Source organism: Enterobacter cloacae complex sp. IR5458, assembly GCF_049238025.1.
Classification (GTDB): Bacteria; Pseudomonadota; Gammaproteobacteria; order Enterobacterales; family Enterobacteriaceae; genus Enterobacter; species Enterobacter kobei.
This window is the reverse complement of the sequence record NZ_JBMKIF010000010.1, coordinates 57672-141188: the sequence shown is the minus strand read 5'-3', so window position 1 is coordinate 141188 and position 83517 is coordinate 57672. Positions and strand designations below refer to the sequence as shown.

The following is an 83517-nucleotide window of genomic DNA, read 5'->3' as shown; positions in this document are numbered from 1 at the left end:
TGCCAGGCATCAATCAAGAAGAACCCCGTACCGTAAGGTGCGGGGTTTTTTGCTTTGGGCGTTATTCCTCTCCTTGAAACTTTCCCGTAGGCCGATAAGGCAAAGCCGCCATCCGGCAAAGCAGATTGCGCGATCTCACCGGAAAGAGAAGCAAGAATATAAAAGAAGGGATTTATAAACGCAGAAAAGCAAAAACCCAGCCATAGGCTGGGTTCTTTAAATAGTGGTGCCCGGACTCGGAATCGAACCAAGGACACGGGGATTTTCAATCCCCTGCTCTACCGACTGAGCTATCCGGGCAACGGAGCGCATTAAACCGCAATCGCGCCTTATCGTCAACATTATTTCGGGGAAAGCTGTTCAATTGCTTAACTTTGCGGCAATCTGGCGGTTTACGCGCCGAAAAGACCAAATTTCGCTGATTCGCTTACGTCAACGCCCCGCCCATACGACACTGAGCAAAGCGAAGAATATCTTCCGCCAGGCGGTGCGCCGTATCCACATCGGCTTGGCTACGATTCACCAGCATGCGGCTCAGACAACCCTCCAGTATCAGCTCCATCTGCTTAGCGACCATTGCCGGGTCATCCACTTCAAGCGTTGTCAGTAGCTCGTGAGTGAAGTCATGCGCCGCACGCTTTTGCTGATCCGCCAGCTGATGTATTGGATGCCCGGGATCGGGATAAAATGTACAGGCGGCAATAAACAGGCAGCCCGGATAACGATTGTTACTGACACATTCAGTCAGGGCGGTGTAGCGAGCCAACAGCTTTTGCTCAGCCGTCAGTTCTTCATTAAGCATCAACTGTCTGCGCCAGATATCCACCTGCTGGCTAAGGTAGCGCAGCGCATCATAAAGCAGGGCCTCTTTATCCGGCCAGAAACGCGTTAACTCATCCAGAGGGTAATCGATACGGTCGGCTACCATCTCAAGCGTGGTGCTGGCGATCCCTTGAATCTCAAGTAATTGCAGGGCTTGTCCCAGTACGTCTTCACGTTGCACGGTTATCTCCTCCGCTATTCCCAACGGTATGTCCCGTCTAAAGTGTTGTTTACGGTTGGCGATTGCGCAAATGCGCGCTGAATGCCGTTGAATCCATAAACCCGGTTACACGCTGTTCTGGCTGCTCTTCTCCTTGTTCATTGAAGAATAAAATGGTTGGCAGCCCGAGTACGTTAAGGTGCTTAAGCAGAGTCTTATCCTGCTCATTGTTGGCCGTGACGTTTGCCTGGAGCAATACCGTCTCTTTCAGGGCGCTTTGTACCTGACGATCGCTAAAGGTGTATTTTTCAAACTCTTTGCAGGCAACACACCAGTCAGCATAGAGATCGAGCATCACCGGTTTACCTTTTGCCTGAGCCAGGGCGCTATTGAGCTCATCGACATTGTTAATGCGGGTGAAGTCCAGATGCGCCTGCGTCTGACCCACCGGCGTGCCAAATGCCCAGTCCTGCAGCGGACGCACGCTGACCAGTGCAGCCGCCAGCAGCAGGATTTGCACAAGGCGCATCCATGGCTTTTTCGCCCCCAGGCTGACGATAAATGCCCAGGAGAAGAATGCGACGCCAAGCATCGCCCACAGACGCCTTCCCCACTCGTCTCCGATGATGCGCTCCAGCAGGAACACCGGTAGCGCCAGAATGACAAAACCAAACGCGGTTTTCACCGTCTCCATCCACGGTCCGCTTTTCGGCAGCAGACGATTACCAAAGACCGTCACAAGAATGAGCGGCAGACCCATCCCCAGCGCATAAAGATACAGCGTTCCGCCACCGAGCCACATATTGCCGCTCTGGGCGATGTACAGCAGGATGGCGCTGAGCGGCGCAGTGGTGCAGGGTGAACAGATTAGCCCGGCAATTGCACCCATTGCGAACACGCCGCCTGCAGATCCTCCCTGCTGACGATTACTCATCAGCGTTAAGCGGGTTTGCAGCGAAGAGGGCAGTTGCAGAGTGAACAGGCCAAACATCGACAGCGCCAAAAGAATAAAGACAACTGACAGACCAATAAGCACGTAAGGATGCTGAAGCGCTGCCTGGAATTGCAATCCAGCGGCGGCGACCACGAGGCCGAGCGCCGTGTAGGTTAATGCCATGCCCTGGACATAAATAAAAGCCAGCAGCAGCGCCCGGGCGGTGGAAAGCCGTTGCTTACCGCCTAGCACAATCCCGGAGATCAGCGGGTACATGGGCAGTACACACGGCGTAAAGGCAATGCCAATACCAATCAGTAGCGCCCAAAACGCTGAGAAGGGAAGATCTGAAGTGGCTTCGCCTTCTCCCTTCACCCTGGCCCTCTCCCCTGAGGGGAGAGGGGAGGCAGCCGCTTTAACTTCAGTAAGCGGAACGACCTTCGTTTCAGGAGGATAGCAGAAGCCCGCGTCGGCACAGCCCTGATACGTCACGGTCAGCGTGGCGCCTTTATCCGCCTGATTCACCGTGACGGGGACGTTTAAGCGCTGACGATAGATTTCACTCTTACCGTAGAACTCGTCCTCGTGCCACTCGCCCGCGGGCATCTGCAATGCGCCGACGTTAGCCTTTGCGGACGTGATGCTGACCTGTTTGCGGTAAAGGTAGTAACCCTCTTTCACCTGCCAGGTCAGATTGAGATCGTGCTGGTTCTGCTGAAAATCGAAAACAAACGCCTGGTCGGCAGGAATAAAGTTTGAACGGCCGGGTGCGTCAAACAACCCGGCAAATACTGATGTGCTGCACAGCAGCAGGATCAGCGTAAGGAAGCGTTGAGCCATGTGAGATAGTCGTTATCGCCATGGAGCACTGGCAGCACCAGCAGCTCTGGAGTTTGGTAAGGATGATGAGACTTGAGGCAGTCGAGGAGCGCCTGCTGGTTCGCCCGGTTGGTTTTAAGCAACATCTGGACTTCGTACTCCTGCTCCAGTTTGCCTTCCCAGTAATAAAGGGAGGTTGCGCCGGGGAGGAGCGTTACGCAGGCTGCCCATTTTTCGGCCAGCACTTTGGCGGCGAGATCCTGGGCAGAGGCTTCATCAGGGGCGGTACACAGTACGACAACGGCATCAGGCGTGTTCACAAGTCGACCTCCTCATCACGAAAGTCTTCACTATATCACGCAAGACGATTGGTCATTAATGAATCGGGCCGCAGTGCGGCCCGATTTTAACTATTTTTACAACGGCTGAAGGTTTACAGCACAATGCCACCGATGATAAAGCCGAGGATGACGCAAAGCGTAATTGCCACCACGCCCGGGATCAGAAACGCGTGGTTAAACACGTATTTACCGATACGGGTAGAGCCAGTGTCATCCATTTCAACCGCTGCCAGCAGGGTTGGGTAGGTTGGCAGAACGAACAGTGCGGAAACGGCTGCGAAAGAGGCAATCGCCGTCAGCGGCGTTACGCCTAACATGAGTGCCGCAGGCATCAGCGCTTTGGTGGTTGCTGCCTGGGAGTAAAGCAGGGTCGCAGCAAAGAACAGCACGACCGCCAGCAGCCACGGGTAGTTGTGCAGCAGGTCGCCGGCTACGGTCTGGATATCGCTTATATGCGCCTTCACGAAAGTATCGCCGAGCCATGCCACACCCAGTACACACACGCAGGCGCTCATACCGGATTTAAAGGTACTGGCGTTCAGCACTTCGCTGGTGTCGATTTTACAGGTGATACTAATCAGCGTCGCGATAGTCAGCATGAACACCACAATCGCTTCGTTACGCGGCAGAACCGGGTTCTGAATCAGCCCCACGGTGTCACTGATGGCGGTTGCGTAGAACATCACTGCGACGATACCAATCAGGAACAGCAGTACGGAGCGCTTTGCGTGCGGCTTCAGTTCGAAGACCTGGCTACCGCGCAGTCTCACTTCACCTTTTGCCAGACGCTCCTGGTAAACCGGATCGTCTTTCAGTTCGGCACCGAGGAAGTTACACAACACGGCAGTAATCATGACCGCAATCAGCGTCACCGGAATACAGATCGCCAGCAGCGTCAGGTAGCTCACGCCCATCGGCTCCAGGATACCGGCGAAGAAGACCACGGCGGCAGAGATCGGCGACGCGGTGATGGCAATCTGAGACGCAACGACGGCAATAGAGAGGGGACGAGACGGGCGAATCCCCTGTTCTTTTGCCACTTCGGTAATCACCGGCAGCGTGGAGAACGCCGTGTGGCCAGTTCCCGCGAGAATGGTCATAAACCAGGTGACCAGCGGGGCAAGGAAGGTAATGTATTTAGGATGGCGGCGCAGCATACGCTCCGCCAGACTCACCAGGTAGTCCATACCGCCTGCCACCTGCATAGCGGCGATAGCGGCAATAACTGCCATGATGATTTCGATAACGTCAAAGGGGATTGCGCCGGGTTTAATCTGAAAGATAAGGGTAAGAACGAGCACCCCGAGACCGCCGGCAAAACCGATGCCGATACCCCCGAGTCTTGCTCCCAAATAAATCGCCAACAAGACGATGACGAGTTCTGCTCCAAACATAAGGACCTGCCTTGCTTATTAACAAGTTGATATTGAATTGTTGTATTTTGGTAACACCTAAAAAGAAAAAAGGCACGTCACAAGTGACGTGCCTTTAAAAGCCTAGCCTGAACGGTTACTGTTCGCTTTCATCGGTATATCGTTTCGCTTTATATGCCGGGTGCATCAGGTTCTGGGCGGAGAAGATATCGTCCAGCTCAGCCTCGGTCAACAGTCCGCGCTCCAGCACCACTTCACGCACGCTCTTACCGGTTTCGGCACAAATCTTACCGACGATGTCACCGTTATGGTGACCGATGAACGGGTTGAGGTAGGTGACGATCCCGATAGAGTTGTAAACGTAGCCTTCACACACTTCTTTATTTGCGGTAATGCCGTTAATGCATTTTTCCAGCAGGTTGTAGCAGGCGTTAGTCAGGATGTGGATAGATTCGAACATCGCCTGGCCAATCACGGGCTCCATTACGTTCAGCTGCAGCTGACCGGCCTCGGAGGCCATCGTCACGGTAGTGTCGTTACCGATGACTTTGAAGCAAACCTGGTTCACCACTTCTGGCACGACCGGGTTCACCTTAGCTGGCATGATGGACGAACCCGCCTGCAGTTCTGGCAGGTTGATTTCGTTCAGGCCAGCGCGCGGGCCGGAAGAGAGCAGGCGCAGGTCATTACAGATTTTGGACAGTTTCACCGCCAGACGTTTCAGTGCGCTGTGTACCATCACGTACGCGCCGCAGTCGGAGGTGGCTTCAATCAGGTCTTCCGCAGGCACGACCGGCAGGTTGGACACTTCAGCCAGCTTCTGAACCGCCAGCTGCTGATAGCCATCCGGGGTGTTCAGACGCGTACCGATGGCGGTTGCGCCCAGGTTCACTTCCAGCAGCAGCTCAGAGGTGCGCAGCAGGTTTTTGGTCTCTTCATTCAGCAGCACGTTAAATGCGTGGAATTCCTGGCCCAGCGTCATTGGCACTGCGTCCTGTAACTGGGTACGACCCATTTTCAGGATATCCTGGAACTCAACCGCTTTACGCTGGAAGCCATCGCCCAGTTGGTTGATGGCGTCCACCAGTTTCACCACGGAGGCATACACCGCGATACGGAAGCCGGTTGGGTAGGCGTCGTTGGTGGACTGGCATTTGTTAACGTGGTCGTTCGGGTTCAGGTACTGGTATTCACCTTTCTGATGACCCATCAGCTCCAGGCCGATGTTTGCCAGTACTTCGTTGGTATTCATGTTGACGGAGGTACCCGCGCCGCCCTGATAGACGTCAACCGGGAACTGGTCCATGCATTTGCCGTTGTTCAGCACTTCATCGCAGGCAGCGATAATCGCATTTGCCGCGCTTTTAGGAATGGTTTGCAGCTCTTTGTTGGCCAGCGCTGCGGCTTTCTTCACCATCACCATGCCACGGACAAACTCAGGGATGTCGCTGATTTTGCTGTTGCTGATGTAGAAGTTTTCAATCGCTCTCAGAGTGTGAACACCATAGTAGGCATCCGCTGGAACTTCCCTGGTACCCAACAAGTCTTCTTCGATACGAATGTTGTTTAACATGTGAACCTTCTTTTCAAGCTGCCGATGGATTGTACTAAACACACAGTATATATGTGGTTTTGAATATTTTCTGACCGACGATTATTCCCTCAATCAGCCAGATGCTCGAGATCATATGCTGATGATAGCGAATTGCCGTAAGCTGGATCACTTATTATCGAGCCGATTCCATGATAATTATTAATCTGTGAAATGTGTCACCGCTTTAATATTTCCAGAAAAAATATCCGTGCAAACCGATTGAATTTTCGCTAACTGCCACCATTTCATACAAACGCGCGTCGCGAACACATTCAGACAGGGGCCTGACGGCACCTGCCCTACAGGAGATGCCAGTGCGCTGGATACCATTTATTGCTTTCTTTCTCTATGTTTACATTGAGATTTCCATTTTTATCCAGGTTGCCCATGTACTGGGCGTCCTGCTGACGCTGGTTCTGGTGATTTTCACCTCCGTCATCGGCATGTCGCTGGTGCGTAACCAGGGTTTCAAAAATTTCCTGATAATGCAGCAGAAGATGGCTGCAGGCGAAAGCCCGGCAGAAGAGATGATCAAAAGCGTGTCGCTGATTATCGCGGGTCTGCTGCTTATTCTGCCTGGCTTCTTTACCGACTTCCTCGGCCTTTTGCTGCTTCTGCCGCCAGTGCAAAAACACCTGACCATGAAGCTGCTGCCGCATCTGCGTTTTAGCCGTATGCCGGGTGGTGGCTTCAGTACGGGCCCGGGCGATACGTTTGAAGGGGAGTATCAGCGTAAGGATGAACAGCACGACCGTTTAGACCACAAAGACGATCGGTGATTTTTATGCCCGGTGGCGCATCGCTCACCGGGCCTGCGGATTTTGCCGCTTCGGTAAAAACAGCCACAGCCCTGCCAGCATGACGATGGCATACACACTCTTCCATCCCACCATTGCCAGCAACAGCAGGCAAAGCACACCCCCGACGACCGCCAGTGCTTTATAACGGCCTTCCAGCAGACGACAGCCCGCCAGCATGCACAGCAGATAGATCATAATGAAAATGCCGTTGGCGTAGACGATCAGGGCATCCAGATTGATTTTCAGTACGTAAATACCCAGCGTACTCAACACGCAGCAGCCCAGCACGGTATTCAGTGCATTCACCGGAAGTTGACGTTTGGACAACTGCGCAAGACGGCTTTCAGGCTTATAAAGCGCCTGCGACCACACCAGACGGGCAAAGCTCTGGATATAAATATTCAGGCTGGCAAAACAGGCGAGATAGCCAATCATACATGCGACCCACAGCGCTTTTACGCCAAAAAGGTGTACCACTATGCCCGGCAGTGACGCGGCAGCCGCTTTATCCGCACCGAATGCGTTGAAGTGCAATACCAGCACGGTGCAGGCCCAGTAAACTGTTCCTGCCAGCAGCAGGCCAATCATTAGCGCGCGCGGAAAATCGCGCTCAGGCTGCTTAAATTCAGAGGCCAGATGGGCGAACGCTTCGAGACCCACAAAACACCAGAACATAACGGCAAGGGCGGCGAAAAGCTGTGAATGGTCAATGTTTGTCGCTGCCGGGAAGGGAATGTCCTTAATTGTGATATCGCCCGCCCACCAGACAGCCGCGACGAGCGCAACAATCAGTACCGCAACCAGCGTCTGCAGGTTTGCACTTGAGCTGGCGCCGCGTGAGCCCACCCACCAGACGATGGCCAGCGTACCTAGTTCAGCCAGCAGGAGCTGCTCGTTATGCCAGCCAAACAGCGCCTGTCCAAAGCCGGTTGCAATATGCAATGCCGCAGGAAGACCCACCGGGATCACCGAGAGAAACAGCCAGCCGGTAACACGCTTCAGTCGCGGGCCAAAAGCCAGCCCGACAAAGTGCGCCACACCGCCTGCGTCAGGGAAGTGCCGCCCGAGGATGGCAAACACAATGGCTATCGGAAACACCAGCACAATCAGCACCGGCCACGCCCACAGGCTGTTATTGCCTGCTACCAGCGCCGCCAGTGCGGGTACGGCAAATACGCCCGTACCTAACAAGGAGGTTGAGAGCAGGCCAACGCCCTGCGCCAGTCCCAACTCCTGTTTAAGTCCACTCATTGACATCGTCCTGCCAATACCAAAAGAGAGGGGATGGTAACACTTTCGCAAAATTTTTTTTCAACTCCCCCTTGAAGGGGGAAAAAGCTATCCCCATCTCTCAGGGCACTAGTCGGAAAACCGCATGCGGGCCGGCGTCATCCATAACTGATAATGACTTTCTCAAAGGAGAGCTATCAATGAGTATTCGTCCGTTACATGATCGTGTGATCGTCAAACGTAAAGAAGTTGAAACCAAGTCTGCTGGCGGCATCGTTCTGACCGGTTCTGCTGCAGCCAAATCAACGCGTGGCGAAATCATCGCTGTCGGTAAGGGCCGCATCCTGGAAAACGGAACTGTGCAGCCGCTGGACGTTAAAGTTGGTGACATCGTAATTTTCAACGATGGCTACGGCGTGAAATCCGAGAAGATCGACAATGAAGAAGTGTTGATCATGTCCGAGAGCGACATTCTGGCAATTGTTGAAGCGTAATTTACGCACGAGAATTTGAGGAAATAAGAACATGGCAGCTAAAGACGTAAAATTCGGTAACGACGCTCGTGTAAAAATGCTCCGCGGCGTAAACGTACTGGCCGATGCAGTTAAAGTGACCCTGGGCCCGAAAGGCCGTAACGTAGTGCTGGATAAATCCTTCGGCGCGCCAACCATCACCAAAGATGGTGTTTCTGTAGCACGTGAAATCGAACTGGAAGACAAGTTCGAAAACATGGGTGCGCAGATGGTGAAAGAAGTTGCCTCTAAAGCGAACGATGCTGCAGGTGACGGTACCACCACCGCGACCGTACTGGCGCAGGCTATCATCACTGAAGGTCTGAAAGCCGTTGCTGCGGGCATGAACCCAATGGATCTGAAACGTGGTATCGACAAAGCTGTCGCTTCCGCTGTTGAAGAGCTGAAAGCGCTGTCCGTACCGTGCTCTGACTCCAAAGCCATTGCTCAGGTAGGTACCATCTCCGCTAACTCCGACGAAACCGTAGGTAAACTGATCGCTGAAGCGATGGACAAAGTCGGTAAAGAAGGCGTTATCACCGTTGAAGACGGTACCGGTCTGGAAGACGAACTGGACGTGGTTGAAGGTATGCAGTTCGACCGCGGCTACCTGTCCCCATACTTCATCAACAAGCCAGAGACTGGCGCTGTTGAGCTGGAAAGCCCGTTCATCCTGCTGGCTGACAAGAAAATCTCCAACATCCGCGAAATGCTGCCAGTGCTGGAAGCCGTTGCGAAAGCAGGCAAACCGCTGGTTATCATCGCTGAAGACGTTGAAGGCGAAGCGCTGGCGACCCTGGTGGTTAACACCATGCGTGGCATCGTGAAAGTGGCTGCGGTTAAAGCACCTGGCTTCGGCGATCGTCGTAAAGCGATGCTGCAGGATATCGCTACCCTGACTGGCGGTACCGTTATCTCTGAAGAGATCGGTATGGAGCTGGAAAAAGCGACCCTGGAAGACCTGGGCCAGGCAAAACGCGTTGTGATCAACAAAGACACCACCACCATCATCGACGGTGTGGGTGAAGAAGCCGCTATTCAGGGCCGTGTTGGTCAGATCCGTAAGCAGATCGAAGAAGCAACCTCTGATTACGACCGTGAAAAACTGCAGGAGCGCGTAGCGAAACTGGCAGGTGGTGTCGCTGTTATCAAAGTCGGTGCTGCGACCGAAGTTGAAATGAAAGAGAAAAAAGCGCGCGTTGACGATGCCCTGCACGCGACCCGTGCTGCGGTAGAAGAAGGCGTGGTTGCTGGTGGTGGCGTTGCGCTGGTGCGTGTTGCCGCTAAACTGGCTGGCCTGACTGCACAGAACGAAGACCAGAACGTGGGTATCAAAGTTGCGCTGCGCGCAATGGAAGCGCCTCTGCGTCAGATCGTTTCTAACGCCGGTGAAGAGCCATCTGTGGTTGCGAACAACGTGAAAGCGGGCGAAGGTAACTACGGTTACAACGCGGCAACTGAAGAATACGGCAACATGATCGACTTCGGTATTCTGGACCCAACTAAAGTTACCCGTTCTGCTCTGCAGTATGCGGCATCTGTAGCTGGCCTGATGATCACTACCGAGTGCATGGTTACTGATATGCCTAAAGGCGACGCGCCTGACTTAGGTGCTGCTGGTATGGGCGGCATGGGTGGTATGGGCGGCATGATGTAATCATGTTGTTCTGAACCTCTCAGAACGAACCCCGGGCAGCGATGCCCGGGGTTTTTTATTGCCTGTCCAGCTGCTACTCAAAGGTGCCTTTCACGCACACAACACCTTCGCGCACCATCTGGCGGCCTTTCGCCCAGACCTCATGGATTTTTAGATCGTCCGTCAACACCAGGAAATCGGCATCGCATCCGGGCGCGATCCGTCCTTTATGCTCCAGCCCGAGAAACTCCGCCACATTACGCGTAAATGGCAGAAGCGCCTCCTCCAGCGGCAGGTGATAGCGGCTGACCAACTGCTGTAGGGTTTCCGGAAGGGATTCGAATCCTGCCACGCCAATACCTACCAGATTGCCATTTGCGTCAAAATTCGGTTGGCTACCGTTACCGTCCGAGCTGAGCGTGAGACGGTTAAACGGCACCTGCGCTTCGCGGGCTGTCGCAATGGCGGTGGCGGCATCAATGGGTTCGCTGATGCTGGTGGTGATATCGATATAACCCCCTTCGCGAGCATAGTTTAGCGCGGCGAGGAAAAGCGCCTCGCCGCGGTTAACGTGGGTGGGCAGCAGCTTCGTGCGGGGAACGTCGGCGCTATTCAGAATGTTAAGGAGCGGCTCCAGCAGCTTCGGGCTGTTGCCGAGGTGAAAAACGGAGATACCCGCTTTGGCACCCAATAGCCCGCCGACGCGTGACTGGGCGGCCATACTGGCGAGCCGATCGTCCGCTGGCGCGGAAGAGCGATGATCGGAAATCGCGCATTTTACACCAATGATTTTGTCGATCAGCGCCACATCTTTTTCAATACTGCCGGTAATCGTCGGAGAAGGCAGTCCGTACGCGCCCGTCAGCATCCACGCGCTGATCCCTTCATGCTCAAGCGCTCGTGTTTTTGCCAGCAGTGATTCAGGGTGTCGGGTGACGCCGTCGGTGCCCAGCAGGCCAACCACGGAGGTGATACCTGCTGCTACCAGCGCAGACAGCCGCACCTCCGGCGTGCGGGTGTGGGGCCCCGCTTCACCGCCGCCACCGATGAGATGCACGTGCTGATCGATAAATCCCGGGCAAATCACCGCTCCAGCGAGATCGGTTTCAGGACACGCCATCCGCGTTGTTGCATGCCCCACTTTTTCGATCGCAACAATTTTTCCCCCAGCGATCAGCAGATCGCAATGTCCCCGATCCTCCGGGGCGTAGAGATGTGCGTTGCGGAAAAGATGGGGTTCCAGCACTGAAAAATCCATTTTTATCTCCTCAGAAGAGTAGCTGCATCAGCCACATTGAGAGCAGGGCGTTAATGACGCAAACCGTAATAATGTGCGGGTAATATTTCGGATTCACGCCTGCGGTACCCAGGCAGCGGCCGGTATTTTGCACCGGATTGCCCATCAAATAGATGGCGGGCAGCAGGATGGTGGCATCGTGACCGTTGAGTGAGCCGGCGGCGACCAGACTGGCGCAGACCCCCACGCCGCCGCCCATACTCATCACCGAGGCCAGAAGGACCGTTGCCGCCGCGCCCGGAAGCCCCCAGAGCGCCATGACGGGCTCGCAAACATTGCCCACGATATCCAGCAGGCCCGTCACCTTCAGCGCCTGAATAATGACAAATGCCATGACCACGTTTGGCAGCAGGCTGGTGGTCGCGATGGTAAAGCCGCGACGGGCACCATCAATAAACATGTCCATGATATTTTTACGCGGCTGGGCGATCATTTTTTTCCTCCTGAATACGATGATCTTCCATACGGGCGATCCACAGTCGCAGGAAGTTAGCGCCAACAAATTTGAATACCAGAATGACGGCCAGCGGCGCGATCACCGGGACGGTAATAAACGTGAAAAGCGCGGCGCCGGAAGAAAAATAGTTGGTAATAATGGCGCTTCCGCTGGTCTGGAAGGTAGCGAAAATGGCGCGTTCATGGTCGGTAATTGCTCCGTCGTCGGTCAGCTCTTTGGTCATACCTGCCGCCGCATCGGTGTTTTGCAGGTTGGCGATAAGGGCCAGAGAGCAGATCCCCGGCACGCCAAGCAGCGGACGCAAAATAGGCGTCATCAGCTGTTGTGCGGCACGCAGTCCGCCCAGGCCTTCGGTGACGGCAATGATCCCGAGCGATAAAATGACCGAGGGCGCCAGTTCAAGGGCAAATAAAAAACCGTCTTTCGCCCCCGTTCCGCCCGTGCCGCGAAACGTCAGGGCGCCGTTGACCGGTCCAAAGCTACCGTTTAAGACGGTAAAGTCCAGCACGCGCCACCATTCAGTACTTTTGGCGAAAAAACCGGAGAAAAATACGATGGTGAGTACAAACGCCAGATAGCCTACCCATGTCACTTTTTCCTCTCCTGAGGATGATGCACTCATGAAACCCCCTTTTTCATTGCGTACAAAAGTTGTACGTCGCACCACTACATACGATCGAGGGCTAAAACACGATATCCCAAAGGCTATTATCAGAATTCATTTAAGATGTCGGAGGAGTGCCTGGCGGAATCTGGCTCGCAGAAATGCTCGGCAATTTTCTTTTGGTCATCTTTTAGGTATAAGATTTAGACACGGACAACAACTGTCCAGCTTATTGAAAACGAGGAATAACATGCGCGTAAAAGTCTGTGCAGGGATTGTAGGGGCAGCATTGCTGCTGGCGGGTTGTAGCTCCAGCAATGAGCTGTCGGCGGCGGGCCAGGGTGTTCGCTTTGTGGAAGATAAGCCGGGTAGCGAATGCCAGCTGTTAGGCACGGCCACGGGCGAGCAAAGCAACTGGATGTCGGGACAGCATGGTGAAGAGGGCGGCTCTATGCGCGGTGCGGCGAATGCCCTGCGTAACCAGGCCGCGGCGATGGGCGGCAATGTGATTTACGGCGTGAGTAGCCCAACGCAGGGAATGCTCTCCAGCTTCGTGCCAACCGCCAGCCAGATGAGCGGCCAGGTCTACAAGTGCCCGAACTGAGTTAACGCGGTGATGGCGCTGCGCCCGGACCCTGTAGGGCAGGTAAGCGTAGCGCCACCTGCCTTTTAGTGCTGCCGCAGCTGCAAATCCAGCGGCGTCTTACTTGGCTCTCCGCCAATTTCGCGCGCCAGCTTGGGTACCATATAACCTGAAACCAGCGTTAACAGCTCGCGCATAATCTGTCGGGCTTCTTCATCGGTCACCATGAAGTGCGCCGCACCCTGCACGCGGTCCAGCACATGCAGGTAATAGGGCAAGACACCCGCATCAAACAGGGCGTTGCTGAGGTCGGCCAGCACGCGGGCGCTATCATTTACCCCACGCAGCAGCACGCTCTGGTTTAGTAGCGTGACCCCCACTTTACGCAGGCGCGCCATCGCCGCGCGAAATGCATCGTCAATTTCATTCGCGTGGTTAATATGGTTCACCAGCAGCACCTGCAAGCGGGATTGCGCCAGGCGCGACACCAGCCCGTCAGTAATGCGTGCCGGAATGACAATCGGTAAACGGCTGTGAATACGCAGACGTTTGATGTGCGGGATGGCCTCAAGCTGGGTTAATAGCCAGTCCAGCTCATGATCTTTTGCCATCAGCGGGTCACCGCCGGAAAAAATAATCTCATCCAGCTCTGAATGGGCGGCGATATAGTCCAGCGCGACCTGCCAGTTGCGCTTATTTCCCTGGTTTTCGGCGTAAGGGAAGTGCCGACGGAAGCAATAACGGCAATTTACCGCGCAGCCGCCTTTGACCAGCAGCAGGGCGCGGTTGAGATACTTATGCAGTAAACCCGGTACCACACTGTTCTGCTCTTCCAGGGGATCGGTGCTGTACCCTGGTGCAGTAATGAACTCATCCTGCAAGGTAATGATTTGTTTTAAAAGCGGATCGTCAGGATTGCCTTTCTCCATGCGCGCAACAAACGCGCGTGGAACGCGCAGGGCGAAAAGGCGCTTTGCCTCGCGGCCCGCAAGCAACTCTGGATGCTGATCGAGGTCTAAAAGACGCAGCAATTCATCAGGACTGGTGATTACATCGGCAAGTTGCGATAACCAATCTTCTCTGGACGGGGTGTTTAGGGTTACAATATGCGCCATTTTGTGGCTTAGCTACCAGTTAACAAATTTAGAGGGCCTTATGGCAACGTACTATAGCAACGATTTTCGTGCTGGTCTTAAAATCATGATGGACGGCGAACCGTACGCGGTTGAAGCCAGCGAATTCGTTAAACCAGGTAAAGGCCAGGCATTCGCACGCGTTAAGCTGCGCCGCCTGCTGACCGGTACCCGTGTTGAGAAAACTTTCAAGTCTACCGACTCCGCTGAAGGCGCAGATGTTGTGGATATGAACCTGACTTACCTGTACAACGACGGTGAGTTCTGGCACTTCATGAACAACGAAACCTTCGAGCAGCTGTCTGCTGACGCGAAAGCGATTGGCGATAGCGAAAAATGGCTGCTGGATCAGGCTGAGTGCATCGTGACCCTGTGGAACGGTCAGCCTATCGCTGTTACCCCGCCAAACTTTGTTGAGCTGGAAATCGTTGAAACCGATCCAGGTCTGAAAGGTGACACTGCCGGTACTGGCGGTAAACCAGCGACGCTGTCTACCGGTGCTGTGGTTAAAGTGCCACTGTTCGTACAGACTGGCGAAGTGATCAAAGTGGATACCCGCTCCGGCGAATACGTATCACGCGTGAAGTAATAGTCAGGGCGCAGCGCCCGCTGCGCCTGATTTTTGCAGGCAGGGATGATGAAACGTACCGTTAAAATTCTGCTTCTGTTAGCGCTCTCCAGTGCATTGCTTTCCGGCTGTAACACCACGCGCGGCATGGGGGAAGATATCCAGGATCTTGGGCATATCATTTCTCACGCGGCCAGCTAAGCTCGTCTAATTTTCCGAAAAATGCTTCCTTGTCCGTCAATCGGCGGGATCTTGTCTATTCTTAAGTTGCTATACACAAAACAACTTTGGCTATAAAAGGAAGATATTATGGTTAAGAAGACAATTGCAGCGATCTTTTCAGTCCTGGTACTTTCTTCAGTATTAACTGCCTGTAATACCACGCGTGGCGTTGGTCAGGATATTTCTGAAGGTGGTAGTGCAATCTCTGGTGCGGCAACAAAAGCACAGCAGTAATTAATTAACGGTACGGAACCAGAAGGGTTTCGTACCGTCAGTTTTCTGTACCCTGCGGAGATAAAAACGGGGAAAAGCGAGTGTCCATATGCAGCTTCATGCGGATATTTCGCTTGTAGGTATATACCGTTTTCCCATTGATACTCAGGTGAGCGGCAATTTTTTGATTGCTTGCGCCGTCCATCCACATTGTCAGCACTTTCTCCTCCTGGCGGGTCAGCAACGGCGTGGCCACTGTTGGTCTGTGCGTGTCTGAGCCCGAAATTAACGCGTCATTAATAACCGTGGCGAGTTCCTCAAGACGGGCATTTTTCATGAGTGAAGACCAGACCGGGAAGTTCTCCAGCCAGGCCGTCATGTCTCTGTCCTCTCCCGATTGCAACATAATAAAGGGGAGTTTTTCGCTGGCATTCAGTAAGGAAGAGAATTGCTGGAAATGGGGAGTATCCTGCCTGAAACCATGCAGGTCAGCGATAACCAGTGAGGGTTTCCATTGCAGAATGTGCTCTCTGGCGAGGAAAAGATTGTTCAGCCCGGTCACAACGTAATGTCCCGGGAATAAACCGGAATGATTGAGCCATGCTTCAAACCCCGCGCGGGTAAAGTGACAACGGTCAATCAAAAGTATTTTGAACATATTTTATTCGCAGTCGGCTAGTGGTTTGGCTTCCTGCCATCAGAAAGCACATCATCATAGAGAAGTCCGATGAGTAATAAATGCCTGAACTGCGCGCCTTACTGCGGCTATTTCTGGCCTTAAGGGGGTCAGCAGAAAATGATTGAAAAAAAATCGCACGTTAACCAAAATATGAGGCGTTATCTGCCTTGCGGGACGACCCGTAAGCGCTTTCTTCATCGGGGACGGCCCCAACTTATTTAAGTTAAGGAGCCTGAGATGTCCTGGATTATTCTTTTTATTGCCGGCCTGCTCGAAGTGGTATGGGCGATTGGTCTTAAGTACACCCACGGTTTTACCCGCCTGACGCCCAGCGTCATTACCGTTTCTGCGATGATTGTGAGTATTGTTCTGCTCTCATGGGCGATGCGTTCCCTGCCCGTGGGAACAGCCTATGCTGTCTGGACGGGGATTGGTGCCGTGGGGGCTGCAATTACCGGCATTCTGTTGCTGGGTGAGTCAGCGAGCCTGGCGCGTATCGCCAGCCTCGCCCTGATTGTGGCCGGTATCATTGGACTGAAGCTCAGCACCCATTAGTGGGGCTGTTTAACCCAGATGAGTTTCGACACATCAAACCCTTGCCGGGTCGCGACATCCAGCATCTGCTGTTTCATCTCCGACGAAATGGTTGGCGTGCGGGAAAGTATCCACAGATAGTTGCGATCCGGCCCGCAGACCAGTGCGTGACGGTACTCTCTGTCGAGCGCTATCACGTTATAGCCGCCATAGAAGGGGCCAATGAAAGAGACTTTGAGCGCGGCCCGTTGCGGGTCGCCGGTGAAGTATGCTTTCCCGACAGACTGCTGCCACATCTGCCGATCGGGGTTATAGCCCCGGTTGATAACCTGAATACCCCCATCCTCCATCGTGCTGTAATGTGCAGTCACCTTCTCTAAACCCTGTTCGAACCGATGGTCGAGGCGGGCGATTTCATACCATGTTCCGAGAAAGCGTTGGGCGTCAAAAGGCGTGACGACAGTGACACCAGGAGGTGGGGTAGGGGAACTGCAGGCAACCACTAAAAACGCGGCTGTCACCGCGGCGATAACAGGCAGAATGCGCATAGGAGTTTCCTTACTGTTTTTTGTTAAGTGTAGATGACAGCAGGGAAAATGCGGGAATTTTGCAGGCCGGGTGGGCATTAGCACCTCCCGGCAAGGTTTTACTGCAGAGCGCTCAGAATACGGTATGCCGCTTCCACGCGCGCCGGGTTCGGGTAGCTCTTGTTCGCCAGCATAACAATGCCGAGTTCCTTCTCAGGAATAAATGCGACATAGCTGCCGAATCCACCCGTCGAGCCTGTTTTATGTACCCATGATGCTTTTACTGGCGGAGCTGGAGGGTTCACTTCTGCCACCGGTAACGGTGCAAGAGCCACCTTGTTATCGCTGCCCTCCACGACGGTTTTGGCTTCTACCGGCCAGTTGAGCATCTCCCAGCCCAGACCCTGATACATGGCACCCACGCGCCAGTAGCGAGACTGTGCCAGGGCAATACCCTGTTTCAGCGTTGAATCCGGAAGAGCGGCAGGGTTCATGTTGGCCTTCACCCAGCTCGCCATATCCTGGACGTTGGTTTTGACACCATACGCTTCGGCATCCAACATTCCCGGTGAAACGTGGACCGCTTTACCATCACGGTATCCCCAGGCGTAATACGCCTCTTCTTCTTTCGGAACGTTAATCCATGTATGGTCCAGTTTGAGTGGCTTGAAGACCCGCTTCGTCATGGCCTGTTCAAAGCTCATACCGGAGGGTTTAACCGCGAGGGCGCCAAAAAGCCCGATGCTGGCGTTCGCATAAAGACGCGTTGTGCCTGGTTTCCACTGCGGTTGCCAGTGTTGATAGAAGCGCAGCAGGGAGGCGTTATCCGTGACCTCATCCGGCACCTGTAGCGGCAGGCCACCCGCGGTGTAGGTCGCCAGATCCAACATGCGAATACCCTGCCACTGCTTGCCTGTTAGCTCGGGCCAGTACTTTGCCACGGGGTCGCCCAGCGATATTTCTCCGCGCGCAATCGCATCGCCACCTAATACGCCAGTGAAGGTTTTACTTATAGAGCCCAGCTCAAACAGGGTTTGCGGGGTGACAGGTTTGTTCGCCGCAACATCGGCCTTTCCGAAGGTAAAGTAGTGCGGCTGACCCTGATAAATCACCGCTACCGCCATGCCCGGAATGGCTTGCGCTTTCATCAGGGGGGTAACGGTACGTTCCACCACGTCAGACAGCTGTTTCTCTGACATCGGCGCGGCGAGAACAGAGCAGGAGGTGCTGAGCAGCAGGGCACAGCAAAGGGATTTTGTCTTCATCAGTTATCTTCCGTAATAGCGGTTCAAGGGAGTGTCCGGGCCCGTCAGACCTCAGTAGTCTGTTGGATTTGACTGTGGCTGACAAACGGTTAAATTTAGCATTAGCTGTTAATTTTTCTAACGGAAGTAATGATGACCCGCAGCTATCTCCCGCTTAATTCGCTTCGCGCTTTCGAAGCTGCCGCCAGACACCTCAGTTTTACGCATGCCGCGATAGAGCTGAACGTGACTCACTCTGCCATCAGCCAGCACGTTAAAGCGCTGGAGCAGCATCTGAATTGTCAGCTGTTTGTCCGCGTTTCGCGCGGGCTGATGCTGACCACGGAAGGTGAAAACTTGCTGCCGGTGTTGAATGATTCATTCGATCGGATCGCCGGAATGCTGGATCGCTTTGCCAGTCATCGCGCCCAGGAGAAGCTAAAAGTGGGTGTGGTCGGCACCTTTGCTACCGGTGTTTTATTCTCGCAGCTCGCGGACTTTCGTCGCTGCTATCCGCATATCGATCTTCATCTTTCGACCCATAACAACCGCGTCGATCCCGCGGCGGAAGGGCTGGATTATACGATTCGATACGGTGGCGGGGCGTGGCACGGCACTGAAGCACAGTTCCTGTGTTCTGCACCGCTGTCTCCGCTTTGCTCACCCGATATTGCTCTCGGGCTCCAGTCTCCGGCCGACATTCTGAAGTTTACCCTGCTGCGCTCCTACCGACGCGACGAATGGTCGGCGTGGATGCAGGCGGCAGGTGAACATCCCCCGTCACCCACGCATCGGGTGATGGTCTTTGATTCGTCCGTGACCATGCTGGAAGCCGCGCAGGCAGGTGTGGGCATCGCCATAGCACCTGTGGATATGTTTACCCATCTGCTCAATAGCGAGCGTATCGTGCAGCCGTTTGCCACCCGGATAGACCTGGGGAGTTACTGGCTCACGCGATTACAGTCGAGGGCTGAAACCCCCGCAATGCATGAGTTTGCTCAATGGCTGGTGGGAAAAATGCAGAAATAAAAGGCCCGCCGGAGGGCGGGCCAAATGTATCAGATAGTGACCACGGCAATCAGCGTCACCACGGTCAGGATGGTCGCCAGACCGTAGAATACCCATTTACCGCTCGGTACATGGATTTTCAGGTCATGCATCGCATGATGAATACGGTGCAGGCCACACCACAGCGGCAGGACGATCATCAGGAAGATGAATACCCGACCAATAAAGCTGCTCGCAAACGCCAGCACGCGTTCGTAGCTCAGCGCATCGCCCGGGAATAACCCCAGCGGCAGCATAATCCCGACCAGCAGAATGATCACCGGCGCGATGATGGCGCTCCACATGCCGCCTGCGCCAAACAGGCCCCAGAAGACCGGCTCGTCTGAACGTTTTGGATTTGGATTAATCACAGTCGTCTCCTTACCAGAACAGTGCGACAAACAGAATGACCACAGTGACCAGGATCGTCACTCCCCATAGCCCTTTAATCACCGGCTCTGGCCCCATTTTCTCGCCTTTTACGATGATGTTTGCCGCTTTTGGCGCCAGTTCAAACCAGGTTTTGGTATGAAGCAGCGCTGCCGCGAGCACGATCAGGTTCAGAATTACAATGATGGGGTTTTGCAGGAAACCGACAAAGTTCGCCCAGGTTTCCGGCCCGTGCTTGAGGGCAAAAACGCCATACATCAGCTCAAGGCTGAACCAGACCGCCGGTACCGCCGTGCCTTCACGCAGCATGTAGAAGCGATAAAACGGCAGGTTTTTCCACCAGGTGGACGGCACTGGCCGCACATAGGCTTTGCGTTTAGTCGTCATCATGCACTCCTTAGCGTGGTTTCAGGGTAGCGATAAGAAAGTCTTTCGAGCTTTCCACTTTACCCTGCTGAATTGCGGCGGCCGGGTCGACATGCTTCGGACAGACTTCGGAGCAATAACCCACAAAGGTACAGGTCCAGACGCCGTTCTGGCTGTTAAGCTGCGCCATGCGTTCTTTTTTACCGTGGTCGCGGCTGTCTTCGTTATAGCGGTGCGCCAGGGTAATAGCGGCCGGGCCGATGAACTCAGGGTTCAGGCCAAACTGGGGACAAGCGGCGTAGCACAGGCCGCAGTTGATGCAGCCGGAGAACTGATGGTATTTCGCCATCTGCGCTGGCGTCTGGGTATTGGGTCCCTGATCAGGAGTACGCGGGTTGCCAATGATGTACGGCTTAATCGCTTCCAGACTTTCGATAAAGTGCGTCATATCGACCACCAGATCGCGCTCGATTGGGAAATTACCCAATGCTTCAACCTTGATGCCTTTGGTGTAATCGCGCAGGAAGGTTTTGCATGCCAGCTTCGGCACTTTGTTGACCATCATGCCGCAGGAGCCGCAGATTGCCATGCGGCAGGACCAGCGGTAGCTCAGGTCCGGTGCCAGGTTATCTTTGATATAGCCGAGCGCATCCAGCAGGGAGGTTTGCTCGTCATAAGGCACTTCATAGAAAGCGCTGTGGGGGGCGGTATCCACTTCCGGATTGTAGCGCACCACTTCAACTTTCAGTTTTTGCATCTCAGCCATTCGCCTTCTCCTTCTTCTCGGCGGCTTCTGCTTCTGCGCCGTACACGCGTTTAGCCGGCGGCAGCGTGGTGATTTTCACGTCGCTGTAGTCCAGGCGCGTTGTGCCATCCGCATCGCGCCAGGCGAGAGTGTGTTTAAGGAAATTGACGTCGTCACGTTCGGTGCAGCCTTCGTCCAGACGCTGGTGCGCCCCACGCGACTCTTTACGCGCCAGCGCAGAGTGCGCCATACATTCCGCGACGTTCAGGCCGTGGCCCAGCTCAATGGTATAGAGCAGGTCGGTATTGAAGACGCTGGAGGTGTCGGTGATGTGCACGCGCTTGAAGCGCTCCTGCAGCTCCGCCAGCTTGTCGACGGTTTTCTGCATCAGCACAGGGGTACGGTAGATACCGCAGCCTTCTTCCATCGACAGACCCATTTCATCGCGGATCTTCGACCAGTTCTCGTTACCTTCCTGGTTCACCAGGTCTTTCAGGCGTTTTTCAACGTCTGCGACCTGCGCATCCAGCGCGGCACCGTTAGCTTCGCCTGCGGTTGCGGCACGCTCCATTGCGCGTTCGCCCGCCATGCGGCCAAAGACCACCAGCTCTGCCAGCGAGTTAGATCCCAGACGGTTGGCGCCGTGCAGACCCACAGAGGAACATTCGCCCACCGCAAACAGGCCCTGAATACGGGTTTCGCACTGCTGATCGGTTTCGATACCGCCCATGGTGTAGTGTGCAGTTGGGCGAACCGGAATCGGCTCTTTCACCGGGTCGACGCCCACATAGGCTTTCGCCAGCTCACAGATAAACGGCAGACGTTCCAGCAGTTTCTTCTCGCCCAGGTGACGCAGGTCAAGGTAAACCACGTCGCCGCGCGGCGTTGAGATGGTGTTGCCTTTGCGCCACTCGTGCCAGAAGGCCTGAGAAACTTTGTCGCGCGGGCCGAGTTCCATGTATTTGTTCTTCGGCTCGCCAAGCGGCGTTTCCGGACCCATACCGTAATCCTGCAGATAGCGGTAGCCGTTTTTGTTGACCAGAATACCGCCTTCACCGCGGCAGCCTTCCGTCATCAAAATGCCGGACCCTGGCAGACCGGTTGGGTGATACTGCACAAACTCCATATCACGCAGCGGCACGCCGTGGCTGAGCGCCATGCCCATGCCGTCACCGGTAACGATGCCGCCGTTGGTGTTATAGCGGTACACGCGTCCCGCGCCGCCCGTTGCCATCACCACCGCGTTAGCGCGGATCTGAACGAGCGTGCCTTCCATCATGTTCATTGCCACCAGGCCGCGCGCATGCCCGTCATCAACCAGGATATCGAGGACGAAATGTTCATCAAAGCGCTGAATTTGTGGGAACTGAAGGGAGGTCTGGAACAGGGTATGCAACATGTGGAAGCCGGTCTTATCGGCGGCGAACCAGGTGCGTTCAATCTTCATTCCGCCGAAGCGGCGGACGTTGACGCTGCCGTCCGGACGGCGGCTCCACGGACATCCCCACTGCTCAAGCTGGGTCATCTCCGTTGGACAATGGTGGACAAAGTAGTCAACGACATCCTGTTCGCAAAGCCAGTCGCCCCCTGCAACCGTGTCGTGGAAATGGTATTCAAAGCTGTCATGATCCTGCGCAACGGCGGCGGATCCTCCTTCTGCGGCAACCGTGTGGCTGCGCATCGGATAGACTTTTGAAATCAGTGCGATTTTAGCGTTTGGATTAGCCTGCGCTGCAGCAATCGCAGCACGTAATCCAGCCCCGCCAGCGCCAATTACGGCAAGATCGGCTTGAAAAGTTTGCACGACATTCCTCCAGATTTTTGTTATTTCGCAACGCGACAAACTAAAGGTAGTTCACCCGTCCAAAGGGACGATTGCGAAAGCGTTTCCACTGCTCCTTTATGGGTAAAAGAGTATAACCGTGTAGATGCCAGGGAAATTTGACGTGTTCGATTTTTTTGCTGTTCTGTGCGGTGATTTATCATCGTGATTGATGAATTACGTCACGAAATAATCAACCTAAATGAAATGCGCTTTTTTACTGCGCAAAATTTGTCTCTGTCCCTGCTAACGAGTAGACTTCGTGCCCTTGTCTGAAATCGGAGAAAAACTCATGAGCGAAACGGCCACCTGGCAGCCGAGCGCATCCATCCCAAATCTGTTAAAACGCGCTGCAATTATGACGGAGATCCGCCGTTTCTTTGCCGACCGCGGTGTCCTGGAGGTGGAAACCCCGTGCATGAGTCAGGCAACGGTGACGGATATTCATCTGGTCCCGTTTGAAACCCGTTTTGTTGGTCCTGGCCACTCTCAGGGCATGAATCTGTATCTGATGACCAGCCCGGAATACCACATGAAACGCCTGCTGGCGGCGGGGTGTGGTCCGGTGTATCAGCTGTGCCGCAGTTTCCGAAATGAAGAGATGGGTCGTCACCATAACCCGGAATTCACCATGCTGGAGTGGTACCGCCCGCATTATGATATGTACCGCCTGATGAATGAGGTGGACGATCTGTTGCAGCAGGTACTGGAGTGTTCAGAAGCAGAAACGCTCTCTTATCAGCAGGCTTTCCAGCGCCATCTGGAAATCGATCCGCTGTCGGCGGACAAGGCCCAGCTGCGCGAAGTGGCGGCAAAACTGGATCTGAGCAACGTGGCGGATACCGAAGAGGATCGCGACACGCTGCTGCAACTGCTGTTCACTTTTGGCGTTGAACCGCTGATTGGCAAAGATCGCCCGACCTTTGTTTACCATTTCCCGGCAAGCCAGGCGTCACTGGCGCAGATCAGCACCGAAGATCACCGCGTGGCGGAGCGTTTTGAGGTCTATTACAAAGGCATTGAGCTGGCGAACGGTTTCCACGAACTGACCGACGCGCGTGAACAGCAGCAGCGTTTTGAGCAGGATAACCGCAAGCGCGGCGCGCGTGGTCTGCCGCAGCAGCCAATTGATAACAACCTGCTGGAAGCGTTAAAAGCCGGTCTGCCGGACTGCTCAGGCGTAGCGCTGGGTGTTGACCGTCTGGTAATGCTGGCTCTTGGCGCAGAGCAACTGGGCGATGTGATTGCCTTTACGGTCGATCGCGCGTAAAGAATTGCCGGGTGGCGCTATCGCTTACCCGGCCTACGCTTCTGGTGGCAATTATCCTTTCCATTTCGTCATGGCAACATTAAAAACTGCCATTTTCTGTGTACACGGGTCTTTTTCTTAAATTGCCTCGTATAGCCACAATATTTGTCTGGTCATCTGCTACCATCCGCGCAGTTTAATTCCTCTTCGGATGGTTATATGTCCCACTCACTCAAAAAAATGACCCTTACCGGGCTCATACTGATGATTTTTACGTCAGTTTTTGGCTTTGCTAACAGCCCGTCGGCTTTCTATCTGATGGGCTATAGCGCGACGCCGTTTTATATCGTTTCTGCTCTGTTCTTCTTTATCCCGTTTGCGCTAATGATGGCGGAGATGGGCTCGGCTTACCGAAAAGAAGAGGGCGGTATCTATTCGTGGATGAACAACAGTATCGGCCCGCGTTACGCGTTTATCGGGACGTTTATGTGGTTTTCATCCTACGTCGTGTGGATGGTCAGCACGGCGGCCAAAGTCTGGGTGCCATTCTCCACGTTTCTTTTTGGTACGGATAAAACGCAGGTCTGGTCGCTGGCGGGGCTGAGCTCCACGCAGGTCGTCGGTATTCTGGCGGTCTTCTGGATGGTGATGGTCACGCTGGTGGCGTCGAAAGGCATCAACAAAATTGCCCGTATCACCGCGGTTGGTGGTATTTCAGTGATGTGTCTGAACCTGGTGCTGCTGCTGGTGAGTATCGCTATTCTGTGCCTGAACGGCGGGCATTTTGCGCAGGAGGTCAATTTTGTTTCATCCCCTAATCCGGGTTATCAGTCCGGGCTGGCTATGCTCTCCTTTGTGGTGTTTGCCATCTTCGCTTACGGTGGTATTGAAGCGGTAGGCGGGCTGGTCGACAAGACCGAGAACCCGGAAAAGAACTTCGCCAAAGGGATTATTTTTGCCGCTATCGTGATTTCCATCGGCTATTCACTGGCCATTTTCCTCTGGGGCGTCAGCACTAACTGGCAACAGGTGTTGAGCAATAACACCACTAACCTCGGTAACATTACCTATGTGCTAATGAAAAGCCTGGGGATGACCCTGGGGCAGGCGATGAACCTGAGCCCCGAGGCGGCATCGGTAATGGGAGTCTGGTTTGCGCGTATCACCGGCCTGTCGATGTTCCTCGCCTATACTGGCGCATTCTTCACGCTGATCTACTCGCCGCTGAAAGCGATCATTCAGGGTACGCCTAAAGCGCTGTGGCCAGCACGCATGACGCAGTTGAACACCGCAGGAATGCCAGCTAACGCTATGTGGATGCAGTGTCTGCTGGTCTGCATGTTCATCCTGCTGGTGTCTTTTGGTGGCGATACGGCGTCTGCGTTTTACAACAAGCTGACCCTGATGGCGAACGTGTCGATGACGCTGCCCTACCTGTTCCTGACCCTGGCGTTCCCGTTCTTCAAAGCGAAGCAGGATCTTGAGCGTCCGTTTGTGATCTTCAAAACCCGCGCGGCAACGCTGCTGGCGACCACGGTAGTGGTGCTGGTCGTGGCGTTTGCCAACATCTTTACCGTTATACAGCCCGTGGTTGAGGCGAATGACTGGAACAGCGCGTTGTGGATGGTTGGTGGACCGATCTTCTTCTCGCTGCTGGCGATGGGGATTTACGAGAATTACCGTCGACGCTCGCAGGCGTTCATCACGGAAGTGGCGTAGCGCTAAAATACCCCTCCCGAAAGGGAGGGGAGACAGTTACAAACTTCCTGCCGGGCGGGTTCTTGCCGCCGAGGTTAGGGTTTTACCCATCTTTCGTCCGTCCATACTTTCCAGACGCATCTGGAACGGTGGGAACGGCATATCAATACCGTGCTCGCGGAAGCCCGCCAGAATCAGTTGGTGGATCTCGTGGCGAAGCGGCATTCGGTGCCCCATTTCGGCGGCGTAGATACGCAGCTCGAAAATCTGGATCCCCTGTTGTAAATCGACCAGGAACACTTCCGGTGCAGGGTTATCGAGCACCAGCGTGCAGCGTTCGGCAGCGGTATAGAGGATCTGCGTGACTTCTTCACTGTTAGCATCCGACGGTGCCGGCACTGTCAGCACCACACGCGTGACGGAGTCTGACAACGACCAGTTGATAAACTGCTCGGTGATAAACGCCTTGTTAGGCACGATGATCTCTTTACGGTCCCAGTCACTGATTGTGGTGGCGCGAGTGTTGATCTTCGTTACGCTACCGGTCAGATCGCGAATCGTCACCGTATCGCCTATACGAATCGGTTTTTCAAACAGGATGATCAGGCCGGACACAAAGTTGGCGAAAATCTCCTGCATGCCAAAACCCAGGCCAAACGTCAGCGCGGCGACCAGCCACTGCAGTTTAGACCACTCGATACCAATCATTGAGAAACCGACCATCCCACCAAAAAGCAATATCAGGTATTTGGTGATGGTGGTAATCGCATATCCCGTGCCGGGGGTTAAATCCAGATGCTGCAATAGCGCCAGCTCGAGCAGTGCCGGGAAGTTACGCACCAGTTGGGTGGTGATGATCAGCACCAGAATGGCAATCAGCACCGCGCCCAGGGTAATCGGCTCCAGGCTTTCCACGCCCTGCACCGTGGACGTCACATCCCACAGAGAGATGTTCTCCAGGAAGCCAAACGCGGAATGAATTTCCGACCACAGGAAGATTACCGACAGGAGGGCTACCAGCATCAGGATGGAACGCACCAGCCGCAGGGACTGGGTACTGATGGCATCCAGATCCAGTTCGACCTCGTCCGCGTCTATCGTGCCTTCCGTGCTGTTAACATGGTTTGACTCTTCCTCACCTCGCGCACGTTGAGCGAGGATCTCCGCCCGGCGGTGCTTGGCGCGGTCGAAGGCCAGACGACGGCGCTGGATCAGCATTCCGCGGCGGATAACGTGATACACCACCAGAAGCAGGAACCAGATCGCCACAGAGGTTTCCAGCCGCGCCAGTAGCGCCTTCGAGGTAGCCAGATATCCCACTGCTGCGGCCAGCATTGCAATCAGAGGGGCACTGAGCAGCAGGTTCCAGAGCAGTCGGTTAAACATGTTGTCGCCGCTACCGGATTTATCCAGATAGAGCGGTATCCCTGCACGTTTCAGACTGAGCGTGACAATGGCCAGCGCACCGCATATCAGCATAAAGCAGAGGCGGCCCAGCGAGCCTGAGAACTCGCGGTCATCGAGATTATCAAACATGATCAGCGCCATAATCAGCGGCACAATCAGCCCGATGCTCATCAGGTAGTAGCGCATGGCGCGCGCAACGCGGTTACGTGGCCAGCCAAAGTGGGCAATGAAAAGGCCATTTGGCCGCGCGAGGGTGGCGCAGATCATCACGACCCACAGCAGCGGTACCGTGGCGGTCACGCCATCGCCAATGGCAACGGCGAGTGGATAGGGCCAGGCTTCCCGTAGCCCGTACCCGAGCGTCATCCACAGCACCGGCAGCGGAGAGGCGACAAGTATCGACCAAAACACGGTGCGCAGCGTCAGCCAGAAATGGTCCCGAGTGACTTTCCCCACCCGTGCGCTGGAACGCTCCAGGAAACGGGTAAAATGCCTGCGTGAGTAAATGCTGAATCCCACCAGAATCAACGCGCCCAGCAGCGGGAAGATGGTCTCTTTGCTGGTCAGCATCATCACGCTGGCCTGTCCCAGTTGGCTGACGGTGTCCAGCGAAATCAGACGGCGCAAATCCTGCACGATCTCGATCGGCCACGAGAAGGTCATTGGACGCACGTCGGATGTCCAGAAAAGATAACGGTGCGTTGCCTCGTTGACCTCTTTCAGCGCATCTTCCAGCTGGCTGTTGGAAACCTTGAGCTTAGTCAGCTCCAGAATCAGCGTATCGCCGCCCTGCAGCAGGGAGTTCAACAGTTCACGCTGGGTACGCAGCTGAGCTTCCAGAATCCGGTTTTGCTCGCTGGTCAGGGGCTGGCCATCCGCCTGTCGGATTTGGCGAATTTGCGGCTGCTTATTGAGGAGATCCTCAAAATGTAACCGCTGAACGCGTAGCTGGGCCATCTCGGTATCCAGCTGCTGCGGCTTCGGCATTTCCGGCAGACGCGCAACCTGGGCACGCAGCGCCTCGCCCAGCAGGTTTGATGACCCAAGCCACTGGGACTGTTCGCGCAGGGTGTTGAGCGCCTGACGCACCTGCAGGGTTTGATTGGTCGCCTGACGTTGCTGTGAGGCAACCAGATCCATACGCTGCGCCTGCTGATTCAGTGCGGCAGAAAGCTCACGGTTGACCTTAAACTGATCGACGATGTCCGCTGGCAGGTTGGCACTGTTTTCCGCCAGCAGTTCGGTGCTTTCGAGAGCACGTTCGGCCTCGCGCTGGCGCTGGCTATTAAGCTGATTACGCAGGGCCTGAAGATACGCATCCAACTGCTCGCTCTGCTTTTGTGCGAGTTCCGAGCGCATCCGCGACAGCTCCTGGCGGTTATTGGCGGACAGCTGCGCCAGTTCCAGTTCATCTACCAGGGCTTTCAGACGCGCCGATTCCGCCTGCAGGCCAAGATTTTGTGCCTGCGCCTGCGGCGTGTTGCCAGCTTGCGTACCCACGCGGCGCTCAACTTCATTAAGCTGGCGACGGGCGTCGGTTTGCTGCTGCGGGAGCTGGCTGAGGGAGTCGGCAATTTCACGTGCACGCTCTTGCTCCTGCTGAGCCAGACGGCTCTTCTCCAGAAGCTGGCTGCTGACCTGCAGGATTTCCTGATTCAGGGCGTCCGTGGTCATGTTGGCTGGCACATCGCGCGGCTCATCACGCAGATTCGCCAGCTGCGCGCGCAATGTTTGCGAGAGTTTGGGGAAGTTGTCGATAACTTGCTGATATTGCTGGGCGCGCTCAAGAGAGCCTTTCCGCTCTTCAAGCGCGTTCAGTGCGGACTGAAGCGACTCGACGGTCTCTGGCTGAGCGGGTTTGGCCGCTTTTGCCTGCTCCAGTTCCTGAGTTATCTGTTTGGCGTCGGGGGCTGTCGCTGCGTACGCCCCCATGCTGAGGCACCAGGCCATCAGTAGAACGATAATCGGGCGCACGTCAGCGATCCTTCTGTTGTTAGCCTTCGTCTTTTTTGTCGTCAACCAGCGGGCTGGCGTCATGCTCGGCGTTGATCTCTTCTTGTGACAGCGGAGCAGGTTCTGCATCGGGTGTCACAAAAGTTTCGGTGGAGACTGCCAGCGGCTGGCCAAGTTTGGTCACCGACAGGCTTTCAAGCTGTTCAGCTAGCTTCACTTTGCCCGGCGCAAACAGGTTGATAACGGTAGAGCCCAGCTTGAAGCGCCCCATCTCCTGACCTTTCAGCAGGGCGACAGAGCCTTCCGCTTCACCAGCAGGCCACGTCCAGCGTTTGATGATACCTTCACGCGGAGGCGTGATGGTGCCAGCCCAGACGGTTTCAATACTGCCGACAATGGTCGCGCCCACCAGAATTTGCGCCATCGGGCCAAATTCAGTATCGAACAGGCAGATGACGCGTTCGTTACGGGCAAACAGGTTCGGTACGTTCTGCGCGGTCAGGTGGTTCACGGAGAAGAGATCGCCCGGAACGTAGATCATCTCACGCAGGATACCGTTACACGGCATGTGTACGCGGTGATAGTCGCGCGGCGACAGGTAGGTGGTCGCAAACGTACCGTTACGGAACAGGTCCGCCATCAGGTAGTTACCCGCCAGCAGCGCTTCCAGGCTGTAGTTATGGCCTTTCGCCTGCAGGATTTTGTCGTCTTCGATATTACCCAGCTGGCTGATCACGCCGTCAGCGGGCATCACCAGTACGTTAGGGTCGGTGTTCAGCGGACGCACTTCATCGCGCAGCGGGCGTACAAAAAACTCGTTGAAGGTACGGTAGCTGGCGGTGTCTGGCTTCTGTGCCTCTTTCATGTCGACCTTGTAATACTTCACAAAAAGGTCGATGACCAGTTTGGTCAGCCAGCCCGCGCGTTTGCTTGCGCCCCAGCCCGCCAGGCGAGTGAGCCACAGTTTTGGCAGAATGTATTGAAGCGAAAGTTTAAATGCGTTTAACAAGGTAGCCTCCAGGCCATTGTTTTGTCGTTCCTGATCCGGCGGTAAGCCGCCGGAACCTGAAAAAAGGGGACGATTTTAGCGATGCTTAGCTTAGTTGTCAGTTGTCAGAATCAGAAAAGTTTTTACGCGTTTTTACCTGATCCATGCTCTCAAGAATGCGGTGGTAATTCTCGAAGCGGGTCTCCGCAATCTCACCTTTTTCGACCGCTTCACGGATAGCGCAACCTGGGTCGTTATCGTGTTTACAGTCGCGGTACTTGCAAGCGCCTAAATAATCATGGAATTCGACAAATCCGTTGAAGATTTGTTCCGGTTCAAGATGCCACAAACCGAACTCGCGCACGCCCGGGGAGTCGATGACATCGCCCCCGTGCGGGAAGTGATACAGGCGTGATGCGGTGGTGGTGTGCTGGCCAAGACCCGAGACATCAGACACATCATTGGTAAGGATCGCCTGCTGGAGGCCAAGCAAATTGTTCAGCAGACTCGATTTGCCCACGCCGGACTGGCCCGCAAAGATGCTGATGCGATCGGTGAGCGCCTCTTCCAGCGGTTTCAGACCATCTTTGGTATGGCTTGAGACCATCAGGACGCGATAGCCAATATTGCGATAGATATCCATCTGCTCATTGACGAAGGCCATCCCGTCGTCGTCCAGCAGATCGATTTTGTTTAATACAATGATCGGCTCAACCTGCAGCGTTTCGCAGGCGACAAGGTAACGGTCGATAATATTGAGCGAAAGCTCAGGTAAAATCGCCGAAACAATCACGATCTGGTTAATGTTGGCGGCAATCGGCTTCACGCCATCGTAGAAATCCGGGCGGGTGAGCACCGACGTGCGTTCATGCACGGCTTCAACGATACCTTTAACCGTGACCCCTTCAGCCGCCTCTTTACCCGGACGCCAGACCACGCGATCGCCGGTAACCAGTGAACGGATGGTGCGACGGATATTGCAGCGGTGAATATCCCCGTCGGCGGATTCCACATCGGCATGCATACCGAAACGGCTGATGACGACGCCTTCTGTCGCTTCACCAAACAGGTTATCGTCATAATCCGGCTTCTCCGAAGTGGTTTTAAGACGGCGCTGGTGGTTGGCGTTTACGCGGCGCTGCTGCCCTTTGGAGAGTTTATTTTTACTCAATCGCGCTGGCTCCTGGTCGCCCGTAAGGGGCAAAACCTCTATGATACACTCTAATTAATACTAGTTAACCTGCTACTGCCGGTTATGCGAGAAGGGTGGAAAATAACATGAGCGCGGATGAAAACAACCTGATTTGGATCGATCTCGAAATGACCGGGCTGGATCCCGAGCGCGATCGCATTATTGAGATTGCAACTCTGGTGACGGACGCCAACCTGAATATTCTGGCCGAAGGGCCGACGATTGCCGTGCATCAGTCCGACGATCAGCTGGCTTTGATGGATGAATGGAACGTGCGCACCCACACCGGCAGCGGCCTGGTGGATCGCGTGAAGGCCAGCACGTTGGGCGATCGCGAGGCAGAACTGGCGACGCTTGAGTTCCTGAAACAATGGGTTCCGGCAGGTAAATCGCCTATCTGTGGGAATAGCATTGGCCAGGATCGCCGCTTCCTGTTTAAGTACATGCCGGAGCTGGAGTCTTACTTCCACTACCGCTATCTGGATGTCAGTACCCTGAAAGAGCTGGCGCGCCGCTGGAAACCTGAAATCCTTGATGGCTTTAAAAAGCAGGGGACGCACCAGGCGATGGACGATATCCGTGAGTCTGTGGCAGAGCTTGCGTACTACCGCGAAAACTTTATTAACCTGTGATTTTGAGATCCGGCGCCTTGCGTGGCCGGGTTTTTGTCGTTAAATTGTTCAGCTTGCCGATTTAATAAGCATTTGAACTGAATTTCGAAAAAATCGCTTTAAGGGGGGTTGCAGCTAAAAGGATTTCTCGTATAATGCGCCTCCCGTAACGACAGAGAATTACACGTTACGACAGCAACAAAAGCAGTACAGATTTGCGGGAATAGCTCAGTTGGTAGAGCACGACCTTGCCAAGGTCGGGGTCGCGAGTTCGAGTCTCGTTTCCCGCTCCAAAATTTGAAAAGTGCTTTCACAGCACAGACTGCCCAAGCGGGAATAGCTCAGTTGGTAGAGCACGACCTTGCCAAGGTCGGGGTCGCGAGTTCGAGTCTCGTTTCCCGCTCCAAAATTTGAAAGTGCTCTCAGAGCACGGACCACCCAAGCGGGAATAGCTCAGTTGGTAGAGCACGACCTTGCCAAGGTCGGGGTCGCGAGTTCGAGTCTCGTTTCCCGCTCCAAAATTTGAAAGTGCTCTCAGAGCACGGACCACCCAAGCGGGAATAGCTCAGTTGGTAGAGCACGACCTTGCCAAGGTCGGGGTCGCGAGTTCGAGTCTCGTTTCCCGCTCCAAATTCTTCTTCATATCTAAATTATCCACAGCGAAAAGATTCGTTGGGGACGTTTTCTATTTCTTCTGAAATACTCTTGTGAACAGAGTTATCCACAGATTTCGTCTTTAATCCTGACTGTGCAGAAAGTTAGCAGGGTGAATAATATCCTTTCAAGTGATTGTATAAATTGAAGAAAATTTGATTTCAAAATGTTATTGAGATCACTTGACCTCTTCTCAAGCCCAGATGGCGCTTGAGTTTTTATTTTTATACACAGGCTGTGAATAGTTCACGCATCCCGCGTAAGTCCTTTTTCGATGACCCTGACCAGCCGCTGTTTTTTCGGAAGCTGCACCTCAACCACACAGGTATTACGCTTCTCAATCTGCTGCGCAATCGCCCATTCTATGTGTTCATCAAGAAGTGGGTGCTCACCTCTACGGCTTTCAAGAGCCTGAATGTTCGCTTCATCCCACGGGGCATTACCCAGCGCGACGGCGACATTACGCAGCCAGCGCAGATGACCGATACGACGAATGGCCGAGCCTTCCGTCACTTTCAGGAACCAGGGTTCGCTCCAGGCGAAAAGTTCGATGAGTTGTGGCGCATGCAGCGCCTTACGCGGGCTGAAATCCTCTTCATCCGTAAGCTGCGAATAACGGTTCCACGGGCAGATCAGCTGGCAGTCATCGCAGCCGTAGATGCGGTTGCCGATAAGTGGTCGAAACTCCTCCGGAATGGCCCCTTCCAGTTCGATAGTGAGATAGGAGATGCAGCGACGGGCATCAACGGTATAAGGCTCAACGATAGCCCCCGTCGGGCAGATGGTCATGCAGGCCACGCAGCGGCCACAGCCTTCCTCCACCGGGCCGTCTATCGGTAACGGTAAATCAATCAGCAATTCGCCAAGGAAGAAGAACGATCCGGCGTCACGGCTAAGGATAAGTGAGTGCTTACCTGTCCAGCCAAGCCCGGCTTTTTCAGCGATCGGGCGCTCAAGAATAGGCGCGGAATCAACAAAGGGTCTAAAATTCAGCGAAACACAGTGCTGCTGAATAGTTTCCCCGAGTTTTTTTAAACGGTTACGCAGAAGCTTATGGTAATCACGCCCCAGGGCGTACCGGCTAACGTAACCCAGAGAGGGATTTTTTAGCGTGCGCGCAAAAGCCGCGTTGGCAGGCAGATAGTTCATGCGCACGCTGATGACGCGCAAGGTACCCGGTAAAAGCTCGTGTGGGCGGGCACGCATCATGCCGTGACGCGCCATCCACTCCATTTCGCCGTGGTATTGTTTGTCCAGCCAGGCCTGCAGTTTTGGCTCGCTGGCGGAGAGGTCGGTGTCGGTAATACCCACCTTCTGGAAGCCAAGTTCAGCACCCCACTGTTTTATTTTTTGCGCTAACTCATTGAGATCGAGGGGCTGTGACATGACGGACCATACAGTGAAGAAAAACCCCGCAAGTATACCACATTCCATCTGGCATGCGGATGACCTCCGGCGCGCCGAAAAAGAGGCTGCAGACAGCCTCGGGATCACCCTTTATGAACTGATGCAGCGTGCGGGAGAGGCAGCATTTACCGTTGCCCGCAGCGCCTGGCCGCAATCCAGCCACTGGCTGATTTTGTGCGGACACGGCAATAACGGCGGGGACGGCTACGTCGTTGCCCGTCTTGCGGTAGCTGCCGGTATTCGCGTTACGCTGCTGGCGCTGGAAAGTGATAAGCCCCTGCCGGAAGAGGCCAGCGCAGCACGGGAGGCATGGCTGAATGCCGGCGGTGTGATTCATGCGCCTGATATTGTCTGGCCGGAGGATGTCGATCTGATTATTGATGGTCTGCTGGGTACCGGGCTGCGCAGTGCTCCCCGCGAGAATATTGCCGCGCTGATTGAACACGCCAACAGACATTGCGCCCCGGTAGTGGCGCTGGATATCCCTTCAGGCCTGAACGCGCAAACCGGCGCGACGCCTGGCGCCGTCATCCAGGCTGCGCACACCGTGACCTTCATTGCTTTGAAGCCGGGTCTGTTAACCGGTAAAGCACGGGATGTGGTCGGCGTATTACACCATAACGCGCTCGGGCTGGAGGGCTGGCTAGCCGGGCAGGAAATGCGCATCGCCCGTTTTGATGCATCGCTGCTGACTGAGTGGTTTCCGCCGCGCCGTCCGACATCCCATAAGGGCGACCACGGCAGGCTGGTGATTATTGGTGGCGATCGCGGTACGGCAGGGGCGATTCGCATGACCGGCGAGGCAGCATTACGCAGCGGTGCTGGTTTAGTGCGAATTCTCACTCGTATTGAGAACATTGCACCGCTAATCACAGCCCGACCGGAGCTGATGGTGCATGAGCTTACGCCCCAGACGCTTGAGGAAAGCCTCGAATGGGCGGATGTCGTGGTCATTGGCCCAGGGCTTGGGCAACAGGGATGGGGTAAACAGGCCCTGCAAAAAGTCGAGAATTTTCGTAAACCGATGCTGTGGGATGCCGACGCGCTTAACCTTCTGGCAATAAACCCGGATAAGCGTCACAATCGCATCCTGACGCCACACCCCGGCGAAGCCGCGCGCCTGCTTAACTGCAGCGTCGCAGAAATTGAAAGCGATCGCTTACTTTCTGCTCAGCGTCTGGTAAAACGTTACGGAGGTGTTGCCGTTTTGAAAGGGGCAGGAACCGTCGTTGCCAGTGACGAGGCGCTGGGCATTATTGATGCCGGAAATGCGGGCATGGCGAGCGGCGGTATGGGCGACGTGCTTTCCGGTATCATCGGCGCATTGCTTGGACAGAAACTTCCCCTTTATGATGCAGCCTGTGCGGGCTGCGTAGCCCACGGTGTCGCGGCAGATAAACTGGCGGCGCGATATGGGACACGCGGTATGCTGGCCACCGATCTTTTTTGCACGCTACGGCGTGTTGTTAACCCGGATGTGATTGACGTAGAAAATGACTAATCGAGCGATTCCTTTACCTGATGAACAAGCCACTTTAGATCTCGGCAAGCGCGTGGCGCAGGCCTCTCAGGGGGCAACCGTCATTTATCTGTATGGTGATTTGGGGGCGGGTAAAACCACTTTCAGCCGGGGTTTTTTGCAGGCGTTAGGGCATAACGGGAATGTGAAAAGCCCAACCTACACGCTCGTCGAGCCGTACACCCTCGACAATCTCATGGTGTACCACTTTGATTTATATCGCCTTGCGGATCCTGAGGAGCTGGAATTTATGGGGATCCGTGATTATTTTGCCAATGATGCCATCTGCCTGGTGGAGTGGCCGCAACAAGGTGCGGGTGTGTTACCTGACCCGGATGTCGAAATTCACATAGATTACCAGGCACAAGGGCGTGAGGCTCGCATCAGTGCGGTTTCCTCATCAGGGTGTTCCTTACTGGCGCGTCTCGCCGGTTAAGCGTAGGGATGACGGGATGAAAAATCGCGTTAAAGGTTGGCTGTTGGCTGCTTCGGTGCTGCTGTGCGCGCAGGCCGGGGCGGCAAGCCTTTCGGATATTCAGGTGTCGAACGGCGAAAGCCAGGCCCGGATCACGTTTAGCTTTATGGGTGACCCTGAATACGCTTTTTCACAACCAGACAGCCACAGCGTGGCGCTGGATATCAAACAGACCGGGGTGATTCAGGGGCTCCCGCTTCGGTTCAGCGGTAACAACCTGGTGAAAAGTATCCGCTCGGGTAACCCGCAGGACAGCCAGTCATTGCGCCTGGTGGTGGATCTCACCGAAAAGGGCAAAACGAAAGCGGTTAAGCAGCAAAACGGCGCGAACTATACGGTAGTTTTTACCATCAATGCCGACGTTCCGCCGCCGCCTCCGCCGCCACCGGTTGTCGCGAAACGCGTGGAGGAGCCTGTGTATACTCCGCGTCCATCGGAACCCGCGCGTAATCCGTTTAAATCGCAGAACGATCGCATTACCGCAGCAACCAGCAGCAATACGGTAACGCGTCCGGCGGCCAGTGCGCGCCGCGCGGTCAGCGGTGATAAAGTGATTATCGCCATTGATGCCGGACACGGTGGTCAGGATCCGGGTGCGATTGGCCCGGGCGGCACGCGGGAGAAAAACGTCACAATTGCTATTGCCCGCAAGCTGCGCGCGCTGCTGAATGACGATCCTATGTTTAAAGGCGTGTTGACCCGCGACGGCGACTATTTTATTTCCGTTATGGGGCGCTCGGACGTGGCGCGCAAGCAAAATGCCAATTTCCTGGTCTCTATTCATGCGGATGCTGCGCCAAACCGCAGTGCCACGGGCGCGTCTGTGTGGGTGCTGTCAAACCGCCGGGCAAACAGCGAGATGGCAAACTGGCTGGAAGAGCATGAGAAACAGTCAGAACTGCTGGGCGGTGCGGGTGATGTGCTGGCAAACAGTCAGTCAGACCCGTACCTCAGCCAGGCGGTACTGGATTTACAGTTCGGTCATTCCCAGCGCGTCGGGTATGATGTCGCCACTAACGTGTTGAATCAGCTGCAGGGCATCGGGGCATTGCACAAGCGTCGCCCGGAACATGCGAGCCTGGGCGTGCTGCGTTCGCCGGATATTCCGTCAATTCTGGTGGAGACCGGCTTTATCAGCAACAACGCCGAAGAGCGCCTGCTGGGAAGCGACAGCTATCAGCAGCAAATTGCCGAAGCGATTTATAACGGTCTGCGTAAATACTTTGACGCGCACCCGCTGCAGTCCGCGCCGTCGGGCGGAGCAGGCCAGGTGGCCAACGCTTCACTGCCGGGTGGGATGACCGCGACCAACTAAGGAGACATCATGCCGATTCAGGTTCTACCGCCGCAGCTTGCGAACCAAATCGCCGCCGGTGAGGTGGTGGAACGTCCTGCATCGGTGGTGAAGGAACTGGTGGAAAACAGCCTCGATGCGGGAGCTACCCGCATTGATATTGATATCGAACGCGGCGGGGCGAAACTTATCCGCATTCGCGATAACGGCTGTGGGATAAAAAAAGACGAGCTGGCGCTGGCGCTGGCGCGTCATGCCACCAGTAAAATTGCCTCTCTGGACGATCTTGAAGCGATAATCAGCCTCGGCTTTCGCGGCGAGGCGCTCGCCAGTATTAGCTCGGTTTCCCGCCTGACGTTGACCTCTCGTACCGCTGAACAGCAGGAAGCCTGGCAGGCTTACGCCGAAGGGCGCGACATGGATGTGACGGTTAAACCCGCGGCGCATCCTGTCGGTACCACGCTGGAAGTGCTGGATCTGTTCTACAACACCCCCGCCCGACGCAAGTTTATGCGTACCGAAAAAACCGAATTCGGCCATATCGACGAGATCATTCGTCGTATCGCGCTGGCGCGTTTTGACGTCACCATTAATCTCAGCCATAACGGCAAGGTGATGCGCCAGTATCGCGCGGTGGCGGAGGGCGGGCAGAAAGAGCGCCGTTTAGGGGCTATCTGCGGAACGCCATTTCTGGAACAGGCGCTGGCGATAGAGTGGCAGCATGGCGATCTCGCTTTACGTGGCTGGGTGGCCGACCCGAACGCCAGCAGTGCGGCTTTCTCTGAAATTCAGTATTGCTACGTGAATGGCCGCATGATGCGCGACCGCCTCATTAACCACGCCATTCGTCAGGCCTGTGAAGACAAGCTTGGGGCCGATCAGCAACCGGCTTTTGTGCTTTATCTGGAGATCGACCCGCATCAGGTCGATGTTAACGTCCACCCCGCCAAGCATGAGGTGCGCTTCCATCAGTCGCGTCTGGTGCATGATTTTATCTATCAGGGCGTGCTGAGCGTATTGCAACAGCAGGTTGAGCCTGCATTGCCGCTGGAAAAAGACGATTCCTCACCGCGTCCCATCCCGGAAAACCGTGTCGCTGCGGGCCGCAACCATTTTGCGCAGCCCGCTGTCGCGCGAGAGCCAGAAACGCCTCGATTCTCAACCGGTGCAAGCACGACGCGTCCGACGGGAGCAAACTATCCGAACGCTCAACCCGGCTATCAAAAGCAGCAGGGGGCGTTGTACCGTAAGTTGCTGGAAACGCCTGCTGTTGAGCGCAAAGATCACGTTGCAGTGGCGACACCGTCCCTTGAAGGGCACAGCCAGAGTTTCGGGCGAGTGCTGACGATTATCGCACCGGATATGGCATTGCTAGAACGCGACGGCAAATTGCAGCTTCTGGCTTTACCGGTTGCCGAACGCTGGCTCAAACAGGCGCAACTGACGCCTGGGGAAAATGCGGCCTGTGCGCAGCCGTTATTGATCCCGGTTCGTCTGAAAATATCCGCTGAAGAAACACGGGTATTGCAGCGTACAGAGGCCCTACTGGCGCAAATGGGCATTGAAATGGTGCTCGAACCACAACATGTGACAATTCGCGCAGTGCCTTTACCCTTACGCCAACAAAATTTACAAAACTTGATTCCTGAACTGATAGGCTACCTGGCGCAGCAAACATCGTTTGAGGCCGCCAACACCGCGCAGTGGATCGCTCGCCATCTGGCCAGCGAACATACACCGTGGAGTATGGCGCAGGCGATTACCGTGCTGGCGGAGGTCGAACGCCTCTGTCCACAGCTGGTGAAAGCGCCGCCGGGTGGGTTATTACAACCTGTTGATTTGAAAACGGCGATGACCGCCCTGAAACATGACTGACGTAAGTAAGGCGAGCCTGCCAAAGGCAATTTTTTTAATGGGCCCAACGGCCTCCGGCAAAACGGCGTTAGCCATTGAGTTACGCAAAGTTTTGCCTGTAGAGTTGATTAGCGTTGATTCCGCCCTCATCTATCGGGGGATGGACATTGGTACGGCGAAGCCTGGCGCAGAAGAACTGCGTGCGGCACCGCACCGTTTGCTGGATATTCTCGACCCGGCAGAGGCTTACTCCGCAGCGGATTTCCGCCGGGATGCCTTAGCCGAGATGGCCGAGATCACGGCGGTGGGACGTATACCGCTGTTGGTTGGCGGCACCATGCTCTACTTTAAGGCGCTGCTGGAAGGATTATCACCTTTACCTTCCGCAGATCCTGACGTGAGAGCAAAGATTGAGCAACAGGCGGCAGAGCAGGGATGGGACGTGTTGCATAAGCAACTGGCAGAGATTGACCCGGTTGCGGCAGCGCGAATCCATCCAAATGATCCGCAAAGGCTTTCCCGGGCACTGGAAGTTTTTTTCATTTCGGGTAAAACTTTAACGGAACTGACGCAAACGTCAGGAGACGCTCTGCCGTATCAGGTGCATCAGTTCGCCATCGCCCCGGCGAGCCGTGAACTGCTCCATCAACGAATTGAGCAGCGTTTTCATCAGATGTTAGCTTCAGATTTTGAAGCAGAAGTGCGGGCGCTATTTGCCCGTGGAGATTTGCATACGGATATGCCTTCCGTTCGTTGTGTGGGATACCGCCAGATGTGGTCGTATCTTGAAGGTGAGATTTCATACGATGAAATGGTTTATCGAGGTGTTTGCGCCACGAGACAGTTAGCGAAGCGCCAGATCACCTGGTTGCGCGGTTGGGAGGGAGTTCACTGGTTAGACAGTGAAAAACCGCAACAGGCGTTAAACGAGGTGATTGAGGTTGTTGGTGATATCGCCCACTGAATGTGTACAATTGAGACGTATCGTGCGCAATTTTTCAGAATCGCAAGGTTCTAAGTACAAAACAAGCATATAAGGAAAAGATAGAATGGCTAAGGGGCAATCTTTACAAGATCCGTTCCTGAACGCATTGCGTCGGGAACGTGTTCCAGTTTCTATTTATTTGGTGAATGGTATTAAGCTGCAAGGTCAGATTGAGTCTTTCGATCAGTTTGTGATCCTGTTGAAAAACACGGTCAGTCAGATGGTCTACAAGCACGCTATCTCTACTGTTGTTCCGTCCCGTCCAGTCTCTCATCACAGCAATAACGCTGGCGGCGGCACTGGCAGTAACTACCATCATGGCAGCAACGCGCAGGGTTCTTCAACGCCAGCGCAGGACAGCGACGAAACCGAATAAGGTTTCAGCTGTTATCCACACGGGGAGCCAGGGATCCTGCGTTCCCCGCTGATCTTTTTAGAGAGGTTTACGCTTGTTTGACCGTTATGATGCCGGTGAGCAGGCGGTGCTGGTACACATCTATTTTTCGCAAGACAAAGATATGGAAGATCTCCAGGAGTTTGAATCTCTGGTCTCTTCCGCCGGTGTCGAAGCAATGCAGGTGATTACCGGTAGCCGTAAAGCGCCGCACCCAAAGTATTTTGTTGGTGAAGGTAAAGCAGTAGAAATTGCGGATGCCGTAAAAGCAACCGGCGCGTCAGTCGTGTTGTTTGATCATGCGCTGTCTCCAGCCCAGGAGCGCAACCTGGAAGCTCTCTGCGAATGCCGTGTGATCGACCGCACGGGATTGATTTTAGACATTTTTGCTCAGCGTGCACGTACCCATGAAGGGAAATTGCAGGTTGAGCTTGCACAGCTGCGCCATCTGGCGACGCGTCTGGTGCGTGGCTGGACCCACCTTGAAAGACAAAAAGGCGGGATCGGTTTGCGCGGTCCGGGTGAAACCCAGCTCGAAACCGACCGTCGTTTACTGCGTGGCCGTATTACCCAGATCCTCTCGCGTCTGGAACGTGTAGAGAAACAGCGTGAACAGGGGCGTCGGGCGCGAACCAAAGCTGACATCCCGACCGTGTCGCTGGTGGGTTATACCAACGCCGGTAAATCCACCCTGTTTAACCAGATAACCGAGGCCCAGGTTTATGCCGCAGACCAGCTGTTTGCGACCCTGGACCCTACGCTGCGTCGTATTGACGTAGCAGACGTGGGTGAAACGGTGCTGGCGGATACCGTAGGGTTTATCCGCCATTTGCCACACGATCTGGTGGCGGCGTTTAAAGCGACGTTGCAGGAGACGCGACAGGCGACCCTGCTGCTGCACGTGATTGATGCGGCTGACGTACGCGTGCAGGAGAACATCGACGCGGTGAACGTGGTGCTGGAAGAGATTGATGCCCACGAAATTCCCACGCTGTTGGTGATGAACAAGATCGATATGCTGGAGGATTTCGAACCGCGTATCGACCGAGATGAAGAGAACAAACCGATTCGGGTCTGGCTTTCTGCTCAGGCCGGTATTGGTGTGCCACTGCTTTTCCAGGCTTTGACAGAACGTCTTTCCGGTGAGGTAGCGCAGCACACGCTGCGCCTGCCGCCACAGGAAGGCAGGCTGCGCAGCCGGTTTTATCAGCTTCAGGCGATAGAAAAAGAGTGGATGGAGGATGACGGCAGCGTGGGGATGCAGGTGCGTATGCCGATCGTTGACTGGCGTCGCCTCTGTAAACAAGAACCTGCGCTGGCGGACTATATCGTCTGATCAGAAAGGGGAAGCCTGAAAAATTCGCCCTTGCATAACAAATATGGAGCATATACATGGCGTGGAATCAGCCCGGTAATAACGGACAAGACCGCGACCCGTGGGGAAGCAGCAATAATCAAGGCGGCAACTCTGGGGGAAATGGCAACAAAGGTGGTCGCGAGCAGGGGCCGCCGGATCTGGATGATATCTTCCGCAAGCTGAGCAAAAAGCTTGGTGGCCTGGGCGGAGGAAAAGGTTCTGGCTCAGGGGGTAATTCCACTCAGAGTTCGCGCCCGCCAATGGGTGGCCGCGTAGTGGGCATTGTGGCCGCTGCGGTGGTAATCATCTGGGCAGCCAGCGGGTTCTACACCATTAAAGAAGCAGAACGCGGCGTGGTCACCCGTTTCGGTAAGTTCAGCCATCTGGTTGAGCCGGGCCTGAACTGGAAGCCGACCTTCATTGACGACGTGACAGCGGTAAACGTGGAGTCCGTCCGTGAACTGGCCGCCTCTGGCGTGATGCTGACGTCTGATGAGAACGTGGTGCGCGTTGAGATGAACGTCCAGTACCGCGTGACCGATCCTGAACGTTATCTGTTTAGCGTAACCAGCGCCGATGACAGCCTGCGTCAGGCGACTGACAGCGCCCTGCGTGGTGTGATTGGTAAATACACCATGGACCGCATTCTCACCGAAGGTCGTACCGTTATTCGTAGCGATACCCAGCGCGAGCTGGAGGAGACCATTCGTCCGTACAACATGGGTATCACCCTGCTGGACGTTAACTTCCAGGCTGCTCGTCCGCCGGAAGAGGTGAAGGCCGCATTTGATGATGCAATTGCTGCCCGTGAAAACGAACAGCAGTACATCCGTGAAGCGGAAGCGTACACCAACGAAGTTCAGCCACGTGCTAACGGTCAGGCGCAGCGTATTCTGGAAGAAGCACGCGCGTATAAGACGCAGACCATCCTGGAAGCACAGGGTGAAGTGGCTCGCTTCGCGAAGATTCTGCCGGAATATAAAGCAGCGCCAGAAATTACCCGTGAGCGTCTCTATATCGAGACCATGGAAAAAGTGCTGAGCCATACCCGCAAAGTGTTGGTTAACGACAGCAAAGGTGGAAACCTGATGGTGCTGCCGCTGGATCAGATGCTGAAGGGCGGTTCTGCACCGGCCGCGAAAGACACCAGCGGAGCGAACAACCTGCTGCGTCTGCCGCCAGCGTCATCGGGCAGCGCCAGCGCGAACACAACGCCTTCTTCGAACGATGGTGACATTATGGACCAACGCCGTGCTAACGCGCAGCGTAACGACTACCAGCGTCAGGGGGAATAAGGATGCGTAAGTCAGTTATTGCGATCATCGTCATCGTACTGGTCGTGCTGTATACCTCGATCTTTGTGGTGAAAGAGGGCGAGCGTGGGATCAAGTTCCAGTTCAGCAGCGTCGTGCGTGACAGTGACAAACGTCCGGTGATTTACGAACCGGGCCTGCACTTCAAGGTGCCGTTCATTCAGTCAGTGAAAACGCTGGATGCGCGTATCCAGACTATGGATAACCAGGCTGACCGTTTCGTGACCAAAGAGAAGAAAGACCTGATCGTTGATTCCTACATCAAATGGCGCATCAGCGATTTCAGCCGTTACTTCCTGGCAACCGGGGGTGGCGACGTTTCTCAGGCGGAAGTGCTGCTGAAACGTAAGTTCTCTGACCGTCTGCGTTCTGAAATTGGTCGTCTGGATGTAAAAGATATCGTGACCGACTCCCGCGGTCGTCTGACCCTGGAAGTGCGCGATGCGCTGAATTCCGGTACAGCGGGCACGGAAGACGAAGTGGAAACGCCAGCAGCGGATGACGCGATTGCGAAAGCAGCTGAACGCGTTCAGGCTGAAACCAACGGTAAAGTGCCGGTGATCAACCCGAACAGTATGGCTGCGCTGGGTATCGAAGTGGTTGACGTGCGTATCAAGCAGATCAACCTGCCAGCTGAAGTGTCCGAAGCGATCTATAACCGTATGCGCGCCGAGCGTGAAGCGGTAGCCCGTCGCCACCGTTCACAAGGCCAGGAAGAGGCTGAGAAGCTGCGTGCGGCAGCGGACTACGAAGTTACCAAGACGTTGGCGGAATCTGAACGTCAGGGCCGTATTCTGCGCGGTGAAGGTGATGCGGAAGCGGCGAAGCTGTTCGCAGATGCCTTCAGCCAGGATCCCGACTTCTACGCCTTTATCCGTAGCCTGCGTGCTTACGAGAATAGCTTCCAGAGCAACCAGGATGTGATGGTGCTCAGCCCGGACAGCGATTTCTTCCGTTATATGAAGACGCCGACTAACGCAACACGATAAACTCTGGCACGTTTGAGTATTCAAACCACCGCTCCCTCCGGAGCGGTGGTTTTCTTTTATAAGGAATAAAAATGAATTCAACCATTTGGCTGGCGCTGGCCCTGGTGTTAGTGCTGGAAGGCCTGGGACCGATGCTTTATCCGCGTGCCTGGCGCCGCATGATCGCGACCATGAGCCAACTTCCGGATAATATTTTGCGCCGTTTCGGCGGTGGACTTGTGGTTGCTGGCATCGTGATCTACTACATGTTGAGGAAAACGATTGGCTGATCAAAAAGTGGTCGGATTTGGCGTATTTTGAGGTCAAAAAGTGCTGTATATCTGAAAAAGCGATGGTAGAATCCATTTTTAAGCAAACGGTGATTTTGAAAAAAATGGGTAACAACGTCGTCGTACTGGGCACCCAATGGGGTGACGAAGGTAAAGGGAAGATTGTTGATCTTCTGACTGAACGGGCTAAATATGTTGTACGCTACCAAGGCGGTCACAACGCAGGCCATACTCTCGTAATCAACGGTGAAAAAACCGTCCTCCATCTTATTCCATCAGGCATTCTTCGCGAAAACGTCACCAGCATCATCGGTAACGGCGTTGTGCTGTCTCCCGCTGCGCTGATGAAAGAGATGAAGGGTCTGGAAGACCGTGGTATCCCTGTTCGTGAGCGTCTGCTGCTCTCCGAAGCCTGCCCGCTGATCCTGGATTATCACGTGGCTTTGGACGTCGCGCGTGAGAAAGCACGTGGTGCGAAAGCGATCGGTACCACCGGTCGTGGTATCGGCCCGGCTTATGAAGATAAAGTGGCACGTCGCGGTCTGCGCGTGGGCGATCTCTTCGACAAAGCCACCTTCGCTGAAAAACTGAAAGAAGTGATGGAATATCACAACTTCCAGCTGGTGAACTTCTACAAAGCTGACGCTGTTGACTACCAGAAAGTGCTGGATGACGTCATGGCGATTGCAGACATTCTGACCGGTATGGTTGTTGATGTGTCCGATCTGCTGGACCAGGCGCGCAAGCGTGGCGATTTCGTCATGTTCGAAGGTGCGCAGGGTACGCTGCTGGACATCGACCACGGTACCTATCCGTACGTAACCTCTTCTAACACCACCGCAGGTGGCGTGGCGACCGGCTCTGGCCTGGGTCCACGTTATGTGGATTACGTTCTGGGCATCATCAAAGCTTACTCCACGCGTGTGGGGGCAGGTCCATTCCCGACCGAGCTGTTTGATGAAACCGGCGAGTTCCTCTGCAAGCAGGGTAACGAGTTTGGCGCGACCACCGGTCGTCGTCGTCGTACCGGCTGGCTGGACGCGGTTGCTGTACGTCGTGCCGTGCAGATCAACTCCCTGTCTGGCTTCTGCCTGACCAAGCTGGACGTGCTGGACGGCCTGAAAGAAGTGAAAATCTGCGTCGGCTACCGTATGCCAGACGGCCGTGAAGTGACCACGACTCCGCTGGCCGCTGATGACTGGGAAGGCATTGAGCCAATTTACGAAACCATGCCGGGCTGGTCTGAGACCACTTTCGGTGTGAAAGAGCGTAGTGGCCTGCCACAGGCGGCGCTGGATTACATCAAGCGTATTGAAGAACTGACCGAAGTGCCGATCGATATTATTTCTACCGGCCCGGATCGTACTGAAACGATGATCCTGCGCGACCCGTTCGACGCATAATCTTCGTGAATGCTGGCCTGCGGGGAAACTCGTAGGCCGGATAAGCGTAGCGCCATCCGGCGACCGCTCCTGGATCTCCGCTTTTTCGCCCCGTCTGTCAAATAAATTAGCCGCTATCTATCTGGCTGGTTTATCATCATTAATGAATATCTCTGCGGTTTGACCGCGTTTTCCCTTTTTCCTGAGGTTGATGTGCAGTTAACAAGTTTCACCGATTACGGCTTACGTGCGCTGATTTACATGGCGTCGTTACCCGATGGTAAGATGACCAGTATCTCTGAAGTGACGGAGGTATACGGCGTATCCCGTAATCATATGGTCAAAATAATCAATCAACTTAGTCGTGCCGGATACGTTGCTGCCGTCCGCGGGAAGAATGGGGGGATCCGTCTCGGTAAACCGGCGCAGAGTATTCGCATCGGGGATGTGGTACGCGAACTGGAGCCCTTGTCTCTGGTGAACTGCAGCAGTGAGTTTTGCCACATTACACCCGCTTGCCGCCTGAAACAGGCGCTTTCTAAGGCTGTGCAAAGTTTTCTCAAGGAACTGGATAACTACACGCTGGCCGATTTGGTTGAAGAGAATCAACCGCTTTATAAATTATTGCTGGTGGAATGAAGAAAATTTCCACCGGAGCTGACAACGGAGGAACCGACATGTCACAAGATCCTTTCCAGGAACGCGAAGCCGAAAAATACGCGAATCCTATTCCCAGCCGCGAGTTCATCATTGAACACTTAACAAAACGCGAAAAACCCGCCAATCGTGAAGAACTTGCCGTTGAATTAAATATTGAAGGTGAAGAGCAAATTGAAGCCCTTCGCCGTCGCCTGCGTGCCATGGAGCGTGACGGGCAACTGGTCTTTACCCGACGCCAGTGCTACGCGCTGCCTGAACGCCTCGACTTGCTGAAAGGCACCGTGATTGGGCACCGTGATGGCTTTGGCTTCCTGCGCGTGGAAGGCCGCAAAGATGACCTGTATCTGTCATCTGAACAGATGAAAATGTGTATCCACGGCGACCAGATCCTGGCGCAGCCGCTGGGTGCTGACCGTAAAGGTCGCCGCGAAGCGCGCGTGGTGCGCGTACTGGTGCCAAAAACCAGCCAGATTGTTGGCCGTTACTTCACTGATGCGGGTGTGGGCTTTGTGGTGCCGGACGACAGCCGCCTGAGCTTTGACATCCTGATCCCGCCTGAAGAGGTGATGGGCGCACGCATGGGCTTTGTGGTTGTGGTAGAACTCACTCAGCGCCCAACGCGTCGCACCAAAGCGGTTGGTAAAATCGTGGAAGTCCTGGGCGATAACATGGGCACTGGCATGGCCGTTGATATGGCATTGCGCACCCATGAGATCCCCTACATCTGGCCGAAAGCGGTTGAAGATCAGATCGAAAGTCTGCGTGAAGAAGTGCCGGAAGAGTCCAAAGTGGGCCGCGTGGATCTGCGCTCCCTGCCGCTGGTCACCATTGATGGCGAAGATGCCCGCGACTTCGATGATGCCGTTTACTGTGAGAAAAAACGCGGTGGCGGATGGCGTCTGTGGGTGGCGATTGCGGACGTGAGCTACTATGTTCGCCCGCACACCCCGCTGGATAACGAAGCGCGCAGCCGTGGTACCTCGGTGTATTTCCCCTCTCAGGTAATACCAATGCTGCCGGAAGTGCTCTCTAACGGCCTGTGCTCCCTGAACCCGCAGGTTGATCGCCTCTGTATGGTGTGTGAGATGACCATCTCCACCAAAGGGCGCTTAACCGGCTACAAGTTCTATGAAGCGGTCATGAGTTCCCATGCGCGTCTGACCTATACCAAGGTCTGGCATATGCTGCAGGGCGACCAGGATCTGCGCGAACAATACGCGCCGCTGGTCAAGCATATTGAAGAACTGCATAACCTCTACAAAACGCTGGATCAGGCACGCGAAGAGCGCGGCGGGATCTCGTTCGAGAGTGAAGAAGCGAAGTTTATCTTCAACGCAGAGCGTCGCATTGAGCGTATCGAGCAGACCCAGCGTAATGATGCGCACAAGCTGATCGAAGAGTGTATGATCCTGGCGAACATCTCGGCAGCGCGTTTCGTTGAGAAAGCCAAAGAGCCAGCGCTGTTCCGTATTCACGATAAGCCGTCAACGGAAGCCATCACCGCGTTCCGTTCAGTACTGGCGGAACTGGGTCTGGAGCTGCCTGGCGGCAACAAGCCTGAACCGCGCGATTACGCCGAGCTGCTGGAGTCCATTGGCGACCGTCCTGACGCAGAAATGCTGCAGACGATGCTGTTGCGTTCGATGAAGCAGGCGATTTACGATCCGGAAAACCGGGGACACTTCGGCCTGGCGTTGCAGTCTTACGCGCATTTCACCTCGCCGATCCGTCGCTATCCTGACCTCTCTCTGCACCGCGCGATCAAGTATCTGCTGGCGCAGGAGCAGGGCCATAAAGGGAACACTACCGAAACCGGCGGTTACCACTATTCGATGGAAGAGATGCTGCAGCTCGGTCAGCACTGTTCCATGACCGAGCGTCGTGCTGATGAAGCCACGCGCGACGTAGCGGACTGGCTGAAGTGTGACTTTATGCTGGACCAGGTGGGCAACGTCTTTAAAGGCGTGATTGCCAGCGTGACCGGCTTTGGTTTCTTCGTGCGTCTGGACGAGCTATTTATCGACGGTCTGGTGCACGTCTCCAGCCTGGATAACGACTACTACCGCTTCGACCAGGTTGGTCAACGCCTGATTGGCGAATCGGGCGGCCAGACCTACCGTCTGGGCGACCGTGTGGAAGTGAAAGTTGAAGCCGTGAATATGGACGACCGTAAAATCGACTTCAGCCTCATCTCCAGCGAGCGTGCGCCGCGTAACGTCGGTAAAACCGAGCGTGAACGGGCGAAAAAAGGCGGAAACGGTAAACCGGGCGGCGGTAAACGTCGTCAGGCGGGTAAGAAGGTAAACTTCGAGCCAGACAGCGCGTTCCGCGGCGAGAAGAAGCAAAAGCCGAAGGCGGCGAAGAAAGACGCTCGCTCAGCGAAAAAACCTTCTGCGAAGACGCAGAAAATCGCTGCTGCCACCAAAGCAAAACGTGCAGCGAAGAAAAAACAGGCGGAGTAAGTTCCGCCCCTCACCCTGACCCTCTCCCCAGTGGGGAGAGGGGAAAGAACAGTCATAATGAGAACCATCAATGAGTGAAATGATTTACGGCATCCACGCGGTGCAGGCCCTTCTCGAGCGCGCACCGGAGCGTTTTCAGGAAGTGTTTATTCTGAAAGGGCGTGAAGACAAACGTCTGATGCCGCTGATCCACGCGCTGGAAGCGCAGGGCGTGGTGATCCAGCTGGCGAACCGTCAGTACCTGGATGAGAAAAGTGAAGGCGCGGTTCACCAGGGCATTATTGCCCGCGTGAAGCCGGGCCGTCAGTATCAGGAAAACGATCTGCCGGATCTTATTGCCGCACTGGATAACCCGTTCTTCCTGATCCTTGATGGCGTAACCGATCCGCACAATCTCGGCGCATGCCTGCGTAGCGCGGATGCGGCAGGTGTGCATGCTGTGATTGTACCGAAAGATCGCTCCGCGCAGCTGAACGCGACAGCGAAGAAAGTGGCCTGCGGCGCAGCGGAAAACGTTCCGCTGATCCGCGTAACCAACCTGGCGCGTACCATGCGTCTGCTGCAGGAAGAGAATATCTGGATCGTCGGTACCGCGGGTGAGGCAGATCATACCCTGTACCAGAGCAAAATGACCGGACGTCTGGCGCTGGTGATGGGGGCGGAAGGTGAAGGTATGCGCCGTCTGACGCGCGAGCACTGCGACGAGCTGATCAGCATCCCGATGGCGGGCAGCGTGTCGTCCCTGAACGTGTCTGTGGCGACGGGCATCTGCCTGTTTGAAGCGGTTCGTCAGCGCGGAGAATAAACAGCAAGGCCGTCCAAGGACGGCCTTTAGTGTTTTCTCCCTCTCCCCGTGGGAGAGGGCCGGGGTGAGGGCACCAGACGGTGACAACCTCACTCCTCTAACGACCGCAAATGGTCATCCTTTCGCAGCGTCATCAGCGCGAAAATACTTACCACCGCCGTTGCCATCACGTAATATGCCGGAATATTCAGGTTGCCCGTCTCTTTAATTAATCCGGTAATAATCAGTCCCGCACAGCCCGAGAAGATCGCGTTTGACAGGGAATACGCCAGCCCCAGGCCGGTATAACGCACGCGCGTCGGGAACATTTCAGACAGCATAGCCGGCCCCGGTCCTGCCAGCATCCCCACCAGACCGCCCGCAATTAGCACCACCATCGCTTTAACGGCCAGCGTGGCGGACTCAGCCTGCAACATTTTCAGCAGCGGCAGGGCGAGCAGCAGCAGCAGGGCGGTAGCAATCATCATCACCGTGCGGCGGCCAATCTTGTCGCTCAGGATACCCGAGGGGATGATGGTCAGCGCAAAGCCGATATTCGAAATCACCGCTATCAGCAGTGCCTGATTAAACCCTGTGTGTAGCGCCGACTGGAGATAGGTCGGCATAATCACCAGGTAGGTATACCCTGCCGCCGACCAGACCATAACCCGGCAAATGCCCATCAGAATCGTTTTGAGCGTGGCGGAGGTGCTGGCCTGAGCCACAACCGGTTTTTCCTTCTGCTGCACAAAGCTCGGCGTCTCTTCCATACTCACACGCAGCCATAGCGCGACAGCCCCCATCGGCAGCGCAAGGAAGAATGGAATACGCCAGCCCCAGTCATGTAATGCCTCAGGCGTGAGAAGGGCGGAGAGCAGTGCCACAATCCCCGCGCCCGCTAGCAGCCCGAGCGCCACGGTAAAGGACTGCCACGCGCCATACAGACCGCGCTTGCCGCGTGGAGCGAACTCTGTCATCAACGAAACTGCACCACCGTACTCTCCGCCTGCGAACAATCCCTGCAAAATGCGCAGCAGCGTAACGATCAGCGGTGCGGCAATGCCTATGCTGGCGTAGACGGGCACAAGACCAATGGCTGTGGTGGCGAGCGTCATCAGTACCAGCACAATGATCAGCGTCGGTTTCCGGCCAATCCTGTCGCCGATGCGGCCAAATACCACCGCACCCAGGGGACGGAAGAAGAACGCGATAGCAAACGAGGCCCAGGTGAGGATCAGGCTGGTCAGTCCCGCTTCTCCCTCGAGCTGGAAGAAGTTCCTGGCAATCACGGTCGCCATAAAACCGTAGACCGCAAACTCATACCACTCGATGAAGTTACCAATGGAGCCTGCAATTAATGCTCGCTTGTGCGCATCCGGTTGCATAACGATCCTCACTGAAAGGGGTAAGAATAAATTATTCAACAAAAGCGAAGTGATGAAATAGTTTATTCTTATGTTCTGTGAGCTATTTCACGAATGATATCAGCGGGATCGCCAGCTTGTGACCCCCCTCCCATGCAGCGTGCACGGGGCCTGTCCATACTTATCCTCATTGCCACTGAAGGAGGGAGACAGCATGCACTGGCAGACCCATACCGTTTTCAATCAACCGGCACCGCTTTCAAACAGCAACCTTTTCCTCTCCGACTGCGCCCTGCGTGACGCGGTTTCCCGCGAGGGGGCCGAGTGGGATAGCGAGCTGCTCGCCAGTATCGGGCAGCAGTTAGGGACCGCAGAGTCGCTGGAGCTGGGCAGGCTGGCCAACGTCAACCCACCGGAGCTGTTACGCTACGACGCCACCGGAGAGCGGCTGGACGATCTTCGCTTTCACCCCGCCTGGCACCTGCTGATGCAGGGGCTCTGTGCCAACCGGGTACATAACCTGGCGTGGGAAGAGGAGGCGCGAAGAGGTTCCTTTGTGGCCAGAGCGGCACGGTTTGTTTTGCATGCGCAGGTTGAAGCCGGCACGCTTTGCCCCGTCACCATGACCTTCGCCGCCACGCCGCTGTTGCAACAGTCGCTACCTAAACCGTTTCATGCATGGTTAACGCCGCTGATGAGCGATCGCTACGATCCCCATCTCGTGCCGGGTGGGCAAAAACGCGGGTTGCTGATCGGCATGGGGATGACGGAAAAGCAGGGGGGATCAGATGTCCTGAGCAACACCACCAAAGCGGAAAAATGCAGCGACGGTAGCTACCGTCTGGTAGGCCATAAATGGTTTTTCTCCGTCCCGCAGAGTGATGCGCATCTGGTGCTGGCTCAGGCAAAAGGTGGCTTATCCTGCTTTTTTGTCCCGCGCTTTTTACCTGACGGACAACGTAACGCCGTACGGCTGGAGCGCCTGAAGGACAAGCTCGGGAACCGCTCCAACGCGAGCAGCGAGGCGGAGTTTCTTGATGCCTCCGGCTGGCTGCTGGGGGAAGAAGGGGAAGGGGTACGGCAGATCCTCAAAATGGGCGGTCTGACGCGCTTCGACTGCGCGCTGGGCAGCCACGGTTTAATGCGCCGGGCGCTGTCTGTGGCGTTGTACCACGCTCATCAGCGGCAAACCTTCGGTAAAAATCTCATCGATCAGCCGTTAATGCGTGAGGTCTTAAGCCGCATGGCGCTGATGCTGGAGGGGCAAACGGCGCTGCTGTTCCGTCTCGCCCGCGCGTGGGATAAACGCGTGGATCCGCAAGAGGCGGCCTGGGCACGGCTGTTTACGCCGGCCGCGAAATTTAGCGTCTGCAAAGCGGGTATCCCGTTTGTGGCAGAGGCGATGGAGGTGCTGGGCGGCGTAGGGTACTGCGAGGAGAGTGAGCTTCCCCGCCTGTATCGCGAAATGCCGGTGAACAGTATCTGGGAAGGCTCAGGCAATATCATGTGCCTGGACGTGCTGCGCGTGCTGACGAAGCAGCCGGGGATCCACGACCTGCTGGCCGATGAGTTTGCACAGGTCAAAGGGCAGGACAGACACTTTGACCGCAGCTGGCGCCAGCTTCAGCAAAAGCTGCGTAAACCACAGGAGGCGCAGGGGCGGGAGATCGCGCAGCAGCTTTTCTTGCTGGGGGCCGGGAGCCAGATGCTGCGGCACGCATCGCCACCCGTGGCGCAGGCGTGGTGCCGCATGATGCTGGATACCCGTGGCGGTACGCTGATGAGCGAGCAGGTGCAAAGCGATTTTCTGCTGCGCGCCACGGGCAGGGTTGGCTAGCGTTTAAGCTGGAACAGACTGACCAGTTGGGTAAGATGTAAACCTTTCTCGCGCAGCGTGTGTGCGGTTTGTTCGCTGCGCGAGACGCGATCGGCGTTGATGTGTGACGCTTCACCAATGTGGGTCATGGCGAGATTCACCTGGCCAATCCCCGCGGATTGCTCGCGCGATGCATGGTTAATTTCGGTGACCAGCTGGCTGATGTTATCGATATGAACGATGATGGAATCCATAGCCAGACGCGTCTGTTCAGACAGCGCGTGACCTTCGCTCACTTTTCTCAGCGTATCGCCAATCAGCTGTTCTATCTCTTTCACCGCGTTGGCGCTCCGGCCCGCCAGCGCGCGAACTTCCTGGGCAACCACCGCAAAACCTTTTCCGTGCTCGCCTGCACGTGCCGCTTCTACCGCCGCATTCAGCGCCAGAATATTGGTCTGAAACGCGATGGACTCAATCACGCGGGTAATATCTTCGATACGTTTTGACGCTTCGCGAATGTCATCCATCGTGGCAACCGCATGGGTTACCGTTTCACCCCCCTCGTGAACCGCGCGTGAGGTTTCACCCACCAGTTGCTGCGTTTGCTCCATGTTGGCGGCATTTTGCTGTACGGTCGCGGCCAGTTGCTCCATGCTGGCTGAGGTCTCCTCCACGCTGCTGGCCTGCTTGTTGATCTGCTCTGAGATCTCGCCGGTATCGGAGGCCAGCGCGTTAGTCCCCGTCTGGATCTCACCAGCGGCCTCGCGAACCTGCAGAACAATTTTTTGCAGCCCGCCGCCAATGCCGTTAATGGCGTCAATCAGCTGTCCGACCTCGTCCCGGCGCGTCACGGGCAGGCTGGAGCGAAGATCGCCGTCGGCATACTGCCGTGCAAGCTGGATCACGTTGCGCAGCGGTTGCGTCAGCATACGGCGAATAAGGATCACGAACAGGCCTGCAAAGAGGACTGACAAGACCACACCGGCCAGCAGGAAGCGATCGCGCATGGCGGTGACGCTTGAAAGCAGCACTGACTTATCCACTTCGCCCACGATAGTCCAGTTCCAGCCGGGTAGCGGGGTATAGGCCATTTTCAGCGTCCGTCCGTCGTCACTTACGCGCTCCAGGGTGCCGGGTTTATCACCCAGAAGCTGCTGTTGTGTCGCGCTGTCCCACTTCGGCAGTTGTCCCTCTTCCGTGGTGTGGAACAGGTATTGCCCGCGTGTTTTGCCGTTGCTGCGATCCAGCACGAAGAAGTGACCGCTCTCGCCCAGGCGGCGGTTGAGGATTTTCTCGCGCATGACGTTCCAGGAGTGGCTAATGTCCACCCCGACAAAGACGATCGCAATGACCTGACCTTCGGCGTTTTTCACCGGCTGGTACTGGGTGATATAGCGTTTTCCAAACAGCAGCGCCAGGCCACGGTAGACATCACCTTTATTGGCGGCGGCAAAGGCCGGGCTGGAGGTATCCAGAACGGTCCCCATTGCGCGCTCGCCATTCTCTTTACGCAGGGAGGTGGCGACGCGAATAAAGTCGTTACCGCTGCGAACAAATAGCGTGGAGATGGCCCCCGTTCGGTTCAGGAAGTCGTCAGAAAAAGTGGTATTTTCATGGAGTTCCGTGTCCCCGCCTTTCAGCAGAGGAACATTGAGCCCGTTAATTGTCCGGGTCTGAAGCGTATCGACGCTAAATGGCTGGGGCAAAAAAGTCGTAAACAGTCTGGTATAGCTTTCGACTTCTTCACTCAGGCTGGTGTTGAACATTTGCACCATATCGACCATACCGGTGGACTGGTTATGCAGGTCTTCTACCGCGAGGGCTTCAAGCTGCTGGCTGGCTTTTTGGCTGAGCAGGAAAGTGAAAAGCAGAAACAGCACGGCAACACTGACGCCCGTCAGCAGCGATAGCTTTGTCCCGAGGCCCGCACGGCGGAAAAAATTGATCATAAATTGCTCATCATTGAAAAGGTATGGTTCTTCAACGGCAGAGCGGGGATTACGTTTACTAAATTAATGTAACAAAATGTTATTGAGTTGTTTTTATATGGTTTTGTAAAAGATAAAAAATTTGCAAAAACGAAAAGCCACTAAAAATAAGTGGCTTTTATCAGGAAGGTTCTTAGACGTAGAGAATGGCCTGTACCCGCCAGTGGTCGACATGGTTATCTTCCTGCATCTGGATGATGCGATACCATGACGCACCCTGTTCATCGGCTTTTAATGCCACGATACGTTCAACATCTTGCGGGCTCCCCGAAATGTTATTGACGGAGATGTGGCCTATTTCATTCAGACCTGTTACGCAATCCGCGCTGGCAAATTCTGCTGACTGCGCGGTGGTGCTCACCAGGCCTGCTGAGAGCAACAGAGAGGTCAAAGCAAGAGTTCGTTTCATCGTCAGCTCCATTTCACATATCTCCGGTATCCGCCGGGCAATCCTTCGCGAATAAACTCCTTTCCATTGACGCGGGCATGGAGTTTATTGTGGACAGGAAAATGTCTATGGACGCAAAGCAGTGTAAATGTCGTTCAAAGGAAAACCATTACTGACGGTATAAAATGGCCTGTGAATACCACTGCCCCGTAATGATGGTTTCATCGACCATGATAATGACGTAATAATCTGCTTTGGCGGCGACGGCTTGTGCCTTTATTGCCTCTTCTGCGTCATCCGGAGAACCGCGAACCAGCGCGGAGACGGTGCCCATTCGTTGTAATCCTTCTGTCTGATTACGACGAATCTCCTGCGGGTGATCGGCAACCGGGGGAGCGGGTTGCGGCGTTCCCTGCAGTGCGCTACAGCCACTGAGAAGAAGCACCAGCAATAAAGCTGCAAACCTGTGCATAACCATATCTCTTTTCCTGATAGCCATAGTGTAGTTGTCTGCGAATTTCGTTTTGGGGGAATGTTCCCGAAGTGTTATCTGGGGCGTAATTTTCGAATGAAAATAGCCTGAAACCGTAACCCAGTTCTCAACATTATGAATCATTCATTCGTTCAGGGTCGACAATGATTGAAATTGAAATACGCCGTCTCGGCGACCATGAAATTTTACACGCCACGCCGACGGGGAAACGTGATAAACCGCTGCCAGTTGTGGTTTTTTATCATGGATTTACCTCGTCAAAGCTGGTTTACAGTTATTTTGCGGTGGCGCTGGCGCAGGCCGGTTTTCGTGTCGTCATGCCGGATGCCCCCGAACACGGTGCGCGCTTTACGGGAGATGAACAGGCGCGGCTTGGTCAGTTCTGGCCCATTCTGCACGGCAGTCTGACCGAGTTTTCCGGGCTGCGCGATGCGCTTTATGACGCAGGGCTGGTGGCCGATAACCGTCTGGCGGTTGCCGGGGCCTCGATGGGCGGCATGACGGCGCTGGGGATTATGACGCATCATCCTGAAGTGAGATCCGTCGCCTGTCTGATGGGCTCCGGCTACTTTACGTCGCTGGCGAAGACGCTTTTTCCCCCGCAAGATTTGACGGAAATGACGGCGAGGCTGGCTGACTGGGAAGTGACTCGCGCACTGCCGCGCGTGGCCGATCGTCCGCTTCTGCTGTGGCACGGTGACGCAGATGACGTGGTACCGCCTGACGGCACCTTTCGCCTGCAGCAGGCGCTAAAGCGTGAAGGACTGGACGGCAATCTGACCTGTTTGTGGGAATCGGGCGTCCGCCACCGCATTACGCCAGCGGCGCTGGAGGCCACGGTGGCGTTTTTCCGCCAGCACCTTTAAACCCGCAGGATTTTAACGCCCTGATCTTCCAGTTTCTGCAGGATCTCGGGGTTAGCCCCTTTGCCGGTGATCACCATGTCGATCTGTTCTGCGCGGCTGAACAGCATGCCTGCGCGTTCACCGACTTTACTGCTGTCGACCAGCACGACGAGTTTGCCCACAACGTTCAGCATGTTTTGTTCGGCCATCGCAGTCAGCATATCGGTTTTATATAAACCGTCTGCAGTCAGGCCTTTGCCGCTGGTAAACATCCAGTGCCCGGCGTAAAGACTGTTTTCACTGTCCTGGGGGCTAAGGGTGATGGACTGGCTCTTATTGTACTGGCCGCCCATGATCACCACGCTGTCATGCTCCTGGTCGATAAGATAGTTGGCGAGCGGTAGGTAGTTGGTGATGATCTGCACCGGCTTGCCGCACATCTCGCGGCCCAGCAAAAATGCCGTAGACCCGCAGTTGATGACGACGCTCTCACCCGGGTTCACCAGCTGTGAGGCGGCTCTGGCGATCCGCACCTTTTCATCGTGATTCTGCGCCTGATGGATATTCATTGGCGACCAGCGTGGACGCTGCTGGCTGATGGCTTCTGCACCGTTGCGGACTTTTTTCAGTTTGCCGCTCTCATCCAGCTTGTTAATGTCCCGCCGCGCGGTGGCGGGGGAGATGCCTAAACGTTCGATCACTTTCTCGACGGTGATAAACCCTGTTTGCCCCAGGAGTTCCAGTAAAATTTGATGCCGTTGCGCTTCCGTCATGAGCTATTCCGATAAGAATTGATTTGAAAAGATGATATTTGAAATAGCGTGAAATTACTAAAATAAATATGAAATCGCCAGACTCAGGGTCTGGCGATGTGGCCGGATAATCAGAGGAAGGACTTAAACGGCAGGTCTGGCTCAATAGTAAAGCAATCATCGAAACCGCGTGGGTAGTGGTACTCAAGATTGTCTTGATCCAGCGGCCAGGTGAACTTGCCGCCTACCTGCCAGATAAATGGCTTGAAGCCGTACTTCAGGCGGTCTTTTTTCATCTCCCACAGCACGCGAATTTCCTGCGGATCGGCCTGGAAGTTTGACCAGATGTCGTGGTGGAACGGAATCACGACCTTGGTGTTCAGCGCCTCCGCCATACGCAGCATATCGGCGCTGGTCATCTTGTCGGTAATGCCACGTGGATTCTCGCCGTAGGAGCCCAGCGCCACGTCAATCTGATGCTCATTACCGTGCTTCGCGTAGTAGTTGGAGTAGTGTGAGTCGCCGCTGTGGTACAGGGAACCGCCAGGCGTTTTGAACAGGTAGTTGACGGCGCGCTCGTCCATGCCGTCCGGCAGAACGCCTGCGGCTTTCTGGTCAGCCGGCAGCGTAATCAGTGCGGTACGGTCAAAGGCATCCAGGGCGTGAATTTCAATGTCTTTGATTTTCACCACGTCGCCCGGTTTCATCACGATGCAGCGCTCTTTTGGCACGCCCCAGCCAATCCAGAGATCCACGCAGGTCTGCGGCCCGATAAACGGCACGTCGTCCGCGCAGTTTTGCATTACTGCCGCCGCCACGTTCACGTCAATATGATCGTTGTGATCGTGGGTGGAGAGCACGGCATCGATTTGGCGAATGGCAAAAGGGTCGAGCACAAACGGCGTGGTACGCAGGTTCGGTTGCAGTTTTTCCACGCCGGCCATGCGCTGCATCTGGTGGCCTTTTTTCATCAACGGATTGCCGTGGCTCTGTTTGCCTGTGCCGCACCAGAAATCGACGCAAATATTGGCGCCACCCTCGGATTTCAGCCAGATACCGGTGCAGCCCAGCCACCACATGGCAAAAGTACCAGGAGCAACCTGTTCCTGTTCGATCTCTTCGTTCAGCCAGCTACCCCACTCCGGGAAGGTGCTCAGAATCCATGATTCACGGGTGATGGTGTTCACTTTACTCATCGTTTTGACTCCTGGTTTTAATCAAAAGTAATCATATGGTGATTTGTTGTGATTAACTCTGGCACCATTTGACGTGCTTTGCAATGACAAAAGTGCGTAATTTTAACTGTGCGATATCACAGATACTTCGCTTTATCCTTGTTAGACTATCTGCCATTAATGATTAATTGCATGAATTATAAAGAATAATTCATTTTGTTTGTGCGGTAGTGAAAATCATTACTAACACCATGGAAATAATTTGCGTGATACGTCACAAATAATCAAATTCAATCTTGTGGTGATTATTTGTGATTACTAGAGTGATGACACCAACCACACAGGGATTGCCCCTCGTGTTCTCATTTCTGGAGAGAGTTATGGAGATCCTCTACAACGTCTTTACCGTTTTCTTCAATCAGGTAATGACCAACGCCCCGCTGCTGCTGGGTATCGTGACGTGCCTGGGTTACATCCTGCTGCGTAAAAGCGTCAGCGTGATCATCAAAGGCACGATTAAGACCATTATCGGTTTTATGCTGTTGCAGGCGGGGTCAGGCATCCTGACCAGCACGTTTAAGCCGGTCGTCGCCAAGATGGCGGAGGTCTATGGTATAAATGGTGCAATTTCAGATACTTATGCCTCAATGATGGCCACGATTGACCGCATGGGTGACGCCTACAGCTGGGTGGGTTACGCGGTTCTGCTCGCGCTGGCGCTGAACATTATCTACGTGTTGCTGCGTCGCATTACCGGCATTCGCACCATCATGCTTACCGGTCACATCATGTTCCAGCAGGCGGGTCTGATCGCGGTTTCTCTCTATATCTTCGGTTACCCAATGTGGACCACGATTATCTGCACCGCGGTGCTGGTCTCGCTCTATTGGGGCATCACTTCCAACATGATGTACAAGCCGACCCAGGAAGTGACCGACGGCTGTGGCTTCTCCATCGGCCATCAGCAGCAGTTTGCGGCCTGGGTTGCCTATAAAGTTGCGCCATATCTGGGGAAAAAAGAGGAGAGCGTTGAAGACCTCAAGATGCCGGGCTGGCTGAATATCTTCCACGACAACATCGTCTCGACGGCGATTGTTATGACCCTGTTCTTCGGCGCCATTCTGCTCTCCTTTGGCATTGACGTTGTGCAGGCGATGGCGGGCAAAACGCACTGGACGATTTATATCCTGCAGACCGGTTTCTCCTTCGCTGTGGCTATTTTCATCATCACCCAGGGCGTGCGTATGTTCGTCGCCGAGCTCTCTGAAGCCTTCAACGGCATCTCTCAGCGCCTGATCCCGGGAGCCGTGCTGGCAATTGACTGTGCGGCCATCTATAGCTTCGCGCCAAACGCCGTCGTCTGGGGCTTTATGTGGGGCACCATCGGCCAGCTGATTGCGGTGGGTATCCTGGTGGCCTGCGGCTCCTCAATCCTGATTATTCCTGGCTTTATCCCGATGTTCTTCTCCAACGCCACCATCGGCGTCTTTGCTAACCACTTCGGCGGCTGGCGTGCAGCGCTCAAGATCTGCCTGGTGATGGGGATGGTGGAAATCTTCGGTTGCGTGTGGGCGGTCAAGCTCACCGGTATGAGCGCCTGGATGGGCATGGCGGACTGGTCAATCCTGGCGCCGCCGATGATGCAGGGCTTTGCGTCCGTCGGGCTGGTCTTTATGGCCGTCATCATCCTGATTGCACTGGCTTATATGTTCTTCGCTGGCCGTTCGCTGCGAGCAGAAGAAGATGCAGAAAAACAAACAGCAGAAGTTTCTGCTCACTAAGGAGTTTCGATTATGACCGTACGTATCCTGGCTGTGTGTGGCAATGGGCAAGGCAGCTCCATGATCATGAAGATGAAAGTGGACCAGTTTTTAACCCAGTCAAACATCGACCACACGGTAAACAGCTGCGCAGTGGGTGAATACAAAAGTGAGCTGAACGGCGCAGACATCATCATCGCGTCAACTCACATTGCCGGCGAGATTAGCGTGTCGGGCAACAAATATGTGGTGGGCGTGCGCAACATGCTGTCGCCTGCGGATTTCGGACCAAAACTGCTGGAAGTGATCAAAGAACACTTCCCACAAGACGTGAAGTAAGGACCCGACATGAAACTACGAGATTCGCTGGCAGAGAATGACTCCATCCTTTTGCAGGCTGACGCCAGCACCTGGCAGGAAGCGGTGAAGCTGAGCGTGGATCTGCTGGTTAAGGCGGATGTTGTCGAGCCGCGTTATTACCAGGCCATTCTGGATGGCGTGGCGCAGCACGGCCCCTATTTTGTGATTGCCCCGGGGCTGGCTATGCCGCACGGCCGCCCGGAAGAGGGCGTGAAGAAAACCGGCTTTGCGCTGGTCACGCTGAAAACGCCGCTGGTCTTCAACCATGAAGATAACGACCCGGTCGATATCCTGATCACCATGGCGGCTGTCGATGCCAATACCCACCAGGAGGTGGGCATCATGCAGATCGTCAATCTGTTTGATGATGAAGCCAATTTTGACCGTTTACGCGCCTGCCGTACCGCGCAGGAAGTGCTGGATTTAATTGATAACGCCACTGCGGCGGCCGTTTAAGAGGAATTGAACATGTCATTACCAATGTTGCAGGTTGCGCTGGATAACCAGACGCTGTCCGATGCTTATGAAACCACCCGCCTGATCGCCGAAGAGGTAGACATCATTGAAGTGGGTACCATTCTGTGCGTGGGCGAAGGCGTTCGCGCCGTTCGTGACCTGAAGGCGCTCTACCCGCACAAAATCGTACTGGCTGATGCCAAAATCGCTGACGCGGGCAAAATCCTCTCCCGCATGTGTTTTGAAGCCAACGCCGACTGGGTCACCGTGATCTGCTGCGCGGATATCAATACCGCCAAAGGCGCGCTGGATGTGGCAAAAGAATTTAACGGCGACGTGCAGATTGAACTGACCGGTTTCTGGACCTGGGAGCAGGCACAGGCGTGGCGCGATGCGGGGATCCAGCAGGTGGTGTACCACCGCAGCCGTGATGCGCAGGCCGCTGGCGTGGCGTGGGGCGACGCGGACATCAGCGCGATTAAACGTCTGGCCGAAATGGGCTTCAAAGTGACCGTGACCGGTGGCCTGGCGCTGGAAGATCTGCCGCTGTTCAAGGGTATCCCGATTCACGTCTTTATCGCGGGTCGTAGCATCCGTGACGCGGCGTCTCCGGTGGAAGCAGCGCGTCAGTTCAAACGCTCAATCGCTCAGCTTTGGGGCTAAGGAGCGGGTATGTTGTCAAAACAGGTTCCGCTTGGCATCTATGAAAAGGCACTCCCTGCGGGGGAGTGCTGGCTGGCGCGGTTACAGCTGGCGAAGCAGCTGGGTTTCGATTTTGTCGAAATGTCAGTGGATGAGACGGATGAACGCCTCTCTCGCCTCGACTGGAGCCGCGAGCAGCGTCTGGCGCTGGTGAGCGCCATCGCTGAAACCGGCGTGCGCGTGCCGTCCATGTGCCTGAGCGCTCACCGTCGTTTTCCCCTCGGCAGCGAAGATGATGCCGTGCGGGCACAGGGGCTGGAGATCATGCGCAAAGCCATTCGCTTTGCTCAGGATGTCGGTATCCGTGTGATCCAGCTGGCGGGTTATGACGTTTACTATCAGGAAGCCAACGATGAAACGCGCCGTCGTTTCCGTGACGGTCTGAAAGAGAGTGTTGAGATGGCAAGCCGCGCGCAGGTGACGCTGGCGATGGAGATCATGGACTACCCGTTAATGAACTCCATCAGCAAGGCACTGGGCTACGCGCACTATCTGAATAACCCGTGGTTCCAGCTCTATCCGGATATCGGCAACCTGTCGGCATGGGATAACGACGTGCAGATGGAGCTGCAGGCGGGCATCGGGCATATCGTGGCGGTGCACGTCAAAGATACCCGTCCTGGCGTGTTTAAAAACGTACCGTTCGGCACCGGGGTGGTGGAGTTCGAACGATGCTTCGAGACGCTCAAGCAGACAGGGTATTGCGGGCCTTACCTGATTGAGATGTGGAGCGAGACGTCTGACGACCCGGCAGCGGAAGTGGCAAACGCGCGAGACTGGGTGCGCGAGCGTATGGCACGAGCAGGTTTGCTGGAGGTGGAACATGCTTAAGCTTAAACAGCAGGTCTTTGAAGCCAATATGGATTTGCCGCGCTATGGCCTGGTAACGTTCACCTGGGGTAACGTCAGCGCGATTGACCGAGAGCGCGGCCTCATCGTCATTAAACCCAGCGGAGTGGCGTATGAGACCATGAAGGTCGACGATATGGTTGTCGTGGACCTTGAAGGAAACGTCGTAGAGGGACAGTGGCGTCCTTCTTCGGATACCGCTACCCATCTGGCGCTTTATCGACGTTATCCCTCCCTCGGCGGGGTAGTGCATACCCACTCAACCCATGCCACCGCCTGGGCACAGGCTGGGCTTGCCATCCCGGCGCTGGGCACGACGCACGCGGATTACTTCTTCGGGGATATTCCCTGCACGCGCGCGTTAACGCAGGCCGAGGTGGACGGCGAGTACGAGCTCAACACCGGCAAGGTGATTATCGAAACGCTGGGTGAGGCAGAACCGCTGCATACGCCGGGAATTGTGGTGTACCAGCACGGTCCGTTCTCCTGGGGTAAAGATGCTCACGACGCGGTGCATAATGCTGTGGTGATGGAAGAGGTGGCCAAAATGGCGTGGATTGCCCGCGACATTAATCCACAGCTTCAGGGGATTGATGATTACCTGATGAACAAGCATTTCATGCGCAAGCACGGCCCGAATGCCTATTACGGGCAGAAGTAAATAAGTGCTCTGGAATACCGAAAAACAGTTGTAACCGGTGGTATTTCAGAGCCATTTACAAAAAAAAAGCCCCCGGGCAGGGGGCAACGTAAACTATGGCTATGTTCTCGTTGTTGGCTTTCCTGGTGCTAGCGTTAAAGCGTTATCGGTAAATGTCTGCACTGGCGTGCATATTGCCGTTGCTGCCGGGCTCACGGATTAACATCACGTGGTAATAGGTTGCGCCCTGTGCATCGGTCTCTTCATTTAGTGCCTGATCTGCTTCGCTTTCAGTGGCGAAATTATGATTGATATAGATTACGCCTAAGCTTTGCACATCATCCATGTTCCTGGCCTGCCGGCCGTCTATTTTGATGGCTGCCATCGCGTTTGCACTGAGCAAAAGCGCAGCCATAATGGCTAATGCGATTTTTTTCATGATATGCGCTCCACGACTGCGTGCTGTGAGAGAGGGGATACTCCTTCTTTAATTCAGGTGTTCTCTGATTAAAGTGTAATCATTCATACGGCGGGGATGCGTGACCATTTCTGATGCAGTTGTTCAAAAAAACAACGCTTCCTGGTGTGTTCAATTTTAAATCACCCACTTAGACCCGCTTTACGCTTTGTGCGAATTATTTGTGCAATCAGCTTGAGTTTCCAGGGGCGCGCAAGTATTATGACGCGTCAATTTTTCAGCCGACCTTTAACACGTTCCTTGCCTCCCCGGGCCTCGGCTGACCCAGACAGGAGGCTGAATAATCCGTAAGGAGCAATTCGATGCGTCATTACGAAATCGTTTTTATGGTCCATCCTGACCAGAGCGAACAGGTTCCGGGTATGATCGAGCGTTACTCTGCTGCCATCACTGGTGCAGAAGGTACGATCCACCGTCTGGAAGACTGGGGCCGCCGTCAGCTGGCTTACCCGATCAACAAACTGCACAAAGCACACTACGTTCTGATGAACGTTGAAGCGCCGCAGGAAGTGATCGATGAGCTGGAAACTACCTTCCGCTTCAACGATGCCGTTATCCGCAGCATGGTTATGCGTACCAAAAACGCAGTTACCGAAGCATCTCCGATGGTTAAAGCGAAAGACGAGCGCCGTGAGCGTCGCGATGATTTCGCAAACGAAACCGCAGATGATTCTGATGCTGGGGATTCTGAAGAGTAATTTCTGATGACCAACCGTCTGGCGTTGTCCGGCATCGTATGCAGGGCTCCCCTTCGAAAGGTCAGTCCATCAGGAATTCCGCATTGCCAGTTCGTGCTTGAGCATCGTTCTGTGCAAGAGGAAGCCGGGTTTCACCGGCAGGCGTGGTGCCAAATGCCCGTTATTATTAGCGGACACGAAAACCAGGCCATTACTCACAGTTTAACGGTCGGTAGCGCAGTAATCGTTCAGGGGTTCATCTCTTGCCACAAGGCAAAGAACGGCCTGAGCAAAATGGTTCTGCATGCCGAGCAGATTGATTTGATAGATTCTGGAGACTAGCCATATGGCACGTTATTTCCGTCGTCGCAAGTTCTGCCGTTTCACCGCGGAAGGCGTTCAAGAGATCGACTATAAAGATATCGCAACGCTGAAAAACTACATCACCGAAAGCGGTAAGATTGTCCCAAGCCGTATCACCGGTACTCGTGCAAAATATCAGCGTCAGCTGGCTCGCGCTATCAAACGCGCTCGCTACCTGTCCCTGCTGCCGTACACTGATCGTCATCAGTAATCGGGCACGGTCCATTAATACGACTTTAAGAGGATAAGGTAATGCAAGTTATTCTGCTTGATAAAGTAGCAAACCTGGGCAGCCTGGGTGATCAGGTAAACGTTAAAGCGGGTTACGCTCGTAACTTCCTGGTTCCACAGGGTAAAGCTGTTCCAGCTACTAAGAAAAACGTAGAGTTTTTCGAAGCACGTCGTGCTGAACTGGAAGCCAAACTGGCTGACGTTCTGGCGGCTGCTAACGCTCGCGCTGAAGCAATCAACGCACTGGGCACCGTTACCATCGCGTCTAAAGCTGGCGACGAAGGTAAACTGTTCGGTTCCATCGGTACCCGCGATATCGCTGATGCAGTGACTGCAGCAGGCGTTAAAGTGGCTAAGAGCGAAGTTCGCATGCCGAACGGCGTTCTGCGTACCACTGGTGAGCACGAAGTTGACTTCCAGGTTCACAGCGAAGTGTTCGCTAAACTGGTTGTTAACGTTGTAGCTGAGTAATTTTTTACTCTGCTCACGTTGAAACGCCGGCCTTGTGCCGGCGTTTTGCTTTTTAAAGAACCAGGTTTTAACGCGCCCGGACAAAACTGCCGTCCGGCTGGCGGGTAAACAGCACCTGCTGACCATTTCCTGTATCAATCGTTAAGCCTGTCACCACACCGCTGGCATTCTGGCGAATCTGTACCATCTGACCATTCTGCAGGTTACTGAGCGGCTTACCCGCACCTTCCACTTTTGCCATGGCATACACGTCAGTCGGCGGCAGGTTGTGATCGCGGAAAAGCTGCGCCAGGGTTTTACCCGGCTCGACGCGATAGGAGCGCCACTGCTGCTCAATGCCCGTAGGCTGCTGAGCCTGTTGCTCTACCGGGGCAGAGGTTTGAGCCTGATCTTCCTGGACGGGCTCCGGTTCAACCGGCGCGACCTGACCCGGATCGTTCGAAGGGGTCACCAGCTGCGTTTGCATCGGCTGTGCATCAGGCTGCGGCCGCGTTTGCGACTGAATATCCAGCTGTGCATTGCGGGTGACAGGGGCGGTATCAACATCATCACCGCCGGAAGGAAGCAGGAAACCCACGATCACCATCAGCGCACCAATGATAATCCCTCTGCGATGCAGGGGAGGCAGCGGGTCCATAATGCGAAAATTGTCCGGCGCCTGCCAGATTTTCGCCAGGGTAGGTTTCAGTTCAAATCGCCCGGGCATGGCTCTCCTCCTGCTCCGCGTCTTTTTTATCCTGTGCATCGAAGTATAGTTTGCTAACTGCCTGAACGGCGTAGCAAACCCGACATCCGTGACATCAGTTCGGGATTAATCCTGGTTGTCTCTATTGTTTCTGTTTCGTCGCGGTTTGTCACCTTAACTTCAGACAAAGTTTTACCCATAAGGGCATGGCTGCTATGCTGCCCGCTACTTTAAATGTGATGGAAGGAAAACCCATGACCACCCCGACTTTTGACACTATCGAAGCGCAGGCAAGTTACGGTATCGGCTTGCAGGTAGGACAGCAGCTGAGCGAATCCGGCCTGGAAGGTCTGTTACCAGAAGCGCTGGTGGCGGGTATCGCTGACGCGCTGGAAGGTAAACAGCCTGCTGTTCCGGTTGACGTTGTTCACCGCGCACTGCGTGAAATTCATGAACGAGCTGACGCTGTGCGTCGCGCGCGTTTCGAAGAGATGGCGGCCGAAGGCGTGAAATATCTGGAAGAGAACCGTGAGCGTGAAGGCGTGAACAGCACCGAGTCTGGCCTGCAGTTCCGCGTGATCAACCAGGGCGACGGCGCAATCCCGGCACGTACCGACCACGTTCGCGTACATTATACCGGTAAACTGATCGACGGCACCGTGTTTGACAGCTCCGTGGCGCGTGGCGAACCGGCAGAATTCCCGGTCAACGGCGTGATCGCAGGCTGGATTGAAGCGCTGACCCTGATGCCAGTTGGCTCCAAATGGGAACTGACTATCCCGCACAACCTGGCTTACGGCGAGCGTGGTGCTGGCGCATCCATCCCGCCATTCAGCACCCTGGTATTTGAAGTCGAGCTGCTGGAAATCCTGTAATCGACTTTTCTTATTTCCTCTCTCCGTTCGGGGAGAGGAAAATAGTGATAAAACCTATAGTTACGACGTTATCAATATTTTATCTTGCAAACGAAACTTTTGCGTGTATTTTTGTGAGCTGTTTCGCGCTGTATGAGTGATATGACACTCACTTTCAACATATTATTAACATAATATCTAAATCATAGTATTCATCCCGCCGATTCTTACCTAATATCGATAAGCCCTTACAAGGGGAACGTCATCTTTTGACGTATTTAAAGGCCAGAAGAGCCTTAACAACACAGACAGGCATAAACAGGAAAAATTACATGGTAGATCAGGTCAAAGTCGCCGCTGCAGAAGAGGCGACGTCTGAACAGTCGCTACGGCGCAATCTCACAAACCGTCATATTCAGCTTATCGCCATAGGTGGGGCCATCGGGACCGGGCTGTTTATGGGGTCAGGCAAAACCATCAGCCTTGCCGGGCCGTCGATCATCTTCGTTTATATGATCATTGGTTTCATGCTGTTCTTCGTGATGCGGGCAATGGGTGAATTGCTGCTCTCGAACCTCGAATACAAATCCTTCAGCGACTTCGCGTCTGACCTGCTCGGACCATGGGCAGGCTATTTCACCGGCTGGACCTACTGGTTCTGCTGGGTTGTTACCGGTATGGCGGACGTCGTGGCGATTACCGCCTACGCACAGTTCTGGTTCCCGGGACTGTCAGACTGGGTGGCCTCGCTGGCGGTTATCGCTTTGCTGCTGAGCCTCAACCTCGCCACCGTAAAAATGTTCGGTGAGATGGAGTTCTGGTTCGCGATGATCAAGATTGTCGCTATCGTGGGGCTGATTGTTGTGGGCCTGGTGATGGTACTGACGCACTTCCAGTCGCCAACCGGCGTACAGGCGTCATTTACCCATCTGTGGAATGACGGCGGCTGGTTCCCGAAAGGCATCAGCGGCTTCTTTGCCGGCTTCCAGATTGCGGTGTTCGCGTTTGTGGGCATTGAGCTGGTGGGAACCACGGCGGCCGAAACTAAAGATCCCGAGAAGTCTCTCCCGCGCGCCATTAACTCGATTCCGGTTCGTATCATCATGTTCTACGTCTTCGCGCTGATCATCATTATGTCCGTGACGCCGTGGAGCTCCGTGGTGCCGAGCAAGAGCCCGTTCGTTGAACTGTTTGTGCTGGTAGGGCTGCCCGCTGCGGCAAGCCTGATTAACTTCGTCGTGCTGACCTCTGCGGCGTCGTCCGCGAACAGCGGCGTGTTCTCAACCAGCCGTATGCTGTTTGGTCTGGCGCAGGAGGGCGTGGCGCCGAGCGCCTTTGCGAAACTGTCTAAGCGTGCGGTACCGGCGAAAGGGCTGACTTTCTCCTGCATGTGCCTGCTGGGCGGCGTGGTCATGCTCTACGTGAACCCAAGCGTGATTGGCGCGTTCACCATGATCACCACGGTCTCTGCAATCCTGTTTATGTTCGTCTGGACCATTATTCTCTGCTCGTACCTGGTGTACCGCAAACAGCGTCCACACCTGCATGAGAAGTCGATCTACAAGATGCCGCTGGGCAAGCTGATGTGCTGGGTGTGCATGGCGTTCTTCGTGTTCGTGCTGGTGCTGCTGACGCTGGAAGATGATACCCGTCAGGCGCTGATTGTTACGCCGCTGTGGTTTATCGCGCTGGGGCTGGGCTGGGTGTTTATCGGTAAGAAACGTATGGCAGGCGTAAGATAAAAGCAAAACGGCAACTTCAGTTGCCGTTTTTAGTTTTTGCACCCTCTCCCTGTGGGAGAGGGCATCAGGCCGCAGCGGCTTTTTTCATTCCCCAGCTAATGCCCGCGGGAACAACACGTTGTTCTCAAGACTGATGTGTTCCATCAGGTCATCGATCATCTCGTTAATGCCGTTGTACATCGCTTTCCAGGTGGTGCACGCCTCTGGCGGCGGTGTGACGTTGTGGGTGGTGTGTTTGATCACTTCCAGCAGTTCGCCCGCATCATCATGCTCGCTTTCCATCACGCTAATCGGACCCATTGCCTGGCTGCCCATTCCCTGTTTAATCATCGGGAAGAGGATCTGTTCTTCTTTCATCATGTGGCTGGAAAGCTCTTCGTGCAGCATGGTCAGATATTTCGCCAGACCGCGGGGTACGGAAGGTTTGTCAGCATGTACGCGCTCGACTTTGGTCGCCTGCAGGATCAGCTCCGGCAGTTGCTCCCGGTGGCGATCGTGGTAACGCACAATGATGTGGTCGATGATTTCTGCGAGCGGGGCGGTACGCCAGTCTTTATCAACAGGCTGTTCGGCCAGTTGCGCCAGCTCTGCTTCAATCACCTCCACATCCAGCTCCTTACGTGAGGCCGCTCGCGCGAGGGTTTGCTTACCGCCGCAGCAGTAATCCATATCGTATTTACGGAACAGCGCAGAAGCGCGAGGGATGGAGAGCGCCAGCTCGCCGAGGGGTTGGTCGCGAAAGGCCATAGCAGTTACCTCGTCATCAAGAATATAAGATGCATATTAAATGCATCTTTAAGGCGACGCTATAACCCTTTAGAGGGAAGGGTAAAAGTGAGACGTAAGTCACAAAAAAATTATCCGGGTTAACGCCCTGAATGGACTCAGGAAAGTGGTTTAGAAAGTTTTTAAAGGTGGAGAAACAGTAAACAACCCGCCTTGCCTGCCGATATATCCACGTCAGACAAACCTGCATATAACAAAGGCAACGTATGTTTAAACGTATAAAAGTTATTACTCTTCTTATTTCGGTGCTGCTTGTACTCGGCATCATGCAAGTGATTTCCGCGGGGATCTTTATCAACGCGCTGAACAACGATAAAGACAATTTCACCGTGTCGCAGCTCTCCAGCAAGAATGTGGCGGAGTTTACCGATGCGTGGATCAGCCTGAACCAGGCGCGCGTGACGCTGAACCGTGGGATGCTGCGTCTGCAAAGCAGCATGGCTTCGCAGATTAACGGTGGTCAGCTCAATGAGCTGGTCAACACCGCGAAAAATCTGCTGGCTGATGCGCAGGTCCATTACGATAAATACTATGCCCTGCCGAATACGCCGGGCCTGGACGAGAATCTGGCGAAGCGACTGGAGGAGCAATACCGTATTTACTCCTCAACGTTGACGCAAATGAACGTGCTGCTGGGCCAGGGCAATCTGGAAGACATGTTCAAGCAGAACGCTGAGCAAAAACAGACTGCGATGCAGGCGGTTTATCGCGAGTGGCGCGAAGCACAGGCAACGCTTACCGATAAAGGCATCCAGGACAATGAAAGCGACTACAAACGCATTCTGTGGATCCTCTCTGCTGTAATGCTGTTGGTCATTGTGGTGATTATTTCCAGCTGGATCGCCATGCGTCGCGTGCTGCTGCTGCCTCTGGAAGAGGTGATCAACCATATTCGCGCCATTGCGGCAGGGGACTTAACCCAGCCGATTCAGGCTGACGGTAAGAACGAAATGGCGATCCTGGCGCGCAACGTGCAGGAGATGCAGACCTCGCTGGCGAATACCGTTGGCGTGGTGCGTGAAGGTGCCGACACCATCTACACCGGAGCCGGTGAAATTTCTGCCGGGAGTAACGACCTTTCTTCCCGTACTGAGCAACAGGCGGCTTCCCTGGAAGAAACGGCAGCCAGCATGGAACAGCTGACGGCCACCGTGAAGCAGAATGCCGATAACGCCCGTCAGGCTTCCCGTCTGGCACTGGATGCCTCCTCAACGGCGAAGAAGGGCGGGAACGTGGTGGAAGGTGTCGTGCGCACGATGGACGAAATCGCCACCAGTTCCAGTAAAATTGCGCAAATTACCAACGTAATCGACGGTATTGCTTTCCAGACCAACATTCTGGCGTTGAACGCGGCGGTAGAGGCTGCGCGTGCAGGTGAACAGGGCCGTGGCTTTGCGGTGGTCGCAGGGGAAGTACGTACCCTCGCCCAGCGCAGTGCTCAGGCGGCGAAAGAGATCAAAGCGCTGATCGACGATTCCGGCGAGCGCGTGAACGCCGGCTCGCAGCTGGTTAACGAAGCCGGGGCGACGATGGCGGAGATCGTCAATGCGGTCACCCGCGTGACGGACATTATGGGCGAGATCGCCTCAGCCTCTGACGAGCAGAGCCGCGGTATCGACCAGGTGGGCCAGGCGGTGGCTGAAATGGATCGCGTGACCCAGCAGAACGCCTCGCTGGTCGAGGAATCTGCGGCCGCGGCGGCCGCGCTGGAAGATCAGGCTGCACGCCTGAATGACGCGGTGGCTGTGTTTAAAATTACCCGTAATCAGGCGGTCAAAGCCGCGCCGGTGAAAACCTACGTGCCGAAAGCGCAGCCCGCAGCGAGCGTGCCTGAAGCGAACTGGGAAACGTTTTAACCTGGTGCCGGGTGGCGCTGACGCTTACCCGGCCTACAAATCGCTCCGTGTAGGCCGGGTAAGGCGTAGCCGCCACCCGGCAAAAATCACACTTCTGATGCTGACACAACCCTCGGTTTTTCCGGCTTCGCTCTCACCGCCATCACCACCCCAACGACCAGCAACACAATCCCACAGGCCGTTAATACAGGCGGTACGCTCTGGCGCATCAGGAAGGTATAAAGCAGCCCGGCCAGGGTTTCGAAAACAATCAGCGGCCCCAGGATCACCGTTGGCAGTTTCTGGCTGGCAATGTTCCAGCACAGCGCGCCCACCCAGGAACACAGCACCGCAATCGCCACCATCAGGGCAACAAATACCCACGGTCTGGGTCCGAAGGGTTGGGCGAAATCGGGCTGTTGATGGCCTAACCAGAGGCACGCCCCAACATATCCCAGCAGTGAAACGGGCAATGTGACCAGGGCCTGAGCCGTCGCCCACATCATCGGATGCTTGTCCGGGTTCTCACGCAGCCAGCGCGCATTGCGCAGGGCATACCATGCCCAACACGCCACGGAAACGAACGCCAGCAGAATGCCGGAGCCGTAACGCCACAGATCAAAGTCCTCCAGCCCATGACGCAGCTCGGCAATATTGACGCATATTAGCCCTACGGCGGTACACAACAGCGCAGGCACCATTTTTGGCCACGCCAGTTTGCCATCGCGGTGGCTATAGAGCAGGTTAGCAAAGATGGGGATGACAACCGGCAGTGTGCCGATAATCATGGTCGAGACCGGGGCCCCGGTGCGTTGAATGGCACTCGCCAGGCAAACGTAATAGATGAGGTTGCCCATCATGGTCAGCGCCAGCGCGGTGCGCCAGTCCTGACGGCTAAGCTGACGCAGGCGCGCGCGTCCCAGCCATGCCAGAGGTAAGGCTATCAGCCCCAGCGCCAGATAACGTCCGGTCGACTGCAGTATTGCCGGGTATTCGGGCAAGATCAGCGGGCCAACAAAAATCAGCCCCCACATCATCCCTGCCAGCAGGGCATACAACACGCCACTAATCATTTTTCCATCCCTATTGCTTCACGTTGCGCTCAGTGTAGGAGGGGCAAATGCGCGCGTATTGTATGAGATTGCGCATTAGCGCCGGGTGACCTGCTTCTGGTAGCGCACGGGCGTAATGCCGTAGCGGCGGGTAAATGCCCGGGTCAAATGTGACTGGTCGGTCAGCCCCGTCGCCGCAGCGACCTCAGCTGCGGGCATGCCGTGGGTGAGGAACGTTTTGGCGCGCCACAGGCGGATAGCCATCAGCATCTGGTGCGGCGTAACGTGGAAATGGGCTTTGAACTGGCGCTGAAAATGATACGGACTGAGCGAAACGACGTTGGCCAGTTCATCCAGCGTCAGGGAGTGCATATAGTTGTCATGCAGATACTCGCGCACACGTTCGAAGCGGTGCGCACCTTCCTGAACCACCGGCGCGTGATGGGCCAGGGGCTGAAAGGTCTCAATCAGATCCAGCAATAATCCTTTTTGCGCCAGCGGATCGTCCGTATGCCACAGGCCGTAGATGAGCCTGCCGATTTGCTGCGAGCGATGGGGGTCAAAACGGGTCACCTCGCTGAACCACCAGTGCCGGAGGCCGGTTACCTCTTCCAGCAGATCGGGTTCGATATAGACCATCCGGTAGCGCCAGCCGCCTTCGGTGGCTGATTCCCCGGTGTGGATCTCGTCCGGGTTCATGGTAACGACGGATTTCTCCGGCGCGAGGTGCTGGGTACCGCGATAGCGAAAACGTTCGGCACCGGTTTCAATCGTGCCGATCCCGAAGGCTTCATGGGTGTGAGGCTCAAAGGCGTAGCGGGATATATGCGCGTGATAGAGTTCGATGCCCGGCACCTGCGCCAGATGGCGAAAGCGCGCGCTGTCTCTCTCATCAATGAACTGTTCCGGTACGCCTTGCACGTTGAGCCTCCTCGTGGTCATCGCTTCATTATCAGAGATGACCCGAGGGGATGCCACAAAAAATAACCAATCCGTAACAATTACAGAATGGCTTTAATGCTCTCCGCCAGCGGTGTGGTCGGGCGGCCGATCAGTGTGCTCAGGGTATGGCTGTCGTCAAACAGGCCGCCTTTGGATGCACCCACGTCGGAGTCCGCGAGCATATCCGCCAGCCCCGCAGGCAGACCCACCCCCTTCAGCGCGGCGGCAAAATCGGCTTCGCTGAGATTCTGATAGGTCACCGGCTTCCCGCTCTGCTTGCTCAGCTCAGCCGCCAGCTCGCTCAGCGTCCAGCCGTGGTCGCCAGCCAGTTCGTATACCTTGCCAGCATGACCCTCTTCAGCGATCACTTTGGCTGCGGCGGCGGCGTAGTCTGCACGGGTTGCAGAGGCAATTTTGCCTTCGCCTGCCGCACCTATAAACACGCCATGCTCAATCGCCGGTGGCGCGCTTGCCAGATAGTTTTCGGTATACCAGCCATTGCGCAGCAGGGCATAAGGAATGCCGGACGCCGCCAGCGCTTTCTCCGTCTCGACGTGTTCAACGTGCAGGCCCAGCGGGGAGCGATCCGCATGCAGCAGGCTGGTGTAGGCGATGAATTTCACGCCAGCGGCTTTGGCGGCGTTAATGACGTTCTGATGTTGGGTTGCACGCTGGCCGACTTCGCTGGAGGAGATCAGCAGCAGCTTATCCACGCCGCTCAGCGCGGCGGTGAAGGCGGCTTCGTTCGTGTAATCCGCCTGACGAACTACAATTCCCTGCTGGCTTAAGGCGTCGGCTTTCGCCGGGTTACGGACAATGGCGACAATCTCGTTTGCCGGAACCGTTTTCAGCAGTTCTTCAATAACGTATTGGCCAAGCTGGCCGGTAGCGCCGGTAATCGCAATCATGATGAATCTCCTTCGTGTTTGTCTGGTGTTATGGCACACTAGCACCATAGCTAACTTTTAGTAAGTACGTACAAAAAGGTAAGTATGAAAACAACGATACCGACACTCAGCGAACAAATGCGCGATGGCAACCTCTTTGCGGAACAGTGTCCTTCCCGGGAGGTGCTCAAACACGTTACCAGCCGCTGGGGCGTGCTGATTCTGCTGGCCCTGCGTCAGGGAACGCATCGCTTCAGCGATCTGCGCCGCAAAATGGGCGGGGTAAGCGAAAAGATGCTGTCCCAGTCGCTTCAGGCGCTGGAGCAGGACGGGTTTGTCGATCGCGTGTCATATCCGGTTGTGCCGCCGCACGTAGAGTATAGCCTGACGCCGATGGGGATTGAGGTCAGTGAGAAAGTAGCTGCGCTGGCGGACTGGATTGAGGTGAATACGCCGAAGGTGATGGCGAATCGGGACGATCGGGCGGCGTGACATGCCGGGGGGCGGCTTCGCCTTACCCGGCCTACCCGATCTCGTAGGTCGGGTAAGCGAAGCGCCACCCGACACAATCACCGCGACTTGCTTAGGTCAACCTGATAAATCGCGAAGCCAATATCATCGGTCGCCACCTTCTTCATCGGATACTGCGCCTTATCCTTAATGAACGCGGCGGCCTTATCGGACGGTGACGTTTCAAAGCGGATATCCAGTTTCGTATCGCTGTGGATCGGTGCCAGGCGCCAGTTGTTATCCACGGCCGGGTGAATTTCGCCCGCCTTCTTCGACTCAGCACTGATCCACGCCGCCAGTACCGAGCGGTTTTCGTCCGGTGAAGCAAAGGCGATGTGGTTATCTCCCGTACCGGCAAACTTACCGCCATAGGCGCGGTAGTTATTGGTTACCACCAGGAAGGTGGCATTCGGATCGATCGCCTTACCGTTGAAGGTCAGGTTTTTGATGCGCTCGGCCTGCGGGTTAATGGCCTGGCACTCGCCGTCATATTTCGCGGGTTGGGTAACGTCAATCTGATAATTCACGCCATCGATCACGTCAAAGTTATAGGTTCGGAAGCTATCCCAGTTAATCAGCGACTGCGGTTTACTGCTCTTCGGATCGATCTGGTTAAACTGTCCGGCAGAGCACTCCAGCCATTCCTTCACTTCTTTACCCGTCGCTTTCACCACTACCAGCGTGTTCGGATAGAGATAGAGATCGGCGGCGTTACGGAACGTCAGCTGGCCTTTCTCAACTTCGACATAGCTTGCCGGGTCGTTCTTACGCCCGCCAACTTTGAATGGCGCAGCGGCAGACAGCACCGGCAGTTTTGCCAGATCCGGATCGCCCTGAACAAAGTGTTCGGCATAGGCCTTCTGCGCCATGTTGACGACCTGAACGGTTGGGTCATCCTGCACCAGCGCCAGGAAGCTATACATATTATCGGCGGATTGGCCGATCGGCTTGCTGACGAATTCGCGGGTGGCGTCGTGATCGTGCTTCAGCACGTCGACCAGTTTTTTATCTTCAGCGGCCAGTGATTTTTTAGCCGCAGCGTCGTAAATCGGACGCGCCTCTGCTTTTGACTGAGTGACCTTCCAGCTGCCGCCGTCGTTATTGAGTACCAGATCCACCACCCCAAGGTGGTCGCCCCACATGCCCGGCATCACCGACGGCACGCCATTGAGCGTCCCTTTCTCGATGTCTGCGCCCTTAATGCTGGCAAAGTCCTTACCCGGGAAGACCGCGTGGGCGTGGCCGAACAGGATCGCATCGACGCCCGGGACTTCACTCAGATAATAAACGGAGTTTTCCGCCATGGCCTGATACGGGTCGGCGGAGAGTCCCGAGTGCGCAACCACCACCACCAGAGCGGCCCCTTTTTCGCGCATTTCCGGCACGTATTTGCGCGCAGTTTCGGTAATATCGTTAACGGTCACTTTACCGTCGAGGTTGGCTTTATCCCAGGTCATGATTTGCGGCGGCACGAAGCCGATATAGCCGATTTTAAGCGTCTGTTTTTTACCGTCCCGATCGACAACCTCGGTCTCTTTAATCAGATAGGGGGTAAAGAGCGGCTTCTGCGTCTTAACGTCGATGATGTTGGCGTTAACGTAGGGGAATTTTGCGCCAGCCAGCGCATCGTGCAGGTACTTCAGGCCGTAGTTAAATTCGTGGTTGCCCAGGTTGCCGACGGCATAATCCAGCGTATTCATCGCCTTATAAACGGGATGGATCTCGCCTTTCTTTAGACCCTTCGCGGCCATGTAATCCCCGAGTGGACTACCCTGAATAAGATCGCCGTTGTCCACCAGCACGCTATTTTTCACTTCACCGCGCGCGGCATCGATCAAACTTGCCGTGCGGACCAGGCCGAATTTTTCGGTAGGGGTATCTTTGTAGTAATCGAAGTCCATTATGTTGCTGTGCAGATCGGTCGTTTCCAGAATACGCAGATCTACCGTCGCCGCCTGCACGCTCGCTGCAATCAGCGTCGCCAGAAGCGTTGCACTAAACTTAATCATCAGAGGAGTCCTTTTTTCGATCCATGCCACAAAAGAGTATGTATCTATAGCGTGTTGCTTACAGAAATGTGAATCCTGACAGAAAAAAGCGTACTGAAACCGGAATTGCTTCACAGATAGCGGAATTGTTCACATTACGATATAACTAAAACAATGAGTTAACCTCACTGCGTTAACAAAGAGGTGGAGAATGCTAGATAAAATTTGTCAACTCGCACGGGATGCGGGGGATGCCATCATGCAAGTGTATGACGGTGCAAAACCGATGGAGGTCGTCAGTAAAGCGGACGACTCCCCGGTCACGGCGGCGGATATCGCTGCGCATAAGGTCATTATGAACGGTTTACAGGCGCTGACGCCGGACATCCCCGTTCTGTCTGAAGAAGCGCCGCAGAGCTGGGATGAACGCCAGAACTGGCAGCGCTACTGGCTGGTCGATCCGCTGGACGGTACCAAAGAGTTCATCAAGCGCAACGGGGAGTTCACCGTTAATATCGCCCTGATTGAAAAGGGAAAGGCGGTGCTCGGCGTGGTTTACGCCCCGGTGATGAAGGTGATGTACAGCGCGGCGGAAGGTAAAGCCTGGAAGGAGGAGTGCGGCGTTCGTAAGCAGATCCAGGTGCGCGATGCGCGCCCACCGCTGGTGGTGATTAGCCGCTCGCACAGCGACAGTGAACTGCAGGAGTACCTGCAGCAGCTGGGGGAACACCAGACGACGTCGATTGGTTCATCGCTGAAATTCTGCCTGGTGGCGGAAGGACAGGCGCAGCTTTATCCGCGCTTTGGGCCGACTAACGTCTGGGATACGGCGGCAGGGCACGCGGTTGCAGCGGCCGCCGGGGCGCATGTTCATGACTGGCAGGGCAAGCCGCTGGACTATACCCCGCGTGAATCCTTCCTCAACCCCGGCTTCCGCGTCTCGATTTATTGAGCCAACAGCTTGTGCAGCAGGGCGACGACCTGCTGCACCTCTTCCTGGGTCAACGCGCCGTCTTTCACCCACTGGACGCGACCTTCCTTATCCAGCACGATAATCGCGGAACTCTCTTCCTCCAGCTGCCAGGCCTTACGGGTGACTCCGTTGCTGTCGACGATAAACTGCGACCACGGATAGAGCTTCTTATTACTCTCAAGGCTTGAACGCACAAACATCCCGGAGCCGGGAATCGCGTCATCGGTGTTCACAATCGTGGTGGTCTGGTAGCGATCGTGCGGGAATTTTGCGGCCTTGATCGCTTCCACCAGGTTGGCATTTTTCTCTTTTGCAGATGTACGACCGGCAATATGTTGTACAACTCTCACTTTGCCTGCGAGCTGCGCGCTATTCCAGGCTTTATAGCTAAACTTATCATTGTCGAGAATCAATTCTCCCCGGTCAGCAATGCCGACTGGCGGGACACGTTGTCCTTTTTCAATGTTGTGAGCGCAAGCCCACAGGGGCAGCAGCAGACAAGCTGCTGCAAGGATGTTACGTAGGGTCATGGCGTTTCCTTATTGTTTGCAGGTGATCCGACCACTTGGTCTTACGCTTTTAATCATAAGTGCGATCAATGTGGTTTTCCCGCAATCCCAATGCCAGTTTGCGGGTGAACGCACATATCCATGAAAAAACGACGGCTTATACTGCTCTCAGTCACGCTTTGCAAAGATTATTCTGAATAATTGTAATCAAACGGTAAATAAACTTATGCACACTGGGTAACACCGTAGTTCTGGTCTATAGTCATTGGGCATCAAAATTTGCGCTCAGGACAGTCGGGCCGATTGTGGCACCGCAAGAGCGTATGATTCGCAGGAGATACAAGAATGAAAATTTTCCAACGCTACAACCCGCTTCAAGTGGCGAAGTACGTGAAGATCCTGTTCCGTGGACGGTTGTACATCAAGGATGTTGGCGCTTTTGAATTTGATAAGGGCAAGATCCTTATCCCAAAAGTGAAGGACAAACAGCACCTGTCTGTGATGTCCGAAGTCAACCGTCAGGTTATGCGTCTGCAAACTGAGATGGCTTAACCAACGTGCTATGCAGTAGTTAAAAAGACGGCTCCCAATGGGAGCCGTTGATGTATATGGGTCTTACGCCGACACCTTCTCTTCTGCGTCAGGCATCCGCGGCACCAGCACGGTCGGTTTGTTGTCGATGCGCGTCACCAGCAGCTGGTCGATGCGGTAGTTATCAATGTCCACCACCTCAAACTTATAGCCGGAGAACTTCACCGAATCGGTACGTTTCGGGATTTTGCGCAGCATAAACATCATAAAGCCGCCGATGGTTTCGTAATTACCGGACTGCGGGAACTCGTCGATGTCCAGCACGCGCATGACGTCTTCAATCGGTGTACCGCCATCAATCAGCCACGAGTTATCGTCACGCTGAACAATCTGCTCCTCCAGCCCCTGGCCCACCAGGTCGCCCATCAGCGTGGTCATCACGTCGTTCAGCGTAATGATCCCCACCACCAGCGCGTATTCGTTCATGATGACGGCGAAGTCTTCCCCGGCGGTTTTGAAACTTTCCAGCGCTTCCGAGAGCGTCAGGGTGTCTGGCACGATCAGGGTGTTGCGGATCTGCACGCCGCTGTTGAGCGCCAGGCTCTGGTTTGCCAGCACGCGGTTGAGCAGGTCTTTGGAGTCGACGTAACCGATGATGTGGTCGATATCTTCATTACAGACCAGGAACTTAGAGTGCGGATGCTGTGCCACTTTGTTCTTCAGGCTCTGCTCATCCTCATGCAAATCGAACCAGATAATGCTTTCACGGCCCGTCATGGAAGAGGGCACGGTACGGGATTCCAGTTCGAATACGTTCTCAATGAGCTCGTGTTCCTGCTTACGCAGCACCCCGGCCAGCGCGCCAGCTTCCACCACCGCATAGATGTCGTCAGAGGTGATGTCGTCTTTACGCACCATGGGCAGCTTGAAGATGCGGAAAATCACGTTTGCCAGGCCGTTGAAGAACCATACCAGCGGACGGAACACGAACAGGCAGAAGCGCATCGGGTTGATGATACGCAAAGCCACAGCTTCTGGCGCAATCATACCGATGCGTTTCGGGGTCAGGTCAGCGAAGAGGATGAACATGCCGGTAACCAGCGTGAAGGAGAGAATAAAGCTCAACTGCTCGGCCAGTTCGGCGGACATGTACTGCACAAACAGGCTGTAAAACGCCGGCGAAAACGCTGCATCGCCCACGATACCGCCGAGAATGGCGACCGCGTTCAGGCCAATCTGCACCACGGTGAAGAAGGTGCCGGGGTTCTCCTGCATTTTGAGAATGCGGGAGGCGTTGATGTTGCCTTCATCAGCAAGCAGCTTCAGTTTGATTTTACGGGAGGCGGCCAGCGAAATCTCCGATATCGAGAAAAATGCACTGACGGCAATCAGACAAAGTATTACTAAAATACTGTTTAACATAGTTTATCCGGCTTCTCGCCAGATCCTCAGAAGGGGAATTGATACCATTTGTGTGAAAACACGTAGAACGTCAGCCCGTAGCGTTGAGCTGATTATTTCAGCGGGTAGTATAGCGTAAAGAGATGTAAATCTGCCAGAGGTCACATTTTGGCATAAAAACAGACCGGACAGTGGAGTGCTGCCCGGTCTGCGCGGTTATTTCACGGGAGATAAATGGGCGCTTCCCACCGTCTGTCGTGTGGCGTCGCCTCCCCACACCTGGTCATACTCGTATCCGGTTAACTGTTTGATGATCACCCGAGTCCTGGCGTCGCAGTCGCGGTAATCTCCGCCCAGTTTCCGCCGGGCAATCTCCTTGAGAAGCAACTTATGCGTCTCGCGGGTGAGCTTAAACTTGTAGGTAGTGAAGAAACTCACCGCCAGAAGCGCCGCGGTGGCAAAAATCATCAGGCCGATAATGGCCCCCAGCGCGCTTTCCGGTTGTGCGCCACTGCCTTTCACGAAACCGGACTCCTGCAACACCAGACCAATAATCATGATGGCAATAGCCACGGTACTTTTGCGGGTCAGGACCATCACACCGGCAAAAATCCCTTCGCGGCGCTGCTGCGTCACCATCTCGTCGATATCCGGAATGAAGCTGTAGATATTCCACGGAATGTAGTAAAGGCCGGAGCGGGCGGCACCCAGCAAGATAAAGACCGCCGAGAACAGCAGCGTCGGCACCTGCGTTTCGGTAAGGTAGACCGTAAACAGGAATACCAGCACGCAGAAAATACAGCCGTAGGAGAGGCGGAGCGCGGCGGAAGGAGTCACATTCAGCCGGTTCAGCAACAGCATAAACCCGTACGTGCCCGGCACCGAGGCGAAGGCCGCAATGCTCAGCCAGCCAGATACCGCTGCCGCATCCTGGCTCAGGCAATACACGACATAATAGGTAAAGACCGAACCGAATACGTCCATCGCCGTAAACGAAAAGATATAAATAATGATATGCAGCCGGAACGCGCGAATGCGGAATGAAGAAAAGAGATCCAGAACCAGATATTTCAGGTGATTGAGTATCCCGCTGCTGCGCTGGTTATCCACTTTAAAATCGGACTCCTGCTGCACATCTTTGGCTTCCCAGGTGGTGTACCAGGTAATAAATACCGCAATGCAAAATACGCAGGAAAATATCAGCCCGGTAAGGGTATAGGTAAACGGATTATCTTTACCCGTGAACTGCATAATGACGCCGGGGACGGAAACCGCAAGAAATCCCCCGAGCTGAGAGCAGATCATGCGCACGCCGGAAAGGCGGCTACGCTCTTCATAGCGGTTTGTCATTTCCGCTGCCAGCGTTTCCCACGGGACCAGCACCATCGCCGACAGCAGTTCAATCGAGAGATAGGTGCCCAGATAGTACCAGTAGCCCATGTCCGTCATCCACAGCAGGGCATACAAAAACATGAGCGGTGAGCTGAGTAATAAAAAGAAGCGGCGGCGGCCAAATTTACGTCCGAGCCAGGTATCACCGAAATTATCGGTGACGTATCCCATAATGGGGCTGAGGAGTGCGTCAATAACGCGGGCAATGGCGAATATTGAACCCGCTTCAATCACTGAGAGTCCGCAATAGGTGGTGTAAAAAAAGAGCAGCCAGGTGCCGATAATGGCAAAAGCGCCCCCGCCAAACAGATCGGTTACGCCGTAGCCAAGCGCTACGCCGTAACCAACTCTACGTTCAGTTGGTTTGACCATAATAATATCCAGTGTAGGGTAATGATTAACCTGTGTTTCAGGTCGTTTTTTTATTTACTGCTGGACGACACATTACGTTCTAATTATTGATATCTATCCATTTTCTTAATTGAGATGAGCGATAAAGGGCCTCCACAAGGGTGAGTGATTTCCCGGCAGCATGGATATCGGTGTAGTCCGTTTCCGGGTGATGAATGGCATGATAAAAACGGCGGATCGCCTGCTGGTGTCCCAGCCCCCAGTAGCTTTTGACCGAGCCGTCAGGAGAATCATCGGTGGCCAGCTTGCGATGTTCGCCCGGGGTGATGCGCCAGAGCACGTTGTCATTGAGCAGCAGCGAACCCCGTTCGCAATGGATCTCAAGCCAGAGGGGGGAATCCGTGGTATTGCAGTTGCTGGCATAAAACAGGCCACGCGCGCCGTTAGCAAAGTGCAGCGTCGCCATTGCGCTGTCCTCCCCTTCGGTTACGTCCGCCAGCTCACCGCTCTCCACCACGCCTTTCAGGCGCGTGACCCCGCCGGCGAACCACTGCATCAGGTCGAGGGTATGGATCGCCTGGTTGATCAGCAGACTGCCGCCTTCCGTTGCCAGCCGTCCACGCCACGGACTTTCGGTGTAATAGGCGCCCGACCGCGACCACGTCAGCACCGCTTTCATGCCGAGCATCTTCCCCAGCTCGCCCTCGCTTAACTCCTGTCGGATGCGCAGGCTGGTGGGATTGAGCCGGTTCTGATAGCAAACGCCGAGCAGGCCCGGCGCCTGGTCGACGGCCTGGACGATATCGCCGAATTCACTGCTGTTCATCCCCACCGGTTTTTCGCAGAACACATGCTTCCCGGCGGCGAGCGCCGCCAGAATCATACGTTTATGCTCGAAATGCGGCGTACAGATATGGACCACGTCGATGGCATCATCCAGCAGCATTTCCCGGTAATCCTGATAAAAACGGCACTGATAGGCCATCGCCAGCGTCAGTCCTTTAACGCTGTCGATATCCACCAGCGCGCGCAGCGCGACGTTGGGGATCTGGCGTAATGCATTCACATGGCAGCGGTGAATCGCGCCGGCACCGATAACCGCTGTGTTCAGGATCGTCATCGTTGCCTCCCGTTATGCCGTCGCGTTGGCCAGCATCTGAGCCTTCACGCAAAGCTCCGCCGCCTTGAAGGCGTGCGCCTGCGTCATGGCGTTTTCGGTCCGGTGCAGGCAGTCGAGGATCAGTTCACCAAAGAACGGGAACCCGACCTGTCCGGCGACGGGATAGCGGAATTCTCCCTCCTTGTTCACCAGGTAAACCACATCCTGCTCGCCGCGGGTTAAATCAACATATTTGCGGATTTCGATATAGCCTTCGGTGCCGAGCAGGGTCAGACGACCGTCGCCCCACGTTGAAAGCCCGTCCGGCGTAAACCAGTCGCAGCGGAAATAGCCGCTGGCACCGTTTTCCCCTTTCAGCATCGCGTCGCCGAAATCTTCGAAGGCGGGATACTGCGGGTGTTTAACGTTGCGAACCTGGCTTGCCACCACCGAGGCGTCGCTGTTGCCGGTATAAAAAAGGAACTGCTCAATCTGGTGACTGCCGATGTCGCAGAGAATGCCGCCGAAGTCGCGACGATCGTAGAACCACTCCGGACGACCGCTCCCTTCCCGGTGCGGACCGGTTCCCAGGGTTTGCACGACGCGGCCAATCGCGCCCTGCTG

84 protein-coding genes and 5 tRNA genes (1 of these 89 cut by a window edge) are annotated in these 83517 nt (G+C 55.1%); 48 read left to right on the top strand and 41 right to left on the bottom strand.

The genetic code is table 11. The annotated features are described in order from the left end of the window. From ACOTYN_RS11105 to aspA, 7 genes are all read right to left on the bottom strand, one after another. Window positions 1-257 (bottom strand): hypothetical protein (locus ACOTYN_RS11105; RefSeq protein ID WP_421634675.1); only part of this gene is annotated, 257 nt, incomplete at its 3' end. Continuing rightward, a tRNA-Phe gene (locus tag ACOTYN_RS11100) sits at window positions 225-300 on the bottom strand. The genes ACOTYN_RS11100 and ACOTYN_RS11105, both read right to left, overlap by 33 nt. A 127-nt stretch (window positions 301-427) precedes the next feature. Further along, window positions 428-1003, bottom strand: coding sequence for a transcriptional regulator (locus ACOTYN_RS11095; protein WP_023331831.1), 576 nt, complete (start codon window positions 1001-1003; stop codon window positions 428-430). A 49-nt stretch (window positions 1004-1052) separates the two neighbouring features. Further along, window positions 1053-2756 (bottom strand): protein-disulfide reductase DsbD, encoded by a 1704-nt coding sequence (locus ACOTYN_RS11090; RefSeq protein ID WP_063434352.1) that lies wholly within the window; start codon window positions 2754-2756, stop codon window positions 1053-1055. Beyond that, window positions 2732-3055: a divalent cation tolerance protein CutA gene (gene cutA, locus ACOTYN_RS11085; RefSeq protein ID WP_014882197.1), complete on the bottom strand. Its 324-nt coding sequence runs from the start codon at window positions 3053-3055 to the stop codon at window positions 2732-2734. The genes ACOTYN_RS11090 and cutA overlap by 25 nt, the downstream gene beginning before the upstream one ends. Window positions 3056-3168: 113 nt before the next feature. After that, window positions 3169-4470 carry an anaerobic C4-dicarboxylate transporter gene (locus ACOTYN_RS11080; RefSeq protein WP_023331834.1) on the bottom strand — a complete coding sequence of 434 codons (1302 nt, stop codon included), beginning with the start codon at window positions 4468-4470 and terminating at the stop codon, window positions 3169-3171. 115 nt (window positions 4471-4585) lie between these two features. Beyond that, the gene (aspA, locus tag ACOTYN_RS11075) at window positions 4586-6022 is read right to left on the bottom strand and encodes an aspartate ammonia-lyase (RefSeq protein WP_003855923.1); all 1437 of its coding nucleotides are present in this window, start codon (window positions 6020-6022) and stop codon (window positions 4586-4588) included. Between the two features lie 335 nt (window positions 6023-6357). Here aspA and ACOTYN_RS11070 point away from each other — a divergent pair, with 335 nt between their 5' ends. Then, window positions 6358-6822 carry an FxsA family protein gene (locus ACOTYN_RS11070; RefSeq protein WP_014882199.1) on the top strand — a complete coding sequence of 155 codons (465 nt, stop codon included), beginning with the start codon at window positions 6358-6360 and terminating at the stop codon, window positions 6820-6822. Window positions 6823-6846: 24 nt separating this feature from the next. On the opposite strand, the gene yjeH is transcribed toward ACOTYN_RS11070, so the two are convergent. After that, the gene (gene yjeH, locus ACOTYN_RS11065; protein WP_047343823.1) at window positions 6847-8094 is read right to left on the bottom strand and encodes an L-methionine/branched-chain amino acid transporter; all 1248 of its coding nucleotides are present in this window, start codon (window positions 8092-8094) and stop codon (window positions 6847-6849) included. 179 nt (window positions 8095-8273) lie between these two features. Here yjeH and ACOTYN_RS11060 point away from each other — a divergent pair, with 179 nt between their 5' ends. Both ACOTYN_RS11060 and groL read left to right on the top strand, forming a co-directional pair. Further along, the gene (locus tag ACOTYN_RS11060; RefSeq protein ID WP_003855929.1) at window positions 8274-8567 is read left to right on the top strand and encodes a co-chaperone GroES; all 294 of its coding nucleotides are present in this window, start codon (window positions 8274-8276) and stop codon (window positions 8565-8567) included. Window positions 8568-8598: 31 nt separating this feature from the next. Then, the gene (gene groL / locus ACOTYN_RS11055) at window positions 8599-10242 is read left to right on the top strand and encodes a chaperonin GroEL (RefSeq protein ID WP_014882201.1); all 1644 of its coding nucleotides are present in this window, start codon (window positions 8599-8601) and stop codon (window positions 10240-10242) included. Between the two features lie 73 nt (window positions 10243-10315). Here the strand turns inward: groL and iadA are convergent, their stop codons facing one another. Genes iadA through ACOTYN_RS11040 form a run of 3 tightly spaced genes read right to left on the bottom strand, consistent with a single transcriptional unit; the run spans window position 10316 to window position 12597 of the window. Continuing rightward, a complete protein-coding gene (gene iadA, locus ACOTYN_RS11050; protein WP_332957782.1) occupies window positions 10316-11479 on the bottom strand; it encodes a beta-aspartyl-peptidase in 1164 nt (387 codons plus the stop codon). Window positions 11480-11489: 10 nt separating this feature from the next. Next, window positions 11490-11951, bottom strand: coding sequence for a YjiG family protein (locus ACOTYN_RS11045; protein ID WP_047027111.1), 462 nt, complete (start codon window positions 11949-11951; stop codon window positions 11490-11492). Next, complete coding sequence (locus tag ACOTYN_RS11040) at window positions 11932-12597, bottom strand: nucleoside recognition domain-containing protein (protein WP_023331837.1); 666 nt, start codon at window positions 12595-12597, stop codon at window positions 11932-11934. Before ACOTYN_RS11040 ends, ACOTYN_RS11045 begins: the two co-directional genes overlap by 20 nt. A 232-nt stretch (window positions 12598-12829) precedes the next feature. Between ACOTYN_RS11040 and ACOTYN_RS11035 the strand changes: the two genes are divergently transcribed. Next, window positions 12830-13183, top strand: a complete 354-nt coding sequence (locus ACOTYN_RS11035) for a DUF4156 domain-containing protein (protein WP_014882205.1) — start codon at window positions 12830-12832, stop codon at window positions 13181-13183. Between the two features lie 65 nt (window positions 13184-13248). Here ACOTYN_RS11035 and epmB read toward each other — a convergent pair whose 3' ends face one another. Next, entirely contained in the window at window positions 13249-14277 is a 1029-nt protein-coding gene (gene epmB / locus ACOTYN_RS11030) for an EF-P beta-lysylation protein EpmB (RefSeq protein WP_014882206.1), read from the bottom strand. A gap of 40 nt (window positions 14278-14317) precedes the next feature. Between epmB and efp the strand changes: the two genes are divergently transcribed. The 3 genes from efp to ecnB all read left to right on the top strand — a co-directional run bounded on the left by efp (window position 14318) and on the right by ecnB (window position 15319). Further along, on the top strand, window positions 14318-14884 hold the full coding sequence (gene efp / locus ACOTYN_RS11025; RefSeq protein ID WP_014882207.1) for an elongation factor P: 567 nt from the start codon (window positions 14318-14320) through the stop codon (window positions 14882-14884). Window positions 14885-14932: 48 nt separating this feature from the next. Continuing rightward, a complete protein-coding gene (locus tag ACOTYN_RS11020; protein WP_013095266.1) occupies window positions 14933-15064 on the top strand; it encodes an entericidin A/B family lipoprotein in 132 nt (43 codons plus the stop codon). Window positions 15065-15172: 108 nt separating this feature from the next. Next, window positions 15173-15319, top strand: coding sequence for a lipoprotein toxin entericidin B (ecnB, locus tag ACOTYN_RS11015; RefSeq protein ID WP_003025482.1), 147 nt, complete (start codon window positions 15173-15175; stop codon window positions 15317-15319). Between the two features lie 37 nt (window positions 15320-15356). On the opposite strand, the gene ACOTYN_RS11010 is transcribed toward ecnB, so the two are convergent. Beyond that, window positions 15357-15956: a response regulator transcription factor gene (locus ACOTYN_RS11010; RefSeq protein WP_045134434.1), complete on the bottom strand. Its 600-nt coding sequence runs from the start codon at window positions 15954-15956 to the stop codon at window positions 15357-15359. Between the two features lie 258 nt (window positions 15957-16214). Between ACOTYN_RS11010 and sugE the strand changes: the two genes are divergently transcribed. After that, window positions 16215-16532 (top strand): quaternary ammonium compound efflux SMR transporter SugE, encoded by a 318-nt coding sequence (gene sugE, locus ACOTYN_RS11005; RefSeq protein ID WP_014882209.1) that lies wholly within the window; start codon window positions 16215-16217, stop codon window positions 16530-16532. Here the strand turns inward: sugE and ACOTYN_RS11000 are convergent. Both ACOTYN_RS11000 and ACOTYN_RS10995 read right to left on the bottom strand, forming a co-directional pair. Then, window positions 16529-17059: a lipocalin family protein gene (locus ACOTYN_RS11000; protein WP_023338938.1), complete on the bottom strand. Its 531-nt coding sequence runs from the start codon at window positions 17057-17059 to the stop codon at window positions 16529-16531. The two genes, sugE and ACOTYN_RS11000, sit on opposite strands and share 4 nt — an antisense overlap. 98 nt (window positions 17060-17157) lie before the next feature. Beyond that, window positions 17158-18303 (bottom strand): cephalosporin-hydrolyzing class C beta-lactamase ACT-142, encoded by a 1146-nt coding sequence (locus ACOTYN_RS10995; RefSeq protein ID WP_032637705.1) that lies wholly within the window; start codon window positions 18301-18303, stop codon window positions 17158-17160. A gap of 132 nt (window positions 18304-18435) precedes the next feature. Between ACOTYN_RS10995 and ampR the strand changes: the two genes are divergently transcribed. Beyond that, window positions 18436-19311: a LysR family transcriptional regulator AmpR gene (gene ampR, locus ACOTYN_RS10990; RefSeq protein ID WP_014882212.1), complete on the top strand. Its 876-nt coding sequence runs from the start codon at window positions 18436-18438 to the stop codon at window positions 19309-19311. Between the two features lie 29 nt (window positions 19312-19340). Here the strand turns inward: ampR and frdD are convergent, their stop codons facing one another. Genes frdD through frdA form a run of 4 tightly spaced genes read right to left on the bottom strand, consistent with a single transcriptional unit; the run spans window position 19341 to window position 22634 of the window. Beyond that, complete coding sequence (gene frdD / locus ACOTYN_RS10985) at window positions 19341-19700, bottom strand: fumarate reductase subunit FrdD (RefSeq protein WP_000609653.1); 360 nt, start codon at window positions 19698-19700, stop codon at window positions 19341-19343. Between the two features lie 10 nt (window positions 19701-19710). Further along, window positions 19711-20106 carry a fumarate reductase subunit FrdC gene (gene frdC, locus ACOTYN_RS10980; protein WP_014882213.1) on the bottom strand — a complete coding sequence of 132 codons (396 nt, stop codon included), beginning with the start codon at window positions 20104-20106 and terminating at the stop codon, window positions 19711-19713. 10 nt (window positions 20107-20116) lie between these two features. Next, a complete protein-coding gene (gene frdB / locus ACOTYN_RS10975) occupies window positions 20117-20851 on the bottom strand; it encodes a fumarate reductase iron-sulfur protein (protein WP_014882214.1) in 735 nt (244 codons plus the stop codon). Beyond that, complete coding sequence (gene frdA / locus ACOTYN_RS10970; RefSeq protein ID WP_332957775.1) at window positions 20844-22634, bottom strand: fumarate reductase (quinol) flavoprotein subunit; 1791 nt, start codon at window positions 22632-22634, stop codon at window positions 20844-20846. Before frdA ends, frdB begins: the two co-directional genes overlap by 8 nt. 310 nt (window positions 22635-22944) lie before the next feature. On the opposite strand from frdA, the gene epmA reads away from it, so the two are divergent. Both epmA and yjeM read left to right on the top strand, forming a co-directional pair. Next, the gene (epmA, locus tag ACOTYN_RS10965) at window positions 22945-23922 is read left to right on the top strand and encodes an elongation factor P--(R)-beta-lysine ligase (RefSeq protein WP_014882216.1); all 978 of its coding nucleotides are present in this window, start codon (window positions 22945-22947) and stop codon (window positions 23920-23922) included. A 198-nt stretch (window positions 23923-24120) separates the two neighbouring features. Beyond that, on the top strand, window positions 24121-25620 hold the full coding sequence (gene yjeM, locus ACOTYN_RS10960; RefSeq protein WP_213782882.1) for a glutamate/gamma-aminobutyrate family transporter YjeM: 1500 nt from the start codon (window positions 24121-24123) through the stop codon (window positions 25618-25620). A 36-nt stretch (window positions 25621-25656) separates the two neighbouring features. Here the strand turns inward: yjeM and mscM are convergent, their stop codons facing one another. From mscM to rsgA, 3 genes are all read right to left on the bottom strand, one after another. After that, entirely contained in the window at window positions 25657-28980 is a 3324-nt protein-coding gene (gene mscM / locus ACOTYN_RS10955; RefSeq protein ID WP_332957772.1) for a miniconductance mechanosensitive channel MscM, read from the bottom strand. A 19-nt stretch (window positions 28981-28999) separates the two neighbouring features. Further along, the gene (gene asd, locus ACOTYN_RS10950) at window positions 29000-29968 is read right to left on the bottom strand and encodes an archaetidylserine decarboxylase (protein WP_023331845.1); all 969 of its coding nucleotides are present in this window, start codon (window positions 29966-29968) and stop codon (window positions 29000-29002) included. A gap of 97 nt (window positions 29969-30065) precedes the next feature. Next, window positions 30066-31118, bottom strand: a complete 1053-nt coding sequence (gene rsgA / locus ACOTYN_RS10945) for a small ribosomal subunit biogenesis GTPase RsgA (RefSeq protein ID WP_014882220.1) — start codon at window positions 31116-31118, stop codon at window positions 30066-30068. 107 nt (window positions 31119-31225) lie between these two features. Here rsgA and orn point away from each other — a divergent pair, with 107 nt between their 5' ends. From orn to ACOTYN_RS10920, 5 genes are all read left to right on the top strand, one after another. Beyond that, window positions 31226-31771, top strand: coding sequence for an oligoribonuclease (gene orn, locus ACOTYN_RS10940; protein WP_201404760.1), 546 nt, complete (start codon window positions 31226-31228; stop codon window positions 31769-31771). 196 nt (window positions 31772-31967) lie between these two features. Continuing rightward, window positions 31968-32043: transfer RNA gene (locus ACOTYN_RS10935), tRNA-Gly, on the top strand. 37 nt (window positions 32044-32080) lie between these two features. Beyond that, window positions 32081-32156: transfer RNA gene (locus ACOTYN_RS10930), tRNA-Gly, on the top strand. 36 nt (window positions 32157-32192) lie between these two features. Then, window positions 32193-32268, top strand: a tRNA-Gly gene (locus tag ACOTYN_RS10925). Window positions 32269-32304: 36 nt separating this feature from the next. Continuing rightward, window positions 32305-32380 (top strand) — tRNA-Gly (locus tag ACOTYN_RS10920). 270 nt (window positions 32381-32650) lie between these two features. On the opposite strand, the gene queG is transcribed toward ACOTYN_RS10920, so the two are convergent. Beyond that, window positions 32651-33790: a tRNA epoxyqueuosine(34) reductase QueG gene (gene queG / locus ACOTYN_RS10915; RefSeq protein WP_193970424.1), complete on the bottom strand. Its 1140-nt coding sequence runs from the start codon at window positions 33788-33790 to the stop codon at window positions 32651-32653. On the opposite strand from queG, the gene nnr reads away from it, so the two are divergent. The 14 genes from nnr (at window position 33789) to rlmB (ending at window position 49569) form a co-directional block, all read left to right on the top strand. Next, the gene (gene nnr / locus ACOTYN_RS10910; protein ID WP_332957767.1) at window positions 33789-35312 is read left to right on the top strand and encodes a bifunctional ADP-dependent NAD(P)H-hydrate dehydratase/NAD(P)H-hydrate epimerase; all 1524 of its coding nucleotides are present in this window, start codon (window positions 33789-33791) and stop codon (window positions 35310-35312) included. The two genes, queG and nnr, sit on opposite strands and share 2 nt — an antisense overlap. Further along, window positions 35305-35766: a tRNA (adenosine(37)-N6)-threonylcarbamoyltransferase complex ATPase subunit type 1 TsaE gene (gene tsaE / locus ACOTYN_RS10905; RefSeq protein WP_332957764.1), complete on the top strand. Its 462-nt coding sequence runs from the start codon at window positions 35305-35307 to the stop codon at window positions 35764-35766. The genes nnr and tsaE overlap by 8 nt, the downstream gene beginning before the upstream one ends. A 16-nt stretch (window positions 35767-35782) precedes the next feature. Next, on the top strand, window positions 35783-37120 hold the full coding sequence (amiB, locus tag ACOTYN_RS10900) for an N-acetylmuramoyl-L-alanine amidase AmiB (protein ID WP_045134425.1): 1338 nt from the start codon (window positions 35783-35785) through the stop codon (window positions 37118-37120). Between the two features lie 9 nt (window positions 37121-37129). Further along, entirely contained in the window at window positions 37130-38974 is a 1845-nt protein-coding gene (mutL, locus tag ACOTYN_RS10895) for a DNA mismatch repair endonuclease MutL (RefSeq protein WP_014882226.1), read from the top strand. Next, entirely contained in the window at window positions 38967-39917 is a 951-nt protein-coding gene (gene miaA / locus ACOTYN_RS10890; protein WP_332957761.1) for a tRNA (adenosine(37)-N6)-dimethylallyltransferase MiaA, read from the top strand. The genes mutL and miaA overlap by 8 nt, the downstream gene beginning before the upstream one ends. An 85-nt stretch (window positions 39918-40002) precedes the next feature. After that, window positions 40003-40314 (top strand): RNA chaperone Hfq, encoded by a 312-nt coding sequence (gene hfq / locus ACOTYN_RS10885; RefSeq protein ID WP_008502919.1) that lies wholly within the window; start codon window positions 40003-40005, stop codon window positions 40312-40314. Between the two features lie 73 nt (window positions 40315-40387). Further along, entirely contained in the window at window positions 40388-41668 is a 1281-nt protein-coding gene (gene hflX / locus ACOTYN_RS10880) for a ribosome rescue GTPase HflX (protein ID WP_023331851.1), read from the top strand. A 56-nt stretch (window positions 41669-41724) separates the two neighbouring features. Further along, window positions 41725-42984, top strand: a complete 1260-nt coding sequence (gene hflK / locus ACOTYN_RS10875; RefSeq protein WP_180262165.1) for an FtsH protease activity modulator HflK — start codon at window positions 41725-41727, stop codon at window positions 42982-42984. 2 nt (window positions 42985-42986) lie between these two features. Further along, complete coding sequence (gene hflC, locus ACOTYN_RS10870; RefSeq protein ID WP_013095290.1) at window positions 42987-43991, top strand: protease modulator HflC; 1005 nt, start codon at window positions 42987-42989, stop codon at window positions 43989-43991. A gap of 71 nt (window positions 43992-44062) precedes the next feature. Next, window positions 44063-44260 (top strand): DUF2065 domain-containing protein, encoded by a 198-nt coding sequence (locus ACOTYN_RS10865; protein WP_003855996.1) that lies wholly within the window; start codon window positions 44063-44065, stop codon window positions 44258-44260. A 104-nt stretch (window positions 44261-44364) separates the two neighbouring features. Further along, window positions 44365-45663 carry an adenylosuccinate synthase gene (locus tag ACOTYN_RS10860; protein WP_006178975.1) on the top strand — a complete coding sequence of 433 codons (1299 nt, stop codon included), beginning with the start codon at window positions 44365-44367 and terminating at the stop codon, window positions 45661-45663. 192 nt (window positions 45664-45855) lie between these two features. Next, window positions 45856-46281, top strand: coding sequence for a nitric oxide-sensing transcriptional repressor NsrR (gene nsrR, locus ACOTYN_RS10855; protein ID WP_014882230.1), 426 nt, complete (start codon window positions 45856-45858; stop codon window positions 46279-46281). Between the two features lie 38 nt (window positions 46282-46319). Continuing rightward, window positions 46320-48764, top strand: coding sequence for a ribonuclease R (gene rnr / locus ACOTYN_RS10850; protein ID WP_014882231.1), 2445 nt, complete (start codon window positions 46320-46322; stop codon window positions 48762-48764). A gap of 70 nt (window positions 48765-48834) precedes the next feature. Then, window positions 48835-49569 (top strand): 23S rRNA (guanosine(2251)-2'-O)-methyltransferase RlmB, encoded by a 735-nt coding sequence (gene rlmB / locus ACOTYN_RS10845; RefSeq protein ID WP_014882232.1) that lies wholly within the window; start codon window positions 48835-48837, stop codon window positions 49567-49569. An 89-nt stretch (window positions 49570-49658) separates the two neighbouring features. Here the strand turns inward: rlmB and ACOTYN_RS10840 are convergent, their stop codons facing one another. Next, on the bottom strand, window positions 49659-50933 hold the full coding sequence (locus ACOTYN_RS10840; RefSeq protein WP_047625917.1) for an MFS transporter: 1275 nt from the start codon (window positions 50931-50933) through the stop codon (window positions 49659-49661). Between the two features lie 193 nt (window positions 50934-51126). On the opposite strand from ACOTYN_RS10840, the gene ACOTYN_RS10835 reads away from it, so the two are divergent. Then, complete coding sequence (locus tag ACOTYN_RS10835) at window positions 51127-52749, top strand: isovaleryl-CoA dehydrogenase (protein WP_332957757.1); 1623 nt, start codon at window positions 51127-51129, stop codon at window positions 52747-52749. On the opposite strand, the gene ACOTYN_RS10830 is transcribed toward ACOTYN_RS10835, so the two are convergent. The 3 genes from ACOTYN_RS10830 to bsmA all read right to left on the bottom strand — a co-directional run bounded on the left by ACOTYN_RS10830 (window position 52746) and on the right by bsmA (window position 55603). Then, window positions 52746-54677: a methyl-accepting chemotaxis protein gene (locus ACOTYN_RS10830; protein ID WP_332957754.1), complete on the bottom strand. Its 1932-nt coding sequence runs from the start codon at window positions 54675-54677 to the stop codon at window positions 52746-52748. The genes ACOTYN_RS10835 and ACOTYN_RS10830 overlap by 4 nt on opposite strands. 172 nt (window positions 54678-54849) lie before the next feature. Beyond that, complete coding sequence (yjfN, locus tag ACOTYN_RS10825; protein ID WP_023331857.1) at window positions 54850-55137, bottom strand: DUF1471 family protease activator YjfN; 288 nt, start codon at window positions 55135-55137, stop codon at window positions 54850-54852. Between the two features lie 136 nt (window positions 55138-55273). After that, window positions 55274-55603 (bottom strand): biofilm peroxide resistance protein BsmA, encoded by a 330-nt coding sequence (gene bsmA, locus ACOTYN_RS10820; RefSeq protein WP_014882237.1) that lies wholly within the window; start codon window positions 55601-55603, stop codon window positions 55274-55276. 137 nt (window positions 55604-55740) lie between these two features. On the opposite strand from bsmA, the gene yjfP reads away from it, so the two are divergent. After that, entirely contained in the window at window positions 55741-56463 is a 723-nt protein-coding gene (gene yjfP / locus ACOTYN_RS10815; protein WP_332957752.1) for an esterase, read from the top strand. On the opposite strand, the gene ulaR is transcribed toward yjfP, so the two are convergent. Beyond that, a complete protein-coding gene (gene ulaR / locus ACOTYN_RS10810) occupies window positions 56460-57215 on the bottom strand; it encodes an HTH-type transcriptional regulator UlaR (protein WP_332957750.1) in 756 nt (251 codons plus the stop codon). The genes yjfP and ulaR overlap by 4 nt on opposite strands. 110 nt (window positions 57216-57325) lie before the next feature. Further along, window positions 57326-58390: an L-ascorbate 6-phosphate lactonase gene (ulaG, locus tag ACOTYN_RS10805; protein WP_332957747.1), complete on the bottom strand. Its 1065-nt coding sequence runs from the start codon at window positions 58388-58390 to the stop codon at window positions 57326-57328. Between the two features lie 359 nt (window positions 58391-58749). Here ulaG and ulaA point away from each other — a divergent pair, with 359 nt between their 5' ends. From ulaA to ACOTYN_RS10775, 6 genes are read left to right on the top strand one after another with little or no spacing between them, the layout of a single operon-like run. Further along, a complete protein-coding gene (ulaA, locus tag ACOTYN_RS10800; protein WP_014882240.1) occupies window positions 58750-60150 on the top strand; it encodes a PTS ascorbate transporter subunit IIC in 1401 nt (466 codons plus the stop codon). Window positions 60151-60162: 12 nt separating this feature from the next. Beyond that, window positions 60163-60468 carry a PTS ascorbate transporter subunit IIB gene (gene ulaB / locus ACOTYN_RS10795; RefSeq protein ID WP_003856022.1) on the top strand — a complete coding sequence of 102 codons (306 nt, stop codon included), beginning with the start codon at window positions 60163-60165 and terminating at the stop codon, window positions 60466-60468. A gap of 9 nt (window positions 60469-60477) precedes the next feature. Next, window positions 60478-60945, top strand: a complete 468-nt coding sequence (ulaC, locus tag ACOTYN_RS10790) for a PTS ascorbate transporter subunit IIA (RefSeq protein WP_014882241.1) — start codon at window positions 60478-60480, stop codon at window positions 60943-60945. A gap of 12 nt (window positions 60946-60957) precedes the next feature. Beyond that, window positions 60958-61608: a 3-keto-L-gulonate-6-phosphate decarboxylase UlaD gene (gene ulaD, locus ACOTYN_RS10785; protein ID WP_032637676.1), complete on the top strand. Its 651-nt coding sequence runs from the start codon at window positions 60958-60960 to the stop codon at window positions 61606-61608. 9 nt (window positions 61609-61617) lie between these two features. Continuing rightward, window positions 61618-62478 (top strand): L-ribulose-5-phosphate 3-epimerase, encoded by an 861-nt coding sequence (locus tag ACOTYN_RS10780; protein ID WP_014882243.1) that lies wholly within the window; start codon window positions 61618-61620, stop codon window positions 62476-62478. After that, window positions 62471-63157 (top strand): L-ribulose-5-phosphate 4-epimerase, encoded by a 687-nt coding sequence (locus ACOTYN_RS10775; protein WP_014882244.1) that lies wholly within the window; start codon window positions 62471-62473, stop codon window positions 63155-63157. The genes ACOTYN_RS10780 and ACOTYN_RS10775 overlap by 8 nt, the downstream gene beginning before the upstream one ends. Window positions 63158-63299: 142 nt before the next feature. Here the strand turns inward: ACOTYN_RS10775 and yjfY are convergent, their stop codons facing one another. Then, window positions 63300-63575 (bottom strand): DUF1471 family protein YjfY, encoded by a 276-nt coding sequence (gene yjfY / locus ACOTYN_RS10770; protein ID WP_014882245.1) that lies wholly within the window; start codon window positions 63573-63575, stop codon window positions 63300-63302. A gap of 341 nt (window positions 63576-63916) precedes the next feature. On the opposite strand from yjfY, the gene rpsF reads away from it, so the two are divergent. The 4 genes from rpsF to rplI are packed head-to-tail and all read left to right on the top strand — an operon-like array spanning window position 63917 to window position 65356. Continuing rightward, complete coding sequence (gene rpsF / locus ACOTYN_RS10765; protein WP_014068637.1) at window positions 63917-64312, top strand: 30S ribosomal protein S6; 396 nt, start codon at window positions 63917-63919, stop codon at window positions 64310-64312. A 6-nt stretch (window positions 64313-64318) separates the two neighbouring features. Next, window positions 64319-64633, top strand: coding sequence for a primosomal replication protein N (gene priB / locus ACOTYN_RS10760; protein ID WP_008502895.1), 315 nt, complete (start codon window positions 64319-64321; stop codon window positions 64631-64633). A gap of 4 nt (window positions 64634-64637) precedes the next feature. Continuing rightward, on the top strand, window positions 64638-64865 hold the full coding sequence (gene rpsR, locus ACOTYN_RS10755) for a 30S ribosomal protein S18 (RefSeq protein WP_000135199.1): 228 nt from the start codon (window positions 64638-64640) through the stop codon (window positions 64863-64865). A gap of 41 nt (window positions 64866-64906) precedes the next feature. Then, the gene (rplI, locus tag ACOTYN_RS10750; RefSeq protein WP_006810372.1) at window positions 64907-65356 is read left to right on the top strand and encodes a 50S ribosomal protein L9; all 450 of its coding nucleotides are present in this window, start codon (window positions 64907-64909) and stop codon (window positions 65354-65356) included. A gap of 67 nt (window positions 65357-65423) precedes the next feature. On the opposite strand, the gene ACOTYN_RS10745 is transcribed toward rplI, so the two are convergent. Next, complete coding sequence (locus tag ACOTYN_RS10745; protein ID WP_032637673.1) at window positions 65424-66062, bottom strand: OapA family protein; 639 nt, start codon at window positions 66060-66062, stop codon at window positions 65424-65426. 233 nt (window positions 66063-66295) lie between these two features. On the opposite strand from ACOTYN_RS10745, the gene fklB reads away from it, so the two are divergent. Both fklB and cycA read left to right on the top strand, forming a co-directional pair. Further along, window positions 66296-66916 (top strand): FKBP-type peptidyl-prolyl cis-trans isomerase, encoded by a 621-nt coding sequence (gene fklB / locus ACOTYN_RS10740; RefSeq protein WP_008502892.1) that lies wholly within the window; start codon window positions 66296-66298, stop codon window positions 66914-66916. A 311-nt stretch (window positions 66917-67227) separates the two neighbouring features. Beyond that, window positions 67228-68637 carry a D-serine/D-alanine/glycine transporter gene (gene cycA / locus ACOTYN_RS10735; RefSeq protein WP_014882247.1) on the top strand — a complete coding sequence of 470 codons (1410 nt, stop codon included), beginning with the start codon at window positions 67228-67230 and terminating at the stop codon, window positions 68635-68637. 84 nt (window positions 68638-68721) lie between these two features. On the opposite strand, the gene ytfE is transcribed toward cycA, so the two are convergent. Then, entirely contained in the window at window positions 68722-69384 is a 663-nt protein-coding gene (ytfE, locus tag ACOTYN_RS10730) for an iron-sulfur cluster repair protein YtfE (protein ID WP_045134413.1), read from the bottom strand. Between the two features lie 245 nt (window positions 69385-69629). On the opposite strand from ytfE, the gene ACOTYN_RS10725 reads away from it, so the two are divergent. After that, entirely contained in the window at window positions 69630-71279 is a 1650-nt protein-coding gene (locus ACOTYN_RS10725) for a methyl-accepting chemotaxis protein (protein WP_248229299.1), read from the top strand. A gap of 86 nt (window positions 71280-71365) precedes the next feature. Here the strand turns inward: ACOTYN_RS10725 and ACOTYN_RS10720 are convergent, their stop codons facing one another. From ACOTYN_RS10720 to ACOTYN_RS10710, 3 genes are all read right to left on the bottom strand, one after another. Then, a complete protein-coding gene (locus ACOTYN_RS10720) occupies window positions 71366-72331 on the bottom strand; it encodes a DMT family transporter (protein ID WP_332957741.1) in 966 nt (321 codons plus the stop codon). A 75-nt stretch (window positions 72332-72406) separates the two neighbouring features. Further along, window positions 72407-73231, bottom strand: coding sequence for an AraC family transcriptional regulator (locus ACOTYN_RS10715; protein ID WP_045281969.1), 825 nt, complete (start codon window positions 73229-73231; stop codon window positions 72407-72409). Window positions 73232-73311: 80 nt separating this feature from the next. Next, window positions 73312-74160 carry an SDR family oxidoreductase gene (locus ACOTYN_RS10710; protein ID WP_014882252.1) on the bottom strand — a complete coding sequence of 283 codons (849 nt, stop codon included), beginning with the start codon at window positions 74158-74160 and terminating at the stop codon, window positions 73312-73314. Between the two features lie 84 nt (window positions 74161-74244). On the opposite strand from ACOTYN_RS10710, the gene ACOTYN_RS10705 reads away from it, so the two are divergent. Next, window positions 74245-74631 (top strand): winged helix-turn-helix transcriptional regulator, encoded by a 387-nt coding sequence (locus ACOTYN_RS10705; protein ID WP_023331869.1) that lies wholly within the window; start codon window positions 74245-74247, stop codon window positions 74629-74631. Window positions 74632-74708: 77 nt separating this feature from the next. Here ACOTYN_RS10705 and ACOTYN_RS10700 read toward each other — a convergent pair whose 3' ends face one another. Then, window positions 74709-76658: a bifunctional 2',3'-cyclic-nucleotide 2'-phosphodiesterase/3'-nucleotidase gene (locus tag ACOTYN_RS10700; protein ID WP_332957739.1), complete on the bottom strand. Its 1950-nt coding sequence runs from the start codon at window positions 76656-76658 to the stop codon at window positions 74709-74711. A gap of 190 nt (window positions 76659-76848) precedes the next feature. On the opposite strand from ACOTYN_RS10700, the gene cysQ reads away from it, so the two are divergent. Next, the gene (gene cysQ, locus ACOTYN_RS10695; RefSeq protein WP_047027134.1) at window positions 76849-77589 is read left to right on the top strand and encodes a 3'(2'),5'-bisphosphate nucleotidase CysQ; all 741 of its coding nucleotides are present in this window, start codon (window positions 76849-76851) and stop codon (window positions 77587-77589) included. Here the strand turns inward: cysQ and ACOTYN_RS10690 are convergent. Then, on the bottom strand, window positions 77583-78140 hold the full coding sequence (locus ACOTYN_RS10690; protein WP_014882256.1) for a YtfJ family protein: 558 nt from the start codon (window positions 78138-78140) through the stop codon (window positions 77583-77585). The genes cysQ and ACOTYN_RS10690 overlap by 7 nt on opposite strands. Window positions 78141-78464: 324 nt before the next feature. Between ACOTYN_RS10690 and ACOTYN_RS10685 the strand changes: the two genes are divergently transcribed. Next, window positions 78465-78671: a DUF1107 domain-containing protein gene (locus tag ACOTYN_RS10685; RefSeq protein ID WP_003856054.1), complete on the top strand. Its 207-nt coding sequence runs from the start codon at window positions 78465-78467 to the stop codon at window positions 78669-78671. A 63-nt stretch (window positions 78672-78734) separates the two neighbouring features. Here the strand turns inward: ACOTYN_RS10685 and ACOTYN_RS10680 are convergent, their stop codons facing one another. From ACOTYN_RS10680 to ACOTYN_RS10665, 4 genes are all read right to left on the bottom strand, one after another. Next, window positions 78735-80072: a hemolysin family protein gene (locus ACOTYN_RS10680; protein WP_023338945.1), complete on the bottom strand. Its 1338-nt coding sequence runs from the start codon at window positions 80070-80072 to the stop codon at window positions 78735-78737. A gap of 195 nt (window positions 80073-80267) precedes the next feature. Next, entirely contained in the window at window positions 80268-81815 is a 1548-nt protein-coding gene (locus ACOTYN_RS10675) for an MFS transporter (RefSeq protein WP_014882258.1), read from the bottom strand. A 79-nt stretch (window positions 81816-81894) separates the two neighbouring features. Continuing rightward, on the bottom strand, window positions 81895-82914 hold the full coding sequence (locus ACOTYN_RS10670) for a Gfo/Idh/MocA family oxidoreductase (protein WP_332957736.1): 1020 nt from the start codon (window positions 82912-82914) through the stop codon (window positions 81895-81897). Between the two features lie 12 nt (window positions 82915-82926). Then, window positions 82927-83517: the 3' portion of a Gfo/Idh/MocA family protein gene (locus ACOTYN_RS10665; protein WP_063943834.1), read on the bottom strand. It continues 477 nt past the right edge of the window; 591 of the gene's 1068 nt are visible here — the last part of the coding sequence; the start codon falls outside the window, past its right edge; it ends in the stop codon at window positions 82927-82929.

Coding starts and splice junctions, on each gene's coding strand:
- rnr (WP_014882231.1), top strand. CDS start 46,320: ATGTCACAAGATCCTTTCCAGGAACGCGAAGCCGAAAAATACGCGAAT.
- ACOTYN_RS10705 (WP_023331869.1), top strand. CDS start 74,245: ATGAAAACAACGATACCGACACTCAGCGAACAAATGCGCGATGGCAAC.
- ACOTYN_RS10720 (WP_332957741.1), bottom strand. CDS start 72,331: ATGATTAGTGGCGTGTTGTATGCCCTGCTGGCAGGGATGATGTGGGGG.
- miaA (WP_332957761.1), top strand. CDS start 38,967: ATGACTGACGTAAGTAAGGCGAGCCTGCCAAAGGCAATTTTTTTAATG.
- priB (WP_008502895.1), top strand. CDS start 64,319: ATGACCAACCGTCTGGCGTTGTCCGGCATCGTATGCAGGGCTCCCCTT.
- ACOTYN_RS11060 (WP_003855929.1), top strand. CDS start 8,274: ATGAGTATTCGTCCGTTACATGATCGTGTGATCGTCAAACGTAAAGAA.
- rpsF (WP_014068637.1), top strand. CDS start 63,917: ATGCGTCATTACGAAATCGTTTTTATGGTCCATCCTGACCAGAGCGAA.
- ulaC (WP_014882241.1), top strand. CDS start 60,478: ATGAAACTACGAGATTCGCTGGCAGAGAATGACTCCATCCTTTTGCAG.
- ACOTYN_RS10745 (WP_032637673.1), bottom strand. CDS start 66,062: ATGCCCGGGCGATTTGAACTGAAACCTACCCTGGCGAAAATCTGGCAG.
- ytfE (WP_045134413.1), bottom strand. CDS start 69,384: ATGGCCTTTCGCGACCAACCCCTCGGCGAGCTGGCGCTCTCCATCCCT.
- ACOTYN_RS11020 (WP_013095266.1), top strand. CDS start 14,933: ATGAAACGTACCGTTAAAATTCTGCTTCTGTTAGCGCTCTCCAGTGCA.
- nnr (WP_332957767.1), top strand. CDS start 33,789: ATGACGGACCATACAGTGAAGAAAAACCCCGCAAGTATACCACATTCC.
- ACOTYN_RS11045 (WP_047027111.1), bottom strand. CDS start 11,951: ATGATCGCCCAGCCGCGTAAAAATATCATGGACATGTTTATTGATGGT.
- frdB (WP_014882214.1), bottom strand. CDS start 20,851: ATGGCTGAGATGCAAAAACTGAAAGTTGAAGTGGTGCGCTACAATCCG.
- yjeM (WP_213782882.1), top strand. CDS start 24,121: ATGTCCCACTCACTCAAAAAAATGACCCTTACCGGGCTCATACTGATG.
- cycA (WP_014882247.1), top strand. CDS start 67,228: ATGGTAGATCAGGTCAAAGTCGCCGCTGCAGAAGAGGCGACGTCTGAA.
- bsmA (WP_014882237.1), bottom strand. CDS start 55,603: ATGGCTATCAGGAAAAGAGATATGGTTATGCACAGGTTTGCAGCTTTA.
- frdC (WP_014882213.1), bottom strand. CDS start 20,106: ATGACGACTAAACGCAAAGCCTATGTGCGGCCAGTGCCGTCCACCTGG.
- mutL (WP_014882226.1), top strand. CDS start 37,130: ATGCCGATTCAGGTTCTACCGCCGCAGCTTGCGAACCAAATCGCCGCC.
- ACOTYN_RS10835 (WP_332957757.1), top strand. CDS start 51,127: ATGCACTGGCAGACCCATACCGTTTTCAATCAACCGGCACCGCTTTCA.
- ACOTYN_RS11010 (WP_045134434.1), bottom strand. CDS start 15,956: ATGTTCAAAATACTTTTGATTGACCGTTGTCACTTTACCCGCGCGGGG.
- groL (WP_014882201.1), top strand. CDS start 8,599: ATGGCAGCTAAAGACGTAAAATTCGGTAACGACGCTCGTGTAAAAATG.
- epmA (WP_014882216.1), top strand. CDS start 22,945: ATGAGCGAAACGGCCACCTGGCAGCCGAGCGCATCCATCCCAAATCTG.
- ulaG (WP_332957747.1), bottom strand. CDS start 58,390: ATGAGTAAAGTGAACACCATCACCCGTGAATCATGGATTCTGAGCACC.
- ACOTYN_RS10865 (WP_003855996.1), top strand. CDS start 44,063: ATGAATTCAACCATTTGGCTGGCGCTGGCCCTGGTGTTAGTGCTGGAA.
- yjeH (WP_047343823.1), bottom strand. CDS start 8,094: ATGAGTGGACTTAAACAGGAGTTGGGACTGGCGCAGGGCGTTGGCCTG.
- ACOTYN_RS11035 (WP_014882205.1), top strand. CDS start 12,830: ATGCGCGTAAAAGTCTGTGCAGGGATTGTAGGGGCAGCATTGCTGCTG.
- ampR (WP_014882212.1), top strand. CDS start 18,436: ATGACCCGCAGCTATCTCCCGCTTAATTCGCTTCGCGCTTTCGAAGCT.
- ulaB (WP_003856022.1), top strand. CDS start 60,163: ATGACCGTACGTATCCTGGCTGTGTGTGGCAATGGGCAAGGCAGCTCC.
- ACOTYN_RS10780 (WP_014882243.1), top strand. CDS start 61,618: ATGTTGTCAAAACAGGTTCCGCTTGGCATCTATGAAAAGGCACTCCCT.
- ACOTYN_RS10775 (WP_014882244.1), top strand. CDS start 62,471: ATGCTTAAGCTTAAACAGCAGGTCTTTGAAGCCAATATGGATTTGCCG.
- yjfY (WP_014882245.1), bottom strand. CDS start 63,575: ATGAAAAAAATCGCATTAGCCATTATGGCTGCGCTTTTGCTCAGTGCA.
- hfq (WP_008502919.1), top strand. CDS start 40,003: ATGGCTAAGGGGCAATCTTTACAAGATCCGTTCCTGAACGCATTGCGT.
- ACOTYN_RS11000 (WP_023338938.1), bottom strand. CDS start 17,059: ATGCGCATTCTGCCTGTTATCGCCGCGGTGACAGCCGCGTTTTTAGTG.
- hflK (WP_180262165.1), top strand. CDS start 41,725: ATGGCGTGGAATCAGCCCGGTAATAACGGACAAGACCGCGACCCGTGG.
- ACOTYN_RS11040 (WP_023331837.1), bottom strand. CDS start 12,597: ATGAGTGCATCATCCTCAGGAGAGGAAAAAGTGACATGGGTAGGCTAT.
- ACOTYN_RS10690 (WP_014882256.1), bottom strand. CDS start 78,140: ATGACCCTACGTAACATCCTTGCAGCAGCTTGTCTGCTGCTGCCCCTG.
- rplI (WP_006810372.1), top strand. CDS start 64,907: ATGCAAGTTATTCTGCTTGATAAAGTAGCAAACCTGGGCAGCCTGGGT.
- yjfN (WP_023331857.1), bottom strand. CDS start 55,137: ATGGAGCTGACGATGAAACGAACTCTTGCTTTGACCTCTCTGTTGCTC.
- ulaA (WP_014882240.1), top strand. CDS start 58,750: ATGGAGATCCTCTACAACGTCTTTACCGTTTTCTTCAATCAGGTAATG.
- epmB (WP_014882206.1), bottom strand. CDS start 14,277: ATGGCGCATATTGTAACCCTAAACACCCCGTCCAGAGAAGATTGGTTA.
- cysQ (WP_047027134.1), top strand. CDS start 76,849: ATGCTAGATAAAATTTGTCAACTCGCACGGGATGCGGGGGATGCCATC.
- ulaR (WP_332957750.1), bottom strand. CDS start 57,215: ATGACGGAAGCGCAACGGCATCAAATTTTACTGGAACTCCTGGGGCAA.
- aspA (WP_003855923.1), bottom strand. CDS start 6,022: ATGTTAAACAACATTCGTATCGAAGAAGACTTGTTGGGTACCAGGGAA.
- ecnB (WP_003025482.1), top strand. CDS start 15,173: ATGGTTAAGAAGACAATTGCAGCGATCTTTTCAGTCCTGGTACTTTCT.
- ACOTYN_RS11080 (WP_023331834.1), bottom strand. CDS start 4,470: ATGTTTGGAGCAGAACTCGTCATCGTCTTGTTGGCGATTTATTTGGGA.
- ACOTYN_RS10860 (WP_006178975.1), top strand. CDS start 44,365: ATGGGTAACAACGTCGTCGTACTGGGCACCCAATGGGGTGACGAAGGT.
- efp (WP_014882207.1), top strand. CDS start 14,318: ATGGCAACGTACTATAGCAACGATTTTCGTGCTGGTCTTAAAATCATG.
- amiB (WP_045134425.1), top strand. CDS start 35,783: ATGAAAAATCGCGTTAAAGGTTGGCTGTTGGCTGCTTCGGTGCTGCTG.
- orn (WP_201404760.1), top strand. CDS start 31,226: ATGAGCGCGGATGAAAACAACCTGATTTGGATCGATCTCGAAATGACC.
- ACOTYN_RS10995 (WP_032637705.1), bottom strand. CDS start 18,303: ATGAAGACAAAATCCCTTTGCTGTGCCCTGCTGCTCAGCACCTCCTGC.
- ACOTYN_RS10710 (WP_014882252.1), bottom strand. CDS start 74,160: ATGATTGCGATTACCGGCGCTACCGGCCAGCTTGGCCAATACGTTATT.
- ACOTYN_RS11090 (WP_063434352.1), bottom strand. CDS start 2,756: ATGGCTCAACGCTTCCTTACGCTGATCCTGCTGCTGTGCAGCACATCA.
- hflC (WP_013095290.1), top strand. CDS start 42,987: ATGCGTAAGTCAGTTATTGCGATCATCGTCATCGTACTGGTCGTGCTG.
- yjfP (WP_332957752.1), top strand. CDS start 55,741: ATGATTGAAATTGAAATACGCCGTCTCGGCGACCATGAAATTTTACAC.
- queG (WP_193970424.1), bottom strand. CDS start 33,790: ATGTCACAGCCCCTCGATCTCAATGAGTTAGCGCAAAAAATAAAACAG.
- tsaE (WP_332957764.1), top strand. CDS start 35,305: ATGACTAATCGAGCGATTCCTTTACCTGATGAACAAGCCACTTTAGAT.
- ACOTYN_RS10685 (WP_003856054.1), top strand. CDS start 78,465: ATGAAAATTTTCCAACGCTACAACCCGCTTCAAGTGGCGAAGTACGTG.
- rpsR (WP_000135199.1), top strand. CDS start 64,638: ATGGCACGTTATTTCCGTCGTCGCAAGTTCTGCCGTTTCACCGCGGAA.
- ulaD (WP_032637676.1), top strand. CDS start 60,958: ATGTCATTACCAATGTTGCAGGTTGCGCTGGATAACCAGACGCTGTCC.
- ACOTYN_RS10670 (WP_332957736.1), bottom strand. CDS start 82,914: ATGACGATCCTGAACACAGCGGTTATCGGTGCCGGCGCGATTCACCGC.
- ACOTYN_RS10675 (WP_014882258.1), bottom strand. CDS start 81,815: ATGGTCAAACCAACTGAACGTAGAGTTGGTTACGGCGTAGCGCTTGGC.
- sugE (WP_014882209.1), top strand. CDS start 16,215: ATGTCCTGGATTATTCTTTTTATTGCCGGCCTGCTCGAAGTGGTATGG.
- rlmB (WP_014882232.1), top strand. CDS start 48,835: ATGAGTGAAATGATTTACGGCATCCACGCGGTGCAGGCCCTTCTCGAG.
- ACOTYN_RS10700 (WP_332957739.1), bottom strand. CDS start 76,658: ATGATTAAGTTTAGTGCAACGCTTCTGGCGACGCTGATTGCAGCGAGC.
- ACOTYN_RS10725 (WP_248229299.1), top strand. CDS start 69,630: ATGTTTAAACGTATAAAAGTTATTACTCTTCTTATTTCGGTGCTGCTT.
- ACOTYN_RS10830 (WP_332957754.1), bottom strand. CDS start 54,677: ATGATCAATTTTTTCCGCCGTGCGGGCCTCGGGACAAAGCTATCGCTG.
- ACOTYN_RS10840 (WP_047625917.1), bottom strand. CDS start 50,933: ATGCAACCGGATGCGCACAAGCGAGCATTAATTGCAGGCTCCATTGGT.
- fklB (WP_008502892.1), top strand. CDS start 66,296: ATGACCACCCCGACTTTTGACACTATCGAAGCGCAGGCAAGTTACGGT.
- ACOTYN_RS10680 (WP_023338945.1), bottom strand. CDS start 80,072: ATGTTAAACAGTATTTTAGTAATACTTTGTCTGATTGCCGTCAGTGCA.
- iadA (WP_332957782.1), bottom strand. CDS start 11,479: ATGGATTTTTCAGTGCTGGAACCCCATCTTTTCCGCAACGCACATCTC.